Source organism: Parapedobacter deserti (genome assembly GCF_042646065.1).
Lineage (GTDB): Bacteria > Bacteroidota > Bacteroidia > Sphingobacteriales > Sphingobacteriaceae > Parapedobacter > Parapedobacter deserti.
In genome coordinates, this window is the sequence record NZ_JBHRTA010000008.1 from 115,344 (window position 1) to 230,686 (window position 115,343).

Below are 115,343 nucleotides of genomic sequence, written 5' to 3' on the forward strand. Positions count from 1 at the left end.
TGAATACAGCGGGATGGACAAGATCTATAACGGCGAGATGCGGAAGGTGCGGCGAAACGATAATGTAGGGGTGATCGATCTGCGTGGCCGGGTGATATTGGAAGCAGCGTACGAAGCGGTGGATTACCTGGAGCAGCCTGCCTTGTTTCAGGTCCGCCTGAATGGCAAAGCGGGATTGGTGGGCCTTGACGGCGCTACGGTATTGCCAACGGAATACGATCATATCCGCTTAATAAGTGATTCACTTCTTCGCGTGGAAAAGGACGGAAAGTTCGGCCTCGTGAGCAGCATGGGGGAAGTGCTTGCGATGCCCCGCTATGAGGAGGTCCGGCTGAATGAGTCCTATGCGGGCTATTTTCCGGCGCGGGTGAAGGTGGCAGGGCGGTGGACCTATGTGCAGGCCGACGGTACGGAACTACCGGTGTCGGCGGGGGATAAGCTTGGGTATTAAAACAGGAAGAAACCACAGATGCATATACAGCGGTCTTACACCTTCTATTTCATAAAAGTACGTTACACTTACGCCATCCTCATCACGTTGTTTGCGGGGTTTCTGGTGCTCGTTCCAGTTGCGCTACTCCTGGAGCATTACCGTGTGGACACACGGTACACTGCCATATGCCTTATTTTCGGAATGGCCGTTTGGTTTGGATGCATCGTTTATTTTGCCGTTAAACAGACCCGGGCACGGAATGAAAGAGAGGAAATCACCTTTGTGGAAGGCGGATTTAACTCTAGGATATTCGGTGCGATACGGTACGATGATATCGAGCATTACGAAATTCGGGAAGGTCTTTCCCGTCTGAATTTTGACAAACCGGCTCCGTCGCTATTGGTATTCACCAAAGCCGGGAAAAGGTATCGCTTCGATTTACACGTGAAGCAGTACGAGAAAGAAATCCCGATTTACATGGCTTTTCTGGATGCTTTTGTCAGCCGTATCGATGCCTGGCAACAGGATGGAAGCGTCTCGGAAGCCGGTGGTATTTCGGAGGTTGGCAATGCTCCAAAGACCGGCAATGCTCCGACTCCACGCGATATACCTGTTCCACAGGACGTGTCTGTGCCCATTCCACACGAAAAGGCGGCCACCGTAGCTACTCATGCCGAAGCGAGGGAAGCACTGGAAGGAGCTCGGAAACGGCAAAACCGGGCCAGGAACATCGTCATTCCGGTATCGCTGGTCTTTTCGGTGTTTCTTTTTATCAGAACCTGCATGCCCGACATCGTACAGAAACTAAAAACAGACCCTTTGGCGAACCTGCACCAAAATACCGCTAAGCAATACCGCAAACAGCAAAATGCGCTTCAGCGTACCATCGCGGGTGAGGGAGCGGTGTACCTGTTTAGCAACGACCCCTCGGCCGACCTGAAACCCGTATTGATACCGAACGATGGCGTACGCGTGCCGACCGGAATTCCGGTGCTGGACGTGGCTGAAGACAGCCGCATCATGCAAGATTTTATCCGCAACAAAGATTCGCTCGGCTACCGCATCTACCTTTGGCGTGATTCCGTGCAGTTTCCCCAGATCCAGTACCACCCCCGTGCAGCCGCACGCGAATCCAGGAAACTCTATTTTTTCCTGTATGACGAACGGGCCGAGCTGTCGTCGTTTTTCAGAATCGGGATGACCGGGGAGAGGCCCCGTGCGCCGTTCACCCTGATGTGGATGCTGGAATACGAGCATGAAGAGCAACTCCTGGAGAAAATGGTCAACAGCTTCGGTTATACCAATTTAACTGATTTGAGCTGGTTCCTCCAACGCTTTCCGGGTATTCGCTTTTACGTGGCCTCGTCTCAATTCCACGGACATACATCGGCGGATTTTTCCAAGGCGACCGAAATCGTGAAGTCGGCCTTGCACGAAAAAGGTGCGGACACCAGCGGATACGTTCAGCGAGAATTTGAAACGGGTTTGACCAAGCGATAGGAGGTGAAAAACCCAGTTTTCAGGGATTGCGGTACATGGTGTTGGTCATTAGTTTTGTGCATATAAATTATAATATAGGGAGTATGAGTAAAAGATGTGCGGTGTTGTGGTGCAGTGTCTTGGCGGCGGCACTGGCCGGCATCATCGCGCCGGCCAGTGCCCAGGAGGGGACACCGGCGCGGGCGGCGCGTTTCAACGGCCATGGCTTTGCCCAGGTAACCGCTGGCGACCGTACGTTTTACATCGACCGCGTCGGCAGGCGGCTGTTTGATCGTTACATCCAAGATATCGGCGATGCCGATACCGCCGCTGCTCCGCTCGGCGTTGTAACCAAGGATGGCCGATATGGGGTACTGGCCCGATCGGGCGGTTGGGTACTACCCCCGGAATATCAGCAGATCGATACCCGGTTCGGCGCGTTCTGGAAGGTGATGAAAGACGGCAAACATTCCTTGTTCAGCAGGGATGAGGGAATGCTGCTGCCTTTTTTTGATGACGTGGGTTACCTCGATGGCCGGTATTTCGATGTCAAAACCGGAACAAAGTGGGGTGTTTATGATCGGGAGACCGGGCAGTTGGCCATTCCGGCGGAGTACGATGGTTTTGACTATTGCGGGGGATGCGGCCGGAAATCGGACTATGTGTATGCGCAGCGGGATGGAAAATGGGGCATCATGGGTTTCGACGGCCAGGTACGGGTGCCCTTTGCATACGAGCACGAGCATTGGGGCATGCGGAGTGAAGAATGGGTACGCTCGTTTTCGAAAAACGGCCGCCCGGTAGTGGTGCATATCCCGACGGGCAAAGAGTTTTCTGCTGACGGCCGGGATCCCCTCGAAATACTCGCCGGCGGCGAGTTGGTTGTTCAGGTAAACGGCCGATACGGATTAATTGGCCACGATGCCAATGAAATACTGCCTACCGAATATGAGCGCATCACCGTGCCCAATGCCAATGATTTCCGCGGGTATCATGGTTCCTACGCCATTGTGGAGAAGGGTGGGCGCAAAGGCGTCTACCAGCGGGACAAAGGCGTGCTGATTCCGCCGCAATGGGACGACGTGAATGTATACGATGATTACTTTGCCCTCGCAAAAGACGGTCGCTGGGGACTCTATGATACGACGGGCCGTGAACTGCTGCCCCCATCGTATACCGCAGTAACCCATGTGAACGATTATTTCTATTCGTCGGGCAGCAAGGGAATCACCATCTTCAAGACCCGCCAAAAGGCGCTGTACGGACTGTACTTTGCGGAGACCGGCCAAGTGGTTTCCCCGAAATTTCACGAAATCGACCTGGCTTCGCTTACGTACGACGGCCCGGATGCCGTGGTCGTCGGTGAATATCAGGGGGAGAAAGCCGTATACGATTTTGCGGGTAGGGAGCTGTTGTCGTTGGGCTATGAGGCGTGGTCGCTATGGGACACTTCGTCCTTGCGGTATTTTGTCGTGACCAAAGCCGATAAGCGAGGGCTATACGATACGGAGTTGCAGCGGGAGATTATCCCGCCTGGATTCGACCAGTTGCGTAAACTGCCCGGCTCGGGACCGATGGTGCTGACGGTAAACGGCGATTACGGTGACTACCGATATGGTATACGCAGGATGGACGGGCAGGAGGCTGTGCCTGCCGAATACACGGTGTACGATAGCGTCGGCGGGACGTTTGCCTTGTTATCCGGCGCCCGGAATGGTGACCCGGCCATCCTCATCGATGGCCAGGGCGGAGTGGTAACCCGGCTCCCTGCCCAGTATGCGCAATCGGTCAGGCACCCCGGTTTGGTATTGATTTCGGACGACTCCCTGCGCGCACAGCTGTACAGCCCCGCGCTCGGGAAGTCGGTATCAAACAGCAAATTTACCTTTGCCTACGCGTATGATGGCGGGACGGAAGGCGCCGTGCTGGAGCGGTTTTCGTCGTTCGGCCTCGCCTGGGTGCGGGTTGATGGCCGTTATGGCCTCCTGGACACGGCGGGCAACTGGGTGAAGGAAGCGGTGTACGATCGGGTACTGAACTTCAACGCGCACGGCGTCGCCGTCGGTGCCAGGTATTTTCCGGCGTCCGACTGGCGATCCCAAGTGGGATATGTAGCCTATCAGTTCATCGGCAGGGACGGCCAACCGGTTTCTAACGAAGTGTATACGGGTCCGAATGCTTTTTTGATGGATATGGACTATTTTGTAGGCGATCACTTGATCATTCGGACGACTGATGAACAGACCGGCGGGCTGTTGGCTGGTATCGCCGACAACACCGGGCAGGTGCTGATTCCGCCGAAATATGATGGCGTGGAAGCGTTCAACAACGGGGCATATTTTTTGCTTTCGGTTGGCTACAAGTTCGGCATTGCCGATCGCAGCGGACAAATTATTCTTCCGGTGGAATTCGACAACCTATTGCTGAACCGGTACGAAAAGGGGACTGAAATCACATTTCCTATGTTGTGTTATAGAAACGGAGAATGGCAATATTATACGGACAAGGGCGAGGTACTCCAAGTGGAGGGCGTACCCACGGGAACATTTACCGTAAATACCGGTTTGTGGTGACATACGTTCAATTAAAAGCAATGAGCGCTTTATGTGCCATTGCGTTGTTTGTGCTTGCATCGTTTTCTTCTTGTAGTTCCCCCGTTAAGCCGGAAAACTTTGAGACCACCGTCTGGAAGGTTATCCACGCGTTTCAAGACCGGGATACGGCTACGCTCAATGGACTGATATCGGAGAAAATCAAACTTGCGGTGTTATACCGGATCGGCGTTTTTGATGAATATGTGCTTATCGATTCGATTGATTTTGAGCAACCGATGCCGGATTATTTGGGTTATCCCGATATTGTTGCCGTACCCGATTCGGTTCACTATACGGAACTTCCTGTTTATGACTGCGGCGAGCTAGTATGGGATAAAACCGGACTTTTTGCGGATACCACACGGAGCGATGATAAGCTTGCCCAAACGGCGCTGAATCTTGTCAAGTATCGCGGGGACTCCATTCCCGAGGCTGAACTGGCACGTTTCCGCAACCTTGCGCAGCAGAGCCGACGGATTGTACTCGCAGGCCATGAAGATGAGGAGTTAATTTTTAACCTTACGCTGATCGCCGATAAATGGTATTTAACATTGATTGACCGCGTCACTACCGATTGCAGTGCTTGAGGCTGCGTTGTGCCGTTACTTCGTTTTTACAGCATTACGTCTTCTACTATACATACCCCATCTTGCAGCTCAGTGAACGAAATGACAAGCATTTGGCCGGACTCCATATATCCTTCTAATGCCACGGCTTCACCCTCGCGCTTGAGCAACACGCTGTTCGCTCCGGAGAAAAGTCCATAGTAGCGGAAGAAATGCAACCCCATCATCATGGCCTCGGCTTTACTGGTGAGCGGGAGGTACAGCTGCTTCTGGCCATGACCGCATTGCTCACAGGGCCCGAAATCTGTAAACGTGTATATGATGCCGTTCGCAAAATGCAGGGTGTTTCTTGCACAGAAGTCTTCGGTTTGGCCCTCGGATTCCTCGAACGTTACCATTGACAGGCTTTTAAGATATTCCTCCCAGATCAAGCCGGAAGCGTGCGAGGTATCCGGCGGTGGAATGGGGGCCAGGTACGTGTCCAAGATGAAACCCGGCCGGCCGCCGTGCTCTACCCGCAGCCAATGGGATGCATGCTGGTACAGTTTCAGGTATTCGTCTGAAATCCACTTATCTTCATCGTGTTGGTAGCGGGTCACGTCGACGGTCTCACCATCCCATAACTCCTCGACGAGGATAAATTCCCCATAACTGGCACGATCGATCGAATCGGCGGTTAGCGAAGGGGCTGCATAGATGATGAGCCCATCGGGATGCCAACTGTATTTTTTTGGCATGGAATCGGGGAGTGAAGCAGCATATTCAAACCGGTAATTTTCCAATAGATAGTCCACCGCATACGCTTGATAAGCTTCCGGAAGCTCATTGAAATCGTGTAAGTCGTACGAACCACCGTCTCTCGTGCCATCTGGAAAGACAAGCAACTGTTCCGCCAGCAGCCTTTGGGGTTTCCCATCGGTATCGATCAACACCACCTCGACTTTCGATGGACTGATGTCGCCCTTGCAGGCTTTGCGGGTCATCAGCCAAACCTCCTTAATGCCGTCGCTATCCAAGTCCGTAATCCGTGGCGGTGCATGGAACGCAAGCTCCAGATCGACCGGACAATCCGTGATGGCGTCTTCGAACAACCATACCTCCGTCCGCGGCTTGCTATCGAGCAGCATATGTTTGGCCCGTATGGTCTGCGAACTTGTGGACGCTTCTTCATCCCACACCGGATCTGATTGCTCCAGCAGCAAAAGGTGCCGGCCTTGTGTATCCGTCCAGGTCAAGGTGTCGGGACCGGATGAATGCTGTGCGAAAACCGCGGTTGGCGATAGCAGCAGGTTTGCAAGGAAAAGTATTAGTGAAGTGCGCATATGCTTATTTTAATCTTTCGAGATAAACCGTAATCGTGTCCCGTTTTCTGGGTTCCTTCATGTCCAGGGCCTTGTAACCATCAGCCTCGATGCGGACGCTGATTCTTGGGCACTTGTAACCTCCGCTCAGGAAAGCCTCGAAATAGCCGTTGCTGTCCGATTCAAAATGCCGTTGATACCCCGGGTTGGTTACTGATATCCTGGCTGTTTGGATGGGCTTCTTCGTTTCACGGTCTCTGACCGTTCCTGCCAACCTACGTAAGCAGCTACAGGAAGACACCAGTAGCACAGTTAAGATGACGAGTACTGCTAACCGGATGCGCATAGTTTCGTTTTTATAATTGATTACAAAGTTTGCCTTTTTGCGCGTCAGGACAAATCCCTGAATTCAGGGGTTTTGAGTCGAATCTTTTTTGTATTATTTTACCCCGGTCTAACACGAATTGCTATGAAAACCAAACTGCCCTACTGGATGGGACTTACATTTTTAGTGTTCAGCGGTCCGGCTATCGGCCAGACCTCGGTGGAGCTGGAGGAATACGAAACCCGTAGCCTTGCCTTTTCCGGTCATATCGGCGAGGGGACGGAGATGCCGGTCACCTTTTGCCTGAATGTGGAAAATAGGTCATCCGGTCATATGGGCTGGTATTCGGTATCGGGCTGGTACCAATACGACCGTCATAAGAAGCCCATCGCCCTGGCAGGCATCTACGCCAATCAGTTAACCTTGTACCACTTCAAGCAACAAGAACCAGCCGATACGCTCGTCCATTTCCTGTACGACGACTACGATAGCTATTCCTTTTTTGATATGATAGAGAAGTATCATTCCATGGAGGGCTTTCTGGAAAAAATAACCATTGCATATGAGTACGGGACGTTTAAAAATAGTACGGTAAGTGCAAGGACGGTGAGCGGGGAATGGACCGATGGTAAAAAGCGCCTGCCCTTGCGGATCCACCGGGGCGATATGGATGTTTTGCAGCATCATAGTTTGTTGAAAATTAAATGCAAAGGCCGCGATTTCCAGGTGAATCTAAAGGCATTGGGCCTTCCCCTGTTCTACCCGGGCGACCATTCCGTTGCTGGGTACAAAGTGGTGGGGGATAAGCTACGGATTGTGCTTTCCTACGACCGCCCATCTAAAGCTTACGCTTTGGGGCATTGCGGTGCCGGCAACGAATCGGGATTCCTTTTGCTGGAATTGGATGAAAACGGGCGCTTGCTCCGTATGGAAGACTATTTGATGGATAGTTGCCTGTTGGGCCTCAGCTCCCAGCCGGGGAATATGGACGAAAGCCGGGAGCGTTACATCGTTTCGTACGGGGATGCGCAGCGCTTTTTGGTCTTTAATAGCGAAACAATGGAATTGAAATGGGAAGAAGGAGATTGAAATACCAAAAATGAACGCGCTGCTGACCTATTTATTTGTGCTATCGGCTTCTGTTGTTACGTTGGCGCAATCCACAGTAGAAGCCCGCAAAGCGGAATACAGACATCTTGATGGACGGCAACTTTATGTCAGCCGGGAAGGGAGGGAGTATACTGTGGATCTGCCTTTTGAAGAGGGTATGGGGCTTGACCTGCAGCTGTCAGGGGATGGTGAGATCCTGGTGATAAGCGGCCGCTACGAGGCGGTGCTCTATCATCCGGATTCGCTCCAAGTCAGCGGCCTGATATGCCCCGGAGAAGACGAGGAGTACCGGGAGGATGCCATAAGCGGCACCTTGGGTGGATTGCACCATGATGGTGTTTTTTTAACGGGAAATGCCGTAGGATACGGCTTGTTTTGTATGGACGTAACGGACTGGAATCGCCCTGTAGAGCTGCTGCGCGTCAGTTGCGAGCGGGAAAATAATGGCCAGCCATATCTCTTCTTGAAAGAAAGCGACCAGGGCGGGTGGGATGGTTTCGCGACAGCAAGTGATACGGCATCCTTGTCGCCCCACCTCCATGGGCATTATACCCGCACGCTTCCGCTGCGCACCGTGTTTAGCCGGATGCAAGTGGACACGACTGCTATCTGGGATCCGCTCGAGAAGCCGATACAAACGCTTGAACTCCGGGACGCCGAGGGACATGTATTTAGGTTGAATATGCCGCGATTGGAGTGCGGTGAGGACCTCAACAATGCGGTACACACCGACCAAAAGCTTGGTTTCACTTGTCCGAACACCGAAATTGCGGCGAGCAGCGTGAGTGCTGAAACGGAAAAATTGACAGAAAATCCCTGAAAATTGGGGTTTTATGCAAGCGGTATTTTGTGTTGTTTTGGATGATGAACACACCAAAGGTATACTTAGTCGTCTTTTTACTGTGGTTGAGCAGCTCCACTGCTTGCCAGACGCAACCAACTGCCGAAACGGAAGAGCAGCAATTGAGTGCGGACCTGGACCGTTGGATGGCTCCCTATCGCAATGAGAAGAAAGCGGAATTTGTCGATTGGATAGCGGCGGGGGAAAATAATCCAAAGGCCGCTTTAGCACACCCGGTAACCCGCCATATGCAGGCTTTTGTTGAGGAAAACAAGGAGCGCTATCTCCGCCTGCGCCTTACGGGTTTGGAAGCATTGCCGCCTATCCCGGAGATTTTTCCCGGCTATGAAGTGCTGGATTTGCAGGTGTTGGACGATTATTTTCAAAAAGATGGGGTTTCGGTGCGGGAAGTGATCGACCTAACGAGTGCGTTGACCGCTGCCCGGACGTTAGGTCCGGGAGGTACCCTGGCTTCCGTCAACCTGCTCCACATCGCAGTGTCGGATCACCTAACGCAGGAAAAGGAAATGCACTTGCAGGAATACGTTCAGCTATATGGATTGGGGTGGTTGTATTTTGCCGATCTGATCAAGGATACGCAATGGAAAGTAGCGTTGGTTAACCGTGCTTTTGTAATCGAATACAGCTGGGACTATGCCACGGGCCGCATCGAGCTGCTGAAGGTACTGGTCTATACTGGTGGAAAGCAGCAACCGGGTTGGCTGGCGGGACGGTTACCAAAGGCGCTTACCCCGCAACAGAAACTATTGAACAAAGTCGACGAGTTTAAATGGACGCTGTACGACCACGTTTACCCGGATTTTGACTTCCGTGAAGTTGAGAATAGGCAGCGGCAATTTCTGGCAGAAAACCGCGCGGCTTATACGGCCCTGCGCAACGCGACGCTCGGCCGCTACCCGTCAATCCGGCCGGAGCGTTGGGCCGAATTTGTGCAGGAAGACCTGGAGTTGACGGAGGAGATGCGATCCGATCTCGGGTTGTTTGACCCTTTTGGGGAACACAGACTACCTGAATCGATTTCCATCAATGAATTCAAATATTCACAGGTTTTGTCTACGGCAACCTACGTGTTGGGCTCGGATAATCCCGGTAATGGCTGGATGGCAGACTGGTTATTGGGGAAAGAGGTGTATGCCCGGGAGCTGGACGAAAATCTATGGGAGATTCAGCTCTTTGTGGGCGATGTTGCATTCGGTTATCAATGGAATACCGCTACCGATGAACTCAATGCATTAACCGTCAGGCGGAAGGAAAAGCAATAACATGATGTTTCGTATACCTATCCTATTCGGTGCTATGTTGGTCGTCTGCACCGTTGGTGCACGGGCACAGGAACGGCATGCCATCGCCGTCAGCAGCGAGCAGCGGGCTTTGGTGGAGTTCCGGGGCGACACAGTGGAAGTGATGATTCAATCGGGGAACCACACCGATACCCAAACAGTCGTGCTCGGCGAATGAATACCGGATCGTCATGGTGGATCGTCGGTATGACCTGGCACTGGTTTCCAATGCGGCGATGCTGCGCTTGCCGCTGCCCAAGGTCATGTGGGATACACAAAGGAAACAATATAGGCTACAACCTTTATTAAATCACTAATGATTCAAGCATACGGCGAGAACGCTTCTTCTTCTTTACCGTCAGCAATCCGCAGAACACTCGAAGAGCGGCGGGGGTATCACCACCGGTTTTATTGCACATTTATCGTGACCGCCTTTGTGCTCCTTTTGGTACTCATCGCGGTTGTCTGGAGTTTACGGAATGAAGCGGTTGGCGTGCAGGTTTTCCTCGGCGTACTTTACTTCATTTTTTTCGGAATACCGGCGTATTTTATCTTTTATCATCGCAAACAGCGGCGTGTGCTCGACGAGTGTCTCCGGAAAAATGCGTGGTCGATGATCAGTGGTACGTTGGATGGCATCCAGCGCCTCAAAGGGAAACGGGTGCGCTATGTGATCGATGGCCACCCCATTGAAGGTACCTTGGCATTTTTGGGATTCAGGGCATTCCAGAACACCCGGATCGTGGAGGTGATCTCACAGGGTCGGCTGCCGATCCAGCTGTACCTGCTGCCCGGTGGATTGATTGCAGGTGGGGTTTATCCGGGTTCGGATGTGACCGAGCCCATCCGCAGGCCGGTAAGTTCCGAAGATTGGGAGGTGATCGCAAATAACCTCTCAGGAACGCTGAAATTATATGCCGGTGTCAGTCTGGTTATTTCGTTGTTGCTAACAGCGACCTGTTGGTTTATCGAATGGAAATTAGGCTGGGGATGGGAATACCTGGGTGAGCTGCTGGCTGTATTCAACGGTGCTCTTCTGCTGCTTATGGCAGGTCACGCCTTGGTGAGCTGGCCGGAAATCCGTGCGTGGCTGAATAGACATGATCGGGGTGTATACGTAGAAATTTATCGCGGTACCGCAACGGAATGGTACCTGACAGCGACTCGGTACCGCGGAAACAATACAATAACTTCGGTATTCGACGGTTGGGTTCGGTTATGCGGCGGACTGCACCACATTCAGCACGACATCGCTGCGGCCGACCGGGGCTTGTTGGAGCCGTTACAAACTCCTATAAACGTGGAGTACTTGGTATATCGGGGAAGACTGAGCTTTTTGCGGAGCCACCAAGCGCGTATGTAATGTGCGATTTTCAGGTTGCCTGCAAAAACTAAGACCCGTAAGCCAAATCCGGTATATCGGGATTTTGTATCCATCTTTTCCGACCGAAATCGTATACAAAAAACCGTATCAGATCGGGAAAAACAACAGCGACCATCCGCCTATCGTAAATAAACGCCGTGATGGCTTCGCCTTTCATCACAAATTCCATTTCCTCCTGTAACGGGTAAGGGTGTCCGTAGTGTTCCTCAAAGTCTATTTTGAGCGCTTGCATATACACCTCGGGTAAATCGTAACGGTGAAACGTTATTTTATCATCATATACAGCGGATAACTGCTCGCCGACTGCATTCTCAAATGAATACAACTTTTTAAATGGTCTTGCATCGTTTTCTTTCACCAGTGGTTCCACCGATGTTTTTTTTAGTACCTGTGCAAGGCGCTCACTCATGTCGATTTTATACCACTCATCCCCATCGTTCACATACGTTATCTGCCTTCCATGCTGATATACCGAGATATCCTTTTCCGTCGTATAGGGTGTCCTTATCCAATGCGAAGCTGCTGGCATTTTTAAGCTGTCATTGCCACGGAGTGTATCCCTGCGTTCTCCATTAAAGCCATGGAACACCATCTTGTCCTCCATAAGCATGTACACCTTCCTGATATTGCCATCCAACGCCTGATATGCTTTCGGAAGGGCAAGGCTGTCCATTACCTGCCAATTCCCTTTGCTAAGGGAGTAGATATGCAGCATACGCCCCTTGGGCACCGCTACACGATTGTGCTGCAGCGAAAATATATTCTCATGGTCGATCGTGTCTTGGGCCATCACAAAAGATGTGTGAAACAGCACCATCCAAAAATTGGCCGATAACCCTATGACAATTTGTGAAAACCTCATCTATAAATCCTATTTGTTGCTATTCATCGTCGTCCATCCGATAAGCGGCCATGATGCGGGTCAACTCCGGCGCAAGCAGCAGGTGATACACTTCAGGAGTTGTTTCTTCCAGTAATTTCGCAACACTGACGGTAAAAAGCGTGTCCTGATCGAGCATAGGGGTAAATGGCCTGAAGTTAAAATCGACCGATGTCCACCGGATTTGCATGGTGTTGGAATCGATAGTGAGCCGCTGGTTGCCGCGCAGCTGCTGCCACAGGCTATCGGCAACGGGCTCTCCAGTACCGATGGAATAGTCGACCGAAGAAGGCGGCAGCTGTTGCATAATAGCTTCCATCGATTCGCGGATGGGGCTTTCCTGCTCCGACGCGGACGACGCAAACCCAAGCCTGTACTGGAGCGAAGGAATCGGCTGCCGCAGCCGGTACGTGAGGTAGGTCGTGACATAGGATTGCGACATGCCGGCGTAACCCGGTACTTCACGGTGGGTATACGTCCAGTGCGCGCTGCCAAGGTCCGGGAGCAATGCAAACGTCGTGTCAGGCGCAAGTGCAAGCAGTCTCAGCAAACTGGTGTCGGTTTCACGGACGGACAATTGCTGATTTCTTAGTGTTTGTGGGATAGGCGACGGATGCCGGGTTAGTGTATCCAGCAACCGGATGAAATTTTGGCGGTGACGATCGGATAGCTTCGGTCGGATTTCGGCGGTGACGGCCGTATCATTCACCACCACGGAAACGTCAAACGACCGCGATGGACCTCCAGCGGGTTGGGTAAGGCTGGCCAGTGCCTTCCACTCGTCCAGCAAGTGCACGGTGTCGACTGCAAACGCGGTGGGTTTCAATTCAACGGAAACACGCGTTGCTGGCTGGCCGCTCCTGCGGTCGCCTTCCCATGCGCAAGCTTGGGTTACGAGTGCTGCTAATGATGCCCATAAAAGATAATAGATAGCTGTTTTCATACACGTAGTCTTTAGGCAATACTGCCTGTTTGCCGAAACAAATATCAACGTTACCGTTCATGTAATAAATCCCTGAAAAAAGGGAATTTCAATTTCCACCGTGGTACCCATGCCTGGCTCGCTGATGAGGTTAAGGTGACCCTTCAGATAATCCAGGCGAGACTGTACATTGTGTATGCCAGCCGACTTCCGCCCATCCAGCGTGGCGATGTCAAACCCAACGCCGTCATCCTCTACGGTGAGGTATAGGGTGCCGTCGGTCTGTGCCAATTGGATCAAGATGTGCTTGGCCTGGGCATGCTTCATGGCGTTGTTTACCAGTTCCTGGATGATGCGGTAGATGACCACCTGACGGTTGGTGTCGAGGCTGTCGGCATAGTTGACGATTTCGGCAGCCACCTCTAGGTTGCCATGGGACATCCGGCTGCAGTATTCACGGATGGCCTCCGTGAGTCCGTATTTCAAAAGCAGCTCGGGCATGAGGTTGTGCGCCACACGGCGGAGCTCGTTGACCGCCGCATCGAGCTGGTTCAGCGAGCGGGTGACTTTTTCCCGGGCGGCCGTGTCGTTCACGCGGGAAAATACGGCGGAAAGCTCAATCTTGGTCCCCGAAAGCAGTCCGCCAAGGCCATCATGTAGGTCGCGCGCCAACCGCGAGCGCTCTTGCTCCTGCCCGCTGAGCATGGCGGTGAGGTTGGATATTTCATGTTGCTGCTGAACCTGTTCCATTTCCAGCCGATGAAGATGCCTTTGCTGGGTCAACGTCTTTGAGCGCTGCCGATAGGCGTAAAGCAGCAGGGCCATCATGATCAGGGCAACAGCAAAAAGGATGATGTAGGTCTGGTTGATGCGCGACTTGAGCGCCACTTCGCGTTGCACAGCTGCGAGCTCCTGCTCCTTCTGCTCATTTTGGAGGTTAGCAAATGCCAGTTGCTGGCGCTGGTTTTCTTCGTTGAGTTTCATCACTTCAAGCGCTTGCCGCTGTTCGACAGCACGCGCATCCATCAACTTGAGTTGCTGTTCCTTTTGCGCGGACTCCAGACGCAGTTGCCCCAGTACCTGTTGTTGCTTGGCGCGCTCGTATTGGGCTTCCAGCCGTGCAGACAATTCCAACTTCTCCGCGTCGAATCGATCCTCGGCGGCGGCTACGTACTGCTTGTAATAATGCAGCGCTTCGGTATGCTCCTGCTGCTCCTCCGACAGCTCGGCAAGGTTCCGGAAAATAAGGGGAAGCGTTTCGGTATTCATGGCCGTCTCCTGCGAAGCGGCAGCCAGAGCGGCCAGCAGGTAGGTTTTTGCGTTTTCAGGCTGATGGCTGCGCCGTGCCAGGGCAGACAGGATACCATAGCCAGCGGCCCTGAATTGGGTATGCCCATACTGGTCGGCGATTGCAATCGCCTTGCGCGCATACTTTTCTGCCTGCCGCCGGTCAGCCGTATCGGCGTTGTTGAGGTGCAGGTTTGCCAGGTTAATGGCTGCATGCGCCAAATCGGTGGGCGAGGTTCCCATCGTTGACGGGTTATCCTCTAAGAGGGTTATCGCGCTCCGGTAATAGCGCACTGCACTGTCGGCAAACGATGGGTTTCCGGTTTCTGAGGTAAGCGTCTCATACAGGTGCCCCATTCGCATGTGTGCGTCGAACAGGGCCGATGGTTCTTTCCGTTTTACGGCCAGATCCAGATTCAGGTAGGCATACTTCGTTTGAAGGTCAGTTGCCCGCCAATTGGCGTATATGGCATACAACTCGCCGTAGATTGAGCGTTGATAGGCGTAGCCATCGGTGTTTTCGAGTAGGCGAAGCCCGTCCACGAAGGCATTTACGGCATCCACCTCAAGACCCCCGCGTACCAACAACCATCCCCGGCAGTAGTGCACATAACCCTTAATTTTGCGGTCAGCCGTGCGGGCCGCGAAAACCGATGCACTATCGATGTACTGGGCAGCCTGTACCGAATCGCCCAGTATGAACGTGTTGAGTGCCCGTAGTCCGTATAGGTATGCAGCATATTTGCCATCTCGCCTTTTTCGCGCCAACCGGATGTTTTCTTCCAGAACGGCTATCGCTTCGTCCCGGCGTTCGTTGAAAAACAGTGCGCGGACATAGGGGCCGGCCTTCAGGAATTTCTCGCCGTTTTCGTAGCCGGCCTGCTGATAGGCCTTGGCCACGGCATCCAATGCGTCCTGTGCACGGCAAGCCAACACGGCCAGGCAGCATACCAACGAACAGGTGAATGATAAGACGATGCTTCTCATGCGTTCCGTTATCGGCCTGCACTACGGCCTGTTTATGAAATCGGCGAGGTAAGTACATTCCCGTACGGCCGCCTGAAAAAACGCCGTATTTCCGTAGTGGGTCTCCAATTCCCCGAAATACCTGTTCTGTTGGCTGAATAGCCAGAAGGGGTCGGGCCTATTGCCGTATGAGAAGCCATCGTCGTAATACGCTTTTAGGCTGGGGTAACTGTACCGCTTCTGTTCGCATTTAGCCAGCATGTACGTGCATTTCGCACGGAATTCGGGGTCTTTGCTCAGCTCGCGCGCCTTCTCGTACCAAGCTGCCGCCTGGCGGGCATCGTGGTAATCGCCGGCATAGTAGTAATTTCCCCGGATGTAGTTGTGCGTACTGGTCCAGTGGTAGCTGATCAATTGCCATGCGTTGCCGAAAGCGCCGGTCTGGTACACGCCGTTGGCCAGCTGGAAGTAATAGGAGGCCGCATTGCCGGGGTCTTCGGCAATGCGCCGCTGTAGGTCGGCCATGGTCTTCGCGAATGCGGTTTTGGTGAGCGGTGTGCCGCCGAAACGTTTGGGGTAGTCGTTGATGGCAGTGATAAACGGGTCAGGGTACAGCGGCTGCTCCTCCCCGCCATACCAGTCCACCGGCGTTTCGCGCTGGAATTGTGGAGAGAGCTTTGCAAACGCGCGGGATGCCGCTTCGTAATGGTGTGTGCGCAGGTATGCTGTCCCCAGCAGATCCCAGTAGTCGTCGCCGATGAGGTCGTCCAGCAGACTGCCGAAGAGGGGCGCCCATGGCGAATCCATGCCTTCGGTAGCCCAGCGGCCCAGTTGTTCCAGGGCGGTGGGGGGTAGCTGCTCCCGCCAGAACGTCGCAGCGCTCCACGATATCCGCGATAGCAAGGATTTGCTGGCATCCTCCTCGTTGGCTGGGGAGGGGGGATCCGCCTTCAGCATGGCCATTGCGGCGAGGGCGGTATCGCCGGACGCCATGAAGTGCGGCGCAAGCAGCGATTGGTAAAAATTGGCAGCCGTACGGGTAAAGCGCAGGTCTTTCTGCGCCCATAATGCATAGCCCGGTTCATCGCCCCCCCGTTCCATGGCTTCCCGTAGTTCTTTACTGCGTTTGGCATCCAGCCAGTTTAATGTCTCGGTTAACCGCGCTACATCGGCCGGCTGCGGGGTTTCCAGCGCCCGTGCACGTACCAGCAGGTCGACGATGCGGTATTGGTCGGCCAGTCGGGGCGACAGTGTCCCGGGAGCCAGTCCGCTCAGCAGGGCCGCAGCTTCGGTATCCTCGTGCAGGAGCCAATGGAGGTAGGCTTCTGCGACGGTGCCGAGCGCCGGTTCGGGATAAGCGGCGTCTGCCGACAGCTGCCGGCAAAAGCCGATGATTGCCTGGGCATGTGCCTGCGCGGCTGATGCCGGGGTGCTGCCATTATAGAACCCCCACCCGCCCCAGCGACCTTGGTAGTAGGGCGACTGCTCCGTGAGGCGCGATTCCAGCTTATTCACTTCGCGGACGAGGAGCGTGGCGACCAGCGGGCTGCCCGGCGCCAGCCGGTAGACCGTTTTCAGGGTCGCGGTATCGAGGTCCGCATTTCGGAAGCCCAGCGCCGCGTGAATGGTTGCCCGTTCGTCATCGGACTGCGCATGGGCCAGTATTTCTTCAACGGGCACATCGATGTAGTGGATGTTTTTATAGGCCTGTACCCGCCTTTCGGGGTTACTGGAAAATACGTTTGCGAATAAGTACGCCGCTTCCGTGATTTCCCCGAGACGCCGCAGCGCACCTGCTTTCAGCATCAGTGCCCAGCCTTTCAGGGCCGTCGTGGCGGGTGCCTCATCAATCCACTGGTCATAAATGCGGACACAGTTGGCATAATCGCCCGCATAATGGTACATGCGTGCCGCCTGGTAGGCGTAGCGCATGCGAAGAAACGAGGCTTTCCGGTGCTGCCTTGCCAATGCCTCCGCCTGTGCGGCCAATACGTTCATGCTGGCGGTATCACGCGGTTCGGGATTCCAGTAGTGGTCATAACCCGCATGCGCAGCCAGTGCATGGGGTTCCACGGTCTTGGCAAACAGGTAAAGCGCGCGTGCATTTTTGTTGCGGGCAAGCGCCTGAAGGTAGGTGTTTCCCGAAAGGCTGTCGGGCAGCGGGGCGGCCTGCGTTTCCAGAAAAGCGCGTATAACGGAGTCCATGGCGGCATCGGCGCGGTACATCGCGGCGTGCACATCAGTAGGCCGTACGCCATCACCTAAGTATTCAGCCCACTCCGCGCTGTTGATGCGGGACTCGCTCCCGGGTTCCTCCTCGTCGTAGAGAAAGCGGAGGTCGGTAAACGAAAAGGGGGCATACCCGTCGCCCGCCACGTTGTTGTGAAAGTACGACACGTAATAGTCGTATGGGTCGGGTTCGGGACCGCAGGCGATATTGAGCGCGATTTCGCCGAAGAAAGCGCCGGCAAAAGCACTAAAAGCAATCGATAATTTCCTGAAGCGATGCATGGGTGAATAGCTGTTGTGGTGACGGTACATGTGACGCTGATCGTGTTTCGGCTGGAAAGCCAGCCAGCAACGTTTTATCCAGGTGGTAATAGAGCAGGGTGAAGTCTGCCGCAGGCAGCTCATCGGCGAGGAAACGGGCGGCCCGGCGTACGTCCGCGTAGCCGACCTGCTCACGGCGGATGACGTCTCCCTTCCGGAGGCCGGCTTCAGGAAGCGGTTCCCTAAGCCGGAAGAGCGACGTGTCGTCCAGCGGGTTGAACAAGGCGGTGTCCGAGAGTAGGGCGGGGTCCAGGCGCTTACTGATGCCGGCATATCGTTCCTCACGGAACACCACTGACCAGCTAAAGAGCGGAAGCGCCACATCCATCGGCAGCGGATAGGCGCGTAGGTATCCCTTCAGGTATACGCGCATTTCGTTGATGTCCAGGATGGAATTTTGCGGCCCGAACCTGCGCAGGTTGCCCATGTTGTAGCACATCAGCAGCACCTTGTCTACCGGCGGCGTGCCGCTGCTTTGCGGATTGCGCACCTGGTGCAGGCGCAACGTGGCCGAGAGCAGCGTGCCCGCCGGCATCCGCTGCCGTATCCGGTCAAGGAGGTGGAAGTAAGCCTCCCGGGTACTGGCGGTCCAGTCGCAGTCGATTTGCAACTCATCAAATTCCGATTTCCCTGCCTGCTTGATTTTGCCCAGCACAAAGGCGCTTACCCGTTCAGCCAGGCTGTCAAGCTCGGCTTCTGTACGGTCTTTGAGCACCTGGTTGGTGATGAACACCACCGGAACCAGCTGGAGGGAATCGGGCAGCGTATCCTTGAACGCGATGGGAGAGACCGGAATCGGTTCGCCGTTCGGCCCCTGGTTATCCACATCCATGATCCGCACAAAAAGCCGCTTTGCGCCTAACCCGCTCAGGTAGGCTTGCTCCGTGTCATCGGCTTGGTACACGGTCTTCCAGTAATAAAAGGCAGGCTCGACCTTCCGCCCGCGCTGCGTGCAGGCGTACGAAAGGGTAATGAGTGCCATTAAACCAAACCACAGTCTCATTTCAGTTGCTTTTTTCCCGGAATTCCTGTTGCGTCTGCCAATTTACGTAAAACCGGGTATAACCGAGCTTTTCATCGTAATAAGATACCGTGCCATCGGCCGACATGTCGTGGTATTTCGGCGGGATGACGACGCGCCCCGACGGTAGATGATACAAGCCGTAGCGGCTGTCTTTGCCGGGCTTAAAAGTCCAATAGCCTCGGCGCAGATTCAGGCAGCGGATGTAATGGTGCTCAGGTTTCCAGCGCCAGTCCCCCGCCCCGGCATCCCAAACGCCCATGCGTTTCGTGCTGTCGCGTTTGATGGTCACCTCATAGAGCTTGTCTGCTATGTTGCTGTAAGCGACAATTCGCCAACCGGTTTCCAGGGCCTCATCAGGGATGGTGTGCCCCGCGGGAGGCCAGCGGATATTTCCCGAAGGGATTACCACGGTAAATGTATTGTCAAGCGGCGGGTCCATGTGCCAGTGGCCCGCCGTATCGACCATGGCGTGTTCGAACCGGGATGCCTGCCGATTGAACCACCGCAGCATGAAGCGGTCTGTGCCGGGCATCCCGCTGATCAGTCGAGCCGTACGGACTACGGTGTCGGCAGCTACGCCATGAACGGCTACAGCATCTATCCTTGCAGGAAATGCTTTGCTGAAATCGGGAAAGATATACTGGTGTCCTTCGTCGTCTGCAAGCACCATGGCACGGCACGCATCATCGTATCGATTGCTGCTTACGGGAATGGAAAGTGGCAAGCCGTTGATAGCGGTGTGCAGGCTGTCGGCCTGTCTATACCGCGTGCCGGAAGCCGGTTTCCCCTCGCGGTCAATCAACCGGAAGCCGTTTCCCCGCTGCTGCAGGAGCAGTCCGCCATCTACCTTGTCAAAAATATTCCGCGCCAGCAGCTTTACCTTTCGATCCGTTAACTTAAAAAGCCTGTTCCGCTGCAGGAAGTGTTGGCTGTCCAGCGGGTGGATGCCGAAATGAAAGCTATAGCCAGCGCCGGTGGAAATACGTTGCGAATAAATGGTTTGATTCGTTTCCAGCACGGTAATTTTCAGGTGAGCGCGTTTGACTTTGGTGTCAAACAACCGGCTATCCGACGAGCCACCGGTGATGGAAAACCCCGGCAGGAAACGCCACTCCCAAAACCGAAAGCGATTGATATATCCCCGTTCCGTGTGGGCGAATGTGCGGTTGCCTACCACTTGTAAATATACATTACGGTACTGGAAAGGAATAGCCAGTTCGCCTGACTTATCAATCACGCCATAACGCAATTGCTCATCTTCCACGACAGCGAAACCGGTGGAGGTGAATGTTCCAGCGGAGCGGAACGAAGGGGGGATGACAATGTTCATCTGTTCGTCGGCATAGCCATACCGTCCATCGGCTGCCAGGTAAGGATAATAGTGCATCGTGTCAGTGAGTTGTCCACTGGGCGGTTGCACAGGGGGCGCCATACAGGCGCTGGCCGGCGTGCTCAACACGGCAGCCAGCGCCAGGGCAATCGGATATGCACAGCCATTTCGCATGACGCAAAGTTAATGTTACCCGTTGGCCTCAGCCATCCCGAAAATCAGCCATTTTTCAGAACAATGCGGATGATTCAGGAAAATATAGTGATTTTTACAGTGAATTTTTAGTTATGGTATCCATTTTCATTACAGATGATCATCCGCTGGTGTTGGAAGGACTGAAAAACGTGCTTTCCGAAGCCGAGACCCTCCAGGTCAAGGGATGCTTTGCTAATGCCGCAGCGACGCTGGAAGCCATTGGATCGGAATTCCCATCGGTGTTGTTGCTCGACATTAACCTGCCGGATATCAACGGCATCGACCTGGTCCGGAAAGTAAAGGCGCTGTCGCCGGCCACGCGGATCATAGCGCTCAGCGTGCATAATGAATACGCGGTGATCAACAGCATGTTTCAGGAAGGCGCCGACGGCTATATCCAAAAGAATGCGGTGGGGGAAGAAATCGTGGAGGGAATCCGCACGGTTATCAACGGCCGGCGCTTCCTGTGTTCGCAGTCGGCCGAAATCATGAAGCGGAAAACCACGGAAGGGTTGAAGAGCGTGCCCAAGGTCACCCGCCGGGAAAAAGAAATCCTCCACCAGGCGGCCAAAGGATTAACCACGCAGGAGATCGCCGCGGCACTGTTTATCAGTCCGCATACCGTAGAAAGCCACCGCAAGAACCTGATGGAAAAATTTGAGGTCAAGAACCTGGCATCGGCCATTAAACTGGCGACGGAATACGGGCTGATACAGGCGTAGCCGATATGGGGCATTCGACGGTAAACGTCGTGCCGACTCCGTTGTCGGACCGGATATCGAATGTGCCCTCCAGCAAATCGGCGCGCATCCTCACATTTCGGAGTCCTGCGCCTTTGCCGGAGCGCTCCGTATCAAATCCCCGGCCGTCGTCTTCGACCACGAGCGTTACCGTGGCATCGGATTGCTGCAACTGCACCAATATTTCCGTTGCTTCCGCATGCTTGACGCAATTGTTGATCAGTTCCTGTGCAATGCGGTAAAGCGCCATTTCGCGCGACCGAGTTACCGGTTGGCGGTAGTGGACGACCTGGTAGTAAACCGGTACACCCGAGCTTTTCAATTTATCGCAAAACTCCCGCAGTGCTTCCACCAAACCGTAGTTGACCAGCATGGACGGCATCATGCTGTGGGCGACTCCACGCAATTCTTCCACCGCACCATCCACGTTGCTGGCTACCGAAGCCAACATCGGGCGCTGGGCAACGTCTTCCGGCAAGGCATGCGCAATGCGTGAGAGGTCCATCTTGATGCTGGAAAGGATGCCCCCCAGTCCGTCGTGCAGGTCGCGCGCCAGCCGCTCCCGCTCCTTTTCCTGGCCTTCCAGCAAGGTGGAGAGTAACGAATTCCGGTGGGCCTGTTCCATGCGTTCCACATCAAGGGTGTGCATGCGCTGCTGCTGAACCAATAGCTTACGTTTATTGCGGTACAGCAGGAAAATCAGGATGCAGGTGGCCAGCAAGGGGATGGAAATGCCGAGCAGCAATCCGATGTACCAGCGGTTGCGCTCGATGGCGAAATCCTTTTGCTCGTTCTCGCGCTGCAGCGTCAGTAACGTGTTTTCCGCCTCGGCCAGTTTGTATTTTTCCTCCATTTCATGGAGGATCTGGGTGTTTTCTGCATAACGCAGGCTGTCGGCCAGGTCGATGTATTGTGCTAAATAGCGGTAGGCCCGGTCAGGTTGCTTCAGGCGATGCTCCATGCGTGACAATGCCCGGAGCGCTTTCAGCTGGTAGGAGCCCACCTGATTGGAATGGCTGATCTGCAGCAGTTCATCCAGCAAGGGCCGAGTCTTGGCAAACTCGCCCCGGCGCTCGTACAGTTCCGAAAGGTGCAACAGGATATCGCAGGAAGTATACGTGTCGTTATATCGCCGGGCAATGAGCAGACCCTGACCGAAGGAATGCTCTGCCGCCGCCAGCTCACCGGCGGCCAGCTGGTAGCGCCCTTTCATGTGGTAGTAATTTGCCCATATATGGTGTGTGGCATCCAGGTGCAACAGGTGGTGGCGTGCGCTATCGAGGTAAGTGGCCGTCCGTGCATTCGATAAGGTATCGGCGCGGAAGCCGAGTCTCGCGAGGATGATGTAAATGTCGGCGACATCACCATGGCGCACCGGGGCCGACTGTTTATATTGTTCGGCCGCGGCGAGGAGATAGTGTGCCGATTTTTCGTGTTGTTGCTGGTTGTTGAATAAAATACCGATGTTGGTATTGACGAGTGCTAATGATTCCGTGTCGGCCAGCTGATTGAGCAAGGGGAGCACGTCCAAGTAGCCGCTCAGTGCGTCATCGATGCGGTTGCGCTGCCAGGCGATGTTGGCCGCATTGATCTGGCTTTTGGCAAAAAGCACACGGGCGTTGCGTGAAGTGTCCTGTTCAGTCATTTCCCGCACGATACGGTTATACCGGTCGGCTTCGTCCGTACGGTAATGGTCGTAGTGCCAGGAACCTATGTTGAGGTAGGTCTTCGCCTCGCTGAGCGGATCTCGGCTCTTAGCGGCCAGGTCCAGCACCTGTTTCCATAGGGTCAGCGCTTTGGCCGAATCGTTGTGCGGCACCCGCCGGGCCATTTCCGTCAGGAGCGCAATCTTGGCGGAGTCTGTGGTAGCCTTCTTGAATTCCTGCGTGAGGCTGTCTGTTTGGGGCGGCGCGGCGATCACGGTACCGATTCCGAAGAAGCATACGGTAGATACGACGGCCAGCCAACAATGAATGCCGAAGTTGTTCATAGGGCTGTTTTGTGATAATAATGGGTTGCAAAATAAGCAAAATATGTAAGTAAATGTCACACGATGGGGGTGTAACGAGGCAACTGCATTTAACACGGGTTCGGTAGCCGCGCCCGCACAGTTTTGCCCTGCCAACGGGACATCGCATCGAAGACGTTAATAATACATCCCCAAAACATCCCCGAAAACAGGGGTTTCATGAACTGGGACGAAAGGCTATATTTGCCGGTGTTATCGAAAGCTTCCATGATTAAGACGAAAAGTCGACTTGTCCGGTTAATGTGCGTTGTACTGTCATGCACCTGTTTCACCTCGTGTTTCCAGATTATTGAAGACATTTCCGTGCGTGAGGACGGTTCCGGAACGGTGACGCTGACGGCCAACCTAAGCCAAAGCCGTACGAAGCTCGCATCCATTATGCTGTTGGACAGCGTCAACGGCCACAAGGTGCCTTCACCAGCAGACATTCGCCGCGAGATGTCCGCGCTGGCCGATCGGCTGGCAGCTATACCCGGCATTACCAACGTCACGCATCAGGTGAATTTCGATACCTACATCGCCGTGATGAAATTTTCGTTCAGTAACGTATCGGACCTCAACGACGTGATGAATATGGCGTTCAAAGAAATGAAGATGCCGATGGACAGCCAGAGTTCATACGCGTATGACGGGCGACATGGCACATTCAGGCGGGCGTATACGCATCTTCCGCAAGCGAAGGCGGAGTATAACCGGCTGAAGCCCGCCGATCAGGCCGTATTCAAGGACGCGTTATATACCAGTATCTACCGCTTCGAGCGGCCGGTCAGCCAACAAAGCAACGGGGCAGCAAAGCTGGCGGCATCAAAGAAAGCCGTCATGTTGCAAACCCGTATCATGGATCTTATCAATGGCAACCAATCACTTTCTAACCGTATTCAATTAGCACAGTAGTATGACAAAAACCACTTCTTTCTTAACCGCCATGGCGTGTTTATGCCAGGTTTATACGTATGCGCAGGACTTGGCACACCGCATTCCGGAGGACGCTTTCGCCGTGGTGTCCGTCAGGACCGGTCACTTTTTTAACTTAGTGGACGTGGCCGATTTCAACACCTCCACGTTGGGTACGAAAATGCTGCAAGCCTTCGGAAAGGAAGCAGGTATTTCCCTGACATCCATTGAAGATATGGGGGTAGACATCCACTCATCCTTATACTATTATACCCGGCAGACCGACAGCATATGGTATCACACCGTATTGTTGCCGTTGAAAAATAGCAGCCAGTTTGCTGAGGGGTTCGGTGGCGGTGCCCTCACTGAAGTGGACGGTATATACCGTGCCGCAGCCGACACGGCATCGCCGGGCACCACCGTGGGGTGGAATGACCGGTTGGCCGTGATTACCTTCGGCAGCGTGGTAGACGATTTTTTTTATGATGAGGGGGTGGCCGCCCGGTACGGTATTTTACAGGACAACTATGGCGATACCTATGCATACGCCGACACGTTTGACAACGATGGGTATACCGAAGAATATGCTGATGAGTACGTGCTTCCTCCTTATGACGGTGTGGACACGACCGGGGTGGTCATTGACACCGCCGGGTGGGACATCGATACGTTGGATAACGGCTTCGGTTGGGACGATAGTACATGGGATACCGCGGCAACAGACGGCTATGATGACGGTTATTGGAGCCAGTACGAAGCCAATCGCCAAAAGAAGGATTCATTGGTGGCCGTGTGGGTCGGCACTTATGCGGAGCAGGTCTTATCCGATTTGCCTCGGCAGCATATCCTAAACAATGCTTCTTATGTAAAAAGCTTGGATAAGGATGCCTTGGTGACGGCATGGGTGCGTAACCTCGGACTGATTTATGACCAATTTTTCCTTTCGTTGCTGGCAGGGCGTTACCCGTCTACATCGGCCATAGGTTTCGGCAGCCTTCAGGCCGGTGTCTATGCCAACGAAGATGAGCTAACGCTGAAGACTTCAGTCGACGTGCAGGGCGACCTCGCTCACTCGTATGCCCGGATCTACGACCACAAAATCAACCGGAAATTCCTCCGTTACCTGGACAGCGACTCGTTGATGGGGTTTTTCGCCTATGCGATTGATATGGAAGCGTATATGGAGGAGTTTCCTAAGATGCTCGGCAAGATTTACGGTCCGATGGTGGGCGGGTATGAAGAAGAAATCCATATTGGATCGGATATCCTGGCGTTGTTGCTGGATGAAAAAGCAATCGGTGAAACGGTGAAGGGGGATGCATTGTTCGTGCTGAATGGCCTCACCCAGCACGAAGTTGCCTACACCGATTATGAATACGACGAGGACTACAATGTAACGGAAGTCGAAAAGACGAAAACCGAGACCATTCCCGACTTCCTCTTGATGTTTTCGTCCGATAACCACGCCTTGTACCAGCGGCTTATGGACTACACGGTGAGCAAAGGCGTGGGGACGTTGGACAACCGGGTGTATGCCCTGAGTCACCGCAAACTGCCCGCTCCGCTTTATGTGACTTATAGAAACGGTATTATTTTTCTCGGAACTGCCCACAATCAACTGGAACGGATAGCAAGCAATCGCACCGTAAGCAAAGCCAGCCGGTTTCACCGGAAACTGCTCCGCCAGAATATAATGACCGGTTTTCTGAACACCCAGCAAGCCTTGGGACGATTTTCCGACGAGGAACTCTCGGCACTTGAAGAACATATCCGGTTCAAGCAATTGTTTGGCCATCTGGGGAATTTCTATTTCCGTAGCGGAAAAATGAAAGGGGATACGTTCTCCGGTGAATTTGTTGCGCAGGCGCCCAAAGATTTCAGTAATGCACTGCAATACCTGTTATGGTTGGTCGATTATGCGTCGAACGATAGGCGGTAGTCCGGCTGCGAACGATATCCGGTTATGAAGCGGCTTCTTTGGATCACAGCGGCTGTATTGGTACTCCTGACGTTGGGAACAGGCTTGTTTTTTGCCCATCGGCAACGCCAATCGTATGCCGTGCAGGTTCCCCGGGACGCTGTTTCGGTGGTCAAAGTCCAAGTTGACGGATTGGTTGCTGATGTGTTATGGAACCAGCTTTGGAGCCCTTCGCATATTAAACGGGACGCGAAACGTGGCGGGACTTATCGTTTTTTACGGTCCGATATCGGATTGGCGATACCTGCCAACCTGTTTCTCTACCAATTTGCTGATAGGCCGCGCGTGTTATTTGGTATACTGCGCATCAAGGACGTCGGGGATCTTCAGGCGTTTATCCGCCAACAGGACTGGGCGTATGAGGTTGCAACGCCGTTTAGCCGGGTGGTATCGCAGCACTTGGTTGCGCTTCACAGCGCGGACAGTATCGCCTTTGCCCTTTGCTGGGAACCGGGTGAGCAGCTGGCGTCGGTAGAGGAAAACCTCCGGGGGCTGCTGCAGGGCAACCGACAGGAGCCGTTTGCGGCGAGCCGCTTCAGGGAGCTGAAGAACCGGAAAGGGCACCTCAATGTCATGGGGCAACACGCGCTTCGGCTAGACTTTAAGCGCGGGGAAATAGCCTTCTCCACCGACGGGGCAGGAGATGCTGCTGAATTTCCGTCGCATCTGCAAACGGAAAACACCGGTTTTTTGCAGTTGCCTGCTTGGTGCTGGTCGTTGACGCCGCCTACCTGGCGGCTTGGCGGGCATACGGTAAGCCGGGATAGCTTGATACGGTATATCAGCGGCAATATGTGCGTGCGGTGGCGGGGAATAACTACGCAACGGGATACCGTGATTAACTATGCCTATGACGACGATTTCAATCCAGTGGAAGTGCGTGAGGCGGTCGAGCGGTCGGTGCCGGCCATATACGGTGCAATTGCCTCGGACGCCGGGCGTTTGAGAGGTTATCTAGCAGAGCAGGGGCTACTGGATACGGCATTGGCGCGGATCAGTCCCGGGGCATTTCCGCTGTTTTCATTACACACCCACGGCGGGACTGGCAAGCGGCTGTTGTTTGGCACGGAGCCAGATGCAGAAGAGCAAGCACCGGATCCCGGTCTAAGCCGTAACGGCGCCGATCCGTTATATCTCTATATCGATATCGCCGCTGTGATCCGGCAGGCTGTATTGCCCGCACGGATCAGCGCATACCTGGAACCATTTTCGTCGGTTGAGCTGCTGGGGATTCCCAAAGCTGGCGCAGGGATGGCCATTCGCGGAAAAATGGTCATGCCCCATGCATCCGTTAACAGCTTGATTCAGCTCATCGACTGAGCGGGCAGATAGTAAGTTTCCAATGATTGATCGACGACTTGCGTTTATACATCGCATCCATATATTTCATCCTTTTATTTTAATTCGCTACACGAGAATCCTAAACTCTTTACCATCCGCTTAATGTTTCTAGGTGAAACCCTAGTAGCACATTCTATCCTGAGTACCTTTTCTGAATCTTCCATATCTATGGTTACCTTGTAGATATCTCGTCTTTTGAGGAGGGATTCACGCACGAGCCCCACCTGAGCAGACTTCACTAAATTGGTTGAAAACACGAGTACTTCATAATCAATCTGTAAGGGAGGCTGCATTTGATTTGCTTTCATTCTTCTTATTTACCTTACTATAACGTTGACAAGATTTTCCTTTTGATAGGCAGGTTATTGGGTTGTTTCTCATCATAGAGTTGCACTTTTATTTTAAAACGCCCAACCTACATGAATCGTGGGAAAAGGTGTGAAGGGGGAAGATTTAAATACATCCTCTTCCATTTCAATATCCTTCGCATTCAGCGCATATCCCATTCCTAGCCACGGCGTGATAAAGAGGTTCTGCCAGCCGGTATTCCAGCGATAGCCCCCGCGTACTCCCAGCACGTACTGAATTCGGCCCTGACGTATATTAGTGGCTTTATGGGTAACATTCAACCGCTGAATGCCACCATCTATACCTGCAAAAAAGCCATCCGGCAGGCCCTTGAAAAACCTGTCTATTTTCCAGCCCGCTCCTATAAAAGCGGCGTCGAACAAATCATTGCCGTGAGCCCAACCCGGAATATCGAGCCCAAATACGCCCAGATCGTAACGCCAGGCACCGGTGAGATATCCTCCATGTACGGAAAATCCGTTCAATGCAAACGCAATAGGGTCGATGTCAATGTCAAATCGAGCGCTGCTGCCTGATTGGGCAAACGCTTTTGATGAAAGGAGCATCAGTGAAACTAAGGTTATGGTAACTGTTCGCATAAAAAATCGTCATCAGTCTCCTGGAGATTTTTAAGTGCCTGGCTAACCTGTTGCCGAATATCTTCTTGGCTGATACCATAAAAGTTGCCGATAGCGGTGGCACCAACCACCTCCGCTCCCAGTATGGAAAAGATCGCTTTGGCATCCTCCAGGGCGCTGACCCCCCCCGCTTTCCGCCGGTGAGGTGCTCAGCAACCAAACCTGCTTTCCCAATAGGATACGATAATCTTCCTGGGTCCGCGATAACCAGTCCATCGTGTTTTTGAAGGCAGTTGTGACCGAAGCGTTATGCTCGGCAATGGATACGACGAAACCATCGTGCTCATGAAACAGTTCCCTTAGTTTATGAGCGGACTCCGGGACGCCTTCCTGCTCTTCCGTATCTACCGAAAAAAGCGGTAATGGAAAGTCCCTGAGGTCTATCAAGCTGGCTTTATAACCGTTCAGCATCCCTGCAGCCTGTTCCACAATCTTCCGGTTAATGGATTGAGCACTGTTACTTCCAGCAAATAATAGGATTTTTTTCATGATGTTAATTATTTATAACGTTAGTGAATCTCCTTACGACAATTTGGATTAATTTTGCATGTAAGGCCTCTATTTCGTACAAGGCAAATATGAATGAGATTTTGCTTGCTTAAAAGTGGCAAAGCAGACATATTGAATAGGTGATTTTGCCAAAAAGAATAAAATATGATTCGAACAGTTGTCGTATTCGTAAACGGGGGTACACCGACCACTGCGGTGACCCCTGTAGAAATTTTAAGCAGTGCTGGATATCTGTATGGACAGCTGAAAGGATCGAAGGGCAGGCGATACTTTGATGTTCTTACGGCGTCGCTGGATGGCCGAAAAGTCCAGACGCTTACCCCTATGCAACTGATACCGGACTACTCCATCGACGAGATTGAAACGGCTGATCTACTGGTCGTATCAGGCGGAGGAGGTAAGCTGGAGGATATTTGCAAGCAAAATGAGAAACTCATCCCGTTGTTGAGGCGGTTTTATGAACAAGGTACGGCCATGGCCGGGATCTGCTCAGGCGTATCATTGCTGGCCGAGTCCGGCCTTCTGGACGGCCGTCCGGCAACCACACACTGGGCCATTGTCAATGACTGCAAGAAGCGTTATCCGCAGGTAGACTGGCAACCGGAGCGATATGTGACGGAGTCAGGTAATATTTTTTGCAGCGGTGGTGTGTACAGCGGTGTGGATCTATGCCTCTATATCGTAGAGAAATACTGCGGTCATCAAATCGCCATGCAAACAGCTAAAGCGCTTCTGTTGCGTACTCCTCGCATCTGGCAAGCCGGATACACGGCAGAAGCCCCTAAGATTAACCATGAAGATGAGCAGGTTAGGAACGCACAGGAATGGATATTTAAAAATTTTAGGGAGCCAGTTGACGTATCTGTATTGGCTTCAAAAGTCAATATGAGCCCTCGTACATTTGCCCGCCGATTTAAAGCAGCAACCGGCGAAACACCCATCAACTATCTCCAGCGTGTACGGATTAATGCTGCAAGGCACCTAATCGAAAACGATCTGAAGTCAGTTTGGGAAATCAGCCGGAGTGTAGGATATGAAGACTTAAGTTTTTTTAATCGGCTTTTCAAGCGTTACACCGGCTTGTCGCCGAGTGTTTACCGGGAGCGTTTCTCTGCGGACTCCATGGAGAAGGTGAGCTATGGAAACAATGCTCATCATCATTGGGTCGATACACTTTGCTTTTTGTCGATGGGTGGCGCCCGGATTCGGGATCGGGTTGGTTCCCGTTTTTCGGTCCATACCGTTTCCTGCAGTTCCTATCGGGTGCCCTTATACTCGAAAACTATTCCAAAATCCCATCGGCAATTTTTAAATACCGGCGCTGTCCGTAGACACGCATGCTCTGAAATAACTCAACCTCTTCAACCTCCGGATGCGTTTCCTTAAATATGGCGGTAAAATCCTTTATCAGGAACAGTTCGTAATTTTCCACTGGAGAGGTATTCTGACGTATCTCCGCGCTTTTCGAACCAATGGACGATCTCAAGGCATTGGATTGAACGTTGGCCGCGCTGTTTTCCGGTTCACCGTTTTGGGACCACCGCAATAGCGACGAAAAGACGGTTTGATTGGGGGCAAAAAGGGCGTATTCGATGGGTTCATCCGAATCTTCGTAATCCAAACGTAACCTGTTCGGGCCGCCATAAGAAAATGTTAACGTGAATTTTCCGGATTTATGGACAGTGCCCCGTGCGGCCTCTTCTTCGTTTTTAAAAACCCAAAATTGGTTGTCGGCATTTTGCTGCAAGATCAGCACCTCCCGCGTTTCAAAACCAAAGAAACGTTGGGGCTCAGTCCTTACCTGTTCCCGGATGGCCTGAACGGTTTCATAATCTTCGTTTTTTATCATCGGGATAACATCACTGACTTCCAACGCCAAAAAAGGGTCGACGACATGAATGGTCAATTGGACCTCCTGCCCGCTTACTTCGTCTTTGACGGTAATAGCCGTTTTCCCTTTCTTCAGCCCGTTGACGTAAATCGAACCGGCTGGAAAATCGGTATTGGACACCATGGGCGAGATAAGATCTTCATCGAAGCCACTCAACGAATACTGTTGGTTTCCGCTGGCAACATGTACGTTCACATAATCCCCTTCGGGCACATAATAGGTTTCCTGTATAAATTGCAGGTCTTTGACTTCCAAAGTTTCTTCGTTTTTGCAGGACAGGATAAACAACGCAAAAAACAAGTATGATAACGCTATACGTTGGTAAGATGGTTGACGGCGTAGTGGTTTCAGTTTCATCGTCAAAATTTAATCTGGTTAATACTAAGATAAACGCGTTTGAAGGGCTATTTCAAGATGCCATCCCCGATTTTTAGGCCGGAATTATGACAATCCCGCCATAATTGTGCTTGGTGGTGTACATTGACATATTGCAGGTAATCGGGATAATCCGGTTTGAAATGAGGAGTGAGATCTATGTGGAAAGAGATAAACTGTTTAAAATAATCCGTGGGCAGGTTTTCGCCTGAGGGAGTATTCGTGTTTTCGATAAAATCGGTCAATGTTTGGATCGCATATTGACTGTTAGCACGTATAGGGAGGCTGATAGGTTCCCCGCCATCTTCGGGATGGAGTATCAATTGCCGTATTTCGCCCTCATCAAACGGCGAACTGTCATGCGTAACACCAAATTCATAAGTGCCAGCATATTTGACGTTGGAAGCATTCAGGGTTTTGCTTTCGGTGTTCAGATTTCCCGGATTGTCGAATACATAAAAACGTTGCTCGGCAATATGCTGTAAAACGAGGAATTCGCCCAATTGGAAAGGTCCAAAGGACTTAGCTTCCTTTCTAATCGCATCCTGGGTGTCTCCGGGCATACGCTGATCAACCAAGATACCCGGAATCGGCCCTCCGACCCTTATGACCAAAAACGGGTCGACTACGTGGATATGGAGCGTTTCCTGCCGACCGCTGACCTCATCGGTCACCGTGAGCTCGGTGCTTCCCTTTTTCAATCCCGAGACATAAATACGGGCGTCCACTGGCCAATGATCCAGATCAGTCCTGAGCTGGATCAGGGCATCGTCTGCAACGTCCAACGTATACTTATTATTACCTTGGTTAATGCGTATGAAAATCTCGCCTCCAGAAGGGACGAAATAGGTATCGGCTGCAAAGGTCAGATCGGCAATTTCAACGGGCTTTTCTTTTTTACAGGACAAAGCGATCAACGCCAAAAATACACAGGCTAGCGGGAGGCGCAGGTAACTGAATATGGGTTTCATTTATTAATGTTATCTGTTAAGTTTTATAAATCGGCTTTTTCAAATACATCATGGATGAGCATGTCCAACGCCTTCTTGATGCGTTCGATGCCCTGGGTTTGGGTGATGTCAATCCCGCAGAATGTACTGCCGTTTGACGCTGCGTGAAGTGCAAGATAATATAACCCTCCAACCTGCAAGGCCAGCACCGCTCTCAGGTCAATGCCTTTCAGCTCAAAATAGGGGTCAAGGTTCCGGAGCAAACGCTCGCCTGTTTCTTCTCGGCTATCCGCCAATTTGCGCAGTATTTCGTTTTTTTCGCCGATTTCCCAATGGATGATCTTTTGCAGGGACCTGTCCGCAAGGATAGCTTCAAACTGTCCGCGCAACAATGCAGCCATTTTACCGGCGTCTATAGGCTGCGGATCTTCGGACAATCGTTCGATTACAGCTTTTGCTTTCGTATTCCAGTAATCTTTCTGCCGGATATAGGTTTCAATCAAGTTGTCAAGGCTGCCGAAGTAGGTATACACCAGTTTCCTGTCCACCCCTGCTTTTTTACTGATGTTGGAGATGTTCAGTCTGGCATAGCCCTGTTTTTGGATCACCTCGCCCACGGCCATAATCAGCCTGTGCATGGTTCGCGACTTTTCCCTGAAGGGGCCGGAAGATACTTTTCGGGTCTTTGTTGCCTTCCCGTCGGTTTCTATTGATCTTTCCATGCTGATGAACGTTAACCATGCAAATCTAAACATTTTATTTCACATGTGTGAGATAAAATGTTGTTTTACCAATAGGAGATATTCAAAACATCAATTACTTTTCCAGCTCTGTAAAATTGGTGGACAGCTCATAGAGGAAATCCGGGACAACGGGCAGTATTATAAAAAAGTTGTCCATTCAGGGGTGTTTTATCCCACCTGTCCATTTTCATTGTAGATCACTGGCATTTGCCCTTTCCATGTATTCCATAGTTTGTCCTCCAATATAAGCCTCGCTATAGCGTGCGCCACATTGATACGGCTTGTTTTTCCCGGATTAAATATCGCGCTTCTTGTCGGTGATTGATGCAACGCATATTCAGATACCTCTTCTTCATTAATTAAAGTGTCCGGGCGGACGGCAACCCATTCAATGTGATCATTGTGCTGACCTATTTCTTTTCTTAAATAGTCCGCCGATTTTTCATTGTCGGGGTGTGGCGGAAGCAATAACCTCAATAGCCCGATTACAACGCTCTGCCCCATTGAGACAGGTTCATTCATATCCTTATTCCGGTTTCCTGCCGTGTTCATCAAAACAAATCGGATTGGTGTTTGGGGAGCGTTTTTGGTAATCGCTTTACATAGCAACGTTACAGTATCTGCGACAAGTTTTCTCGGCTTTCCGAAAATGCCTTTCCAGGTCAGGTTATGCCCAAGGCAAGAAGCCACGGAACCGCAATCCGACAACATTTCAGCCATTTCTTCTATGGTGATTTCCGTTATATGCTTATGGATAATCACCAAATGCTTATTATTATTCCAGTGGTCAGGTAAAATACTTGTTGGGCGGACGACTATTTTAATGTGTTGTCCTGCTGCCAGAAGCTGGTCTACTAAAAGCTTTCCCGTCGCCCCGCTGGCGCCGACTACCAATGTTTTCATCTTGTATACAATCACTTAGTTACTCAATTACTATTTCCACGTTTTTCCAGTTCCACGCCGTCCACACAATACCGATACACGTTGCAATCTCGATCATGCTGAAAAACCAATAGTGCAATGTGCTGTTCCCAACAGTCAAACTCCATAGTTGGGTAATGGCCAGCAGTACGCCGAATATTAGGTTTAATATCCGGTTTGATTTATAGTTCAATAAACGGGAAAGCAAGACCATCAGCATCGGGATTTCCATCATAAAAGCATACCCAAGGAGAAATTCTTGTGTTATCTGCATATCACCGACTTTACCGTCCAATAAGTTTTTAAGGTCTTCCGAGTACATGAGTGTAAATACATCGCAAAAGATGAAGTTCATTGTCAAAAATATCCACAGGGTGGAGAGCAATACCTTTTTGTCCATTTTTTCTTTTTACAAGGGTCATTCTTTTAGCCGTCGGAAAATTACGCAATGCCGATGGAACAAAATGTTCACTTAAGTTAAGAAATCCAGCGGTTATTAAATCTTTCTGGATATCCGGGCTCTGATCCGGCTTAGCGACTGGGGTGTAATCCCCAAAAAGCTGGCTATCTGGTGCTGCGGCACGCGCTGCAACAGGTCGGGACGGTCTCGGAGCAATTTCAGGTATCGCCGTTCAGGCGATGACGTCTTGAAATCGTCAAGTGTAAGTTGGCTTTTTGCAAGTTCTTGTTCGGAAAACATGCGGCAAAGCGTTTCAAACTTCGGGAATTTTTTGAATGTCTCGTATTCCATATCCGGTGTGGAGGCGGTGATGATCGTATCTTCGACAGCAGCGATGTAGTATGCGGATGGGCTACCGCTAACCACGCAATGCGGGGTAATGCCATCCATCTCGGTGTAGAAAGCCGTTGTTTTCTCGTCTCCGTCAATTATGTAATAGGTCCTCAGGCAGCCTTTTAAGACAAAGTAGCATTTGTTAGATTGCTGTCCTTCCTTGAGTAAAACCGTTCCCTTCTTTACCGACCGGAATACGTCGAAAGCGGTTATTGCTTTCTTTTCATCTTCCGTAAGGGAGACGAACTTTGAGATAAAGTTAAACAACAAGTCTTGCATCTCAGCCTATTATTTTACACCTGTCGCTACGTAGTGGCGCCGCTTGATGAAACCGTTTTTTTATTTTGATTCTGTGGAGTTAAAGGTAATGACTTATTCGCTTATTCACAGTCCGGATTAGGGAGGGGCTACACTCCATACCGGAACCTTGATTGTTTTAAAAGCATCGGAATTCCGTAGCTTCTGTTTTTTACTTAAATACGTATTGCTTCTTCATTGCCTTTGGCTATTGGCAGGGGAATTCCCTCTGCCTTTCAGCTACCGATTCCGGTCGGCAGGCTGCGCCAAACATTAGCGCATTACTGGGCAAGTATAGGCTGGAGTTTTTATCCCTTGATTCTGCCGTAGAAAGTGCTGCAAGTATCCCGCATCCGACAGCCCGACCGTCGTCCGTGAATGCGCCAACTGCATGAACAGGTATCCACAGTCTTTTTCACAAAAAAGTTCCCAAACCGCACTGCATCACGGACGGGTCAGCTGGCTGTCAGGCTGCTGTCGCCCTGCTGTCAAGCTGCTGTAAACACCCGGCTGACAGCCAGCCCACAGCAGGCAGCCAGCCCAGCCACGCGCAGCAGTCTCGGAGCGGTCAGGCAGCGGGTGCACAGCGTCAGGACCATCTGCCCCTTGCCGACCGCCGCAGCCTCCCTTTGGTTTAATTCCAGAAGACAGGTTTGGCTAAGCCCCTGATACTGACAACCTGGTCCAGTAGTCGGATGTAGCCGATTCATATATCTTAATGATATCTTAATAAAAGCATAATGTTCAACCAAAAGCGTTATCGCTAAGTTTGCCAAGCTGATACATTTAGGAATGGCAAAACGGGAAATAGACAGATATATCCAGCTTTGGCTGGCGGGCGATGAGCCGGCGTTCAAAAAGATTCTGGATTTCTATTACCGCCGGTTGTTGGCCGCTTCACTGAAAACCATCTCCAACCGCGAGGATGCTGAGGAACTGGTCATGAACGCGCTGGTAAAAATATGGCAACACAAACACCGCCTATCTGAGGTGCAGCAATTTGATGATTATCTGTTTGGCATCCTGCGACGGGAGACGGCCGCTCTCACCCGTAAGCAGGTATTGGAGACGGAAAATATCGACGCCCTTTCCTTAAACGAACTTGGAAGTGCTGACCATCCGGAATTCACTATTAAAGAGATCCAATCCTTATACCAGTCAGCACTCCAAAAACTCACCCCAAAACAAAAGGTAATATTCCTGTCCATCCGCGAACACGAGATGAGCCGAAGGGAAATTGCGGAAAAAAACGGCATGTCCATCCATACGGTCAATAACCACATGAACGCTGCTCTGAAAGTCATTAGGCGAGAAATGACAGAATACCCCGACGCCCTGATCAGCATTTTGCTGGCCAGCCCGTTCACACTTTCTTTTTTGTAATGCCGTTTCTTTGGGGATGTCGCCTCGGTTACACCCAATATTAACAAATCATGAAATCTGCTTTTTTATCTGATTAGAAATCACGCTTCCAGCATTCTTTATTATAGGGGGCAGGATGTAGCCGCCTTATGAAAAAGGAAAAATGGAGCGACCATCGAGAGACACAATGATCAGGTACTTCCGGGGACAATGCCAGCCGCATGAAATCCGATTGGTGAAATTGTACCGGGCAATGGACATTGATCACGAATTCGTGGAATCTTGTTTAAAAGAAGCATGGCTTACTGATCAAGCGGACAACGAGACAGGAATAGACGAAGCCGATGTGAAAGCGTTCAGCGAACGTTTTTTTAAACGGCAACGCACGCTAATACAACTGACCCCACTTGATCGCCAGATCGCTGACCGCAGGTTTCGGCTTTCGGTATGGATGAAAGCAGCAGTTGCGGTGATACTGGTCGTATCTGCGATGTTATTGATTTATAACATCCAATTGGGGCCTGCCGGAAAACATTTCGTGAAGCAGGAAAACAACATGCTCCCTGGAGCGGACAAAGCTTCGTTAACCTTGGCTGACGGATCTACCATTTCGTTGTCAGAGGCTGCTAATGGAAAAATTGTCGAGCAGGCGGGAATCCGTGTGGAAAAAAGCATGGAAGGCGAAATCGTGTACCGGGCCGATAGCGAGGTAGGCACCCCTGTCAATGCCTTCAACAGCGTAGTTACGCCCAACGGTGGGCAATATCGCATCGTCCTTCCCGATGGGTCGAAAGTCTGGCTGAATGCGGCATCGTCACTCACTTATCCGGTGCCTTTTTCCGACGAAGAAAGACGCGTAACGATGACAGGGGAAGCTTATTTCGAAATCGTGAAGTGGAGTGGCCCTGACGGGAAGAAATCCGTTCCATTCATCGTGGACATCGATAAACAGCGAGTGGAGGTTCTGGGAACGAAATTTAACATCAATGCCTACGAAGACGAGACGGCCATAGAAACCTCCCTGATCGAAGGAAGCGTCCGGGTAACATCGTCCATAAACAACAAGGCCGTCATGCTTTCACCAGGACAAAAGTCGGTTTTGGATGAGGCTCTTGTTGTTGAAACGGCTGACATACAAAAGCAGCTTGCATGGACAACCGGCAGGTTCATTTTTAAGGAAGAGTTTCTTGGTAATGTCATGAGGCAGATATCCCGATGGTACGATATCGACATCGTATGCCCACCGCATCTGGAACGCAGGCAGTTAACAGGGATCGTTTCCCGGTCCACGCCGATCGAGGCATTGGTGGAAACCATCGAATCAACCAGTAGCGTTAAGATAACCCGTAACGGAAGGAGGTGGATAGTGAGCGAATAATACAAGACCTTCTATTGGCTTGACAAAAAAGGCCAAAGGTGCTGGAACACCTTTGGCAAACCCGTTAAGCTTATCCTCAGATGCCTGATTAACACATTAGATAATTTAACTTAAACAAAAGTATGAAATATTCATTTGAATATTCTCGATACCCATTAAAGAGCAATAAAATACACCGAAATTTTCTTCAAATCATGCGTGTTATGAAAGTCACCATGGTATTAGTAACCTGCCTGCTGGTACAGGTGAGTGCCCACACCTATGCACAGCGGGTCACGTTGAATAAGAAAAACAGTAGTATATATGCCGTTCTGGAAGAAATTCAGAAACAGACCAACTATAATTTTCTCTATGATCCGACGATTTTGGATAAGCTGAATCCGATAACGGTGACTGTTGAAAACGCGACGTTGGATCAGGTATTGAATGAGTGTTTTAAAAACCAACCCTATGATTGGGCGGTCCACCACGGTTTTGTTACGATCTCAAAGAAACCCGAGAGCAACCGATTGCCCCGAGCGCAGCAACAGCTCCGGATCACCGGCCGTGTAGTCACTGCTTCGGACAACCGGCCGTTGTCGGGAGTGTCTATCCGCGTAAAGGGTACACAAACGGCATCATCCTCCGATGCGAACGGAAATTTCAGTATCACGGTGCCTCCAAGCGGCGCAACACTCGTTTTTACGTTTCTCGGTATGGACACCCAGGAAATAAGGGCCGGGTCGAATAATACCGTAATCAATGTTTGGATGCAACAGGCTACTTCTGAACTGGAAGAGGTAGCCGTTACCGTGCAGGCCCGGCGCCGCGCTAATACCGAAATCGCCGTACTGGACGAAAGACGCAAGGCGTCCATCGTACAGGATGCCATTTCTGCCCAGCAAATCGAACGGACCGGTAGTATAACAACGACGCAAGCCTTGCAGCGGGTATCCGGTGTGACCGTAACCGATGATAAATACGTAGCCGTTCGCGGATTGGGCGACCGCTCCGTAATCGGGCAGCTCAACGGTGTGCGCCTGGCATCGTCCGATCCGGATCGCAGTACGATTCCATTGGACCTTATCCCCGCTTCTTTATTGGATAACATTACGATATTTAAAACAGTGACACCCGACAAACCAGCGGATGCCGCATCGGGGATTGTGGAACTGAAGACCAAATCCATCCCCGACAGCATGACCTTCGAGGTCATTGCCCAGTCTGGGTTCAACTCCAATATCGGTATGGGCGGCAACTACAATAGCTTTTGGAACAGCGATATGGGCTTTTTAGGGACAAAGATCAACGATAAAAACCTATCTTCCGATTTCCTGAATCTCGGACAGCAATATCCCGACGGTCTGTATTCGATTCAACGATTGATTGCCAACAGCGGCTATACGCCGGAATTGCAACAAGAAGCGAATCGCATCAATGGAATCATGCGTGATTTCGATCCGGTACTGACCACCCAAGGGCAGACTGCCCCATTGAACCAAATATACTCCGCTACGTTCGGAAATAGCTATAACGTGTTTAATAAACATAAAATAGGCGTAATCCTGGGCGGAAACTACTACCGCAGAGCAACCAACATTTATGATGGAGACCTGACCCAATGGAGCATCTACCAAGGCGTGCTGTCGGGAAGTCCCTATATTTATAGTGAACGGAATGTTCCCAACTTTATCACGACCAACCGGCTTGGGTTGGGGCGGTATCAGACTTATAAAGAACACACTGGCACGGAGAACCTCAATTATGGGTTACTTGGCGGTTTGGCTTACCGCTTCAACACGCGTCATGAGGTCAGTTTTCAATATTTGGGAAGCTGGGGTGGAGAAACCAGGGCAAGCAATCTGGCCGGTCGATACCAATATACAGGCATGCCCGGACAGGTGAATAGTACCACGCATTCATTGCGGCAAAGTTACCGTACTTTGCAGACCTTTAACCTACAGGGAGAACACAAGCTATGGAACAGCCCCATGGCACCTGCGCTAAGCTACAACCTATCTACATCATCATCCAGCCACAACGACCCGGATTACCGCTTTGCGAACCTAATCGACTATGCGCCGACGCGTCCGACGCTTTACTACAGACAAACAATGTCCGGTTCCGAACCAGAGTACGTAAATCGTCACTATGCACTGGGCTCCGGCTATGTCTATGGATTTGGTCCCTTTGGCGTAATGCAGGCCGATCCCAACGGGCGCCGTTGGCGAAACCTCAACGAGGACATCTATAATTACAAGGCGGACCTGAGCGTGCCGTTTGAACTGTTTGGCAACAAGCAGGAATTTAAGACCGGGTTCAACTACCTGAACCGCGACCGTACCTTCGGCGAAAATGTGCTTTTCCTGCCAGGGTCCAATTTTCTGCAAAATTCGCTGTCGGACCAAAGCGGCAGCACTAACCCGACCATGTATTCGACGGCACCGCTCTATGACGTGGACGGAGATCTGAACCGACTGGTGAGTCCCGAAATTGTGGGCATCCGCCCGCGAACCAGTAATATTGGCGAAGGAGACTTCCAAGTAGGTGGTTTCCTGTACAACATTCAAAAGTCTCCTAACAATTATCAGGGTTTCTTTCAAACCAATGCGTTCTATGGTATGCTGGATTTGAAGATCACGGAAGATTTCCGTTTGGCAGGTGGTGTGCGCTTTGAACGTACCAACGTGCAGTCGCAGGTAGATACGTCCAACTTATACCTAGATCCATCCCTGCTTCGTGCCAACGCGCAGGGCGAATTGTTGCTCAACCCTATTAAACCCAATTCGGTATACAAACAGGGATACAAACCCTTTTATTCAGTCAATGCTACTTACACGCTCAATGAATTGATGAATTTTAGGGCGGCTTTCAATACAACCTTGGCACGGCCCGAACTCCGGGAGATTACGAACGTGTTTGAGTTTGATGCCTTTCAAATGGGCTTGGTTGTTGGAAACCCGAACCTCATCAACCAAAATACCATCAACCTCGACTTTCGCTGGGAATGGTTTCCCAACCCGGGAGAGGTCATCGCCGTATCAGCTTTCGGTAAACAATTGAAAAATCAATTGGTCAAGGTGTACAGCCTGCGCACCGAAGGGCTTGCGGCTACCTTTCCCGAATATCCGGTCATTGCCTACCAAAATGATCCAAATACGGGTCGGGTGTGGGGACTGGAGCTGGAGTTGGTGAAAGATCTGGGCACTATATGGGAACGGGCGCAAGGCTTTTTTATAGGCTCTAACATGCTGATTGCGCAAAGTGAGGTCAAAAAGACGCCGGAGCGGCTGGCCGCCAACTGGAGTGTGGACCGCAATGCGCCGGAGAATAGCCCTTTATTTGAACAGGCTCCTTATAGCATCAACGCTTGGTTGAATTACGAAAACAAGAAGTCCGGAACCGATCTGACAGCGACGTTCAATGTGGTCGGCGAGCGCTTGGTGCAGATAAACCTGACTGGCGAGCCGGATCTCTACAGCCGACCAGTGCCCATGTTGGATTTTGTGTTCACCCAACGCTTGAGCCGTCATCTGACCTTGAAGGGTTTTGCCAAGAATATCCTGAATCCGGACATTAAAACAGTATATGCCAATCCAAGCACCGGAGGCAAATGGTATGGTAATGAATACGTCAATCGCGCCTTTAGACAAGGCAGTGAATTCACATTGGGTTTAAGTTATAATCTGTTTTAGATATGAGAAGTATTAGACAAAAGACATCCTTCTTTCTTATCCTTTGTTCGTTAGCGCTTTTCAGCAATTGTAAAAAAGAAAACCTCGATTACAAAGTTGATTATCGGGAATTTACGGAGGCTATCGAGCCCAGTTTAGTAAGACTAGTGAATATCGGAGGAAATCGAAACCTGGAAGTCGACGGAGATTCCCTGACCAACTTCCGGTGGCCGCCGGCAAGTCCCGAAGCACCTGACGAGGCAAGAGCGCAGGTCTTGCCGACAAAATATTTTCCCAGCACAGGGCAGCTGGGGTTGACATGGTCTGTCCCGAATGAATTTTTCACGCCGGAGCACGCCGCCGAGATGACGTTTTATAGCGGCCCCACCTTAAATAGGATGAATCATACATTTTCTGTTCATGAGGATGGTAATAAACCAACAGATTATTATCTGCTTAAGATTGAAAGGGAAATGCACGAGGGGCCTAAGGTCATCGAAGTGCCGAGAGATGTAACAGCGCCGTCCCGACCCGATCATTTTAAAATCCGGTTGCTCAACTTTGCGCAGACCTTTGACAATTATCTGGTGACAGCCGAGAACCTCATGACGCCGATGACATTGGCGTATGCCGATGGTACGCCGGTGTCGCCCGAGACGACCAATGTGCCTATTGGTCAATGGTCCGAATATGTAGAAGTGCCTTATGGTACCTACCAATTTAAAGTGCTCACGCAAGACAAACGACAAGTGCCTATGGCCACCACATCGCCGACAATCCATGTTGGTACCTCGGCTATTCCGGATAAGACACAACGGGATCCCAATGATGCCCGGTCTCCGGCAAGTACCGGACTTGTTTATGCAGAGCTACAAACCTTCCAGCCGGGAGGGATTTATAGCATCGCCGTACATCCTTACACCATGAAATACGACGCGCCCGGTGCCGGCAATGCATTTACAGTAACCGATATCATACAAAACGCTTTTCAGATTATTACCGATCTCTCAGCGCCCCTGAACAATACCTATGCGAGGGTGCAACTGGTCAACGCTACGCTGAACAGTGCTCCTCTGCAACTAGAGCTGGGCCAAGAACGAAGCACCGAAGCAGTACCATCGGAGCATTATTCCGACTACCTAACTTCTCTGGTAGGATCACGCGTGTTGCAGGTGAAAGATCCATCCGGGAATATCGTGATTCATCAGGAAGTACAACTGCAGGCTGGCAAGAATTACAGCCTATGGGTGTATACTGATGGAAACCAGGAGCTACAGAGCCTTCTGGTTTCAAACAACTTGGCAGCCAGTGAAATGTTAGGCAATAGCAACAGCAATGGCAATTATGGGGATCCTTTCAGACGACACTATACCTTCCCGTTTGCCTACCGCTTCCTTAATCTTTTAACCGGTTTCAAAGAGATTACCCTGACCGACCACCTGGGAACACCCTATGGTGCGCCAGCCTCGCATTTACTGCCAGGTGTCGCTAAGGCTGACAACCCCTACTATTTCAACATAGGAACCGATCAGTATAAAGAACGGTGGTTTATGTTGTACCAATCCAGTCCTACGGAACTTCCGGGCAGGTGGATCAGCGAGGTTACAGGTCTTTCTACCAAAGCTATGGTCGCTGACGAAACACTGTATACGCAGGCTAACCGAAATATACCAAATGTCGAACCGGGGGTTTACACGGTGGCCGCTATCGGAACCTTTAATGATGGGCAAAAGAATGCCAAGATTATGTATGTCAAACACACGAAATAGTTATGAAACGTAGTAGACAAAAGACGAAAGTTATTCCTTACTCCCTACTCCTTCTTCCATTATTCTTGCTCTTAGTTAATAGTTGCCGGAAGACCGAGTATCGCACGGTGGATAGTCCCGCCTATATACGGATATTCAACAGCCTAAATATTCCGGTCAATGTTGTCAACAAAGACGACCCGGCCTCTTTTTTGTGCCTGTTTATCGACCCGGAATTTGATGAGAACGGCCATCCCATAGGAGGCTTGATGGAAGGCGATTTCCTGGATGTTAGGGCACGGTATGCCTCCCCGAATCCCACCCATGTGGGTGTATCCAACTCGCCCTACAACCCCGAGTTTCCGGGAAAAGAACTGTATCCGACAGCGCCCATCCTGAATGGTTACGACTTGACCAACTGGGCACAGATTTCATCGGGAAAACGGCGCTTCCTTTTTATGCACCGCCCACGCAATACGGAGCCCTTTGCAGAGCTGAACCCCAATATGGTTTCGGTATGCATAGATACCACCATCAATCTGGCCGAAGGTGAAATCTACACCATGCATGTACTGCTGGAGAACTTTGAGAAAAAGACGACTACCCTTTATGCGCGGCAGGAGAGTTTCCACAAACAACCCTTCGCGGATACGGCGGCGTATGTTAATTTTTACAATCTCTCTTCCGAAGGCTTCTGGTCTTCCCCTTACAAAGGGATCGGAGATCGTGGCACGTCGATGGAGGCTGGAATTCCTGATATTGTCAATGTGTTTTTTAGCCATGTGTCAACCACCGAAAACGAAAATGGCCAAGAGGTACATGCCTATATCCCCGGCTATACCAAAAACTATATCGGTACCCTAACCCGGGATCTCAGCGGAACCCGTGTTACGCCTTATTATGGGTTCCCCATTTTCATGCGGGAAGGTGAAACCATCCATACCAAATCCTGGCAGTTCCTGCAGTTCTTTTCGCCGAGTATGCGCGGATTGGAGCAAAGCTTCCGGCAAGGCAACACCAATTATCCGCCGCGTGTAGACATCAGGCAACACTATAATTTTTACAACGAATATGTGTACCTGGAACTAACGGACAATCCTCGGCCGGAGTCCAATGTGAATATGCGAACGCCTGTAGAACGGCTGACGTTGCCTAATCTGTTGCTGAACGTCCATTCCGGCCGTAACAATCCCCAAACCTTCGGATCGGTCAGTTCCATCGAATATATTAACGGCTTTGTGTACCTCACGACTATACAGCGCACTTTTCCGGCACCGATTTATGAATAAGTCATGAGATATAAGATTACAGATATGAGAAATTACATTTCCTTGCTCCTTGTTGTTGGTTCCTTCCATCTGCTTAGTTGTGACCGCCAAGACTTGACAATAGACCAAGAACGGGAAAGGATCCTGCGGAATGGGGCAGAGTTTTTACGCAACAATTACGACTTCTCTTTATTTAATGCAGCTGTCAAGCTGGTCGGGTTGGACGAAACGCTTCGCGACAACGAAGGATCTTACACGATTTTTGCCCCTACCAACGCCGCATTCAACGCAGAAGGGATAGAGTTTCCCAGTGATTTTGAGAAGATGGATCAGGATAGCCTGCGCTTCATGCTGGAGTATCATATATTGCCTACAGCAGTTTACCTAAACGATATAGGCTATGGACAGGCCGACCAGTTGCAGGAAAATCTGACAGGTCGGTACCTGTATTTGGCCAGGGGATTAAAACAATGGGAAAATATAGAACCGCCTTTCTATGTCAACGGTGTAATGTCGGCGATTGCCAATAACAATGTGAACCTCTCCAATGGGGTTTTGCACGGGCTCGATAACGTATTAAAGTACCAGTCCGGCACAGTTCGGGAATATTTGGAGAACTTACCGGATCACGACCTTTTTGTTGCCCTGCTTAAACACTTTGATTATTGGAACCGTATTGACGATGGGGAAATCTGGACCATTTTTGCACCGACCAATCAGGCCTTGATTGACAGAGGGTTCACGGCAGAGGAAATACCCAACCTCAATCCGGCAGACTTCCACGTTGACGTCTTGCTTAAGGGCTATGTCCATTCAAGACAACATATTTTTCGATCGGATTTGACCGTGGTGGATCACCTGGGCGGCGCATTGCGGGAACCTAGTCCCGGCGGCGGATATGTAATCAGTCTGGACACTAGAGGGTTCAGCCTGAACGGTCCCGTACCCGGGGTCAGTAATTTCACCTTCATCCGTATGGCAACTTTTTCGGGGATTAACCAGAACAATTATAAGGCAGACAATGGTGTGATACACGCCCTAAGCGGGATGGTTATCTTTCCGGATGAAGCGAGAAAACAGTAAAAAGCACCAAGAATTTACATTATGAAACGAGAAAAAAAATACCTCTATATTATCGTCGCGCTGTTTTGTATAATCGGTACATACAGTTGTAAACAGGAGTTTTTTCCTCCCGAAGTGGGAGCACCTATCCCCATAGATCAAGATGATATCGTCTATCCTGCATTATTGGAGGCATTGCCGGAGACGGGCTATGAGACTTTTAAAGCGATATGGAGTCGAAGCGGAGTCAAAGACGTCATTGCTGCCGGTGAATACGGTAAAGAAAATTTCACCTACTTTGTTCCTAATGACGAAGTAATGGCTGCTGCTGGATATACTATTTCTACCATACAGGGAATGTCCGATTTATCTCTTGATACCCTCGTACGTATGCACGTTATGCGGTCCAAAGTTGTGATAGCCGATTTGTTTCCCGGTACCGATTTAGCGTTCCATAGTTTACTGCAGATTGATGAACTATTTATTACCCACCAGAGTAGCTATGTCTTTCGTCATTATCTGCATAAAACGGATGATGGACTCCTCCATAATGGAATTTCAATGGAATTGTTCGAGGAATTTTCCGTGAACAACGGGAATGCTGTTTTGGTCGGCAGCGTAATAGCTCTTCCCGATAAGCAGGTGATTGATGTGATCAAGGAAGATAATCGCTTTAATCTTTTTCTAAAAGCAATGGACTTAAATGTAGAAATGCGTGTGAAGTTTTATGAGGCGAATTGGTACACCAACGCCGCCTTGATGGATAGGGCATTATACGAACACCCTTTTGTGCTTGATGAGAATACGATCCCTTCGAATTATATACCCCATCTCCCTTCCTTGACCGTGTTTTTGCCGACTGATGAAGCTTTTCATCAAGTCGGCATCCATACGATTGAAGATTTGATCGCCGTTAGCCAACGTGCTGATCTGGGAGACGTATCGGGCGACGACTGGTCAGGGAGGGAGACTCCTTTGGAAAACATACTTCATTTGCACACCATTCGAGGAAGCGCGAATGTTTCAATCACAAATAATTTTCAGATCCCAGAACTTCCGCTATACGTGCAAGTTTCAAATAGCGGCGCCTCGAATTCCACATTTTTTAAACGCGACTTCCTAAATCCGCAATTTTCTAAAGCGGCTGCACTGGCATCTTACGATTTCGGTTCGAGTGGTAGCGGCAAGGTAACCGTTCAAGCGTCTGGTTCGGCATACGAGCCTGCTACCATTTCTGAGACTATCATGACGTGGCAAGGACCGGTACACATTGTGGACAGGTTGATTATAGGGGAGGGCACAACATTATAAAGATGAAAATTTCAATGTCAACAGAAAACAAATTGATACGATATAGAGCAAGCATTTGTACAATTGGCTTGTTGGTTCTGTTCTCCTGTTCAAAGGATGACAATATCCTTGTCGAAGAACCAGACTACACCACGCTGACCTATGTGGTTGAGGATAACTTTAACCTTTCGCACTTATTTTTTGCGTTAGGCCGGACGGGCTTGGATGAGGAATTGGTGAAACCAGGACCGTATACGCTATTGGCCAGCTCCAATACGGGATTCCAAAATGCCGGATTAGGCTCCCAGACCCAACTCTTTAATCTGCCCGTCGGTGTTTTGTCGCAGCGCATGCAATACCACATCATTCCCGGAAAGGTATCGTTCAGGGACTTACCCTTAGCGGCGAACCAGGAAATTATGACCATGACCGGAAAACCGGTCTATGTCAGCAAAGTGGCCCAGGATCAAGACACCTTGACGTTGATCAACGGTGCCGAACTAGCCATGGAGGATTTTGAAGCGTCAAATGGGTATCTGCAGGTAGTAAATGGTTTTTTACAGCCTTTCGTTTACGAAAACGTGATCGACAACATCGTCAACCTTCCCGAACTAACCATGTTCTATCGGGCCATACAAAACGCCGGTTTGGAAGATCGGATCCGAAATGCGCAAGGGCAGACTATCTATGCACCCAACAATGCGGCTTTTGTAGCAGCTGGTTATGCTGACTTGCGGGCGCTGGATGCAGAAGACCCGGTAATATTGCGGCAACGCTTGCTAATGCATATTGTGGGAGAACGGTTGTTTATGCAAGACTATATTTTGCTGGCAGAGGTAACCGCCAACACCTATCAACAGAAAATGCTAGATGAAAGCATTGTTACGATCAATATGTCGAGACGAACCGGAGGTCTCCGACCTATCAACAGCATTACGCTGCGCGGGCCTGGAAACACCGGCAACGTTTCGGTGGGAGAACGAGACTTGATCACCAACAATGGCATCATCAATATCATCAACGGTGTGCTGCAGTAACAGGTAGTTGAAGAAGACATAAATTTAAATAAACGTGATAATGAAACGCTATATAGTATTATTTAGCTTGCTTATACTTTACACTTTTTCCGCCTTTTCACAGGAAACCGGCGGTGCACTGACCGGCCAAGTCATTGACCAGGCTGGGTCTCCGATACAAGGAGCTACCATAACCGCAATACACACGCCGTCGGGCACACGTTATGCTGTTTCAACGGGAGCGGATGGCCGGTATCGGCTTGACAACCTGCGTATCGGTGGACCCTACGAGGTGACTGCTTCACTGGTGGGAAAGGCCCCGGTATCACAAGGGTCGATTATGGTAAGGCTCGGAGGCGCACAACGGGTGGACTTAACGCTGCTGGACGATGTCCAGCAGTTGGAAATGGTGGCCGTCACGGCCCGCCGCGCTGCGGAAAAGGCCAACACCTATGGTGCTGGGCAGAACATCAGTGCCGAGCAGGTGCGCAATATGCCAACCATCAGCCGCTCGGTGACCGATATTACCAGACAAGTGCCGCAAGGCAGCAAAGACAACAGCTTTGCCGGAACGAATTTCCGTTATAATAATGTCACCGTGGATGGGGCAATCAACAACGACGCAATCGGTTTTTCTCCTTCCCTGGGCGGACAGACCGGAACCTCAGGCATGCCGGGAAGTAGTACGCGGACAAATCCGATTTCGTTAGACGCAATCCAAGATATGCAGGTATACCTGGCACCCTACGATGTGAAAATAGGCAATTTCACGGGTGGGTCGGTAAATGCTGTGACCCGCAGTGGCACCAATGAGGTGGAAGGATCGGTGTACGGCTATGGACGTAATGCCACGATCACGGGCAATGACAGGGTAGGTACGCTCGGCAGTATGGAAAGTGATTTTCATGATCTCCAAACGGGATTGCGCCTGGGATTCCCTATCCTGAAAAACAAATTGTTCTTTTTTACGAATATGGAATATACCTCTCGGAATGATCCCACCCAATTGATTGCGGGCACAGCTGAGACAGCTCACATACTCAGTGTGGCCGATGCCGCTATCCTGAGCGAATCAGCACTCAACCGATATGGTGATATCTTTGAGGTAGGCACACCCGGTCTGTTTGTGAATCAGAGCAGATCAACCAAGTTCTTCGGCCGTATCGATTGGAACATCAACGAACGCCACCAGTTGGCTATCCGCAACAACACGATTTTCAGCAAGGCCACGCATATGGACCGGGACCAGCAGGATTTCCGGTTCAGCAGCATGGCGTTCGACCAGACTAATAACCAGGTCAGCACGGTTGCGGAATTGAAAAGCCGGTTAAAAAATAACCTGACTGCCAACTTTATCCTGGGATACACATTGATAAATGATTATCGAGATCCGCAGAGCGATGCGAGCCTGCCCCAGATTCAGATACAGGGAAGAACGCCCGGAACAACCATTTATCTTGGTACGGACCGGGAGGCGAGTATATTCGATATGAGGCAACGCACGTTGGAACTGACCGCCAACCTTAACTGGAACATTGGCAACCAACGCTGGACGTTCGGTACGCACAACGAACTGTATGGAATCCGGTATGGCTTTGTAAACGGATGGAACGGCCGGATTGACTTTCTGAGCATCGAGGATTTTTTGGACAATGCTCCATATAGGGTACGGGGGAGTTATAATTATGAAAATAACAATAGGGATTTCATAATGGATAATCCCCCAGCAAATTTTGACGTCAATATGTACAGTGTATACGTACAAAATGAAATACGGGTCAACGACCGGCTGTTAGTCACGCCTGGTTTACGTGCAGACTTGGCGCACCTACCTACGTTGCCCACCTTGAATGAAAAAGTGCAAAGCATGTTGCCCGATCCTGATTTCGGCAAGACTTATTTCTATACGCCAGTCAACAGGATCAACAACGATTTTTTAAACAAGGTTCAATTCTCACCCAGAATAGGCGTCCGATGGGAGGCGTTGGAAAACAGGCAGTTGGTGGTTAGAGGAGGAGCGGGATTGTTTACGGGCAGGATTCCATTTTCCTGGTTGGCTTATGCTTATTACAACACAGGACTGACGTATGGAGCCTTTGATCAGCGTGCCGAGAACAAACCCTTTGCCCCCGGTAGCGATGCCGTCCGGCCAAGTGAAAATGGATTGGCCAATTTCATAGCTGAAAACGGGGTGGTCGTTAATGATCCCAGCAGCGGCAAGACACAGGTGGACTTGATCGACAACGGGTTTACCATGCCGCAGGTGTTCCGCACCAGTTTAGGGTTGGATTATACAGCCGGTGGTGGATGGGATTTCACGTTGGAGGGCATCTTTACAAAAAACATCAACGACCTCCTGTTTCAGCAGGTCAATACCCGGGATTTTACCTTATGGCACGGTTATGACGACAGCCAACAACAACCGGTTTACGATGGTACGGTGGACGAACGTTTTACCAATGTGTATCTGCTGAGCAACACCAGTGAAGGCTACCGTTACAGTGTGACGGGGACCGTGACGAAGGCCATCGGAGAACGGTTCAACGCCACGGCGAGCTATACGTTCGGGGAGTCGAAGGACATCTCCAACGGTGTCCGCAACTCGATGGAAAGCAACTGGCAGCTGAACCAGTCGCTGGTGCCCAACAACCCCACACTGGCCTACAGCAACTTTGATATCCGGCACCGCATCGTGGCGGGCATCAGTTATGGGCATGACTGGAACAGGGTCGGCCGCACCAACGTCAACCTGTTCTTCTCGGCGCAGTCGGGCAGCCCGTTCACGTACGGCATCGTGAACAACAGCATTCAAGGGCTTCCGCAGCAGGTGAGCCTGGTATATATCCCACAGCGCAATGAGGCCATACGCTACTTCAAGGACGTACCGGGTGGACAGACAGCGGCGCAGCAGGCCGAGGCCTTTAACCGATTCATCGATGGGAATGATTACCTGTCATCCAGGCGCGGGGACTTCACCGAGCGGAACACCGGGCGTACGCCCTGGAATGTGCAGGCCGACCTGCGGCTGGCGCATGAGGTGCCGGTGAACCGGTTAGGTCATTCCATCACGATAAGTGCTGACATCATCAACGTGACCAACCTGCTGCACCGGAAATGGGGGGTACAATATTTCTCGCCGAACACGTTCAACTCGACCAGCTCGGTAGGATTGACACCAACACTGTTCCCCCCGCAGCAGAACGACGGCAACTGGCCGGTGTTCACCTTCAGCGACCCCGGAAGGCCGTACAGTATCGATTACTTCAATTCCAGGGCACAGGCACAACTGGGCTTGAGGTATACGTTTTAAGACTCAATAACAAACAAAGTCCGCCGGTTTCAGCAGCACTTGGCGGCGTTTATACTCCGGGCCGGAGCAGCAGCCGGTCCGGGTATTTAAATCGTAAAAGAAAGGAGCAATGATGCGCGCAATAAGCAGCCGGAAACACCGGGCATTAACAGCCGCCTTGCAGCAGCTTGCTGAACTGGCCGCTGAACATGACCGGAACGGCGTTGCCGCAGGGGATATCCACGAGGGGTTATCGGCCTTGTCGGATACCTATGGGCGATACGAAGCGTTACTTGCTGAGCTCGCAGAAACCATAGCAGTCTACGAAAAGCTGCACCACGACCTGCGCGTGAATGTATTGGGCCCCGGACTTCGCAAACTGCGTCGGCGCGCAAAAGCCGGAAACGGAGAATTGCCATTGCCGGAAGGACTGCAACTGCGCTGGTGACCTGATGATAAGTAGATAGCCCTTCTGCGTAAAAACGCTGTTCGCTGTTTTTTTATGCTCGTCGATAGAAAAGATTGACTATGGATAACATTGTACTTTTGGTCTTGCTGGCACTGGTGGATGTGTTGTTAATAATCATATCCCTATTGCTGGATAGAATTTTTGCCCAGGATCGGGAATACTGGAAAGTCATGGAAGAGCTGAACGATGGGTAATGCAACGGAGAACGGTGAAGCATTGCACCGCTCCTTGAGCAAAACCGTTCCCTTCTTTACCGACCGGAATATGTCGAAAGCGGTTATTGCTTTCTTTTCATCTTCCGTAAGGGAAACAAACTTTGAGATAAAGTTGAATAACAAGTCTTACATAACTCTGTGCTAAAGTACAGTGCCTGGATCAACCGGTATATGCCCAAGGTATCCATTGCCGGCATCGCCTTTATCATTATCGTCATCACTGGACCGGGTTTGGCGCCTGTTGTTACTTCGCATATTAAGAAATATTCAATTCAGTTTGGGCCGAAATAGTAGTCAAGCCATCGAATGCATTCAGCAAACCACTCTTCATATAACGGAGTTTTCGGGAAACCGTGCCCACCGACTTCATATTCGATAAAATCAGTTGCGATACCCTTTTTCGATAATGCCCCATGATACAGCTCACTATGACTAATGGGCACGGTTTCGTCGTCTTTGGCATGGAGGATGAGTGCGGGAGGCGTGGCTTCATCAACATGATTTTCATTTGAAAAATATTCAGTCAGTTCCCTGGAGGGCGATTTCCCCAAAAGGTTTTCTTTTGATTTTAAATGGGCAATCCCCGGTTGGAAACTGATGACGGGATATACCAGTATCTGGAAATCCGGGCGTTGTTTGTTTATGTTGTTGTTATCGAAATGATCAACTCCCATTCCCGTAGCCAACGAGGATGCTACATGGCCTCCGGCAGAAAAACCCATGACACCGATTTTCTTCAACCCTATTCCCAATCTGTTGCCATTTTCTTTAAGATAATGAAAAGCTGACCATGCGTCATTCACGGGGTCAAACGGACTGCCGTCCGACGGGCCATGTGCAGGTAATGTATATTTCAGCACAAAAGCGGTATATCCGCAATCTGCGAGGGATTTTGCAATCCGGAATCCTTCTTTATCCATCATGAGTTTGGCGTAACCGCCTCCGGGGCAAATAATCACGCCGATGTTTTTTTTATTGGCGGCACTTGGTTCGAACAAGGTCAGGGTTGGTCTGATAATGCCGGAACATACCCGACCGCCATTGACGATATATTGGATTTCTTTACCCTGTGATTCCCGCCGTGCATACCATTCATCGTCATAGAACTCCATAGTAATTTGGGCCGACGCTGATATTGTAAGCAGTATGAACAAGGCCGTTATTCTCATAACTGGTAAATGTCTTTTATTGATACACGGCATCAAGCTGGCTTTTCAATGTTTGGTAGGCGGCTGGCGCTTGATTCGGAAAATCACTCCAGCGTGCTTCTACAGCTAATCCCCCTTTGTAATTTATCTCTTTTAACATTCTTAAATATATGCTGAAATCGGTTCCCTCAACCCCCGGTGGCGTACGGTTTTGAGGTTCGGCAATCTCGCAGTTAAAAATATGTTTTGAGGCTGCTGATAAATGATGGGCGGGTTCATGTTCCTTTAGCATGTGATAGATGTCTGCATTGATGCCAAAATTGGGCATATTCACTTTCTCGCAGATTACCCGCGCCTCATCGACGGTGTTGACAAGGTTAGTTTCTTCTTTGTTGAGGTTTTCCAGGGCAATTTTTACGTCATACACAGCCGCCAGTTCGGCAAGTTTAATGCAGAGTCCCACGAATTCGCCGGTCGCCAGTGCTTTATCGTATCCCTCGGGGATTTTCCTTGCCGCGCCGCTGCCGAATACGATGAGGGATACTTTTCTCCGTTCGGCACGGCTGAAAACGGTACGCGCATACGCCAAAAGTGAATCAACGTTTGCTTCGGGGCCTACGCATTTCATCTGTGCAGGGAAGAAACTGTTGCAGGCAAGAATGGGCATGCTGCCTTTGCCTTCGTCGAACGAAAATTCCGAGTCGCTAAGTGTGGGTTTGAGATAGGCGGCGACACTTGGGATAATAAATTCAAAGCCAGCATTCCCGGCATCCGCCATGCGGTCAGCGGATGCGCAGACCCCAATGGAAGGGGGCATTGGGGTGTACGGTCTCGGTGCTGTACCCTGCATAGTTACGATGATGCCCAACCAGCAGGTGACCATCAAAAAGTAGTTGTGAATCATGATTCTTGTCGGATTAATATTTAAATACATTTCCACCAGCCACTACCTGGTTTTTGTTTTCGTCAAAATGCACCCTTAAACGTGTTCTCAAAGCGGCGTTTGCCATGGTACATGCAATGGCATGGTGATAACCTGCTTCTACGGGAGCATTGGTTTGCCGTCTTGATAAGATGCATTCCATCCAGTTTTTCATATGGGCGGAGGTGAGTGGGTCGCCACCGGTATTGGCATCCACCGACACCCGGGCGGTGGGAAGGCTGGATGATGGCAACAGGTTGGGGGAGAGGCCCATTGATGAGGCATCCCCGGCATTCAGGCCTCCCAATGACGATATTTCATTCGTGTCCAAGTTCAGCGTTCCACCATTGGAATAATACAGTTCCTTTATCCCTCCTGCCGAATTGGTGAACCTGGATGAGTAAACCACCTGGAAGCCCTTGCTCAGATCATCATCCGGCCCATAATCGAATACGGCTGTTAACGTGTCAGCATTATTCCGGCCATCCTTCCATTGATAGATCCCACCGTTGCATACGACACTGCGCGGATAGTTTAGGCCCGTAAACCAATGGACGGTGTCGATTTGGTGGCACATCCACTGACCGGGAATCCCTGAGGAAAAGGGCCAGAACAACCGGTATTCAAGATAAATCCGTGGATCCCACTCCACACGGGGTCTATTGAGGAGGAAACGTTGCCAGTCCACATCCTCGGGTCTAATGCTTTCGCAGAGTGCTTTTCGTCGCCATCTACCCGGTTGGTTGACATTCCAGGACATCTCAGCCATCACGATATCCCCGAATTTGCCGGAATTGATGTATTCATAAGCTGCTTGGTAATTTGCTCCGCTGCGCCGTTGCGAGCCGATTTGCACCACGATGTCCCGGCTTCGGCACGCTTCAAGCGCCTCATTTGCGTCGTCCATCGTCTCCGCAAACGGCTTTTCCACGTAGGCATCCTTACCGGCTTCGGCGGCCTCCTTGAGGTGCAGTGCATGCTGAAAGTCTGCGGTGCTGATTATCACGGCGTCAATATCTTTGATGGCATACAGCTCGTCGTTGTTCCGGCAGCCTGCGATATCCCATCCGGTTTTCGATTTGATAAAAGATGCACCCTCTTCCCGCCGTTTTGACCATATATCCGAGAGCGCTGTCATCCGGAAGTTCAATCCGTTGCAATGGTTAATGAAACCAGGGAATAATGAATTTTTGAATCGGTCTGAAAAGCCGACAACCCCGACATTCACTGTTGAATTTGCCCCTATGATGCGACGGTAGCTTTTTGCGGTGAATCCCGCGCCAACACCACCAACGGTTGCCGCTGTTATCCCAACGGTCAGTTTTTTAATAAATCTCCTTCTGTTTTCCATGTTTTCAATTTTTTGTTTGACTCAATATGGCAGTACGATTTCAGCTATTGTATTCCCGTTCCTTTACCTCAGAATCTGACCTGCGTCTATTAATACTCTTTCCAATAATGAATAGCCGATGTCCTGTACATTTGTAGCGTTGTCGATCGCCAACACTGCCGCGGCCGCGGCGCTTTGACCTAATATCATGAATACAGGTTCCATCCTGATGGAACCAAAGGCGATATGTGAGCTCGACACACACACCGGAACAAGCAGGTTAGTGCATTCCGATGCCTTGGGTATCAGCGCTCCATATGCAATCTGGTAGGGTTGTTTAGGGTGAACACCGATATCACCTTCGTTCTGCACATAACCATTTGGTTTTATGTATCGCTGCACGTTGTGCGAATCGAGCATGTAGGATCCCATGCCCACCGGATCGGTGATTTCCCGTTCGCTGAACGTATCATGCTCGGTCATTACGTATTGGCCTACCATGCGCCGCGCCTCCCGGATGTACAGCTGATGCGGCCAATTATCGTTGTCTGTAAATTCATCTTTAGCCAATCCCCATTGCGCCATTTCCTCCCGTACTTCCGTTGGTACATCTGGGTCGTTGGCAAGAAAATACATCAAGCCTTTTTGATAATCTTCGTGTTCTTTGATGATTTCGCGGCGCCGTTCGTAGCTGGCCTCGGGATAGTCATAGTTCATACCGATGAAATCCGTGCTAAACGGCCCGTGGTTGTTCGTATCTGTCTTGCGGTTAGGGATGGGATCGAATTTCTCGAACGTCTCCCGCCAACCTGAAGCAAACACACGGGCCAGCAGTTCGTAGTTTTCTGGATTGTAACCATCCGGTTTTGGGAAAGCCACCCGGTTGTCGGGGTGGTTACTCAGGCACATACGGAAGCAATAGGCTTGTAAGCGATGATCGCCCTGTCCGTATATCCCTGGGGGTTCGTTAGATACACCATACAGCAAACCACTGGTGCTATCTCCAGGAATTTTATAGGGACTGATATCCGATGCGAACCAGTGATAGTGATGGAGCACGCCCGTTTGGATGCCATTCCACTTTTCGCCGTATACACTGTTCGCTTCCCGTCCCACGTGGTAGCTTACTCCCGCCGCGGCCATCAGGTCGCCTTCATACGTGGCGTCGATAAACATTTTGCCACGATAGGTTGTCCCACTCAGCGTGGTGATCGACCTGATCCGACCGTCCTCCACCACCACGCCCGCGTCGCGGTCCAGCCATTCGTCCCTGCGCACCTCTATGTCGAATTCCTTCACGTAATCCTCGAATACCTGCTCGGCGACATGCGGCTCAAATATCCACATCGTGCGCGCATCTCCGTCCATCGCCGGTGTACCCTGTCCTTTATTTCCATATTCTGCATGCCGCTGCCAACGCCATGCAGCGCTATCTTCGTAATGAAGATATACCCGGTGATAGAAGTCGCGGGCCAGCCCGCCGATGGTCGACTTGTCTCCCGTATCAGTAAAGCCCAAGCCGCCTGACGATAAACCGCCCAAGTGTTTGTCAGGCGAGACCACGATCACCGACTTTCCTGATTGCTTGGCTTGAACTGCCGCGATAATCGCCGAAGCCGTACCCCCGTAAATGATGATGTCGGCTTCGAAGGCTTGTTGATCCGCTGTTTTACACGACTGGCAGATCCAAAGCAATACTACTGCGAATATTAATCTATTTATCATTCCATTTTTGTTTTGATTCTCCATGAATTTCTATATGCTATTGAAATACCGGTCCTTGTTAGTTATATCCTGGATTTTGTTCTAATACCGCCCCGATATTTGCATCGATTTCACTTTGCGGAATCGGAAAAACCTGGTGATGTTCCTGTATGTCGTCCGCGTTATAACGATTGTATTGCCGGATATTCGCATACATCCGTCCCGTCCGGCTCAGTGTCAGCCGTCTCTTTTCTTCGATACCGAGCTCCCTGAGCCGTTCATCCAGGATGAAATCCAAGTCAACGGCCGAGGCATCCACCGATGCCGCACCCGCACGGCTTCTTACCGTATTGATATCAACCGCGGCCAACGTTGTATTCCCAACCGCTAGGTAAGCTTCCGCGCGCAGCAAATAGGTTTCTGCCAGCCGCATATCGTACCAATCGGTATAAGTAACGCCACCGATATCACGCAGTTGCATCGTTTCGGGGTTAAGAATCAGGTTAGACGGATGATCACCGGGGGTCGTAGCCTTCGTTTGGTAGGGGTATGCCCCGCGCGACCAGGTGCCGCTTGTATTCAATAGGTATTGATTTTCGTCGGTGTTGATGTCAAAATACACCCCCTGGTACTTCGCCGGCCCGCTGGGGTTGTTGTACAAAACTCCCCGCGGAAAGTTATACTCCGAAACGCGCATATCCCGGTAGTCGATATCACCTAACTCATCGTACCAGATTTCATTCGAAAAATGGAACGTCGGCATCAGCCACCCTGCACCGCGACCGACGATAGAGGTCGGAAGAAAACCAGTGGCGATGAGATTCCGATCGTCCGGATCCGTTGCCAGTGGTACATTCGGAGTGTGCCACCGTTCCATTTGATATCCCGTCCGCGCAATGGTAGATTGGCCACCTCCGGGAACATCCGGTTCAAATTGGATGACAAAGATCCCTTCCGTATTGCCACTGCTCCGGTTCTGATTATTCCGCTGGAAAAGATCCCAGTATACATCGCCCGGTTGATTCCGGCGTGAACCAAAACGGTCGGTCATCAACGCCAGGGCCGGATTGCCAATGACCTGACTGCTGGCTTCAATCGCTAGCTCATTCTCTCCGATTGCCAACGCCGATTCGGCCAATAAATGGTTTGCCGCTTCTTTAGACACCTGTCCATCCGGCAAATCGGGGATGCTCGGCAAGTTGGATGCAGCAAATTGCAGGTCATCAATCATCTGCCGGATCACTTCTTCCTTGGAACTCCGTGTAAAGTCGTTTTTTGCGGAGGTCGTTTCCTCCAAGATCAGCGGAACCCCGCCATACAGATACACCAGGTAACGATAGGCCAAGGCCCTGAAAAAACGGGCTTCCCCCTCTAGCTGCGGCTGTGCTTCAATAGGCACTTCCGATGCGGGCAGCCGCCCAATGATGGTATTGGCATTGGCGATAATTTTATAATTGCCTCGCCAATGATACAATACTTTGGCAGCAGTTGGATCCAGCGTCGCCGGATAGTCGCTGAAAAATCGGACAATCCCGTCCTGGCCCGCATGCGACAAATCCGTAGCCAACTGCAAATCAAAAGAATTATCATCTCCTCCATAATATAGGTTGCGATAGTTTTGATACAACATATTCAACGCAGACCGGAAGTGGGATTCGGTAACATACATATTATCCGCCGTGTAGATACCCGATGGATTCTCCCGAAGTATATCAGCTTCCTGACACGCTACAAAAGGAATTATAAAGAAAACTATGAGCAGTCTTTTCATGATCGATAAGTTTAAAATGTTAATGCTAAACCGATGGAATAGTGACGCATAACCGGACGGCTTCCATAGCCTAAGCCACTGCCCGTTTCGGGATCCCAGCCCTTCCAGTCGGTCAACGTGAACAGGTTTTTACCCGCAAGGGTAACGGTCAGGCCCGACACCTTAAGTCTCGAAAGCAAGGCCGTATCAAAATTGTACGACAGAATGACGTCCTGCAGGCGCAGAAAACTACGCCTTCCATACAACATGGGGTTGATGGAACTCGTGCTTGCCGGGCTCCGGAATTGCCCGCCCGGATTACTGGGGGTCCAAAAATCCACCTCCTCCCAGATTCCCATGTCCGAAATTGCATCCGCACTTCTGGCTTCAAACGGCTCGTTTTCACCTAAGTATCCTTTTCTTCCGCCTTGGATGGAATTCAGGAAAAACTTCAATGAGAACCCCTTGTATTGTAAGTGATTATGGATACCAAACCGATATAACGGATCCGTCATGCCCAGAATGACCCGGTCGGCCGCGGATAACACCCCGTCTCCGGTCTGATCTACAATACGGTAACTCCCTACATAATAACCCGTGGGAATTTCCTCGCCGAACTGGTAAATGCCGTCTACATCATACCCGAAAACTGCGCCGATGGGCTCGCCAATAAACAGGTTACTGGTCATCAGGTCGTCTTCCCTTCCATCGCCGTCAATATCGCCAAGCAACTTCTCAATCCGGTTCCGGTTCAGCGAAAAATTTCCGGTAATTTTCCATTGAAAGTCGGTAGTCCGGATGGCCGCGGCCGTAATGCTTGCTTCAAAGCCACGGTTTCCGATCTGGCCGATGTTGCTGATGATGGAGTTGAAGCCGGTGAGAATCGGTAAGTCACGGCTCCAGATCAAATCGCGGGTGGTCGTCTGGTAGTACTCCAAGTTACCCACAACCCGGTCGCCGAAAATCCCAAAATCAAGTCCGAAATTCGACCCATAGGTTTTCTCCCACCTGAGATCCGGATTAGGCAGGCTCGAGGGTGCGTGACCGTAGGCCGTCGACGCCCCATCGCCGAACACGTAAGTGGGCGAGGAGCCCACGCTCGCCAAGGAACTGTACCGTTGTACCAGATTCCCGTTTACACCATAACTGAAGCGGAGTTTCAAATGGTTCAGCCAAGTAATCGAACGCAAAAAAGCCTCCTCCGAAACCGTCCAGCCGATTCCAACGGATGGAAAATAAGCGGTTTTTTCATTTTCGGCAAATCCCGAAAATCCGTCCCGGCGCAGCGTAGCGGTGAGGTAATACTTGGAAAATGCGGCGTAGTTGATCCGGAACATCTGATACAGGGAAGTTTCTTCCCACGAGCTCGAATTGGTGAATTGATTGATGCCCTGTGACAGGTCGTTATAACCCAGCGTCTGGTTAGCCAAACTGGTGGCCCGTGCCATGGTCGAATCAGCTTCCCGGTGGCTCTTTCCAATGACAAGCGTTGCATCAATGTGATGGTTTTCACCCAGCTCTTTCGTATAGTTCAGGATGTTATCAAATGTATAACTGTAGAGTTCAGAGTTGTTTTTCCACGCTTCGCCGGTCTCCGCATTTACATACGGATTGGAATTGAACTGCCGTCGCCATTGCAGTGTGTTCCCATAATTGATATCCCAAGTGAACCCAGGAAGAAAAGGCACTTTGATTTTTGCGTATAGGTTACCGAATAGTTCATTCCGCTGGTCCAGATCATCGGTATTGACGGCGATAAGTGGGTTGTTCAGCCCCCCGAACTCGGTTATCAGCTTACCCGTTTCATCGTAAGGCGTCCGCAGCGGACCCGCCTGGGTAAGTTGGGTAAGATTCGGCGACGCGCCCGAGAAGTCTGCAAACGTACCAAACGTCTGTACCCCTACGTTCAACCATTCGGTTAGCTGTGTTTCGATATTAATCCGGCCAGCCTTTCGATTCATTTTATCATTGATGATGTAGTTTTGTTGCTTGTCATAAGCCAACGACAGGTAGTAGTTGGTTCTGGCCGAAGCTCCCTGGATCCCTACGTTGTGCTGCTGGATCGAAGCGTTGGTCGTTCCGAGTTCCCACCAGTCGACATCCGCCCCTGTTTCATATCCCTTAACCGCAAGTTCCCGGGAAAACGGATTGGTTTCCAGTATATTGAAGTTTTCATCCAGCTGCAAATAACCGGATTCTTCGGTATAAGCTTCTCTCCAAAAGATATCTTGTATCATCTTAAGATACGAGTCGCGATTGCGCGTGTGCAGCCTGCTTGAGGGTCCACCAATCGCGTACGAACCCGTATAGCTGATCTGCGGCTTCTGCTCCCCACGCCCGCTTTTCGTGGTAATCAGGATCACGCCATTGGCGGCCTGCGCCCCATAGATTGCTTTACTACTGGCATCTTTTAAAATATCCAATGTTTTGATATCGTTGGGATTGATGCTGCTAAGATTCCCATAGAAGATAATTCCGTCTAAGATAATCAGTGGGTTTTGGCTGCCGGATAAGCTCGTTCTGCCCCGGATCGAAATGGAAGGGGTCTCTCCCGCCTCATCCACCATCCCTACATTGAGCCCGGGAACCGTGCCCTGTACGCTCTGGAAGATGTTGAGATTCGGTGTACCACTCAAGGCGTCCAAATCTGCAGAAGCAATCGATCCGGTAAGATCACTGCGCTTTTGCGTGCCATACCCCACTACCACGACTTCATCCAGGTCGCTGATAGCTTCTGACAGTGTCACATTAATATCCGATTGTGAGTCCAATCGAATTTCCCTGCTTTCGAAACCGATCATTGTGAACACCAATACCTGTCCCCGTTCCTTCAATACCAGTTTGAAATCGCCCTCGGGATTGGTTGTGGTAGCAACGGAGGTTCCCTTTACGGTTACCGTCACTCCCTCAATAGCATTGCCTTGGCCGTCAACCACTTTTCCATTTATCGTATAATCCTGGGATTGGGGTGGCTGTACATCCTTAATTGTCCTGCTGCGCGCTGGGCGTCTTATAATAATGATGGTTTTGCCTTCCAGCTCCCAGTCAAGGCCAGTCCCTTCCAGCAACAGGTCCATTGTTTCTTCCAGTGAGGCATTCCGGATGTGCACCGTCAAGGTGGTATTGGCCAACTCCCTGCCCTGGAGAAAGAAATTATAGCCGCTCTGCTTCTGTATGCTTTCCATCGCGTCAGTCAGTGGAATATTCCGGACATTTAACGTGATTTGTCCAAAGCTGACTGCCGAGGCTTTCAGAACAACTACCATGGTAAGGAAAACCGCCAATTTCATAATCAGAAGCGTCCTGTAGGTTAAAGGCAAAGAAAAGCCTTTAACACATGTGTTAAAATTCATATGTTTGTACTGTTTGGATAATAAAAATGATAATTAACGCTTGCTCCAAGAGCAATATATCGCTACGGTCCAAACATTTCCGGATAGTGTTGTCAGCGCTATCCGGTATTTTTTTTATTCGCCGCGCGATAGTTCTGGGATTGTCCGGTTGTTATGGTGATATCATAATTTGTCTGTTTTTGATTGGTTAAAAAATTGGTTTTTTAATCGCTATAATTGGTTATCATGATCAATCGTTCCCGGTTGCACAATCAATTTATTCATGGTTACGCTCCTTTCGATTTTGAACTGCAATCCACTCCGCTTTAGTATGTTCAGCACGGTAGAAAGGGTTTCGTCCCTGCCGATGGTTCCGTAAAAATGTGTCTTGGGTGGGACTCCATCATATTCCACGTCAACGTCGTACCATCTGCTCAGTTGCTTCAGGGCTGTTTGGATGTCCGTATTGTTGAATACAAAAAGCCCATCCTTCCAGCCTGTGTATTGGCTTACCCCGACGGTTCTAACGGAAATATCGTCTTTGTACAGAACGGACTGTTGATTGGGCTTGAGTAAGGCTGTCTCTTGGGATCCCTTCTTACCCCCCAGGGATGATACCTGCACTCTTCCTTCCACCAGGGTGGTCTTTGTCTCCGGATCGTCACTGTAGGCCGATATGTTGAATTCAGTACCCAGCACCTCGACCGCCTGTCCGTTGGATAAAACTTTGAATGGCCATTCTTGCTTTGTTACCGAGAAATAGGCCTCACCATCTAAAAGGACAACGCGTTCGCCACCGGTGAACTTGTTTGGGTATTCCAATGTGGATGAGGAATTGAGCCAAACCCTTGTACCATCCGGCAGTGTAACCTGATATTGGCCGCCGCGGGGCGTGGATAGTTTCAGTTGTACGGTTGGTGTCTCGGTATCACCTGGCATAATACCAATGAGAGAACCATCCTCATAGGCCAGCGAATCGCCGATGATAATGCCCGATTTATCTTCACGCAATGGAATGGTGCGGCCGTCGGCCAGCATGAGGGTAGCCCTGTTACTGCCCGGCCCGATGTCATTTACGATTTCGGCGGACCGGTCAGTTACCCAGCCTGAAAGCATGTATGCGCCCGCTACCGCAAAGACAAGTGCGGCTGCTGCATAGGGAAGCCAGCGGGACAATCCGCCTGTTTTCTTGGGGACTACCTTGTTCCATACAGCAGCTTTGACTTGCTCTTTTTCGAATGGCGGCAACCCCTGCGTTTCAGCAAGGCGAACGTATGCCTGTTCAAGCAATGCCCGCTCTTCAGGGGTAGCTGTTCCCGCTTTATACTTACGATATATTTCCGCTGCGTCGTTGTAGTCCATCATAAATGGAGGGTCTTCCTTGGTTACTTATTGGTATAAAGGTTGAGAAGGAGATTTGTATTACGCAGGCGCAGACAATTCGCTACATTGATCTGTAACGATCTGAAATCCAGCAAGAAAAATATTAACCAATGGTCAGTATGCAAACTAGCGCACTGATCAGCAGGTTGAAAACCTTACGGAGCAGTCGTAAAGCTCTACTAACCTGCACTTTGACGGTATTTTCGCTGATATGGAGCTCTGAGGCGATTTCCCGATAGCTCAGACCGTCTCGGCGGTTTAGTTCAAATACCCTGCGCATACCTTCAGGCATATTAGCAACTTCCCGTTCAATCGCCTTTGCCAGTTCTTTCTCTCTGATATGTGCATCGACACTCCAAACTCCTTCGTCGGCTACCTTGGTTACCATGGATAGATATGCATTTTTCACCTTGCTATGGTCAAGCAAATCGAAAACCCTGTTCCGCACTGAGCGGTACAGGAATGCCGACAGCCTACCCCGGTCGTCTATTGTGGCATGTTTGTCCCAAAGCGTGGCAAACACATCCTGAAGAGCATCCTTCGCAAGGTCGTCATCCTGCAATATCCTCAACGCATGACGGAACAGCACCTCCCAATAGCGCTGGTAGATTTCGGCAAATGCCCGCTCATCTCCTGATTTTAACAGGGATAGGAGTCTATGGTCCGTGTACCTACCGTAATCCGCCATGTCCACTAAAAAAAGATGTAACAAATGTAGCGAAAATTCCGTGGGCGGTTTATATTCGCTTGACAATCGGGCTTTAAAAGGCCCCACATGACCTTCGGGCTGTTCAAAAGAGCCAACGTGCGCATCGGGGTGATCCTGCTTGTCGGCCTCGGGATGTTCATGGGCGCCGGCTCCATCCAGTCCATCTATACCAATGCCATCCTCGGCTACAACTGGAAAATCAATGCCTCGCTCAGCCTGATGACGATGCCCGGCATGGTCATCGCGGGATTTGTCAGTTTCCACTGGACCAAGCATAACCTGCCGATCAAGATGTACATCTTTTCGGGATTTGCCGCCTATGTATTGAACTACGTGATCCTCTATTTCATGATGGTGCCGGGGCTAAGCATCGATTGGTTCCTGTTGCCCCAGCTGCTGAACGGCTATGGGGTGCTCACTGTTTATCGCGCTCTGGCTTTACGGACTGAACGGAATCCTCATGAACACGTACAGCCAGGTGGGCGATTACGGGCAGGTGCGGCTGGACGCCATACTTGCCGCCAACAAAACCCTGCTGGGCTATGTCATCATTGCGGGGCTGGCATTTCTCACGTTCATCTTTTTCCACCAGTTCGGCGATTTCAAGTACCGCATTGCACCGGTACCGCATGCGTAAATCGGAATGGGAAAGCCGCAGAAACGGGAAAGCCAGGGATACGGCATCAGCCGGGGCCGAAGACATCGCGGGCGTCGTTTAATAGCATCATATCTATCGCATTTATTTTTTAATTTTATCATTCATAATCATCTGTTAACCATGGAAAGAAGTATCGTTAAAAAAGCATTGAAGTACTGGTATTTACCGCTGATAATCGGAATCTTATATATTATGATGGGAATCTGGGTGTTTATAACCCCCCTGAACTCGTTTCTCGCCCTGACGGTGTTCCTGAGCGCCGGGATTTTGATGATCGGTATTGCCGAACTGGTTTATGCTATCGCCAACCGGAAGCGCCTCTATAATTGGGGCTGGAGTTTGATAGGCGGCATATTGAACCTGGTGATCGGTGTCTGTCTGCTCTTCAATCCCGGCTTATCCGCGTTGATGCTGTCGGTTTTTATCGGGCTATGGTTGCTGTTCCGATCGGTAATAGCGATCATCAATGCGTTTGAATTCAAGCGTTCGGGGACAAGGAAATGGGGCCGGGTACTGGCAACGGGTATTCTGGGGGTTCTCTTCTCCGCCCTGTTGGTCTGGAATCCCGTCATCACCGGCGTGACCGTCGGCATCTGGATAGCAATCGGATTGGTCACGGTTGGCATGCTCCATATCCTGCTGAGTCTAATCCTCCGGAAAGTAAAGAAATACCGGGACGATCTGGAGGACCGGTTGAACGACTACGTGGAAGTGGATTAACGGGAAAACTACGATTTGGATCATTACCTCACATATTAGAATAAAAAAACATGGAAAAAGTAATTGCAATTACCGGATTAGGGGGCATAGGCATGGCATGTGCCCCAGGATAGGTGCAGGCTTCAGGCTGGTACTGGGCGATTTCAATACAGCGCACCTGGAAAAGGTTGCGGAAGACCTAAGCAATGCGGGATATGACGTCACGACGGCCGCCCTGGATGTGTCCGACAAGAATTCAGTCGATGGATTCGCCAAGACAGCTGCAGCATTGGGCGAAATCGCTGCCATTTTGCATACGGCCGGAATCTCCCACAATATGGGAAGTGCCGAACGCATCATGGACATTAACCTCGTGGGCACGGCGCGGATGATCGAGGCTTTTGAGCCGTATGTGACCCGGGGGGCGGTAGGTGTTTTCATTTCCAGCAATTCGGGATACCTGGGCCGGGCGCTGACGGAAGAAGAAACATCGGCCGTGGCCACCTTATCCGCCGATGCGCTCAGGGAACAGGTCGGAAACTGGCATATCCGGGAATCCGGCGAGGCCTATGTATTGTCCAAACGTGCCAACCGGTTACAGGTCGCTTCGTCCGCTGCCCGCTGGGGCAGGAAAGGAGCCCGTATCGTGTCCATCAGCCCCGGAGTCATCAGTACGCCAATGAGCAAAAAGGAACAGGAAACGTCCAAGCAAATGGCGTTCATGATCCAAATACACCTGTTGGTCGGATAGGCACTCCCGAAGACATCGCAGCCACCGTGGAGTTCCTGATCAGCCCGGCGGCCGGCTTTATTTCGGGAACGGATATTTTGGTGGATGGCGGGATAACGGCTTTGCTGAAAGGAATGGGGAAGTAATTTCTTCAGGTACTCACCATCCCCACCAGTGGGTCAAACCGTAGCGACCCCGCTACGGTTTGACCGGTTGCTTTCTCAAGGAAGAAGAGCGGACAATGAGTCTTGAACCGACCAGTATGGTATTGCTGATTGTCAATGGGATGTTTTTATTGATCTGCTGCAATAAGTGCTGAGCAGCTACGGTCCCCATTTCCATAGCCGGATTATCTATGGTTGTCAGGTCGGGATCGATCATCCGGCTCATGAAATCATTGTTGAATCCAACGATTGCGATATTCTGCGGCACGCGGATCCCGGCTTTGATGAGTGTCCTCATGCAGGCGATGGCGGGAGGTCGTTTGTGATGAACAGTCCGCCCGGGTAAAGGGTCCATCCGAAGGATTTCGATGACTTTCATCGCCTTTATGAACTAAAGGACGTTTCCGCCCGGCAAATAAAAAGCGATGGATCGCCAGTTGCCAAATGTTTTTTTATTCGGATACAAACTTCATAACTTTGATGGTTATGAAAACCCCGCTCTGTTAAGATCATAAAATGTCGAAATTATTAGAAAACATAAGCCTAATCATACGATTGGACGCTGAAGAGCAGAAAAAGATCGAACGTGCGTTTATTCCTGCATCCCTGCGGAAAGGAGAACACTGGATCACAGCGGGTAAAGTATGTAAACAGGTCGCGTTTTTACATAGCGGCAAACTCAGGGTATATTACGGCGATATTTCCGGTGATGAGACCACCTGCCATTTTTTTATGCCCGAAAGCTTTGTCTCCTCGCTCACCAGTTTTTTGACCAATACGCCGTCAACAGAGCATATCACAGCCATGGAAGACAGCGAGCTGCTGAACATTTCCAAAGAAAGGCTGGAGGCGCTATCGGATGAGATCCCCAAGCTGCACATCTGGCGGAGGGTCATTGCAGAGAACCTGTTTATATCGATGGAAAAGCGGGTTGCGATGCTTCAATCGAAGACCGCTTATGAGCGGTACAGCAAAATGATCGAAGAGGATCCCCGCATCCTGCTGAGTGTCCCCCTGCAATATACGGCCTCGTTTCTGGGCATAACACCCCAACATCTCAGCCGGTTACGAAGGGAGTCAGTAAAATAATTTCTTAACATTTGTTCAGCCGGGCTGCCTGTTTCATTTAGACCTTTGTAAGGTAATCTTAACAAATTCAGAAAATGAAACAGCTTATGCTTATTACCACACTGATGCTATCAGCCATCGTGTCAGGTGCACAAACCTCGGGAAAGAAATCCAAAGAGATTGTTCTCTTAGCCGGCGCGATCCAGCCCATACTTCTCCAGGGCGGGAATTTTGAAGTGGACTTTTATCTGCCCAGGATTGTATTCAACTATTCGCATGGGTTTTCATTGGATATGGAGCGCAAAACAGGTACCACCGTTGGCGATGCAAAGAAACAATCTGTGGCTTATCACCTGCCTTATTCAACGGGATTCGGGGTGGGGTACCGGTTAAACAGATACCTTGATATCCGGCTGGAACCGAAGATGCACAAATTCGAGGCTTATTACGACGGAACACGGCGGCAGGAGTCCGTTAATCAGATTGTGGACTACCGCACGGTAACCCTGGGGGTGGGCGCTTACTTCCGGTGGAAACCATTCGAAAAGCAGACGAACGCACTGAAGGGCATTTTTACCTCGACCAGCATAAGGTACTGGCAAAATGTCTGGACATCGCTGGATAACAATAAACATCAATACGTTAATAGGGTGACAAACAAAACCGAAACGTTAAAAGCGGCCAATATCGGGATTGCCAATACGCCTTTTCTGTTCAATATCGGAATTGGCTATAGTATTATCTTTTAACACTCTACCATGCCTGCACAATTACATACGGTGCTCGGAGCATCCGGTGCAACCGGGAGGGCAGTTATCCTTGAGCTCGCAAAAAGGAACCTCAGCATAAGGGCTGTCCACCGGTCCGCGAAACCGTCGGAGTCCGGGACCGTACAGGCCAACCTGTTGGATAAAGAACAGACTATCCGTGCCATTGATGGATCATCCTACGTTTATCTTTGCGTTGGTTTACAATACCGGTCCAAAGTATGGGAAAGGGACTGGCCGCTGTTAATGGCGAATGTGATCGAAGCCTGCATCGTTACAAAGGCGGTTCTGATCTTTTTTGATAACGTATATATGTACTCAAAGCCATTGCATAATCCATTTAATGAGCAGCATCCCCAGCAGCCCTCAACTAAGAAGGGGATTGCCAGGAAATCCGTCGCAGACCTGCTGTTAAGTTCGGTCAGGAAACACAAACTACAGGCGGTAATCGGCAGGTCCGCAGATTTTTACGGGCCTCACGCAGTTAACAGCCCGTTCCATATATCATTTTTGGAACGGATGCTCTGCGGAAAAAGTCCTATGGCACTGGGTAAAGCAAACGCACGGCATACTTATGCCTACACGATCGATAATGGTAAAGCATTGGTGGAGCTCGCCCTGGACGAAAGCACCTACGGACAGGTGTGGCATCTGCCGGCCGGTGACCCGCTCACAATTGAACAGCTAACTGAACTTTTCAATTGCGCATTATCTACAAGGTATGAGACTGCCTATCTTTCCCACTTCTTAAGAACGACATTATCGCTGTTTATTCCCCCTTTAAGGGAGGTGACTGAGATGCTTTACCAGTTTGAAGATGATTACATCATGTCTTCTGATAAGTTCAAAGATCACTTTCCCCGCTTTAAGGTAACGCCCTACGAAGTTGGAATAAGTGAAATGATCAAATCGTTTGAAAATTGACCGTTTGCAGTGGCAGATTCATTTATAGCAACCGAAGAGAAAAAGCTGATCAATGGTTGCTTCGTGCGGAAGAAAATACGAAAAGCCGCTATCCTAAAACTTAAAGGCGTCAAAATGATTTACCAAACGGAATGTACACATAGATGTAAGCTGGTCACTGCCAAAGCGCAGTCGAAAGGGAACCGATAAAAAGGTTGGCATCCTTTCCTTTTTTTATCACTTGTTAAATTTCGCATCTTTTTCGCTAGTAGATAACTCTAAAGCTTTTATTCCACCGATGAAAATAGGCCTTATTCCCCCGTCCAGTAACCATCCACTGTACAATTAGCCGAAACTTAATACCTTGCTCGCAGTGTGAAGATCTCCTGCCGTGGAAGTACCGTAAAATGTGGGAGATGCAGCGGGCTTGGTCTGTATTAACACATCACAGGAATCTATGTTTTTGGCGGTAAAGGCTTTTGTATTCTAATCCTTCGTATGACTGGTTATCCATTCCGTGATGAATGTTATGATATTTTCAAACGTCAAACTCGTGATATCTGACGGGTCATACCCCCCTTCTTCAACTTCGACAAACCGTTGCCATCCGCTGATAAGTTAAAGGCCCGGCTTATAAAATTCCATAAGGCGCACGGCTCGGACGCGTATATAAATCTGTTCAAGGACCCAAAGCTGATTGTATTGGAAGAGGAATTGATCCCATCGGGGTATTTCAAAACTCCGCGCGATGTGGCAGAGGTGCAGCAGCATTGCCGTGAAACCTATGGATACAATTATCCAAGCGCCACGAGCACGCTGAATACAGCGGTTGAAAAAGGGTGGCTGGTGAAAGACCAGAAAACCTCGCCCATGAAGTATAAACAGGGGCCGAAAGCTCCGAAAGGGGATTAAAACAACAAAATAAAAGCCATCCGACGCCGGATGGCTCAATATCATTATAACGACAACCAAGCGGCCGCTATTTCTTTTTCTCCAAGGCCGAACGGACGTTCTTAACGAAATCAATGGAAGTTTGGGACGCACGGGCAGCTTGCTCATCATCGAAACCGAAGTCCAAAATAAGATTCGCTACCACTGAAGCCTTCCCTTTTTCTATGCCTTTTTCTATGCCTTTTTCTTCACCCTCCCTGCGGGCATATTCAAGCGCACCGGCCGTATCCAACTTACGTTTCAGACTCGTATCATACATCTCTTTCTCCTCCTTTGTCAGTTTGCTGTATTCAGCAATGTTAAATAGCTTTTCAAAAATCGGCTTCCGAAGGTAAAGGGGAATCTTTTTCAGTTTGCTCATGTTCTTCAGCACATACAACCAACCGTCAAGATCCGTCTCCAATTCGGACTCCTCTTTAGCAAAGTTACGCAACTCTAAGTAAATAAACCCAAGGTCGTCATAAAAAACTTCGCCCGTATCCCTGTTACACAAGCAAATATCGTGCAGGTACCGGTCGTCATGGCCGCCGCTGGGCATAGCGAACCCGTCCATCAATACGATGACGTATACTTCGGGGATCGCGTAATCCCATTCTTTCCGCTTGCCTTTGGGAGCCTGATCGGATATCAGCTTGCTGCCATAATACAGCATACGTTTTTTGAGATTGGCCAGTGCACTCCGCTGAACCTCAATAATAAATTTCTCGCCGTTGCATGCAGTACAGGTGAGGTCAAAAATGACGCCGCCGATTTCCTCGGTATCACCCGCATATTCGTTTTTATTGAACACTAAATCGACTATTTCCTTCCGTCCCTGAAAAATGCCGTTCAACAAAGCGATCAGTAGGTCTTTGTTCGGCTCGGTACCGAATATCCGCTTAAAGCTGAAGTCCAAGAGCGGATCAATGAATCTGCCTGCAATAGGTTGCTCGGATTTGGTCATAGGCAAAGATAAAATAATCTGACAAAAGATCACCCTCCCCAGCTTTTTCAACTTCGACAAACCGTTGCCATCCGCTGATAAGTTAAAGGCCCGGCTTATAAAATTCCATAAGGCGCACGGCTCGGACGCGTATATAAATCTGTTCAAGGACCCAAAGCTGATTGACCTATTGGAAGAGGAATTGATCCCATCGGGGTATTTCAAAACTCCGCGTGATGTGCCGGAGGTGCAGCAGTATTGCCGCGAAACCTATGGATACAATTATCCAAGTGCTACGGGCACGCTGAACACAGCGGTTGAAAAAGGGTGGCTGGTGAAGAATGAAAAACTTCGCCTATGAGGTGCAAACAGGGGGCGAAGGCTCCGAAGGGGAAAAAATAGGATAAAAACAAAATCCACCTACCTCTTGGCAAATGGCTGTCAGTCATCGGCGATATCCGGCCTACCCTACAATTTTTCCACTTCTTCGATAGGAAGTTCCAGCACGTCTGCAATCATCGCGTTGTCAAAACCGCTGTTCTTCATCTTGGCCGCTGAACGCAGCTTTTCTGCATAGGCCTTTGCGCGTTCCTGTTTTACCTTTGCGCGTTCGTGCTCAATCAGGCGCTTGGCCCGGGCACGTTCTTTCTCAATGCCTTCCCTTTTGGCCTTATCTACCAAAATATTCCGTTGTTCCCATAGTTTCGGTACTCCTTCCTTCCAGTTGTGCTGTTTCACTTTTAAAGATATAGAATTGGTTCGCATCTTCAAAGGAAACGTAATATTTCAAAAAGTCATATATGCCTGCCCGCGTGTACTTTGGCATCCTGCGGGCCTTCATCTCGAAATACAGGTCGCGTTTGATGCCATGCAGTGCATCGTCGTCCGCACCCGGCTGCTTGATGGACATCAATGCCGTGAGCACCACCACGGCGAACGGATTCGCGTCTGACCGCAGCGCGGCTTCGTCCTGGTCCAGCACCTTGTACGTGGTGAACTCGTAAGACAGCCTGGTGCCCAGCAGCCCTTCCTCATACACCGATGGCCGGTAGCTTTTATGGCCGTCCGCCAGTATGGCGATGGCCGTGATGGGAACTTTGTATTTCTCGCGCAACCGGATGTAGTAATCGGCCATGCGCCGGGCAAGGTCGCCACGGCCCTTGTGCGACTGCACCTCGATGTGGCAGAGGATGAACCGTTCGCTGCCATCTTTAAGGAATACTTTTACCAGTTTATCCACGTACCGCATGCTTCTGTTGCGGCCCCGCCGGTGCTCCGGGAAAAGCTCATCGAGCTCCTTATCCCAGTATTCGAACTCCCTGCTGAATCGAACAGGTCGGCATCGTCCGGGTAGAAGAAATTCAGGAAATCACGGAAAACATGCTCCAGCACCGCTTTCCAGAGCCGGTCGTCCTGCCTGCCGCTATTCGTCTTTTTAGGTCCTGCCATATTTCATCGTTGATGATGAAGCGAATATACTCAGAATCATCGATACTTACTAAATTTTTTATCATTTATCGGTGTGGCTGTTCAGGCTTAGAAGAGACGCCCCGAAAGCCGACCGAGCGGCCCCGGAAGTATGAGCGAGACACTGAGCATCTCGTGGAGCAAATGATAGCTGATTTTGCAAAGGATCATAACCTGATTTTGGAGTCGGGGAGGCTGTATGAGCTGTTGGCGAAATACGTAGACAAGGAATTGGAGAAAAGGGAAACCACCAAAAAAACCAAGGGGGGCAAGGTCTCGAAAAAGAAGGTCTTTGCCTACGTGAGGAAGAAGTGAAAGGAATGGCGGAGCCGGGATGGCGGCGGAAGGGGAGGGGTGATACCGGTATGCTGAATACGGGGTAGTGAAAAAGGATGGCTGGTGCGGGAGGGCAAGTCGAAGCCGAAGTGGTATAAGAAGAAGCGGTAGGCTGTTCGGTATTGAATCTTTAAGAACGGAAATGAGAAAAAGCCACCGGTCGGTGCTGAACCTGTAGAAAGCAAAAAGCCATCCGACCAATGTGGGATGGCTCAATATTCTGTAATGGTGGACTAGCTGTCGCTACTTCTTTTTCTTCTTGTCCAAATCAGCACGGACTTTCTCGACGAAATCTTCGGTTACCGTAGCAAAATTAGCAATTTCAGCAACGGTGAATTTTCCCGCAGCCAATAGATTGCTCACAACCTCATAGCTTTTCTGCTCGGCACCTAATTCAAATCCTTCTGCCTTTCCTTCTGCTTTCAGCAATTCATACGTACTCATAACTTGCCTCCTGATCGTTTTTGGTAGTTTTTTAGTCAATCTCTTCGCTTCCTCGGGCGACAATTCCGCCTGATGCAAACAATACACCACCAACTCCTGCCCCAGATACCCCTCCACGTTGGCTAGCCCGATGGTCATCACCAAGGAAAAATTACTGCCCAACCACGCCTTGTCATGCGCATGCTTGAGCGACAACAATGATGCCACCAGGAAATGGTTGTCCAATGCCCTGATTTCCTCGTCGCTAGCATCGCGCAGGTTGCTGTAAAGGTAGTCGAATTTCGGAAGAAATCCAAGCAACTCGGATTCCAAATCAGCAAACAGCCGATCCAACGTCCAATATTCCCATTTTTCCTCGCCGTGGTAGAATAAAATGGGGATGATGGGCGAAAGTTGCTTTCTGCCTTCTTCTATTTGCTGCTGGTAGCCCGAGAAGATGTAGCCCCCAACCTGTACGGGCGTATACTTGTCGGGCCGACTCTTATGCTCCACCAGCAGCGAGATGTCCACGCTGCCCTTACCGTCTTTACGCATGCTCATACGAACGCTGCGCCTTTGATTTGCGAAACAATGCATAAATAAAGCGATTGGCCTGCGTTATCCGCTCAAAATATTTAACAACAAACCGCTCGCCTTTTATTTGGATCATCCTTACCTCATTTCTACCCTTATTCAATACCATCCCCATATCCCCAAAAGCGGCTGGGAATGGCGTGTATAAAGGGACCGTATGATTGGAATTCCGGATGAATCACGATCTTCTTTTTGCGCATAACAAGGAAATCTCTGAGGCCGTGTGTATCGCAGCTGCTTTTTCATATTTCGATATAATCATTAAACCCGCTTCTGGAACGTTCCTGGTATGTTTTCAGCTTCCGGAGAATCATGGCCAGCGCGATATGGATGATACCGAGGATGACGAGACCTACCCCCATCCATAGGCCAATAGCAACCCCCATAAACACGGGATTCCACAAGATCATGGCCGAGAACAGTACCCCTGATATACCGGCCGCCAATAGCCACCCCCATTTGCGTTCGCCCTGGCGTTTTACCTCAAACGCGTTTATAGTGGCCATAATCGACCTGAACAGCAGCCACACTCCAATAAACACCGAAAGCATCAGCGCGGAGATGCCGGGGTTTGAAACCAGGCAGATGCCGACAATGAGATTGAGCAGCCCGCCGATCAGGTGCCAGCCCCAGTTGGTGAGGGACTTACGGTTAGAAAAGGCATAGATCAATTCGAGCAGTCCGGCAGCGGCAATGCCTATGCTTAGGAAGACAGTCAGTGCCAAAAAAGAACCTATGGGCGTCAGAAACGCCCATATTCCCAGACTGATGTGCAGTATGCCGGCTATAAGCGGCAAATACCAAAACTTCAGTGCGTTGTTTATGCTATACTTTTTCATGATAACAGGAAGTTAAAAGTGATTGATTCGATGGTTAATATTCTTTGACAGCGACATGCTCATATGGCTCGGCCGCGAGTTCGTCAACGTTGATCTTTTCTTTGTTCATGCCCAGCTTGTTCATGACGTTTTCAAACAGCTGATATACCACGGGCACCACGATGAGTGTGAGGAACAGGGAGCTCAACAAGCCACCGATAATCACCCAGGCCAGGCCGTTTTTCAGTTCCGCGCCGGCGCCCCCTGCCAAAGCAATCGGCAACATACCGATGACCATCGCGATCGTCGTCATCAGGATGGGGCGAAGCCGTGCCCGGTTGGCGGCGATCAGCGCTTCGCGTGTAGACAACCCCTCGCGTTTGATCTGGTTGGTAAAGTCAACCAGGATGATCGCATTCTTAGCCACCAAGCCGATGAGCATGATCATCCCGAGGATCGTGAAGATATTCAGTGAGTTGTTCGTGAGTGCCAGCGCCATGAGCGCGCCGATGACTGATAGGGGTATGGAGAACATCACCACCAGGGGATGCACAAAGCTGTCATAGAGTGCCACCATGATGAAGTAAATCAAGAAGATGGAAATGAGCAGTGCGATGAATAGGGAGCCGAAGCCTTCCGATTGGTTCTCCATGTCGCCGCCCCATAAGTAGGTGACACCGGCGGGCCTATGGATGGTTTCCAGCTGCGCTTCCAGGTCGGTAACGACGGCACTGGACGGACGGCCTACCACCTGCGACATCACCTTGACGGATATGCTCTTGTCGTACCGCTCCAACTGGCTCGGACCCGAGCCTTCCGTGATTTCGGCAAACTGCGTGAGCGATACGAGTTCGCCCCGGTCGTTTACGACCTTGATGTTGCGCACGTCATCGATATTACGGCGGTTGTATCCGTCAAAAAGCACATTGATATCATATTCATATTCGCCATCCTGAAACTTGTTGTCGGTATTGCCGTTGAAAGCCATCTGCATCGTGGCGCCGACGGATTGGATGGATAGACCCAAAGCGGACATCTTCTTGCGGTCTACCTTGACGGAGACTTCGGGGTTGCCCGATTCCGCAGAAAGTTTGGCCTCCGTCGTTCCCGGTATCCGCGACAGCAGGCTCAGCACATCTTCCGCATACGCGTTTACACTATCCAGGTCTGTCCCCTTTACGATCATCTGTACGGGAGCAGCCTGTGCCAGTCCCACGATATTGACAGGTATGGTTTTTACCTTGGCTCCCACCAATACCTTTTCCAGTTCCTGTTTGATTTTGGCTGCGTATATATCGGCCGGATCATCCCGTTCAGATTGATCGACCAGTTGCACCGTGATTTCGGATTGGTAGGCCGGGGCCAGGCTGGCACCGCTGCTGGCGCTCGACTGGCCAACCGTAGTGATCATGGATACGATTTCCGGCTTGGCCGCCAGGTATTCTTCCGCCTTCTGGGTCACCCTGTTGGTTTGCTCAATTGCTACGTCTTTCGGCAGCTCAATCTGCACGAGGAACTCGCCCCGGTCGCCCTGCGGCATGAATTCGGCTTGGATGAACTTGCCCGAAATCAATCCGAAAGAGCCGATGAACAGGACCGAAATGATGCCAAGCGTGATGAATTTGTGATCCAGGGCCCATACCAGTATACCTGATACCCAGCCGGTGAATTGCTGCAGTTTGGCTTCAAAAGCATTGACCAACCGCCCGAAGAACGATTTATTGGATATGGTTTCCAGCTTGCCGTACCGTGAGGTGAGCCACGGAACAACCGTAAATGACACCACCAGACTGAGCAGCACGGCGATAACCACCACCAGGCAGAATTCCCGCAGGATACTGACCACCATGCCACTGCCCAGCGATATCGGCAGGAAGACCACCACGATGACCAGGGTGATGGAAATAACCGTAAAGCCGATTTCTTTCGCTCCATCGAGGGACGCCCTTACCCGGTTCTTGCCCATTTCCATGTGCCGGTAGATGTTTTCAATCACCACGATGGCGTCATCCACCAGGATGCCCACTACCAGCGAAAGCGATATCAGCGACATCAGATTCAACGAGAAGTCCATCAGGTACATGCCTACAAACGTGGAAATCAGCGATATCGGGATCGCAATCATCACAATCAGGGCGTTGCGCAGGCTGTGCAGGAAAAACAGCATGATCAGTCCCACCAGAATGATGGCGAATATGAGGTCAATCAAGACCGCATTGGCTGATTTAAGGGTATAGACCGAGCTGTCGTTGGCGATGTCGATCTGCAGCCCTTCAGCATGGTATTCATCGTGTAGCTGCTCGATGAGCGCCTGGGTCTGCTTGCTTACTTCCACCGCATTCGCGTCAGACTGTTTGATAATCTGCACCGCGATGGCGTTTTGCCGGTCTACACGCGCAATCTTTTCCACTTCCTTCTGGGTATCCTGAACATGCGCCACATCCTTCAGCAGCACCTGTCCTCCGCCGGGTGTATCCAGTACCACCAGCTCGCGGAGTTCTTCCACCGATTCGAACTTGCCGGCCAACCGCACGAGGATATCCTGCCGGTCTGACTTGATGCTCCCCGTCGGGAAGTCCATGTTTGCGGTGGCAATGGCTTGCTGGACCTGCATCATGGAGAGCCCGTAGGCTTCCAGTTGGCGTGCATCCACGCTCACCCGGATCTCACGTTCCAGCCCGCCGATGAGGTTGACCTGTGCCACACCGGTTATCTGCGACAGGCTCGGCTGGATTTTTTTGTCCATCAGGTCAAAAAAAGCAACATCGTCCATTCCGGAGGTCGCCGACAGGGTCATGATCGGCAGATCGTCCACAGACGATTTCACCAGTGAGGGGGTTTTCGCATCGTCCGGTAGGTCCGACAGGATTTCGTTGACCTTTCGCTGGGCATCGTTCAGGGCCAGGTCGACGTCTGCATTGCTGGTAAGTGTAATCACCAGCAACGACAGGCTTTCAAACGACGTGGCTTCGATCTTTTTGACGTTCTCCATGGTGCCCACCGCGTCTTCCAGTTTTTTGGTGACGGTGGTTTCCACTTCGCCCGGGGATGCTCCGGGGTATACCGTGGATACGGTGATGACACCGGGTGAGAATTTGGGCAGCAGCTCATAGTTGAGCGAAAGGTAGCTGACGATGCCGAACAAGGTCAGCACGGTGAAGACCACGATCACGATGGACGGTCTTCGTATCGATATATCTGATATCTTCATTTTATTGCGTTGTTAAGACTATTGCGTAAGCGCTTCTACGCGCGTACCGTTATTCAGGTTAATCTGTCCGCTCGTGATGACCATTTCGCCTTCTTCCAGACCGCTCAGAATCTCCACCTGTTCGCCGATAATACGGCCAGACACCACCTCCCGGAGCTTGGCTGTTTGGTCTGTTTCCGAATAGACATATATCCGGTTGCTGTTGACGCTTCCGATAAAAGCGTTCCGGTCGATGACCACCCGTGGGGCTTCCTCCGGAAATTCAAATTTGGCGGTGGCATACATGCCCGACTTAAGTGGGAGGTTCCGGGTATTCTCTACCGTTATTTCAACGGGATACTTCATGGTGTTATCCGCCTTTTCGGCGATGAAACTCACGATACCTTCGAATACCGCATCGGGGAATACGTTGCTGGATATCGATACCCGGTCGCCTAAGCTGATGTGGACAACCTGGTATTCATTGGCCGTGACATTCAACTTCAGGCGCGAGCCGTCGACAATTTCGAAAAGCTTGGTGCCCGGCGACACGAAGGAGCCCACTTCCACCGACCGGCTGTTGATGACCCCGGCAATCGGGGCTTTGATGACGGCATCGTTCAGACGCCTTTTTGACTGTTGCAGCTTGCTTTCGGCATTCCGCAGCGATAGCTCGATGTCGTCCAGCTGCGCCTTGGTGACACCGCCGGTTTCGAACGAGGACTGATAACGCCGGTAATCCGTTGTCAGCTTCTGGTACGCGTCTTCGGCCTGTTTCACATCGAGAGACGCTACCTCCGAGTCGATCACTGCCAGTACCTGTCCCTTCGATACCCGGCTTCCCGCTTTCACCCTGATCTCGGTGATCCGGCCGCTCGTCTCCGACAGCAGTTCCAGGTCCTGGTTTGCGGAAAAGCTTCCATTGGCCGAGAAGTCAAGCTTGATGGGCTGCTTGGAAGCCGGAGACACCATGGCGGCAACGGCACTTCCCGTCCGGGCCACCACAGCGGTTTTCGCCTCGTTTTTGTTCCGGTTGTTGATCAGTATCCAACCGGCCAATGCGCCGGCTGCCAGTATGGTAAGGGTGGTAATGATTATCCGTTTCATTTCTTGATGTATGAATGATGTATGACTAATTATAAATCGATTTAATCTCCCCGCGTGATCTGGCCAGGTCAATTTCCGCGATCTTGAAATTGAGCAGGGCCTCGTTGTAGCTGTTTTGGGCCACGACCAGCTCGGATTCGGCGTTGAGCAGATCCGTCAACGTTGCCAGCCCGTTTCTGTAGTTGTTCTGCGTGCTGAGGAACACGTCCATCGCCAGGTGCATGTTTGCTTTTTGGTTGGCCACGGTTTTGGAAGAGCTCCTCACCTGGTTCGCAGCGTTTTCGCTGGCCATCATCAGGGAATTGCCCGTGTTCCGGATGTCTTCACCGATTTTACGGAGGGCAATGTCGCTCTGCCGGATCCGCGACCGCTTTGCGAAACCATCGAATATCGGGATGGACAGCCGCAGCGATATTGCCGACATATCGAAATTCAGCGCGTTGGAGCTATAGAGGTTAAGCTTATTGCTCTGGGTATTGAAAACGTAATTCGCATCGAGCGAAAGCGTTGGGAAGTATTCACCCCGGCGGGCTTTGCGTTCGTACTGCAGGAGTTCTTCCTGCTTTTTCAGCACCTGATAGTCAAGCAGGTCCTGCACCTGGTGTTTGCTTGCTGTGGCCGCCAACTGCGTACTGCGTTCCAGTTCTTCCAATGCAAGTTCGGGCAATGCGATTTCTTCGTCGATGGGCATATCCATGTAATACTTCAACAGGTTCTCCTGATGGGTCAGTGCCCGCCTAAGCTCCTCGTGCTGTGCTTCCTGGTTGCTTTTGTTGACCAGGATGCGGTCGAGATCGATCTTCTTGGCCAGTCCCGATTCGTACTGCCCGCGGACAATCTTCTCCAATTCGCTGATGCGCGCGATGTTGGACGCTACCACGTCCAGCTTCTCGCGGTTGATGATCACCATGTAATAATTGACCGCCACCTGCTGGATGACATTCTGCTCACTCAGGTCCTTCATCATCTGGTAATACTCGGCGCTGCCCTTTGCGGCCTTTATGCCCGCAAACAATTGCTTGTTGAAAAGCTGTTGGGTCAACTGCACCTGAGTCATTGCGTTCCAGCTTTGCCCGGCCCTTATGGCCATAAACTCACCGGGGGCGCCGCCAAAAGCCTCCGCGGGCAAGACGAATTGCTGGACAATCGGGTTTCCAGTTACCGAGCTGGTGACGTTTACCTGCGGCAGTGCTCCCGCACGGGTTTCGGCGACCACTTCCTGTCCCTGTTCGATATCCAACCTTGCCTTTTCCAGCACGGTGCTGTTGGCCAGCGCATACGAGATGGCATCTTCCAAGCTCAATACGGTCTGGGCGGATACGCTACCTGCTAAAAGTAAAGCCGCACCTATTGCATAAACTATTTTCATCGTCATATTAATTTTCTGTGACAGGTGCAAAAGTAGGGGGTGTGCTGCCGGAAGCCCAGCAAGAGTTCGGTGAAGCGGACAAATCAACGCTTCACCCATTTAATTATGGGGTTGAAAATGAAGGGATGGTTATTGCGCCAGCCAGGCCAGGAATTCGCTCAGCTTCTCTTTGCTGATGGTGATGGAGTGTTCGAAGGGGATGGTCAGCCGTACAGAAAATTTGCGCGACAGGTGATGGGACGCATCGCCTACGGCATCGCGGTTAATGAGAAACTGGCGGTTCGCACGGAAGAATTTTTTGCCGCACATTTGTTCGATCTGGTCGAGCGTCTTATTCAAGAAGTAGGTCTTCCCGGCAAAATTAGTGAGGTAGGTCACTTGGTTCTCGATATAGAAAACCGCAATATCATCAACCTTGACGGGTATGATTTTCTCTTTGTGATTAACCAGTATACTGGAAGATTTGGCGGGTTTCATCTCATCCAGCAGCCGCTGTATCTCAAGTATGGCATTGCCGCTGCCCGAAAATGCATTTGAAAGGCCGTTATACTTATCGAGCGCGGCTTTTACCGCTTCCGGCGTGAATGGTTTGAGCACATAGTCGACCCCGTTGAGCCGGAAAGCCTGAAGTGCATATTCGTCATACGCGGTACAGAAAACGATTGGCGTGCTGATTTCCACTGCATGAAAAATGTCGAAACTCAGCCCGTCTCCCAACTGGATGTCGCTGAAAATCAGGTCCGGAAACGGGTGTTGACGAAAGTAATCGATTCCTTGCTTTACCGAGTGGAGTGCAGCCACGATGTTGGATGAAGGAGCTACCTCTAAGATCACATCCTCCAAATCCTTAGCGGTCAGTTTTTCGTCTTCAATGATTACGATGTTCATACGGGAATGATATTAAAAGCGACCGAAAAGCTTACCCCATCATCAACGATGTGGATGTTATTGCCAGACAAGAGTTTATAGCGCTCAGATAAATTCGACAGCCCATTGCCTGTTGACCCTTCTACACTCGCTTTGCGCTGTAGGTTGTTCTCCACTTTGATGACTCCGTCATGTACCGTGATGCGGATATGCAGGGGGCGTTCATCCGTCAACTCGTTATGTTTGACGGCATTTTCCGCCAGCGGCTGCAAGGAGAAAAAGGGGAGGATGCCATCCTGGTAGCTGTCCGGTACGTCAAACGTATACTCCAGAGCGTCCCCGAACCGCATTTTCTGCATTTCGAGGTAATCGCGGCATAGTTTGACCTCTTCCCGCACAGTTGCTATACCCTTTTTATTCTGGGAGAATGAGATACGGAGGAAATCGGATAACCGGAGCAGGTATGCTTCTGCCGTCTTTCCGTCTTTCCTGATCAACGACTTCAGCACGGTCAGCGCGTTAAACAGGAAATGCGGCTGCACCTGTTGCCTGAGCAGCTGGTTCGTTGTTTCCGCGTTGACAGATCGCAGGTGCGACACCTCCAGCTCGGTTTGCGTTTTCAGGTGGTTCAATAGGATGAAGTTGTGCAGTAGATGCACCAGTCCGTATACCATCAGGGCTGGGATGATAATAAGCAGGTACAGCTGCCAGCCCTCCAGTACCTGCATCTCTTCCGAAACGTAGAGCGCGCTGGGAATCAACCCGTATTTTTCGGCCCAAAGCCGGAAGAAATGGTAGCCAAACATGAACAGTACATTGATCAGGCTTCCCAGAAACAATCGCAAGTGCGTATGGCGGGCAGAATCGGTAAAATTCCGCTTTTCAAACAGGACGATCAATAAGATGCTGACCGCGCATGTAACCAGCAGTACCGCCCCGCTTAGGGTTGCCCTGGAAATCCCGGACAACAAGTCCAGCTCCTGCGAGTAAGTCATGATGGCAACAAATACCATGATCGACAGCGACAACACGAGGCTGTACCTGATCAATTCCTTTAGGGGAAACCTTATCCGCATACAACAAATATGTACAAATTGAATAGCTTTACCAAAAATCACCATGCACAAAAAACAAGCCCCGATCTACGCATGCGTAAACCGGGGACACGAAACGGGTTGGATAGCCCGGTTTAGAAGTAAAAGTTTATCCCGATGGACGGCGCTAAGGAGTTTGCGTTCAGTCCAAATTCATTCACCCCTACCTTAGACCCGCCTTCGGGTTTCTGGGAGGAATATTCGTAATACAAGCCTCTCACCGACAGCTCAATGCCTAATCTGCTGCTAGGGAAATAAGCGATACCCGGTGACAATGCTGCGCCATAACGTTCGGTGGTTCCTGTTTTGTCGCCATCTACATGTTGCGTACCCCATGCCATGGGAGCTGCCAGCTGCCCGAAAAGCTTCACATTGCCATCACCTTTGTAATAGCGGGCATAGGGAGCCACGGCAAATTCACCCAGCGACGTCTTCACATCGGCGGCGCTTTTCGTGGTTTCCCCCGAATAGCCGAGGCCAAGCCCCAATGCGAAGTTATTCTGCACAAAATATCCGACATGCGGCAGAATCGCATAATGCTGCGTATTGCCATCCACATCGACTACTTTTTTATAATCATAGGACACATTTCCGCCTACGATCACCGTTCCTTTGTCCGTACTTTGGGCATTTACCGCCATGGTAACTCCCAATCCTGCCATCATTGTTAAGAATAATTTTTTCATCTTGTTACGTTTTTACATTTGTTGATACAAAGGTACCGCGGGGCGATTATGTCCTTTAGTAAGAAGTTCGCGAAGCGGCCTAAATACAGGGTAAAGCGTACAAAGACGACGGTAAATGGGGATAAATCGCAACCGAAGCTGTTCACCGCGGCATCGGGACCTATCGCCACGACGGTATTGGCTGCCAGATTTGAAGTGGCTCCCACCCGCGGGAGCAGGTGTTGCTTATTGTTAGCAAAGCAAATTATAACAAAAAGAAAAGAGGCGGCTAACTTTTGCTAATCATCTTCCATAAGGGAAACGAACTTTGAGATAAAGTTAACTACTAGTCTTGCATAACTTTATGTCAATTTGCTCTTCTTTATTTCTTCTGTTATCTCGTCTGAAACCAAGACCAACTTGGCCTCAATCTGTTGAGAGAGTTTGTTCAAGTTGTCAAAGTCCGGTTCTTAATTAACACAGTCTCAAGAATGGAATATGGTGGCTTGGTTGTTCTGTCTTTATTCCACTTAGTTGCTTTAAAATACTGCCAATATTTTTCTTAAATTGGAATAGTCTGTCCTAATAGCCAGATTTCAAACTGCATTTCCGTATGGTTCAACACAAGGCCCATTTTTAGTTTTTTCTTTTTTAAGAAGTCATTGGCGTAATAGAAGTATGTATAATCCATATATCCTTGGAAAAGATTTCCAAACGAATACCTTTCGGAAAGGTTTTTGGATAAGGTTGTCCTAAGTGTCGTTACATACTTAACAAGTCCGATGTATGCTTTTTGAACGTCGCCTTTTTTAAGTTGTTCTTTGTACAAGTCAACGTAATGATTTAAGCCTTTCATTTTGATAACTTCGTTTACCGCTTGTCTGAATATGATTGGTTCTAAATTACGCTTAACTTCCAAATATATGCAATATTCTTCTGCATATGAAGGGTGTCTTGCTTTAACATTATCGATGTGAACTATTGCGCAATTTATATAATTTACGGTTTTGTTTTCCAGGTTCGTTTTTCAAAAGACAAAACGCCATACCGTGATACGTAGGTGCAAGATTTCTGCTTATGTCATACGAATCCAACTCGGGTGAAAAACCAGATTTTAAACCATCGTTCTGCCGGGACGTTTGAGTGCAGATGAACATGTCGCCTTATCCACAGCCTGAGTTTTGGAAGATTACACGATGGTTCGGGAATCGCTACAGTACTATTCCTTTGCGTTCTAGCACACAAGAGCGCTGTTAATAACAGCTCCAACGCTATCCTTATTTAGCTGGAAATGAAAGTAACTTGCTGTTAACCAGATTGAAGAGTTCCTGTTTATAGGCACTTCCGATCGGAATAGGTCGGTCGTCATTCCGCACCCGAACCATGTTCCCTTCGACAGCGGTTAGATAGGTGAAGGACACGATGAACGATTTATGAATCCGGATAAAACCCCTATCGACCAGGTGTTCGTATAAATACTTGATGCTGAGGTAAGTTGTGACTGGCTGTTGTCCATCGCTATGAATGAGTACATAGTTTCCCAGCCCTTCAATATACGTGATGCGCCGTATATCCACCTTGAGCAGTTTCCCCTTCTGTCCCGTCTTTACAAAAAGAAAAGACCCGTTCCCATCGGTTGCCGCACGTGGGGCGCGATGGGGTGCAGTCAGCCGGCCCACCGCTTTGAGGAATCTTGGGAACCCAATGGGCTTCAACAGATAGTCCACCACCTCATGTTCGAACCCATCCAGTGCATATTCCTTATAAGCGGTGGTCATGATGACGCGGATATCCCGTTTGATCAGTTTGAGTATTTCAACCCCGGTTAGGTTTGGCATCTGTACATCGAGGAATACCACGCCATGCGCCATTTCATTCAGCAGCGCGAGCCCGGCAATGGGATCGGTGGTTGCGGCAATTAAATTGAGGTAGGGAACGTGTGCCACGTGGTGCTCCAGTACATCGACCGCATGCTGCTCGTCATCGATAATGATACAGTCTATCATGAATTTAATGGTATTTTTAGTCGCACAGCAAATGTGGATGGCTCGTCTTCCAATAACAAGGTATAACGGCTGCCATAGATTAAATCCAGTTGCCGGATAATGTTTTGCAGGCCGATGCCGTTGGAAAGTTCCTTGATGCCCTTGCCTTTTTTGTTTTTTATATAAAACGACAATTCCCGGTCGTTGGTATGCAGATTTATCAAAATAGGGTGATCCCGGTCAAGTAAGTTGCCATGTTTAAACGCATTTTCGACCAGGGTGATCAGCACCAAGGGAACGATGGTTGCGGAAGAGTTGGTTAGGTCTTCATCGTAACAAATATTCAGCCGATGATCGTGCCGCCGCTGATTGATTTCGATCACGTTTTTTAGATGCATTACTTCCTCCATGATGTTTACCCGACCATGTGCATCTTCCCTTTTGGTGAGTGCATAGCGCATGATGTCAGCCAGTATCAATACGGACTCCGCTGTTTTTTCATCACTCTTCATGATTTTGCTATAAATGAAGCTCAATGAATTGAACAGGAAATGAGGATTGATCTGATGTTTTAGTGCGCTGAGCTCGGCCTCTGCCTTTTGCTTTTCTAAAATGATCTGCTGCTTGCTTTTGCGTATCCACTCCGCCATCAACGCCACCGAAAAGCACGCGACCAAGTCACACAAACTAAACATGGCATGCCACAGCAAAAACCAGGAAACACTATCATCGGGAATGGCGGTGGTGGACAATCGTTCAAGCGTGTTCTGGGGTTCTTGCGGTGCCGAAAAGAGCCACCAATAACTAATACCTAATTTTACAGCGAACATCACGAAAAAAATAGCCAACGCACGCCACTTGCGCACCTTGTGCATCAGGGGCAAAATCACGTGAAAGATCAGCAGGTAGTAGGTGGCGACCGCCTCCACGATAAACAAGATCGTATTGATGCCGAGCCCGAATCGCTTGCTGAAATCGTATACGGTTTTTTCGGGATTGGCCATGTACGCCATGAAAAACAAGGTGCCATGAAGCACCAAACTCATCAACGTCAAGAGGATAAGCCTTTTACGGTTACGTTTAAGAAACGCCAGGATTGACTTGAACGGCTTCCTGAGCATGGTTAAAACGTTAATCCCACCCCTCCGAAGACACCGACGTTCCCTTTGGTGGTCACAGATAGGTCAATCCGCGATTGCAGTTTGAGTTTGGGGATGACCTGTTGCCGGAACCCCACGCCAAATACGCCGGTAATGCCGGGTTGGTAATCCTCAAAAAAATTGGGCGCTACATCCCCTGCTCCCGCGAACACCACATAGCCGTAACGCGGGTCGACATTGCTGAAATTAGATCGCAGCTCGCCCTGCAACGCAACGGCCTGTTTGTCGATATAGAGGTTACGCCATATACCACGCAATAGTCGGTCGGCCGAAAGATAGGGCAATTGGTAAAAAGGTGCATCTCCAGTCCAGATACCGTGGTACAGTGCTTGCACCGCCAAGGTGGTGCCTTCCGTCAATATCGGCAAAGCGTGGAACCCGCGGTAATCGAGTTTGAGATCACTGTATCCGTAGTCACTTCCAAGCCATCCGCCATAGCGCTTAAAGGACAGGTCAGCGTAATAGCCGCCTGTCGGGAAAAACAGGTCATTTCGCGTGTCGAAGCGCAAGACCGGGCCCGCGCCGGCTAAAAATCCACCACGCTTGTCGGGCACCGGGAGCGCGGCCAATTCATCGAAATCCAATCGACTGTCGTTACGGACCTGGTAGGTAATGCCGGCAAAGAGGCGATGCCCAATGGCTTTGGTCACTTCCCCTTCCCAGGAAAACACGTTGTTGTGGTAAACGGTGCTGTGCTGTTTTTGGGCGCCATTGCCCAACCCGAAGAAGTACGACCGGTTGTTGTGAAGAAAACTGGCTTGGTTGAAGAAGTGCCATCCACTTTTGCTGAAATAATCTACCGTCAGATTTGTCTGCAATTGACCGTTGAAGCCATAGGCTATTGAAGGCGTGATCGAAGACGGACGGAAGAAACGGGAGGGTGCGGACGATCCATTGTCTTTGGGAGGGAATATGAAACTCATTCCAAGTCCCAGTAAAAAGCTTGTTTCGGGACTGTAGGAAATGATGGGTATCGGAACGATGCCCACTTTGCTGGTGGGCCCGTTCAGAAAAGCCGACTCGGGCCGTGCGGGAGGGGCGCCTACGGGCACCCCCGTAAAATCGGTTTTCGCGGATTGCCAACCTGCTTGGCTAAGCACCGTCAGTTTGCCCTCCTCAAGCCCGTCGGCTGCGGTGATGTTTTCCAGGGCCATCACGCGCGAATACTCCTGCAAGTCCCATATATCAAGATGTCCGGCGCCGTCGATACTCATCAGGTGCCTCCCATCGGGCGCGTAGGCCAATTGTGTAACCTGTCCTTGGTCGGCATGGATGGTGTGTACCACCCGATCGACCGAAAGGTCTCTCACCTCAATCCGGTTCTTATGGCTGATGCTGGCGTATTGGTGCAGGTCCGTGGGGCTGTACACTACCCCATGCAACCGGGAAGTCTCCCAGTGCACTTTTTCGGTTTCCAGCGTTTCTGTATCGATTACCCGCACGACCGACCTTGCCGCCGCCAGTAACTGCGAACCGTCGGCATTCACGGCGATGCTGGTGGTTAAGTCGGTTATCGAACGTTCGGCCAGCAACTGCCAGTGTTGCGTATCGTAAGCCGCCAGTTTTGACCCCCAGAATGATTTGGAATGGACAATAAATGCCTTGTTGCCGTCCCCGGTGAAGGCAACAGACTCGATTGCAAACGGATATCGCTGTTTCATTTCGCCGTTACGGGTCAAATCGTGTACGTAGGTAATTTTCTCCTGCTTTGTTTTGACGGAATAGAGCAGCCAATGGCCGTCGTCGCTGATGGAGCAGAAATAAGGTACTACCCGATGGGGAGTGGTTATCGCGATGGCTTTTTCGTTTGCAAAAATGGTGGAGACCGTAAGCTGGCCATCCACATACTGCACCGCCCGGCCGCTATTGACGGCCAAAGGCGCGGTGGCATGACGATTGGGTATGTGTTGGGCTCGGGTGGTTATTGAAAAGGATAGACAAATAAGTAAGAATATGAAATGGGTATAGCTGAAAGCGGCATGCAATATGGGCATCAATTAATTGATTTTACGTTCAACATATCTTTAACTCGCGTAAAGGTATCGTACTGGTATTTCTTTGTCAACAAAAATATGCAAACGGCCGGATTCACCATGTAAACGCGGAATAGGAACACTTATATTTCCACCATTTTTGATCTTTAGCTTCCAAAGCTCGCTTATTGAGTTACACAGAATCATAAAAAAGATACATCATCATAAATAACGAAGCGGAGAATGGCAAGAGGCCGCCGATGGAGGGGTTCGGGTATTGACCCCAGTGTTTCAGCAGGTTTGTAATTTGTCAGCATGCGGCACAGCCGTAAAGGACAGCAATACATCGCCTATTGGAAATGATAAAAATCTGTAATTGGTTCATAAGGAATTGATTGAAAAAATAAATAAAAAAATCATTACCTTTACCTAATTTCAAAGTTCATGCAGGCGCTACGCGATTATCTAAACCAATATGTATCTACGTTAATCTCAGATGAAGACTTTGAGGTTATCCAGAGTTATTTTATCCCTAAAAAACTAAGAAAGAAGCAATACCTACTACAGCATGGAGAAATATGCAAGTATATGGCCTTTATTATAAAAGGTGCCGCCCGCAAATTCTATCTCGACGAAAAAGGTGTCGAGCACGTCGTGGATCTCTGCATCGAAAATTGGTGGGCGGGCGATCGAGAGAGCTTCGCCATGTCAAAGCCAACCATTTATTACATTGAGATCTGGGAAGACACCGAAGTACTCCTGATTTCCAGAGCAAACGCAGCGATATTAGAACATGCATGTAAACCGTTCAATGAATTTGTACTGAAACTGGACGAAAGGAGTCATATCGCCAAGCAAAAAAGAATAACTTCCGCTATTAGTTTTACAGCAAAAGAACGCTATGAGGATTTCGCTGCTTGCTATCCCGAAATTTTGACGCGTTTTCCTCAGCATGTTATCGCCTCCTACCTAGGCGTTACTAAAGACACACTGAGCCGTCTGCGTAGGCAGGGCTAAGTGAAGTGTCGACATTTGTCATCGTTTTTATTCCCGCTTACGATTACTTTGCGAGCCGGTTTATTCGTAAAGAACTTTCTATATGCGCACACTGTTCCGTTATATTAACCAGTATACAACCATTTCCGAAGAAGATTTCCAGGCAATAAAACGTTATTTTATCCAGGAAAAGCTCAAGAAAAAGCAATGTCTGCTACTGGAGGGAGAAATCTGCAAGTACGTGGCATTTATTGTGAAAGGCGCCATGCGCCAATATTACGTGGATGAAAAAGGTGTCGAACATGTCATCAACCTATTCGTCGAAAATTGGTGGGCCGGCGACCGGGAAAGCTTTGTGATGGCTACCCCCAGCATTTATTCGGTAGATGCGTGGGAAGATTGTGACGTATTGCTCATTTCCAGGGAAAACGTTCTAAAATTGCGAAGCCAATTTACGGCGTTTAATGAATTGTTGCTGAAACTTGACGAGCGGAACGCCATTGCTACGCAACGACGGCTCACCTATTCGATTAGTTTTTCAGCCGAATTGCGGTATAAAAGTTTTGTGGACAACTACCCGTATTTCGTGGCGAGGTTCCCCCAGCATATTATTGCCTCCTATCTGGGCATTACCAAAGACACACTGAGCCGGGTGCGGAAAAAAATAGCGGGTGATTAAATCACATTCATCGCGACCGTTATCGTGTAGACATTTGTCGATGTTTTTTTTCGTCATATGTCTACGTCGTTCTTTTCAAGGTGGGCTATGTTTGTTTCATAAGAACAAACGAAAAGATAGTTATGAAAAAATCCCCAAAAATCGGCCTTGAAGGCTTGCTGCGTCCAGAAGACAGTATCGTCGTGTTAATTGACCATCAACCTTTTCAGTTCGCAAACCTGAACAGCCACGAGCCCACAATGATTATTAACAACACTGTCGGGCTTGCTAAAGCCACCAAGGTCTTTAATGTGCCTACCATTCTGACAACGGTTACGGAAGAGCGTGGCGGATATATCCTTAAAGGACTACAGGACGTATTCCCCGAACAAAAACCCATCAACAGAACCTTCATCAATACGTGGGAAGATCCAAAGGTTACCGATATCGTAAAAGAAAGCGGGCGCAAGCAGCTGATTTTAGCGGGCCTTTGGACAGAAATTTGTGTTGCTATGCCGGCCATCCAGGCTTTGGGCGAAGGATATGATGTGTTCGTCGTGACAGATGCCTGTGGTGCAGTTAGCGCTGAAGCCCATGACATGGCTGTCCGCAGGATGGTGCAGGTAGGCATAGTACCCATCACTTGGATAGCCGTGGTTTCAGAATGGCAACGTGACTGGGCTCGTACCGAAACGGCTGCTCAATTGGGACCTCTTTTATTTGAACACGGTGGAGCAAGTGGTGTGGCGTTGGCTTGGGAGCTTCAACTTTTAGCTACGCCGGTTGAAGGCAATCAGTAAATAAGTATTACACCTTATGTATTCCTTGATTGATTCCCGATGAAAAAGAAAACCAGCTTCTCAAGCAAAGGGCAGCGGGCGGATATTGGCGACCTGACCATCTATCGTATGCTGGCGAACCGATACACCGATGCTGTAGGACCGTTTGTATTTCTGGACCATATTGCCCCGAAATTCCAAACCTCCCGCCACCTGCGCGGCACCGGGGCGCACCCCCACCGTGGTATCGCAACGCTGACCTACCTTATTGCCGGGGAGGCAACCCATTTCGACAGTGCCGGGAACCACGCGACCGTTCACTCCGGCGGTATCCAATGGATGAAGGCAGGAAGTGGCGTTCTTCACGACGAAACGTTAACTGCCGATTCACAGACGGACAGCAAACAAACACACGGCTTCCAGTTCTGGATTAACCTGCCGGCAAAATATAAAGCAGAAAAACCAGAATATTTGGCGATACAAAGCCATGAAGTACCCCAGAAAAATCTGCCTAATGACGGCGGGTGGATCAAGGTGATCGCCGGGGGTTATGAGGAATTGATTGCTAAAATACCCAGTTATTCGGAGCAGTTCCTATACCACATCCAGCTAGAAGCAGGTCGGGATTTCACGATTTCCTTTGCAGAGAACAGCGAAGTTGCTGCCTTCCTGCCCACAACGAATGTGACACTAAATGATTTTGAATTCGAGGCGGGCGAATTCATCGAATTTGACAGAGCTGCCGGTGAGATCGTCATCGACAACCCGTTGCAGGAAGCCGCAGACATCCTCCTGTTCGGCGGGGAACCGTATACCGAACCAATTGTTGCCGAGGGCCCGTTTGTGATGAACAGCCGGGCTGAGATCGCGGACGCCTATCGCGACTTCTATGGTGGAAAATACGGTGAGATCAATCGTCAAAATGGGAAGGTATAAATCATATCGTATAACTGACAGTAACTATTTATGAACATCCAAAAACAAGCAACAGCCGTATGGAACGGCACAATTAAAGATGGTAAAGGGCACCTGACTTCGCAAAGTGGAGTTTTAAAACAAGCGCCTTATACGTTTGTATCCCGTTTTCAAAACGGAAGCGGTACTAATCCCGAAGAATTGATGGCAGCAGCACATGCGGGATGTTTTACAGTTGACTGCAAAAATCGATGGAATCACGGACGAAGAATTTCAGGTAATGGCACAATCGGCCGAAAAAACCTGTCCGGTAAGTAACGCTTACAAACTGGAGATCTCGCTAAAAGCAACATTGATATAAATCACAATTAATAACGATAACCGCACAAAAAATGAAAACAAAAAAAAATCTACTGATGGTTTTATCCGTTTCAGTCGCTGCTGGCAACGCGGCAGCACAAACAAATGCAGCCGCTTTAGGGAGGGAAGAATACATTACCGTAGCGGAAAATGTAAAGTTACACATCACCGATTGGGGTGAGGGAAAGCCTGTAGTGCTGATCCATGGCTGGCCCCTGAGCGATGCGATGTATGAATACCAATATCAGTTTTTGATGGAAAAGGGCTACCGCGTCATCGGAATTACGCTGCGGGGTTTCGGTAAATCTGACAAACCGTACGGAGCTTACAATTACGACGTGTATGCAGCCGATATCAAAGCGGTACTGGATAAGTTAGGTGTCGAAGGGGCCACCTTGGGCGGCTTTTCCATGGGCGGCGCCATCTCCATCCATTACGTCGCGAAATACAATAGTGCGCATGTAAGTAAGCTTGCTTTATTCGGTGCCGCTGCTCCGATTTGGACCAAACGTGACGACTATAATTACGGCTTTAGCAAAGAAGATGTTAATGACCTGATCTCCTTGAGCAAAGTGAACAGACCGCAGTTGTTGGAAAACTTCGGCAAGATCTTCGGGGCAAGCGAAACGGCTTTGCCGGCGGGTATCGCTGCGTGGTTGGGCGGTATCAATATCGAAGCGTCTCCCTATGCCACGACACAAAGTTTAATTGCATTGCGGGATACCGATTTACGGGGCGATCTTGCAAAGATAACGATCCCAACAGTCATTCTGCACGGCGCCAACGATAAGATCTGTGAATATGCTCTGGCAGAACAAATGAATAAGGGTATCAACGATTCGTATATCGTAAAATTTGAAAATAGTGGACATGGCCTGTTTTTCGAAGAACTGGAAAAATTCAATGCGGAATTGTTGGCCTTCTTGCAGAAGTAAATATTCGAAACAACAACGATTTACGTAAAAATGAAAAAAATGACAAATAAAGAAATCGTATTAAAGGCGATGAACGAACTGTTTCACGAAAAAGACGGTACAGCCATCGAACGGTATTGGCATGAAGCCTACCAACAGCACAATCCATCAATGATCAATGGTCATGAGGGGCTCAGAAACCTACTACCTGTTTTGGATGCAAATTTCAGCTGGAAGCCCGGTATCATCGTGGAAGAAAATGATATCGTGATTACCCATAGCCTGGTGCATGGCTGGGGGCCGGCACCGGTGATCGTGGTGGATATTTTCAGGCTCGAAGACGGCAAGATAGCCGAACACTGGGATGTTGTACAGGAAGAGGTCCCGGCTTCAAAATCGGCTAATGGAAATGCGATGACTTCTTTTTAAAAATCTGCAAAAATGAAGAATAAATTAACAGGCAACCGATTTATTATGGATGTAGGCGTTCTGAAAACCGAACTTTATTTTGAAACCGACAAATCCATGGTGTTTACCGTCATAGACGGAGGGGCCTTAACCGAAAACGGCTATTCCGAACGGGTGGAAACTACGATCGCTGAGGTTCGCCCACAAGTATACATGATCGCATGGAAAGAAAAATCCGGAGCAACGGTAACGCATGTGGAAGACCATGAAAATGGAATTATTTACAGCAACGCAACGTTGCCGGATGGCGGTTTCTATACCATGAAGGGCACCCTAAAACCCATTGATAATGAATAACCCGATCCGTATTGGTTACAGTCTTTCGCTTTCCGGCCCGGTGGCCGAAAACACGAAAGCTGTCCGGCTCGCCCACCGTATTTGGGAAGAGGACATCAATCGTCACGAAGGACTCCTTGGCCGTAAAGTGGAACTGGTTTGTCACGATGACAAAGGGGATCCTTCACAAGTCGCCCGGATTTATAAACAGCTGTTGGATGAAGATCAGGTGGAGCTGGTCGTCGGAGGTTACGGCACGAATACCCTGGCCGCTTCCATGCCCGTGATTATGGAGCGAAACCGGTTTTTGGTCGGACTCATGGGGTTGGGCGTGAACCTGAAGCTGAACTACACGAAGTATTTTGCGATGATTCCCACCGGGCCGAAGCCCAACACCGCACTGACCGAAGGCTTTTTTGCGCTCGCTGCGGCCCAACAGCCCAAGCCTGGAACGGTTGCCATCCTTTCGGCCGATGCCGAGTTTTCAAAAAATCCGGTAATCGGTGCCCGTGAAAATGCGGTGAACTATGGGTTTGCGGTTGCTTACGAAGAAACCTACCCGCTGTCAACAACAGATTTCACTCCGATTGTCGAACAGGTAAAGGCAGCAAATCCCGACTTATTTTTCATCTGTTCGTACTTAAACGATTCCGTTGGGTTAGTACGTGCCATTCATGCCAGTGACTTCCGGCCAAAACTGGTAGGCGGCGCCATGATCGGTCCGCAGAGCGCTTCGGTAAAAACAGCGCTTGGTCCGCTGCTGAATGGCTTTGTCAACTACGAATATTGGGTGCCTGTACCTCAAATGAATTTTCCGGGCGTAACTGATCTCTTGGCCAACTACCAAGCACGGGCCGTTGACGAACAAGTGGATGCGTTGGGGTATTACATGGTGCCATTGGCCTATGCCCAGCTGCAGGTACTTGAGCAAGCGGTAACGGCGACGAAGAGCCTGGACGATGAGGTGCTTGCTGCGTATTGCCAAAACAATGAATTTGAAACCGTCATTGACAAGGTGCGCTTCGGCGAAGGCGGGGAATGGGCCGAACCCCGGGTGGTACAAGTGCAATTCCAGCAGATTGACAACCCAGCAATCGATACCTTCAGGGATAGTCGCGTGCAGGTCGTTGTCGACCCTCCTGCGTATGCATCTGGATCACTTATTTATCCGTATACACCCTAATCTAATTTGACTAACATGGAAACACACGAGTATGAAAAAGGCGAAACAATCATTGTTTGGAACCCCAAACTATGTATCCATTCCGGCATTTGTGTCCGGACATTGCCCGCGGTGTACAACCCCAAGGCACGCCCCTGGATCAATACCGCCAATGCAACCACGGAGGAGCTGATTGACCAGGTGGGCAAATGCCCTTCCGGCGCACTCCGTATCAAAAATAGTAGTCCTGAAAACCAATGAACGGTCACATGGAAAGTGCAAAAATAGTTTTTAAAGATGGCAGTATGTATGGCGAAGTCCAGCTTTATTCAGCGGACAAAAAAGCAGGAAAGATGGATATTTCGGTTGCCGACGGAAAGCTCAGGGTATACCATACGGAAGTCGATGACGCCTACGAAGGGCTTGGCTTCGCAAAATTACTGCTTAATCAGTTGGTAAGCTATGCGCGGGAAGAAAACCTGCGGATCATACCGCTTTGCCCGTATGTGATGGCCCAGTTCAAACGCCATCCGGAAGAATATGCGGACGTATGGTTAAAAAAAGTATAGTGAATTAGCACGTATATGAAGTATCTGTTAGAAAATCCGGTGCAGGGCACCATAGGACCCGAAAAGTATAAGACGGCTATTCAATGGAGGAACGGGGTGTTGATCGCCGATGAACCCGAAAAACTGGGCGGGAAAGACCTGGGTCCGGATCCTTTCACCTTGTTGTTGTCATCGCTGGTCACTTGCACGTTAGCAACGTTGAGGATGTACGTTGATCACAAAGGACTGACGATACCGGAAATAGATGTGAAGGCCAATCTTTTCCAACGAATAGAAAACCAGGAAGCGGTAACCTACCTCGAGCGAAAGATCACATTTCCGGAACAACCGGATGATGTCGTGCGACAGCGATTATTACGGGTTGCGGAGAATTGCCCGGTATCCAAGATGTTAAAAGGAACGATTAAGATTACAACCACATTAACAACCTAATAGGCTAACAAATCCATGGCTCATTTACCTGAATTGATACAAGATATGGCGCTAATCCTCCTGGTGGGCGCGCTGGTGACGATACTTTTCAAGCGGATCAAGCAACCCCTGGTGTTGGGGTATATCATTGCCGGCTTTTTGGTCGGCCCGCATTTCAACTACCTGCCCAACATCGTGGACCATGAGAACATCGATACGTTTGCAGAGATCGGTGTCATCATGCTGCTGTTCAGTCTGGGACTGGAATTCAGTTTTAAGAAATTGGTTAAGGTGGGCGGCGCGGCGTCCATTACGGCGCTGGTGGAAATTGTTTTCGTCGGTCTTGGGGGGTACCTAACCGGGTATTTGCTGGGTTGGAACCAGCTGGACAGCCTTTTCCTGGCCGGTATGCTGGCCAGCTCGTCGACCACCATTATCCTCAAGGCATTCGATGAGTTGGGCTTGAAGTCCAGGCAATTTGCTAAAGTGGTTTTTGGCGTATTGGTGGTGGAGGATATCATCGTCATCTTGCTGATGGTGCTGCTCTCTACCATTGCGGTAACGCAACAATTCCAGGGGTCGGAAATCCTGTTTACCATACTCAAACTTGGCTTCTTCCTGGTGTTGTGGTTTTTGGTGGGGATTTACCTGCTGCCGGCATTCATCAAAAAAACCAAAAAATGGATGGACGAGGAGACCGTGGTCATCCTGTCGGTCGGTCTTTGCTTCGGCATGGTACTCTTGGCCACGCAAGTTGGGTTTTCTGCCGAACTGGGCGCATTTGTGATGGGTTCGTTGATTGCTGAAACCGTGCTGGCAGAAAAAATCGAGCATGTTACCTTACCAATCAAACAGCTTTTTGGCACCATATTCTTCGTCTCCGTGGGCATGATGATCGATCCGCAAGCGATGTATACCTATGCGTTTCCGATTATCGCCGTTACCGTGCTGACGCTGTTCGGGAAATTTTTCTTCAGTGCACTGGGCGCATTGGTTTCGGGGCAGCCTTTGAAGCAGGCCATACAGATTGGATCCAGCATGGCCCAGATTGGTGAATTTGCATTTATCGTCGCTGCGCTGGGCTTATCACTCGGCGTAATCTCCGAATTCCTGTTTCCGATAGCTGTTGGGGTATCGGCCATCACCACGTTTACCACACCGTACCTGATTAAATTGTCGGAACCCTTGTATAACGCGATTGTAAATATACTTCCAGCGAAATGGGTAGCGCGTTTGGACGCCTATGCGGCTGAAACCCAACAAAACAAGCACAATCCATTATGGAAGAAAATGTTGCGGGCGTACTATGGCATCCTGGCAATCAACAGCATTATGCTGGTGGCGATTGCGCTGCTGTTCAAATATGCCGCTATTCCTTTTTTTGAGTCGCAAATCCATCAAGAGCTTTGGCGCAATGTGATATCGATCAGTGCCGCAACGCTATTGGCCTCACCATTCCTTTGGGCGATCCTAATCAAGAGAATCAACGTAAAAGATGGCGACGACGCCGTCACTTCGTATTACCTCAACTATTCGCTGGCAGGCATTTCGCTACATGCCATCCGGTTCCTGGTAGGAATATTTCTGATCGGCTTCTTCATTGACCAGCTCACCACCACCCGGTATGCGCTGGTGGTTGCTGTTCCGATTATCGTGGCGCTGCTTTGGCTTTTCTCAGAGAAGGTGCAGAAAATCCACCAGCGGATTGCGCAGCAATTCATGTCAAACCTGAACGAACGGGAGCGGCTGGCCTATCTCCAGAATAAGGGGGCCATCGAATTGCAGCAGAAAAATGAGGAAGCAAAGCGCCACTTCCAGGATTGGGATGCGTATGTGACCGAGCTGGAGACCGGCGATACCTTCCAATTTGCTGGTATGACGCTGTCTGAACTTGGCTGGAAGCAGCGATACGGTATTGCCGTGGTATACATACGCCGGAACGAACGGATTATCCATCTACCCAATGGTAAACAACGGATATTGCCGCATGACAAAGTAGGTATATTGGGAACCGAAGGACAGATTTCCGAGTTGAAGCTGCTGTTTGACCAACCTGGCACGCAGACCGACGAGGGCGACGATATCGATGTAAACGATATCCAGCTTACAAAAATGCGAGTTACGGAGACTAATCCCTATGCAGGCAAAACAATAAAAACTTCCGGCATACGGAAAGACCTAGGTGGCTACATTGCGGGTATCGAAAGGGATGCAAAGCGAATACTCAACCCCAGCTCATCGGAGACGATAAGGGCAAATGACATCGTATGGCTCGTGGGCAACACACATAAAATCAATGCATACTTGAAAAACCATCAAGGCGAATTTCTGGAGGTATAATGGCTTTTCGGGCATTAAAAAGGAGATGACATGCATGAAGCAATTTTAAAGCATATCGCTAAATACACGACGCTAAGTGATAACGAACAATTGGCGTTTACACGGATGCTCGATTTTAAGGCTGTGCCTAAAAAAATAACCTTACTTCGTGCCGGTGAAATCTGCCGGTTTGAGGGCTATATTGTCAAAGGTTGTGTGCGGGTTTATGCGATGAACGAAAATGGCTGTGAAGTGACGTTGTGTTTTGCGGTGGAGGACTGGTGGGTATGCGATATCGACTCATTTTACGAAGGGAAACCTTCCAACTTTTTTATCGAAACCCTGGAAGAAACGGAGTTGTTGGTCTTCACACGGGAAGCAAAAGAAAAATTACTCCGGACGATGCCGAAATTTGAACGCCTATTTCGCAACCTGGTTCAACGGAATTTGTGCGCGCTCCAAAACCGGCTGGTTGGCACGATCCTAAAACCTGCTACCGAACGTTATCTTGATTTTATAGAAATGTATCCGTCATTGCCGTTGCGAGTACCGCAATATTACATCGCGTCTTTCCTTGGTGTATCGCCCGAATTCATCAGTACAATAAGAAAAAGGCTTTCAACGAAATAATATTCAGTAACAATGGTAACTTTACGTTTGACTTCAGAATAAGTGGCCCCTTAAAAAATTTGTTATGTTAGATATCGTTATCGAATCCCGGAAAGCTGAAATTTCAGCAGGTTTTTCCGTAAAACGCATTCTCCCGTACCAGCTTCGTAGAATGGTCGGTCCATTTATTTTCATGGACCATGGTGGTCCGGTAACCATCCCGGTGGCCGAAGCGAGTAACCTGGACGTGCTGCCGCATCCGCATATCGGCTTGTCTACGGTTAGCTATTTGTTCAGCGGCAATGTGACCCATCGCGACAGCCTGGGCGTGGAGCAGGTGATCACGCCCGGAGAAGTCAATTGGATGACGGCCGGGAAAGGCATCACCCATAGCGAACGGTTCGAAGATCCGGCGATGCTGGCCGGTGGAAAGCTGGAAATGATCCAGACCTGGGTGGCTCTTCCGGAGAAAAGCGAAGAAAGCGACCCTGCTTTTGATAATTACAAACCGGATCAGTTGCCTGTCTTCACCGATACAGGTGTATGGATGCGGTTGATTGCGGGAGAGGCCTATGGTTTGAAAAGTAGTGTTAAAACACATTCCCCGTTATTCTATGTGCATGTTACCTTGGAACAAGGCGCCCGTTTCGGTCTGCCCCCGGAGCACAGCGAACGGGGGGCTTACGTGGTGCGGGGCCGTGTGGAAGTAAATGGAAACACCTATCGAGCCGGGCAATTGCTGGTGTTTAGCAAGGGGGTCGATCCATTGATCATCGCCAAAGAACCCACCACATTAATGATGCTTGGCGGTGAACATTTAGGAGACCGGTTCATTTGGTGGAATTTTGTTTCAAGCAAGCGGGAACGGATTGAACAAGCCAAGGAGGACTGGAAGCAGGGGCGAATGGACTTGCCGCCCATGGACAACGAAGAATTTGTTCCCTTGCCCGAAAGCAAAAGTAAGCCCGCAGGGAGCCCTCCGCCTAATGCGCTTTCCTGACCGTTTGAGATGCAACACGAACACATGGACATTCTGACAGCCAGCGGACCAACTGTGGAGAAATCATTGGATAAAATCAAGAATTAAATATCTTAACAACATCAGTCATGTCGAACACAATGAATAACCTGTTGAAACTGGAAGAATTAGGGCAATTTCTGCTTTCAATTCTTCTATTTAGTCAATTAGACTATGCTTGGTGGGTTTTCCCCGCCTGCCATCTATTACCGGATTTATCCATGATAGGCTATTTGGTAAATCCTAAAATAGGTGCTTGGCTGTATAATTTTTTTCATCATAAGTTTGTCGCTATCGCCATTTTTGTTTTAGGACTTGGGCTAGGCAGCTCGTTGATCACTTTAGCAGGCGTAATCTTATTTGGACATTCGGCCATGGATAGGATTTTTGGTTACGGACTGAAATTCAATGACAATTTTAAAAATACACATTTAGGTTGGATAGGAAAAAAGAACTAAGAACTTGTTGAAACCCAAGAATGCGAACAGGGCGATGAAGCAAATACGTTTTACTTTGAATGGATAGCATATGAAGGTTTCATATGCAAAATAAGAAAAAAATGGAAATAGGAATCGATAGTTTCGCCTCTGCGATGTACGGCAGCCATACCCTTAGCAGTGTGGATGCCATGGAACAATTGCTCGAACGGATTGTTCGCGCGGATGAGGCAGGACTAGCCATTTATGGCATTGGTGAGCACCATAAGAAGGAATTTTTGGACTCCGCACCGGCGGTTATCCTCGCGGCCGCTGCGGCGCGGACGAAAAACATACGCCTGGCCAGCGCCGTTGCTGTGTTAAGTACCTCCGATCCGGTACGCGTTTACCAACAGTTTGCCACTCTTGACCTGATCGCCAAGGGTCGTGCGGAGCTCGTCGTGGGTAGAGGCTCAGCTGTCGAAGCCTATCCGTTATTTGGTTATAATCTTAACGATTACGATGCCTTGTTTGAAGAAAAATTGGGACTTCTGCTGCAAATCCGCGAACAGGAGTTCGTTACGTGGTCGGGCAAATTCAGGCCGGCGCTGGAAAACCAGCCGGTCTACCCACGGTCGGTGCAAGAGAAACTCCCGGTTTGGCTTGGCGTCGGCGGTACGCCCGCGTCATTTGTCAGGGCCGGCACCCTCGGGCTGCCACTCATGGTCGCGGTAATTGGTGGAGAAACGGCACGTTTTCGTCCACTGGTCGATCTATACCGCGAGGCCGGACATCGGGCCGGCTTCGCACCGGACCAGTTAACGGTAGGCTTGCATTCACCTGGCTACGTAGCCGAGAGCGATGAGAAAGCTATTGCAGACTATTATCCGGGTTATGCCGAACTCTGGACCAAGGCCGGAAGGGAGCGTGGCTGGCCACCGGTAACCAGGGCTGGATTTGATGCCATGGTGGCACCGAAAGGTTCGTTGATAGTAGGTGGGCCGGAGCAGGTAGCCGCCAAATTATTGCGGCATAGCGAGGCATTGGGTGGTGTGAATCGGTTTACTTTTCAGATGGATAATGCGGGGCTCAGCCATGAACAGCTGTTACGTTCTATCGAACTCATTGGCACAGAAATTATACCGCGGGTTAATAAAACGCGCAGCTAATCTCCGCCGAATCATGGTGATGTAAAAATAGGTCTACAACCTGTTTGACATCCGGCAAAAATGTGAAAGAAAGCATTCAGGTACTTAAGAGGATGTAGCAACTTTGGTTGTCTTTATCAGGCTGGAGTGATTTGCCAACATAATATGACAGCATTGTTCAGGATGTATTTCCCCCTTATGGTTATACTACGTTCTCAGTAGTTTTTCTTTCGAAAACGGTCTATCAGATCAGTTACCACACCTGTGATTACCCCTATTAGTTTAGCACTGTCGCCCGAGGTTAACTTCTTGTGTCCAAATAACGACCCAATTATTTCGTATTCATTCATTTCTTAAACCAGTTAAATGAACAGGAAATTTTGTTGTCGCAGCTTTGTCGTATCAGGATGACAGTTAAAAAATAATCAAAAAACAACGAAAAAAATGGCAAAATCAGTCTGGACAATAGATCCATCACACTCCGAAATCGGCTTCAGTGTAAAACACATGATGTTTACCAAGGTATCCGGAAAGTTCAACGACTTTCAAGCAGCCGTCGAAAATGACGGTGACGCATTTGAGACTTCTGAAATTTCTTTTTCAGCAGAAGTGGGGTCTATTAATACCAATAACGTTGACAGGGATAATCATTTGAGAAGTGCCGACTTCTTTGACGCGGTGAAATTTCCGAAGATTACATTCAAATCAACCGGCATCAAGAAAATTAATGAAAGGGAGTTTGAAGTATCTGGAAATCTTACCATTAAAGATGTAACCAAGAAGGTGACATTGGATACAGCCTACAGCGGCTTGATGACAGATCCATGGGGTAATACGAAAGTTGGTGTTGCTGCGTCTGGAAAGATTAACCGCATCGAATTCGGGTTAACATGGAATGCCTCGCTCGAAACAGGTGGTGTTTTGGTCGGAGAGGATGTCAAATTGGTGTTTGAGGTGCAATTAATCAAACAATAACTACATATTTTAATTTTACACAAATGAAAAAGTCGATTTTATCGTTCGTATTGGGGGTGGTGACATTCGTAGCAATTGCTCAGAACCCGGGCCCTGAGTTGTTAGACCCGACCAACCATTCCTTGCTGTTGATCGATCACGAAGGTCAAATGGCGTTTGCTACGCACAGCATTTCAGCAACCGAATTAAGAAGCAACGTCGCATTGGTCGCAGGGGCCTCCAAAATCTTCAACGTCCCCACCGTGGTTACCACGGTGGCTGAAAAGTCCTTCAGTGGACCGGTATTCCCGGAAATCCAGGAATTCTACCCTGAATCGACTTCCGGTTATATCGACCGCACCACCATGAACACCTGGGAAGATGTAAACGCCCACAAAGCAATCACCGGCAAAGGCAAAAAGAAAATCGTCATGGCGGGTTTGTGGACCAGCGTGTGCATCGTTGGCCCGGTGTTGTCGGCAATAGATGAAGGCTATGATATTTATGTAATCACCGATGCTTCGGGAGACGTGACCAAAGAAGCGCACGACCAAGCCGTCACCCGCATGGTGCAGGCGGGCGCCAAACCCATGACGTCCCTGCAATACTTATTGGAATTGCAACGCGACTGGGCACGCCAGGAAACGTACCAGGCCGTAAATGACCTGGTAGTAAAATACGGTGGTGCCTACGGCATCGGCGTGCAGTATGCACGTGAGATGCTGAAAAAGTAAATCATTTTTTTGTAACCCAAAAAGGCAGGGCGGCACACGCCTGCCTTTTTTTTAATTTGATGAGAAGCATGGAAACCACAAAAAATTTATTGCTGGGCACGTTGCTTTTGGGCGCGTCCCTGATACATGCCCAACAAGCTGATATCATCATTACGAACGGAAAGGTCACTACGTTGGGTGATGAAAACCAGGAAGTACAAGCGGTAGCCATATCGGAAAACAGAATCCTGACCACAGGAACGAACAGCGACGTACTAACGCGCAAAGGACCGAACACCACGATCGTGGACGCCCAAGGCAAGCGTGTCATACCCGGACTTTTCGATAGCCACATGCACGTGATCCGCGGCGGTCGGTTCTATAATGCGGAGCTGCGATGGGATGGGGTAACCTCACTCAAGAGGGCGCTCCAGCTGCTGAAGGAACAGGCCAGGCGTACGCCGGAAGGTCAGTGGATACGCGTGGTAGGCGGTTGGAACGAATACCAGTTTGAAGAAAAAAGACTTCCTACCCTCGAGGAAATCAATGAAGCTACGGGCGACGTGCCGACCTTCATCTTGTATTTATACGGCAAGGCATGGCTTAACAAAGCCGGGCTGGAGAAACTGGCGATCACAGGAGACACGCCAAATCCGCCGGAAGGGTTGATCCAGAAGGACAGTAACGGAGACCCGACGGGGTTGTTGGTGGCCGAACCTAATGCCTTCATCCTGTATTCCACCTTGGGCAAGTTGCCCAATATGACCCGGGTAGAAGAGGTTAACTCCACCATACAATTCATGACCGAACTCAACCGTCTTGGTGTTACCGGCGTGATGGATGCCGGTGGCGGTTTTCAAAACTTTCCGGATGATTATGGCATCACCGATGAGCTGTACGAACAAGGAAAGATCACGGTTCGTTTGCCTTATTTTTTGTTTGCGCAGAACAAAGGATCTGAACCCGAAGATTATAACCGATGGATCGGCATGGTGGAGTTGCACGCCGAGAAACCAACGAATAAAATCGATTACTACGTAGGGGGTGGCGGGGAAAACATCGTCGGTGATGCCGCGGATTTCGAGAATTTCCTGTTTCCCCGTCCCGTGCTGACGCCTACGATGGAATTTCAACTGAAAAGGGTGATCAAATTGTTGGTAACCAATCGTTGGCCCTTCCGGCTACACGCCACCTACAACGAAAGCATTGACCGGTTTTTGAAGGTGATTGAAGAAGTTAACCAGGAAACGCCGCTCGATGGCTTGGTTTGGTTCTTTGACCATGCCGAAACTGTGAGCGAGGACAACTTGCAACGGATCAAGACGCTGGGTGGAGGTATCGCCATCCAACACCGGATGGCATACCAGGGTGAAACATTCATTCAGCGTTACGGCAGGAAACCTGCTCTGAATGCACCGCCCATCAAACGCATTATGGAGCTGGGGCTTCCCACGGGATTGGGAACCGACGGCACACGGGTGGCATCCTACAACCCCTGGGTGGCCCTTTACTGGATCACCACCGGAAAAACGGTAGGCGGCACCCAACTCATGGCCGAAGAAAACACCTTGGATCGAACCACGGCCTTACGCCTGGCAACTCACAAGGGTTATGAACTCATCAGGGAAGCACACAAAGGCAAAATAGAAGAAGGCTATTATGCCGATCTGATCATCCTGGATGATGATTACTTCGAGGTGCCTGATGAACGCATCAAAAACATTACGTCCAAGCTGACCATTGTGGACGGCAAAATCGTGTATGGCGACGACGATTACCGGGCAATTGCCCCCGCACCTTTGCCGGTACTTCCAGACTGGAGCCCGGTAAAGTATTTCGGTGGTTACCAGCGGCAATGAACCTGAGGTATATATTAGGATGCGTTTTTTTACTGTCCGTATCCTCGCAGCTCCTGGCGCAGCCGTTCAAGCTGATGCGCCAGGATGAAGACTACACGGGGTTGGCTGACAGTTCCCGTGGTATATACAACCGGTTGAAATACACGCCGCTGTCGCGAGATGGCCGCGCATATCTTTCATTGGGAGGGGAAGTTCGGGGAGAGGTTGACTACGCGTTGCATGAAGACTGGGGCGAGCACGGCTTGGGGCGGGATGTCTTTGTGCTGCAGCGCTACCACCTTCATGCGGATTTGCACCTGGGCAATCGGGTACGTGTTTTCGGCCAACTGCGAAGCGGTTTGGAAGATGGACGTAAGCGGGGACCCCGTGGCATCGATGAAGATCAGCTCAACGTACAGAACCTTTTTGTGGATGTTGTACCGTTTGGTCGAACAGGCCGAACGCTCACGGTACGTTTGGGACGGCAGGAACTACGCTATGGCAGCGGGCGGTTGGTAGACGTACGGGATGGTCCCAACCTCCGGTTGTATTTTGACGGGGCTAAAGTGGCTTATGCCTCGCCCCGTCTTCACGTAGATGCCTTTGTGATGGCAGACGCCCGGGTGAATACCGGTGCTTTCGACAACACGTCTAACCGTAAAGCCAACCTCTGGGGTATTTACAGCACCTACATCACGCCGAAAAACCTTCTGTTCGATTTCTACTACCTCGGTATTCATCGTGCCGATTCCCGGTTTAATGCCGGTATAGCCGACGAATCCCGCCATACGCTCGGTACGCGGTTTTGGCAGGATGGCATTGGGTTTGTCTATAATTTTGAGACCGGTTTTCAATTTGGGGCCTTCGGTACCGAACGGATTCGTGCAATGGCACTTTCCTCTGAAGTCGGTTACGTATTTGCACACAGTAAGCGATTGCCTGCGGTTAAACTGCGGACCGATTACATTTCCGGTGATAAAGCCAGCGGTGACGGCACGATGGGAACCTTTAACGCCATGTATCCGAATGGCGGATATTTCGGGATGAACCCCCAGGCAGGTCCGGCCAATTTGAGGTCTGTTCACCCTAACTTAACCTGGAATCCCACTGATCCCTTCATCTTCACGCTGGATTTGGTGTTTTACTGGCGTAATTCATTGAATGACGGTATATATGGCCCCAGTGGTGCATTAACGTTATCATCATCCGACGCTAAGAAACGGTACATCGGGACGGCATATATGACTACCTTTTCGTGGCATATCAATGATTTTTTGAACTATAACATCGGTGTGCAATATTTCAAAACGGGTCACTTTATCAACGATGTGATACCACAGCACAAGGATGGATTTTTTTTAGGGTCGGTATTAGCGTTTAAATTTTAGTGCAAGCTCGCATTTGTCCAGCAGGCGTGGAATTTTGCGATGTGTCTGATTATTTAAAAACAATGTCTGCAGCGTGTATTTTGATTGCCACAAGAAAGGGATAATGGATAATGGACTTACTATAAAAGAAATGAAAAAGCAATGCCAGATTTAGCAAACATATTAAGGATAAACTATATTTTTTTATTAATCTTTTAGGTTTTTACCTAATAACGTAAATTGATAAGTATGAAAGCAGCAGTATTAAAAGAGTTTGGCTCGATTGAAAATTTCGAAATTGTAGAAATACCTACACCTAAACCTGGGTTCAAGGAAGTTTTGGTAAAGGTATTTGCAACTTCTGTTAATCCGTTGGACTACCAGGTACGTCGTGGGGACTACAAAAATGAATTGGAGTTACCTGTTATTACAGGTCACGACATATCAGGAGAGATAGTAGCGCTTGGACTAGGGGTAGAAAATTTCAAAATCGGTGATCAAGTGTATTATAGTCCCGAGATTTTCAAGGGATACGGAAGCTATGCACAATACCACGTTGCCCACGAGTCTATCATTGGTTTAAAACCGAAAAATCTTAGTCATCTGGAGGCTGCCACACTTCCTTTGGCTGCAGGAACCGCTTGGGAAATGTTAGTTAGCAGAGCGCAGCTCAGAATTAACCAATCTATTTTGGTTCATGGCGGTGCAGGTGGAGTGGGAATTCCAACCATTCAAATAGCCAAGGCTATGGGGGCAATTGTATATACAACGGCAAGAAAAATTCATCATGAATTCCTTCGTGAATTAGGCGCCGACTTTGTAATTGACTATGAAAATGAGAATTACGTCGACGTTATTCAGCAAATGACGGATGGTAGCGGCGTTGACATAGTCATCGATACGATAGGAGGTAATACACTTTCTGATAGCGGAAAGATACTCCGTCAGTTAGGGCAAGTAGTTACCGTGGTGGATATCGAAAAGCCACAGAACCTTATCGAGGCTTGGGGAAAAAACGCTACCTATCACTTTGTCTTTACCCGGCAAAATAGAAATAAGTTGGATGAACTGACCCGATTGGTAGAAAGCAAAAAGCTAAAACCAGTTTTAAGTAAGGTTTTTCCATTGTCAGAGATAGGGAAGGCTCATGCTTTGTTGGAATATAGGGCCGGGGATAAGAATTTTTATGGAAAAATCGGAATAGAGGTTGAAAAAGAGCTATAAAAGCAGGTTCTATTTCAGACCAATTAAAAAAAGTAATATAGAAATGAAAGCAATTGTATTAAAGGCACCGGGTGGTGTAGAAAACCTATTCATTCAGGATATAGACAAACCCGCCATCAAGTCTGGGGAAGTGTTAATACAGACCAAAGCGATAAGCATCAATCCTGTCGATGTAAAGTCGCGTTCTGGAAAAGGTAATTTGATTTCTTCCTCGATACCATTGGAGGCGATAACATAAACCACTCACTCGAAGTGACTAAGGAGGGCGGCACTATTATCAGTATCCCCACCGGATTGAGTGAAGAAGTAAGATTAAAGGCGGCTTCCAAAGGTGTGCAAGGCTACTTCTTCTTAGTGGAATCCAACGGTAGCGATATGGAGCAGATAGCGTTACTTTTGAAAAATGGAATCCTGAAACCGCATATTTTCGAAACTTATGGGTTCGATCAGATGCGAGAAGCTCATTTACAACAAGAGACCGGTAAGACAGTCGGTAAACTAATCGTTACGACATAGTACTGGAATAGTATGACGTTGTATGTCTGACGAGGAGTTGTACTGTTGCCTGGCACCGATTGCGTTCACGTTGAACGCCTGCTCTTTCACTTTCCTTACGGCTGTTGTGAATACGTTGCCCGAAAGCGTATTTATATGAATACCAAAATGGCAACCATACCCGTTATCCAACTAAATGATCGAAACTTCAAGCTCAACGTTTAAGAGATGCTTCGCCAGTACAGCGATCCGGTTTAAGCCTAGTAACAGACCAAGTAACGCACCCAGTTTTACTTCCCTCAGGCATTGGTTAAAATAAGAAAAGGATGAAAGTCGAACGCCGAGATCAAAATTAATATTTCTGTGAATTTCTTGTTTTCAACGATTTATAACAAAAAGAAAAGAGGCGACTAACTTTTGCTAATCGCCTTATCTTCAGTGTAGCGGGAAGTTTACAAGTGTCGAACTTTTTGGAGGATTACGAGGCTATTTTGGATGCAAAGTACGTCCTCGAATAGTTTAGAAATTATCTCTTAAAACAAAGAACTTTAGACTGAATACCATGCAACTAGATTTCCAGTATCTTATCCTTCTACCCGAGCCCAGCGTCCTGCGACTCAATTGGGTGCCCGGCTCCTCGGAAAGCTTGGCATGGAAGTTCCGGGGGGCTTGGCGTAGTCACCATCATCGGCGAGAGTTTCATCGCACAGTATAGGCTCCGCCAGGCGGGCGGTGCTCCCGAATCTGCGATCGCCGCCAGTTTTGACATCCTGCCAGTCCCGGCATATTTGGGATTATGTCTTGAAAAATTTGTACCTTTGCGTTAACTTGCTTGATAAACTTGCAAAACACAATATGATTGCCTTGAAAAATTTGCGCATTCATCGGAAATGCAGGCCGTTAGCTTGAAAAATTTGTAAAACGACAGCGATGAACAAGGACATCTCGGTACTCCTGCAGGAAATTATCTTTTCCTCGGACGAACCTCGTATCAGCAGGGCGATAAGCAAGCTCGTTAGAGAAGGCAGGCTCAGGAAGATTGCACCAAAGATTTTCACTTCAAACCTGGAGGAAGAACCCGCGGATATTATTTATCGGAACCGGTTCAAGATCATCGGCCACTTGTATCCTGGAATATTGCTTAGCCACCGCTCGGCACTGGAATATAAACCCACAGGTACCGGCCACCTGTTCCTCACCTATAGTTATGAACGCAGGGTAAACCTGCCCGGGATTAAGCTCAGCATCATGGCGGGCAATGCTGCCATCCCGGGTGACAACCTGCTAACCGACGGACTATACGTCTCTGGGCAAGAACGTGCCCTGCTGGAAAACCTGCAGGAATCCCGTAAGGTCGGCGGGGAATCCAAGACCCTGCCACTGCCAGAAATCGAGGAAAAACTTGACCAGATCGTCCGGGTAAAAGGCGAGGACGGACTCAACGAACTGCGTGACCGGGCGAGGCAGGTTGCCGCGACACTCGGCATGGATAAGGAATTCGGGAAGCTGGACAGGATGATTGGGGCGATGCTGTCCACCAAGTCCACCGACATCCTGAAATCCCCGATAACCATCGCCCGAGCGTTTGGACACCCGTACGACCCGGCCCGGCTGGAGGTCTTCGAGCAGTTATTCGTAGAACTACAGCAGCGCGAATTTGCCGATCAGCCCGAGGTGAACAACGCCCCACGTGCTTTCCGCAATTTTGCCTTCTACGAGGCCTACTTCTCTAATTTCATCGAGGGAACACGCTTTGACGTGCAGGAAGCACGGCGTATTATCGAAACCGGAAAACCCCTGCCCGCAAGGGACGAGGACTCCCACGACGTACTCGGCACCTATCAAATCGTCAGCAACCGGCAGGAAATGGCCATCACACCCGAAGATACAGGGCAATTGCTGGAAATACTACGATACCGCCATAGGACATTGATGATCGCCCGACCTACCAAAAATCCCGGCGAGTTCAAGGATAGGAACAACCGGGCCGGTGATACCGAATTTGTAGACCATACCCTCGTCAGGGGCACGCTCATGCGGGGTTTTGATTTTTATAGGGCGCTGAAACATCCTTTTGCCAAGGCCGCGTACATGATGTTCATGGTCAGTGAGGTGCACCCTTTTCTTGACGGGAACGGAAGACTTGCAAGGGTCATGATGAACGCCGAGCTGACCGCAGCAGCGCAGACCAAGATTATTATTCCCACTGTTTACCGTGAGGACTACCTCGGTGCGCTCCGGCAGCTGACCCGCAGGCAGCAGCCCGACACCTTTATCCGCATGCTGCAAAGGGCACAGCAATTCAGCGCCACCATCACCGGTGAGGATATGGACACGATGCAGCAGGTATTGGAAGCAAGTAATGCGTTTAAGGAAGGTGATGAACACATCCTACGCATTGCCTCTCCGTCGCGTAACCCGTGGGAACCCGACGAGGACCGGCAGGATAAAGGCCGGAGTGTTCGGCGTTAGCCGCTTCGTGAAAATCCAAGCAATATATCCAGTTTTTACTATCCCCTCAAGGTATTAGTTGTAGCAAGAAAGCAGATGAAAGCCGAGCCCCGAGACGAAATTTATTGCTTTTGTATGTCGCTTATTTTCAGCAAAAAATACTGAAAAAAGAAAAGGTTACCAGTTTTACGCCGATAACCTTTCTTTCGTAGTAGCGGGGATTGGACTCGAACCAATGACCTTCGGGTTATGAGCCCGACGAGCTACCAACTGCTCCACCCCGCAATGTATTTTTATATTTTTGTTTCCGGCATTGCGACCGGAGTTAATTTCTTTTCCGAATTGGACTGCAAAGATATAATTTGTTCCTTTGCAAAACAAATCAAATTTAAAAAAATGTCGCACAAAGCCGGATTCGTAAGCATCATCGGAAAGCCGAATGCAGGTAAGTCTACGCTAATGAACGCGTTAGTAGGGGAGAAAATGTCAATTGTGACATCGAAAGCGCAGACAACGCGGCATCGGATTATCGGTATTGTAAATGAGCCGGATTACCAGATCGTGTTTTCAGACACACCCGGAGTGATCAAGCCCGCTTATACTTTGCAGGAATCCATGATGAATTTCGTGCAGGGCTCAATTATCGATGCCGATATTATTTTGCTGGTTACCGATATCAACGAAAGATACGATGAACACGATGTGATCGAAAAGCTTCGCAAAACGGAGTCGCCAGTGGCTGTGCTGATCAATAAGATCGATAAATCAACGGAAGTAGAAGTGAAAAGCAAGATCGTTCACTGGCAAGAGACTATTAATCCGAAGGTAATTTTCGCAATATCGGCTTTGCATGGTCACAACATAGCCGCAGTCATGCAGTTTATCTTAAATAATCTTCCGGAGCATCCGCCGTATTACGAAAAAGATGCCCTCACAGATAAAAGCGAACGGTTTTTTGTGTCGGAGATCATCCGGGAAAAGGTGTTCAAGCTTTATGAGAAGGAAATTCCGTACAGCACTGAGGTAATCGTTACGGCGTTCAAGGAGGAAGAGCACATCACTCGGATCAGTGCCGAGATTATTGTAGAACGTGATTCGCAAAAGAACATTATTATCGGTAAAGCGGGTAGCATGATAAAAAAGGTAGGTACTTATGCGCGTGAAGACATTGAAGGGTTTTTGCAGAAGAAGGTATTTCTAGAGCTTTTCGTGAAGGTGATCCCCGACTGGCGCAAGAAAGATAATTACCTGAAACGATTTGGTTATGAACAATAGCAACAGCAAAACAAATAAGTCGCCTGGGTTTGTTGTTAAATAATTACTATCTTTGCAGCCCCGCAGCACGAGGCTCCGGGAACTATGTTGTATACATAATTTAACAAAAAAAGAATGGCAGTTAAAATCAGATTGCAAAGACACGGTAAAAAAGGCAAGCCTTTTTACCACGTTGTGGTAGCCGACTCGCGTGCTCCCCGTGATGGAAAGTTCATTGAGCGTATCGGCTCTTACAACCCTAACACAAATCCGGCGACTATAGACCTGAATTTCGATAAGGCACTTGATTGGTTGGATAAGGGTGCGCAACCTACGGACACTACCCGGACAATCCTTTCGCATAAGGGAGTTCTTTACAAAAAGCATTTGCTGGGTGGCGTAAAAAAAGGAGCATTTGACGAAGCTACGGCTGATGCCAAATTTGAGGAGTGGTTGAAGGGCAAAGAAGCAAAAATCCAAGGTAAAATGGACAACCTGGCACAATCGAAAGAAGAAGCCCGGAAAGCTGCGCTGGCCGCCGAGGCCAAAAAGAAAGCGGAAATAGCCGCTGCCGTTCAAGCCAAGAATACGCCGCCAGCCGAAGAGGCTCCTGAAGCGGAAGCAACAACAGAAGGAACAGCGGACGTGTCTGCAGAGGAAACCCCTGTAACGGATACATCTGCTGGCGAAGAGACGAAGATTGAAGAATAATAATAAGTTATTGTTTATTCTATAAAAAAAACCGCTCCGGGGTTAATCGCTTGGAGCGGTTTTTTTTGCGTTTGATGCATCTTATTTCAACGAAAGCAATGGATCTGATCGACAGTTTTTACATTGGGTATATCAGCAAGACAAGGGGGCTTAAGGGCGAAATTCAGTTGTTTTTCGAGTTTGAAGACTACCAAGCGCTGGAGCTGGATACGCTTTTTCTGGAAATCGACAGGAAACTGGTGCCCTTTTTCGTGAATTCGGTTAAGGTTTTGTCCAACCGGACCGCTTACTTGTCGTTGGAAGATGTAAACCATATTGATCAGGCTCAGGCATTGGTCCGGAAAAAAGTTTACCTGCCGAATAGTAAGTTGCCGGTGCGTGATCCCGACGATTTCCGTATGACAGATTTAAAGGGATTTCAGGTGTTTGACAAAACGCTGGGTGAATTGGGTACCATCGTCGAGGTGTATGAGTACCCTCAGCAGCACGTCGCATCGGTCATGTATAAAGGAAATGAGTTGATGTTTCCGCTGAATGATGAACTGATTGTATCCATCGATCAGGGCAAGAATAGGCTGGACGTCGATCTGCCAGAAGGATTGGCGGATGTGTATTCCTGAACAAGGTCGTCTCGCCCCGCCAGCTAACGACAAAATTTTCGCTTAAAAGGACTTCAGCCACTAGTAGCGCATGGCAAATTCGCTTTGCATATAAATGCGAATTTGCCTAAGTTTGGCGGCTGCAATGACCGCGGCTCGATAATATGAAGATAACTGAACACATTAAGAACGCGAACGGAAAGACCCTTTTTTCGTTTGAATTGCTGCCCCCGATGAAGGGGCAAAGCATTGCCAACATATACAAGACGATCGATGCACTAATGGAGTTCAAGCCGCCATTCATAGATGTAACCTATCACCGGGAAGACTACATCTATAAACAGCATCCCAATGGGTTGCTCGAACGGATCGCTTACCGGAAGCGGCCCGGTACGGTGGCTATCTGCGCGGCCATTATGAATAAATATAAGGTAGATGCCGTGCCTCATTTGATCTGCGGGGGATTTACCAAAGAGGAAACGGAGAATGCCCTGATTGATTTGCATTTTCTCGGCATCGATAATGTGTTGGTGCTGCGTGGAGATGCACGGAAAGCCGACAAAGATTTTGTGCCGACCCCGGGTGGGCATGCCTATGGCACGGACCTGTTGCAGCATGTGAAAGACATGAACTGCGGCAAGTACCTGCATGAAGATATTGAAAATTCGGAATGCACAGACTTCTGTGTGGGAGTGGCCGGGTATCCTGAAAAGCATTTTGAAGCCCCCAACTTCGAAACGGATTTCAGGTACTTAAAGAAAAAAGTAGACATGGGTGCGGACTTTATCGTGACGCAGATGTTTTTCGACAACAGCAAGTACAAAGCATTCGTGGAACGCTGCCGGGCGAATGACATCCATGTGCCCATTATACCAGGCTTGAAACCCATCACGTCCGTGAAACAGCTCATCACCTTGCCTAAAATTTTCCATATTGATATCCCTGTGGAGCTCAGTGAGGCTGTCGGCACCTGTAAATCTGCACAGCAGGTGAAAGAGATAGGCATTGAATGGATGGTACAGCAATGCAAGGAGCTGGTCGAATTTGGGGCGCCCGTACTGCACTTCTACACGATGGGCAATCCAGCGCCCACGAGGCAGATTGTGGAGCAAGTGTTCTGACGTCCTTGCTCCTTGTTTTTATCCTGCAGCCCTGTTTTCTACGCTTACTCTTTGTTCATTTCCTTCGCCCAGGTGTCTCGAAGCGTCACCGTGCGGTTGAATACCGGCGCATCAGGGGCAGATCTGCTATCGAGTGTGAAATATCCTTTGCGAATGAATTGATAGCCCTTGCCGGGAATCGCGTGGTGTAAATCTGGCTCAATATAGGCGCGTTCGATGATGTGCAGGCTTTCCGGATTAATGGTTGCTTTGAAATCTTCTTCTGCGGCTGGGTTTTCTACATTAAAAAGACGGTCGTATAACCTTACTTCCGCGGTTTTCGCATGCCTTGCGCTCACCCAATGGATGGTGCCTTTTACCTTTATGCCACTGGTGTCTTCGCCGCTTTTGGATTGGGGAATATAGGAGCAATGGATTTCGGTGATATTTCCTGCCTCGTCTTTTGCAAAACTTTCGCACGTGATGATGTAAGCGTGCTTAAGCCTTACTGTCAATCCCGGGCCGAGCCGGAAAAATTTCTTAGGCGGGTTTTCCATAAAGTCTTCCCGCTCGATCCACAGTTCGCGGCTAAATGGGATATCGCGGCTGCCGTCACCTCCTTCTGCTTCTGGATTGTTTTCGCCGGCTAGCATTTCCTCTTTGTCCTCAGGATAATTGTTGATCACCAACTTCACAGGATCCAGTACAGCCATACGCCGCCACGCCGTCTTGTTGAGGTCTTCGCGGATGCAAAACTCCAATAGCCCTACGTCGATGATGTTTTCGCGCTTGGCTACGCCAATGCGCTCGCAGAAATTGCGTATACTGGCCGGCGTGTAACCCCGACGCCGCAGGCCGCTGATTGTGGGCATGCGCGGGTCGTCCCATCCTTCCACGTGTTTTTCATTGACCAGCTGAAGCAGTTTCCGCTTGCTCATCACCGTGTAGTTCAGGTTCAAGCGGGCAAACTCATATTGCTTGGAAGGAAATATCTCCAGTTGCTCGATGAGCCAGTCGTATAACGGGCGGTGGGGTACAAACTCCAAGGTGCAGATGGAGTGCGTGACCCCTTCAATTGAATCACTTTGCCCATGAGCGAAATCATACATCGGATAGATACACCATTGATCACCTGTGCGGTGATGGTGAGCATGTTTGATGCGATACAACAGGGGGTCGCGCAGGTGCATATTGGGACTGGACAGATCGATTTTGGCCCGCAGCACTTTTGTCCCATCGGCATGTTTCCCGGCCCGCATATCTTCAAAAAGGCGCAGGTTTTCCTCCACGCTGCGGTCACGGTAGGGGGTAGCCTTACCTGGCTCGGTAGGGGTTCCCTTGGATGCTGCGATTTCTTCGGAAGAGCTGTCATCGACATAGGCAAGCCCCTTTTTAATAAGTTTTACCGCATATCCATATAGCGTTTCGAAATAGTCTGACGTATACAGCTCCTTAGTCCATTTATATCCCAGCCATTGGATGTCGCGTTTGATGCTCTCTACATATTCGGTTTCCTCGGTTAGCGGGTTGGTGTCATCAAACCTGAGATTGGTCTTGCCGTTGTATTTTTGTGCCAACCCGAAGTTCAGCACAATGGCTTTGGCATGCCCAATATGTAGATACCCGTTAGGTTCTGGCGGAAAGCGTGTCAGTACCCTGCCGCCGTGTTTGCCGGTGCGGATATCCCCTTCGATGATCTCTTCTATGAAATTGAGTGATTTTTCTTCATTTTCCATGGTGCAAAT

The 115,343-nt window shown here is 49.8% G+C and carries 106 protein-coding genes, 1 tRNA gene and 1 pseudogene (1 of these 108 only partly in view); 64 read left to right on the plus strand and 44 right to left on the minus strand.

Going from position 1 to position 115,343, the window contains the following annotated elements; genetic code table 11:
• The 4 genes from ACFOET_RS02255 to ACFOET_RS02270 form a co-directional block, all read left to right on the plus strand.
• Nucleotides 1-451, plus strand: partial view of a WG repeat-containing protein gene (locus ACFOET_RS02255; protein ID WP_379019134.1) — the final stretch only. It extends 1,949 nt beyond the left edge of the window; 451 of the gene's 2,400 nt are visible here — the last part of the coding sequence; its start codon lies off the left edge, out of view; it ends in the stop codon at nucleotides 449-451.
• A gap of 18 nt (nucleotides 452-469) precedes the next feature.
• Nucleotides 470-1,933 (plus strand): hypothetical protein, encoded by a 1,464-nt coding sequence (locus ACFOET_RS02260; RefSeq protein ID WP_379019136.1) that lies wholly within the window; start codon nucleotides 470-472, stop codon nucleotides 1,931-1,933.
• 83 nt (nucleotides 1,934-2,016) lie between these two features.
• The gene (locus ACFOET_RS02265) at nucleotides 2,017-4,485 is read left to right on the plus strand and encodes a WG repeat-containing protein (RefSeq protein WP_379019138.1); all 2,469 of its coding nucleotides are present in this window, start codon (nucleotides 2,017-2,019) and stop codon (nucleotides 4,483-4,485) included.
• A 20-nt stretch (nucleotides 4,486-4,505) separates the two neighbouring features.
• Nucleotides 4,506-5,093: a hypothetical protein gene (locus ACFOET_RS02270; protein ID WP_379019140.1), complete on the plus strand. Its 588-nt coding sequence runs from the start codon at nucleotides 4,506-4,508 to the stop codon at nucleotides 5,091-5,093.
• Nucleotides 5,094-5,119: 26 nt separating this feature from the next.
• Here the strand turns inward: ACFOET_RS02270 and ACFOET_RS02275 are convergent, their stop codons facing one another.
• Both ACFOET_RS02275 and ACFOET_RS02280 read right to left on the minus strand, forming a co-directional pair.
• Nucleotides 5,120-6,394, minus strand: a complete 1,275-nt coding sequence (locus ACFOET_RS02275) for a M949_RS01915 family surface polysaccharide biosynthesis protein (RefSeq protein ID WP_379019142.1) — start codon at nucleotides 6,392-6,394, stop codon at nucleotides 5,120-5,122.
• 4 nt (nucleotides 6,395-6,398) lie between these two features.
• Nucleotides 6,399-6,719, minus strand: coding sequence for a hypothetical protein (locus tag ACFOET_RS02280; protein WP_379019144.1), 321 nt, complete (start codon nucleotides 6,717-6,719; stop codon nucleotides 6,399-6,401).
• A gap of 123 nt (nucleotides 6,720-6,842) precedes the next feature.
• Here ACFOET_RS02280 and ACFOET_RS02285 point away from each other — a divergent pair, with 123 nt between their 5' ends.
• From ACFOET_RS02285 to ACFOET_RS02305, 5 genes are all read left to right on the plus strand, one after another.
• Nucleotides 6,843-7,787 carry a hypothetical protein gene (locus ACFOET_RS02285; RefSeq protein ID WP_379019146.1) on the plus strand — a complete coding sequence of 315 codons (945 nt, stop codon included), beginning with the start codon at nucleotides 6,843-6,845 and terminating at the stop codon, nucleotides 7,785-7,787.
• Nucleotides 7,788-7,797: 10 nt separating this feature from the next.
• A complete protein-coding gene (locus ACFOET_RS02290; protein WP_379019148.1) occupies nucleotides 7,798-8,628 on the plus strand; it encodes a hypothetical protein in 831 nt (276 codons plus the stop codon).
• A gap of 41 nt (nucleotides 8,629-8,669) precedes the next feature.
• Nucleotides 8,670-9,932 carry a hypothetical protein gene (locus tag ACFOET_RS02295; protein WP_379019150.1) on the plus strand — a complete coding sequence of 421 codons (1,263 nt, stop codon included), beginning with the start codon at nucleotides 8,670-8,672 and terminating at the stop codon, nucleotides 9,930-9,932.
• A 1-nt stretch (nucleotide 9,933) separates the two neighbouring features.
• Nucleotides 9,934-10,128 (plus strand): hypothetical protein, encoded by a 195-nt coding sequence (locus ACFOET_RS02300; protein WP_379019152.1) that lies wholly within the window; start codon nucleotides 9,934-9,936, stop codon nucleotides 10,126-10,128.
• A gap of 138 nt (nucleotides 10,129-10,266) precedes the next feature.
• Nucleotides 10,267-11,313, plus strand: a complete 1,047-nt coding sequence (locus ACFOET_RS02305; RefSeq protein WP_379019154.1) for a hypothetical protein — start codon at nucleotides 10,267-10,269, stop codon at nucleotides 11,311-11,313.
• Between the two features lie 28 nt (nucleotides 11,314-11,341).
• On the opposite strand, the gene ACFOET_RS02310 is transcribed toward ACFOET_RS02305, so the two are convergent.
• From ACFOET_RS02310 to ACFOET_RS02335, 6 genes are read right to left on the minus strand one after another with little or no spacing between them, the layout of a single operon-like run.
• The gene (locus tag ACFOET_RS02310) at nucleotides 11,342-12,196 is read right to left on the minus strand and encodes a hypothetical protein (RefSeq protein WP_379019156.1); all 855 of its coding nucleotides are present in this window, start codon (nucleotides 12,194-12,196) and stop codon (nucleotides 11,342-11,344) included.
• A gap of 19 nt (nucleotides 12,197-12,215) precedes the next feature.
• Nucleotides 12,216-13,157 (minus strand): hypothetical protein, encoded by a 942-nt coding sequence (locus ACFOET_RS02315; protein ID WP_379019158.1) that lies wholly within the window; start codon nucleotides 13,155-13,157, stop codon nucleotides 12,216-12,218.
• Nucleotides 13,158-13,214: 57 nt separating this feature from the next.
• Complete coding sequence (locus ACFOET_RS02320; RefSeq protein WP_379019160.1) at nucleotides 13,215-15,410, minus strand: ATP-binding protein; 2,196 nt, start codon at nucleotides 15,408-15,410, stop codon at nucleotides 13,215-13,217.
• 21 nt (nucleotides 15,411-15,431) lie between these two features.
• The gene (locus ACFOET_RS02325; protein ID WP_379019162.1) at nucleotides 15,432-17,930 is read right to left on the minus strand and encodes a tetratricopeptide repeat protein; all 2,499 of its coding nucleotides are present in this window, start codon (nucleotides 17,928-17,930) and stop codon (nucleotides 15,432-15,434) included.
• Complete coding sequence (locus tag ACFOET_RS02330) at nucleotides 17,866-18,942, minus strand: hypothetical protein (protein WP_379019164.1); 1,077 nt, start codon at nucleotides 18,940-18,942, stop codon at nucleotides 17,866-17,868. Before ACFOET_RS02330 ends, ACFOET_RS02325 begins: the two co-directional genes overlap by 65 nt.
• Nucleotide 18,943: 1 nt before the next feature.
• On the minus strand, nucleotides 18,944-20,467 hold the full coding sequence (locus tag ACFOET_RS02335; protein WP_379019166.1) for a WG repeat-containing protein: 1,524 nt from the start codon (nucleotides 20,465-20,467) through the stop codon (nucleotides 18,944-18,946).
• A 113-nt stretch (nucleotides 20,468-20,580) separates the two neighbouring features.
• On the opposite strand from ACFOET_RS02335, the gene ACFOET_RS02340 reads away from it, so the two are divergent.
• The gene (locus tag ACFOET_RS02340; RefSeq protein ID WP_379019168.1) at nucleotides 20,581-21,210 is read left to right on the plus strand and encodes a response regulator transcription factor; all 630 of its coding nucleotides are present in this window, start codon (nucleotides 20,581-20,583) and stop codon (nucleotides 21,208-21,210) included.
• On the opposite strand, the gene ACFOET_RS02345 is transcribed toward ACFOET_RS02340, so the two are convergent.
• Nucleotides 21,173-23,218: an ATP-binding protein gene (locus ACFOET_RS02345; protein ID WP_379019170.1), complete on the minus strand. Its 2,046-nt coding sequence runs from the start codon at nucleotides 23,216-23,218 to the stop codon at nucleotides 21,173-21,175. The genes ACFOET_RS02340 and ACFOET_RS02345 overlap by 38 nt on opposite strands.
• A 246-nt stretch (nucleotides 23,219-23,464) precedes the next feature.
• Here ACFOET_RS02345 and ACFOET_RS02350 point away from each other — a divergent pair, with 246 nt between their 5' ends.
• The 3 genes from ACFOET_RS02350 to ACFOET_RS02360 are packed head-to-tail and all read left to right on the plus strand — an operon-like array spanning nucleotide 23,465 to nucleotide 27,449.
• Nucleotides 23,465-24,151 carry a hypothetical protein gene (locus ACFOET_RS02350; protein WP_379019172.1) on the plus strand — a complete coding sequence of 229 codons (687 nt, stop codon included), beginning with the start codon at nucleotides 23,465-23,467 and terminating at the stop codon, nucleotides 24,149-24,151.
• Nucleotide 24,152: 1 nt separating this feature from the next.
• Nucleotides 24,153-26,090 (plus strand): hypothetical protein, encoded by a 1,938-nt coding sequence (locus ACFOET_RS02355; RefSeq protein WP_379019174.1) that lies wholly within the window; start codon nucleotides 24,153-24,155, stop codon nucleotides 26,088-26,090.
• 24 nt (nucleotides 26,091-26,114) lie between these two features.
• Complete coding sequence (locus ACFOET_RS02360; RefSeq protein WP_379019176.1) at nucleotides 26,115-27,449, plus strand: hypothetical protein; 1,335 nt, start codon at nucleotides 26,115-26,117, stop codon at nucleotides 27,447-27,449.
• Nucleotides 27,450-27,871: 422 nt separating this feature from the next.
• Here ACFOET_RS02360 and ACFOET_RS02365 read toward each other — a convergent pair whose 3' ends face one another.
• Together ACFOET_RS02365 and ACFOET_RS02370 are read right to left on the minus strand one after the other, a co-directional pair.
• Nucleotides 27,872-28,384 carry a hypothetical protein gene (locus ACFOET_RS02365; RefSeq protein WP_379019178.1) on the minus strand — a complete coding sequence of 171 codons (513 nt, stop codon included), beginning with the start codon at nucleotides 28,382-28,384 and terminating at the stop codon, nucleotides 27,872-27,874.
• 75 nt (nucleotides 28,385-28,459) lie between these two features.
• Nucleotides 28,460-28,945, minus strand: coding sequence for an NAD(P)H-dependent oxidoreductase (locus ACFOET_RS02370; protein ID WP_379019180.1), 486 nt, complete (start codon nucleotides 28,943-28,945; stop codon nucleotides 28,460-28,462).
• A 165-nt stretch (nucleotides 28,946-29,110) separates the two neighbouring features.
• Between ACFOET_RS02370 and ACFOET_RS02375 the strand changes: the two genes are divergently transcribed.
• The gene (locus ACFOET_RS02375) at nucleotides 29,111-30,352 is read left to right on the plus strand and encodes a GlxA family transcriptional regulator (protein WP_379019182.1); all 1,242 of its coding nucleotides are present in this window, start codon (nucleotides 29,111-29,113) and stop codon (nucleotides 30,350-30,352) included.
• Here the strand turns inward: ACFOET_RS02375 and ACFOET_RS02380 are convergent.
• From ACFOET_RS02380 to ACFOET_RS02405, 6 genes are all read right to left on the minus strand, one after another.
• On the minus strand, nucleotides 30,249-31,214 hold the full coding sequence (locus tag ACFOET_RS02380) for a hypothetical protein (protein ID WP_379019184.1): 966 nt from the start codon (nucleotides 31,212-31,214) through the stop codon (nucleotides 30,249-30,251). The two genes, ACFOET_RS02375 and ACFOET_RS02380, sit on opposite strands and share 104 nt — an antisense overlap.
• A gap of 47 nt (nucleotides 31,215-31,261) precedes the next feature.
• On the minus strand, nucleotides 31,262-32,203 hold the full coding sequence (locus ACFOET_RS02385) for a hypothetical protein (RefSeq protein ID WP_379019186.1): 942 nt from the start codon (nucleotides 32,201-32,203) through the stop codon (nucleotides 31,262-31,264).
• 23 nt (nucleotides 32,204-32,226) lie between these two features.
• Nucleotides 32,227-32,904, minus strand: a complete 678-nt coding sequence (locus tag ACFOET_RS02390; protein ID WP_379019188.1) for a TetR/AcrR family transcriptional regulator — start codon at nucleotides 32,902-32,904, stop codon at nucleotides 32,227-32,229.
• 189 nt (nucleotides 32,905-33,093) lie between these two features.
• Nucleotides 33,094-33,828 carry an NAD(P)H-binding protein gene (locus tag ACFOET_RS02395; protein WP_379019190.1) on the minus strand — a complete coding sequence of 245 codons (735 nt, stop codon included), beginning with the start codon at nucleotides 33,826-33,828 and terminating at the stop codon, nucleotides 33,094-33,096.
• A gap of 19 nt (nucleotides 33,829-33,847) precedes the next feature.
• Nucleotides 33,848-34,246, minus strand: a complete 399-nt coding sequence (locus ACFOET_RS02400) for a DUF6326 family protein (protein ID WP_379019192.1) — start codon at nucleotides 34,244-34,246, stop codon at nucleotides 33,848-33,850.
• Between the two features lie 96 nt (nucleotides 34,247-34,342).
• On the minus strand, nucleotides 34,343-34,918 hold the full coding sequence (locus tag ACFOET_RS02405) for a Crp/Fnr family transcriptional regulator (RefSeq protein ID WP_379019194.1): 576 nt from the start codon (nucleotides 34,916-34,918) through the stop codon (nucleotides 34,343-34,345).
• A gap of 810 nt (nucleotides 34,919-35,728) precedes the next feature.
• Here ACFOET_RS02405 and ACFOET_RS02410 point away from each other — a divergent pair.
• From ACFOET_RS02410 to ACFOET_RS02460, 11 genes are all read left to right on the plus strand, one after another.
• Entirely contained in the window at nucleotides 35,729-36,319 is a 591-nt protein-coding gene (locus tag ACFOET_RS02410) for a sigma-70 family RNA polymerase sigma factor (protein ID WP_379019196.1), read from the plus strand.
• A 142-nt stretch (nucleotides 36,320-36,461) separates the two neighbouring features.
• Nucleotides 36,462-37,676, plus strand: a complete 1,215-nt coding sequence (locus tag ACFOET_RS02415; protein WP_379019198.1) for a FecR family protein — start codon at nucleotides 36,462-36,464, stop codon at nucleotides 37,674-37,676.
• A 203-nt stretch (nucleotides 37,677-37,879) separates the two neighbouring features.
• Nucleotides 37,880-41,350, plus strand: coding sequence for a TonB-dependent receptor (locus tag ACFOET_RS02420; RefSeq protein ID WP_379019200.1), 3,471 nt, complete (start codon nucleotides 37,880-37,882; stop codon nucleotides 41,348-41,350).
• Nucleotides 41,351-41,352: 2 nt separating this feature from the next.
• A complete protein-coding gene (locus ACFOET_RS02425) occupies nucleotides 41,353-43,098 on the plus strand; it encodes a hypothetical protein (RefSeq protein ID WP_379019202.1) in 1,746 nt (581 codons plus the stop codon).
• A 2-nt stretch (nucleotides 43,099-43,100) separates the two neighbouring features.
• Nucleotides 43,101-44,366: a hypothetical protein gene (locus ACFOET_RS02430; protein ID WP_379019204.1), complete on the plus strand. Its 1,266-nt coding sequence runs from the start codon at nucleotides 43,101-43,103 to the stop codon at nucleotides 44,364-44,366.
• Nucleotides 44,367-44,390: 24 nt separating this feature from the next.
• A complete protein-coding gene (locus ACFOET_RS02435; RefSeq protein WP_379019206.1) occupies nucleotides 44,391-45,428 on the plus strand; it encodes a fasciclin domain-containing protein in 1,038 nt (345 codons plus the stop codon).
• Nucleotides 45,429-45,449: 21 nt separating this feature from the next.
• A complete protein-coding gene (locus ACFOET_RS02440; RefSeq protein ID WP_379019208.1) occupies nucleotides 45,450-46,718 on the plus strand; it encodes a fasciclin domain-containing protein in 1,269 nt (422 codons plus the stop codon).
• Nucleotides 46,719-46,750: 32 nt separating this feature from the next.
• Nucleotides 46,751-47,734: a fasciclin domain-containing protein gene (locus tag ACFOET_RS02445; RefSeq protein ID WP_379019210.1), complete on the plus strand. Its 984-nt coding sequence runs from the start codon at nucleotides 46,751-46,753 to the stop codon at nucleotides 47,732-47,734.
• Between the two features lie 40 nt (nucleotides 47,735-47,774).
• On the plus strand, nucleotides 47,775-51,023 hold the full coding sequence (locus ACFOET_RS02450) for a TonB-dependent receptor (RefSeq protein WP_379019212.1): 3,249 nt from the start codon (nucleotides 47,775-47,777) through the stop codon (nucleotides 51,021-51,023).
• Between the two features lie 109 nt (nucleotides 51,024-51,132).
• The gene (locus ACFOET_RS02455) at nucleotides 51,133-51,450 is read left to right on the plus strand and encodes a hypothetical protein (protein ID WP_379019214.1); all 318 of its coding nucleotides are present in this window, start codon (nucleotides 51,133-51,135) and stop codon (nucleotides 51,448-51,450) included.
• Nucleotides 51,451-51,530: 80 nt separating this feature from the next.
• Nucleotides 51,531-51,665: a hypothetical protein gene (locus tag ACFOET_RS02460; RefSeq protein WP_379019216.1), complete on the plus strand. Its 135-nt coding sequence runs from the start codon at nucleotides 51,531-51,533 to the stop codon at nucleotides 51,663-51,665.
• A 293-nt stretch (nucleotides 51,666-51,958) separates the two neighbouring features.
• Here the strand turns inward: ACFOET_RS02460 and ACFOET_RS02465 are convergent, their stop codons facing one another.
• From ACFOET_RS02465 to ACFOET_RS02500, 8 genes are all read right to left on the minus strand, one after another.
• Nucleotides 51,959-52,798: an alpha/beta hydrolase gene (locus ACFOET_RS02465; protein WP_379019218.1), complete on the minus strand. Its 840-nt coding sequence runs from the start codon at nucleotides 52,796-52,798 to the stop codon at nucleotides 51,959-51,961.
• 73 nt (nucleotides 52,799-52,871) lie between these two features.
• Nucleotides 52,872-53,738, minus strand: coding sequence for a sugar phosphate isomerase/epimerase family protein (locus ACFOET_RS02470; RefSeq protein WP_379019220.1), 867 nt, complete (start codon nucleotides 53,736-53,738; stop codon nucleotides 52,872-52,874).
• Between the two features lie 13 nt (nucleotides 53,739-53,751).
• Nucleotides 53,752-55,107 carry a Gfo/Idh/MocA family protein gene (locus ACFOET_RS02475; protein ID WP_379019222.1) on the minus strand — a complete coding sequence of 452 codons (1,356 nt, stop codon included), beginning with the start codon at nucleotides 55,105-55,107 and terminating at the stop codon, nucleotides 53,752-53,754.
• Between the two features lie 63 nt (nucleotides 55,108-55,170).
• The gene (locus tag ACFOET_RS02480) at nucleotides 55,171-56,811 is read right to left on the minus strand and encodes an FAD-dependent oxidoreductase (RefSeq protein WP_379019224.1); all 1,641 of its coding nucleotides are present in this window, start codon (nucleotides 56,809-56,811) and stop codon (nucleotides 55,171-55,173) included.
• 58 nt (nucleotides 56,812-56,869) lie between these two features.
• The gene (locus ACFOET_RS02485; RefSeq protein ID WP_379019226.1) at nucleotides 56,870-58,561 is read right to left on the minus strand and encodes a RagB/SusD family nutrient uptake outer membrane protein; all 1,692 of its coding nucleotides are present in this window, start codon (nucleotides 58,559-58,561) and stop codon (nucleotides 56,870-56,872) included.
• Between the two features lie 11 nt (nucleotides 58,562-58,572).
• The gene (locus tag ACFOET_RS02490) at nucleotides 58,573-61,830 is read right to left on the minus strand and encodes a SusC/RagA family TonB-linked outer membrane protein (RefSeq protein ID WP_379019228.1); all 3,258 of its coding nucleotides are present in this window, start codon (nucleotides 61,828-61,830) and stop codon (nucleotides 58,573-58,575) included.
• A gap of 273 nt (nucleotides 61,831-62,103) precedes the next feature.
• The gene (locus ACFOET_RS02495; protein WP_379019230.1) at nucleotides 62,104-63,237 is read right to left on the minus strand and encodes a FecR family protein; all 1,134 of its coding nucleotides are present in this window, start codon (nucleotides 63,235-63,237) and stop codon (nucleotides 62,104-62,106) included.
• Between the two features lie 121 nt (nucleotides 63,238-63,358).
• The gene (locus ACFOET_RS02500) at nucleotides 63,359-64,228 is read right to left on the minus strand and encodes an RNA polymerase sigma factor (RefSeq protein WP_379019232.1); all 870 of its coding nucleotides are present in this window, start codon (nucleotides 64,226-64,228) and stop codon (nucleotides 63,359-63,361) included.
• 196 nt (nucleotides 64,229-64,424) lie between these two features.
• On the opposite strand from ACFOET_RS02500, the gene ACFOET_RS02505 reads away from it, so the two are divergent.
• The 4 genes from ACFOET_RS02505 (at nucleotide 64,425) to ACFOET_RS02520 (ending at nucleotide 66,197) form a co-directional block, all read left to right on the plus strand.
• Nucleotides 64,425-64,601 (plus strand): hypothetical protein, encoded by a 177-nt coding sequence (locus ACFOET_RS02505; protein WP_379019234.1) that lies wholly within the window; start codon nucleotides 64,425-64,427, stop codon nucleotides 64,599-64,601.
• Between the two features lie 141 nt (nucleotides 64,602-64,742).
• The gene (locus ACFOET_RS02510) at nucleotides 64,743-65,342 is read left to right on the plus strand and encodes an HdeD family acid-resistance protein (RefSeq protein WP_379019236.1); all 600 of its coding nucleotides are present in this window, start codon (nucleotides 64,743-64,745) and stop codon (nucleotides 65,340-65,342) included.
• Between the two features lie 97 nt (nucleotides 65,343-65,439).
• The gene (locus tag ACFOET_RS02515; RefSeq protein WP_379019238.1) at nucleotides 65,440-66,072 is read left to right on the plus strand and encodes an SDR family oxidoreductase; all 633 of its coding nucleotides are present in this window, start codon (nucleotides 65,440-65,442) and stop codon (nucleotides 66,070-66,072) included.
• A 26-nt stretch (nucleotides 66,073-66,098) separates the two neighbouring features.
• Nucleotides 66,099-66,197 carry a hypothetical protein gene (locus ACFOET_RS02520; protein WP_379019240.1) on the plus strand — a complete coding sequence of 33 codons (99 nt, stop codon included), beginning with the start codon at nucleotides 66,099-66,101 and terminating at the stop codon, nucleotides 66,195-66,197.
• A gap of 52 nt (nucleotides 66,198-66,249) precedes the next feature.
• Here the strand turns inward: ACFOET_RS02520 and ACFOET_RS02525 are convergent, their stop codons facing one another.
• Nucleotides 66,250-66,594, minus strand: a complete 345-nt coding sequence (locus ACFOET_RS02525; protein ID WP_379019242.1) for a substrate-binding domain-containing protein — start codon at nucleotides 66,592-66,594, stop codon at nucleotides 66,250-66,252.
• 137 nt (nucleotides 66,595-66,731) lie between these two features.
• Between ACFOET_RS02525 and ACFOET_RS02530 the strand changes: the two genes are divergently transcribed.
• The 4 genes from ACFOET_RS02530 to ACFOET_RS02545 all read left to right on the plus strand — a co-directional run bounded on the left by ACFOET_RS02530 (nucleotide 66,732) and on the right by ACFOET_RS02545 (nucleotide 69,865).
• Nucleotides 66,732-67,304, plus strand: coding sequence for a Crp/Fnr family transcriptional regulator (locus tag ACFOET_RS02530; protein WP_379019244.1), 573 nt, complete (start codon nucleotides 66,732-66,734; stop codon nucleotides 67,302-67,304).
• A gap of 74 nt (nucleotides 67,305-67,378) precedes the next feature.
• Complete coding sequence (locus ACFOET_RS02535) at nucleotides 67,379-68,032, plus strand: hypothetical protein (protein ID WP_379019246.1); 654 nt, start codon at nucleotides 67,379-67,381, stop codon at nucleotides 68,030-68,032.
• 9 nt (nucleotides 68,033-68,041) lie between these two features.
• The gene (locus tag ACFOET_RS02540) at nucleotides 68,042-68,974 is read left to right on the plus strand and encodes an NAD-dependent epimerase/dehydratase family protein (protein ID WP_379019248.1); all 933 of its coding nucleotides are present in this window, start codon (nucleotides 68,042-68,044) and stop codon (nucleotides 68,972-68,974) included.
• Between the two features lie 579 nt (nucleotides 68,975-69,553).
• Nucleotides 69,554-69,865, plus strand: coding sequence for a hypothetical protein (locus tag ACFOET_RS02545; protein WP_379019250.1), 312 nt, complete (start codon nucleotides 69,554-69,556; stop codon nucleotides 69,863-69,865).
• A 67-nt stretch (nucleotides 69,866-69,932) separates the two neighbouring features.
• On the opposite strand, the gene ACFOET_RS02550 is transcribed toward ACFOET_RS02545, so the two are convergent.
• Entirely contained in the window at nucleotides 69,933-70,847 is a 915-nt protein-coding gene (locus ACFOET_RS02550; protein ID WP_379019252.1) for an Rpn family recombination-promoting nuclease/putative transposase, read from the minus strand.
• Between the two features lie 64 nt (nucleotides 70,848-70,911).
• On the opposite strand from ACFOET_RS02550, the gene ACFOET_RS02555 reads away from it, so the two are divergent.
• On the plus strand, nucleotides 70,912-71,187 hold the full coding sequence (locus ACFOET_RS02555; protein ID WP_379019254.1) for a hypothetical protein: 276 nt from the start codon (nucleotides 70,912-70,914) through the stop codon (nucleotides 71,185-71,187).
• Nucleotides 71,188-71,294: 107 nt separating this feature from the next.
• On the opposite strand, the gene ACFOET_RS02560 is transcribed toward ACFOET_RS02555, so the two are convergent.
• The 3 genes from ACFOET_RS02560 to ACFOET_RS02570 are packed head-to-tail and all read right to left on the minus strand — an operon-like array spanning nucleotide 71,295 to nucleotide 72,275.
• Nucleotides 71,295-71,507 (minus strand): hypothetical protein, encoded by a 213-nt coding sequence (locus ACFOET_RS02560; protein WP_379019256.1) that lies wholly within the window; start codon nucleotides 71,505-71,507, stop codon nucleotides 71,295-71,297.
• Nucleotides 71,497-72,066 (minus strand): RpnC/YadD family protein, encoded by a 570-nt coding sequence (locus ACFOET_RS02565; RefSeq protein WP_379019258.1) that lies wholly within the window; start codon nucleotides 72,064-72,066, stop codon nucleotides 71,497-71,499. Before ACFOET_RS02565 ends, ACFOET_RS02560 begins: the two co-directional genes overlap by 11 nt.
• Nucleotides 72,051-72,275, minus strand: a complete 225-nt coding sequence (locus ACFOET_RS02570; protein WP_379019260.1) for a hypothetical protein — start codon at nucleotides 72,273-72,275, stop codon at nucleotides 72,051-72,053. Before ACFOET_RS02570 ends, ACFOET_RS02565 begins: the two co-directional genes overlap by 16 nt.
• Before the next feature lie 12 nt (nucleotides 72,276-72,287).
• Between ACFOET_RS02570 and ACFOET_RS02575 the strand changes: the two genes are divergently transcribed.
• The gene (locus ACFOET_RS02575; RefSeq protein ID WP_379019262.1) at nucleotides 72,288-72,608 is read left to right on the plus strand and encodes a hypothetical protein; all 321 of its coding nucleotides are present in this window, start codon (nucleotides 72,288-72,290) and stop codon (nucleotides 72,606-72,608) included.
• Between the two features lie 264 nt (nucleotides 72,609-72,872).
• Here the strand turns inward: ACFOET_RS02575 and ACFOET_RS02580 are convergent, their stop codons facing one another.
• The 12 genes and pseudogenes from ACFOET_RS02580 to ACFOET_RS02635 form a co-directional block, all read right to left on the minus strand.
• A complete protein-coding gene (locus tag ACFOET_RS02580; RefSeq protein WP_379019264.1) occupies nucleotides 72,873-73,613 on the minus strand; it encodes an Rpn family recombination-promoting nuclease/putative transposase in 741 nt (246 codons plus the stop codon).
• Nucleotides 73,614-73,888: 275 nt separating this feature from the next.
• On the minus strand, nucleotides 73,889-74,485 hold the full coding sequence (locus ACFOET_RS02585; protein ID WP_379019266.1) for an HdeD family acid-resistance protein: 597 nt from the start codon (nucleotides 74,483-74,485) through the stop codon (nucleotides 73,889-73,891).
• Between the two features lie 34 nt (nucleotides 74,486-74,519).
• Nucleotides 74,520-77,675 (minus strand): efflux RND transporter permease subunit, encoded by a 3,156-nt coding sequence (locus ACFOET_RS02590; RefSeq protein ID WP_379019268.1) that lies wholly within the window; start codon nucleotides 77,673-77,675, stop codon nucleotides 74,520-74,522.
• A gap of 18 nt (nucleotides 77,676-77,693) precedes the next feature.
• Nucleotides 77,694-78,761 (minus strand): efflux RND transporter periplasmic adaptor subunit, encoded by a 1,068-nt coding sequence (locus ACFOET_RS02595; protein ID WP_379019270.1) that lies wholly within the window; start codon nucleotides 78,759-78,761, stop codon nucleotides 77,694-77,696.
• A gap of 25 nt (nucleotides 78,762-78,786) precedes the next feature.
• Nucleotides 78,787-80,130 (minus strand): TolC family protein, encoded by a 1,344-nt coding sequence (locus ACFOET_RS02600; RefSeq protein WP_379019272.1) that lies wholly within the window; start codon nucleotides 80,128-80,130, stop codon nucleotides 78,787-78,789.
• Nucleotides 80,131-80,259: 129 nt separating this feature from the next.
• Nucleotides 80,260-81,018, minus strand: a complete 759-nt coding sequence (locus ACFOET_RS02605) for a LytR/AlgR family response regulator transcription factor (protein WP_379019274.1) — start codon at nucleotides 81,016-81,018, stop codon at nucleotides 80,260-80,262.
• The gene (locus ACFOET_RS02610) at nucleotides 81,015-82,073 is read right to left on the minus strand and encodes a sensor histidine kinase (RefSeq protein WP_379019276.1); all 1,059 of its coding nucleotides are present in this window, start codon (nucleotides 82,071-82,073) and stop codon (nucleotides 81,015-81,017) included. Before ACFOET_RS02610 ends, ACFOET_RS02605 begins: the two co-directional genes overlap by 4 nt.
• A 113-nt stretch (nucleotides 82,074-82,186) precedes the next feature.
• The gene (locus ACFOET_RS02615; protein WP_379019278.1) at nucleotides 82,187-82,777 is read right to left on the minus strand and encodes an outer membrane beta-barrel protein; all 591 of its coding nucleotides are present in this window, start codon (nucleotides 82,775-82,777) and stop codon (nucleotides 82,187-82,189) included.
• A 427-nt stretch (nucleotides 82,778-83,204) separates the two neighbouring features.
• Nucleotides 83,205-83,612 (minus strand): annotated as a pseudogene (locus tag ACFOET_RS02620) (DUF7000 family protein).
• A gap of 421 nt (nucleotides 83,613-84,033) precedes the next feature.
• A complete protein-coding gene (locus ACFOET_RS02625; RefSeq protein WP_379019280.1) occupies nucleotides 84,034-84,762 on the minus strand; it encodes a LytR/AlgR family response regulator transcription factor in 729 nt (242 codons plus the stop codon).
• Nucleotides 84,759-85,862 carry a sensor histidine kinase gene (locus ACFOET_RS02630; RefSeq protein WP_379019282.1) on the minus strand — a complete coding sequence of 368 codons (1,104 nt, stop codon included), beginning with the start codon at nucleotides 85,860-85,862 and terminating at the stop codon, nucleotides 84,759-84,761. Before ACFOET_RS02630 ends, ACFOET_RS02625 begins: the two co-directional genes overlap by 4 nt.
• Nucleotides 85,863-85,864: 2 nt before the next feature.
• Nucleotides 85,865-87,895, minus strand: a complete 2,031-nt coding sequence (locus tag ACFOET_RS02635; protein ID WP_379019284.1) for a BamA/TamA family outer membrane protein — start codon at nucleotides 87,893-87,895, stop codon at nucleotides 85,865-85,867.
• A gap of 423 nt (nucleotides 87,896-88,318) precedes the next feature.
• Here ACFOET_RS02635 and ACFOET_RS02640 point away from each other — a divergent pair, with 423 nt between their 5' ends.
• The 25 genes from ACFOET_RS02640 (at nucleotide 88,319) to ACFOET_RS02760 (ending at nucleotide 109,955) form a co-directional block, all read left to right on the plus strand.
• Entirely contained in the window at nucleotides 88,319-88,891 is a 573-nt protein-coding gene (locus ACFOET_RS02640) for a Crp/Fnr family transcriptional regulator (protein ID WP_379019286.1), read from the plus strand.
• 82 nt (nucleotides 88,892-88,973) lie between these two features.
• Nucleotides 88,974-89,549, plus strand: a complete 576-nt coding sequence (locus tag ACFOET_RS02645) for a Crp/Fnr family transcriptional regulator (RefSeq protein ID WP_379019288.1) — start codon at nucleotides 88,974-88,976, stop codon at nucleotides 89,547-89,549.
• Nucleotides 89,550-89,671: 122 nt separating this feature from the next.
• On the plus strand, nucleotides 89,672-90,328 hold the full coding sequence (locus ACFOET_RS02650) for a hydrolase (protein WP_379019290.1): 657 nt from the start codon (nucleotides 89,672-89,674) through the stop codon (nucleotides 90,326-90,328).
• Nucleotides 90,329-90,367: 39 nt separating this feature from the next.
• Nucleotides 90,368-91,243 (plus strand): pirin family protein, encoded by an 876-nt coding sequence (locus tag ACFOET_RS02655; protein WP_379019292.1) that lies wholly within the window; start codon nucleotides 90,368-90,370, stop codon nucleotides 91,241-91,243.
• A gap of 30 nt (nucleotides 91,244-91,273) precedes the next feature.
• Nucleotides 91,274-91,540: an OsmC family peroxiredoxin gene (locus ACFOET_RS02660; RefSeq protein ID WP_379019294.1), complete on the plus strand. Its 267-nt coding sequence runs from the start codon at nucleotides 91,274-91,276 to the stop codon at nucleotides 91,538-91,540.
• A 74-nt stretch (nucleotides 91,541-91,614) separates the two neighbouring features.
• Entirely contained in the window at nucleotides 91,615-92,517 is a 903-nt protein-coding gene (locus ACFOET_RS02665; protein ID WP_379019296.1) for an alpha/beta fold hydrolase, read from the plus strand.
• A 39-nt stretch (nucleotides 92,518-92,556) separates the two neighbouring features.
• On the plus strand, nucleotides 92,557-92,925 hold the full coding sequence (locus tag ACFOET_RS02670; protein WP_379019298.1) for a nuclear transport factor 2 family protein: 369 nt from the start codon (nucleotides 92,557-92,559) through the stop codon (nucleotides 92,923-92,925).
• Between the two features lie 12 nt (nucleotides 92,926-92,937).
• Nucleotides 92,938-93,261 (plus strand): MoaF-related domain-containing protein, encoded by a 324-nt coding sequence (locus tag ACFOET_RS02675; RefSeq protein ID WP_379019300.1) that lies wholly within the window; start codon nucleotides 92,938-92,940, stop codon nucleotides 93,259-93,261.
• Nucleotides 93,254-94,423 (plus strand): amino acid ABC transporter substrate-binding protein, encoded by a 1,170-nt coding sequence (locus tag ACFOET_RS02680; protein ID WP_379019302.1) that lies wholly within the window; start codon nucleotides 93,254-93,256, stop codon nucleotides 94,421-94,423. Before ACFOET_RS02675 ends, ACFOET_RS02680 begins: the two co-directional genes overlap by 8 nt.
• Nucleotides 94,424-94,438: 15 nt before the next feature.
• Nucleotides 94,439-94,663: a (4Fe-4S)-binding protein gene (locus tag ACFOET_RS02685; RefSeq protein WP_379019304.1), complete on the plus strand. Its 225-nt coding sequence runs from the start codon at nucleotides 94,439-94,441 to the stop codon at nucleotides 94,661-94,663.
• An 8-nt stretch (nucleotides 94,664-94,671) separates the two neighbouring features.
• A complete protein-coding gene (locus ACFOET_RS02690; RefSeq protein WP_379019306.1) occupies nucleotides 94,672-94,971 on the plus strand; it encodes a GNAT family N-acetyltransferase in 300 nt (99 codons plus the stop codon).
• A 15-nt stretch (nucleotides 94,972-94,986) separates the two neighbouring features.
• Nucleotides 94,987-95,403, plus strand: a complete 417-nt coding sequence (locus tag ACFOET_RS02695; protein ID WP_379019308.1) for an OsmC family protein — start codon at nucleotides 94,987-94,989, stop codon at nucleotides 95,401-95,403.
• A gap of 15 nt (nucleotides 95,404-95,418) precedes the next feature.
• On the plus strand, nucleotides 95,419-97,722 hold the full coding sequence (locus tag ACFOET_RS02700; RefSeq protein ID WP_379019310.1) for a cation:proton antiporter domain-containing protein: 2,304 nt from the start codon (nucleotides 95,419-95,421) through the stop codon (nucleotides 97,720-97,722).
• Between the two features lie 30 nt (nucleotides 97,723-97,752).
• Nucleotides 97,753-98,331: a Crp/Fnr family transcriptional regulator gene (locus ACFOET_RS02705; RefSeq protein ID WP_379019312.1), complete on the plus strand. Its 579-nt coding sequence runs from the start codon at nucleotides 97,753-97,755 to the stop codon at nucleotides 98,329-98,331.
• A 64-nt stretch (nucleotides 98,332-98,395) separates the two neighbouring features.
• Nucleotides 98,396-99,310 carry a pirin family protein gene (locus tag ACFOET_RS02710; RefSeq protein WP_379019314.1) on the plus strand — a complete coding sequence of 305 codons (915 nt, stop codon included), beginning with the start codon at nucleotides 98,396-98,398 and terminating at the stop codon, nucleotides 99,308-99,310.
• Between the two features lie 119 nt (nucleotides 99,311-99,429).
• Entirely contained in the window at nucleotides 99,430-99,786 is a 357-nt protein-coding gene (locus ACFOET_RS02715; protein WP_379019316.1) for a DUF4260 domain-containing protein, read from the plus strand.
• 83 nt (nucleotides 99,787-99,869) lie between these two features.
• The gene (locus ACFOET_RS02720; protein ID WP_379019318.1) at nucleotides 99,870-100,913 is read left to right on the plus strand and encodes an LLM class flavin-dependent oxidoreductase; all 1,044 of its coding nucleotides are present in this window, start codon (nucleotides 99,870-99,872) and stop codon (nucleotides 100,911-100,913) included.
• A gap of 423 nt (nucleotides 100,914-101,336) precedes the next feature.
• A complete protein-coding gene (locus ACFOET_RS02725) occupies nucleotides 101,337-101,867 on the plus strand; it encodes a YceI family protein (RefSeq protein ID WP_379019320.1) in 531 nt (176 codons plus the stop codon).
• A gap of 23 nt (nucleotides 101,868-101,890) precedes the next feature.
• The gene (locus ACFOET_RS02730) at nucleotides 101,891-102,580 is read left to right on the plus strand and encodes a hydrolase (RefSeq protein ID WP_379019322.1); all 690 of its coding nucleotides are present in this window, start codon (nucleotides 101,891-101,893) and stop codon (nucleotides 102,578-102,580) included.
• Nucleotides 102,581-102,648: 68 nt separating this feature from the next.
• Nucleotides 102,649-104,418, plus strand: coding sequence for an amidohydrolase (locus ACFOET_RS02735; RefSeq protein ID WP_379019324.1), 1,770 nt, complete (start codon nucleotides 102,649-102,651; stop codon nucleotides 104,416-104,418).
• Nucleotides 104,415-105,785 (plus strand): alginate export family protein, encoded by a 1,371-nt coding sequence (locus ACFOET_RS02740; protein WP_379019326.1) that lies wholly within the window; start codon nucleotides 104,415-104,417, stop codon nucleotides 105,783-105,785. The genes ACFOET_RS02735 and ACFOET_RS02740 overlap by 4 nt, the downstream gene beginning before the upstream one ends.
• A gap of 228 nt (nucleotides 105,786-106,013) precedes the next feature.
• On the plus strand, nucleotides 106,014-106,988 hold the full coding sequence (locus tag ACFOET_RS02745; RefSeq protein WP_379019328.1) for a zinc-dependent alcohol dehydrogenase family protein: 975 nt from the start codon (nucleotides 106,014-106,016) through the stop codon (nucleotides 106,986-106,988).
• Between the two features lie 43 nt (nucleotides 106,989-107,031).
• Nucleotides 107,032-107,226 (plus strand): hypothetical protein, encoded by a 195-nt coding sequence (locus ACFOET_RS02750; protein WP_379019330.1) that lies wholly within the window; start codon nucleotides 107,032-107,034, stop codon nucleotides 107,224-107,226.
• Nucleotides 107,227-107,240: 14 nt separating this feature from the next.
• Nucleotides 107,241-107,504, plus strand: coding sequence for a zinc-binding dehydrogenase (locus ACFOET_RS02755; RefSeq protein ID WP_379019332.1), 264 nt, complete (start codon nucleotides 107,241-107,243; stop codon nucleotides 107,502-107,504).
• 909 nt (nucleotides 107,505-108,413) lie between these two features.
• Nucleotides 108,414-109,955: a Fic family protein gene (locus ACFOET_RS02760; RefSeq protein WP_379019334.1), complete on the plus strand. Its 1,542-nt coding sequence runs from the start codon at nucleotides 108,414-108,416 to the stop codon at nucleotides 109,953-109,955.
• Nucleotides 109,956-110,146: 191 nt separating this feature from the next.
• Here the strand turns inward: ACFOET_RS02760 and ACFOET_RS02765 are convergent.
• Nucleotides 110,147-110,219 (minus strand) — tRNA-Met (locus ACFOET_RS02765).
• Between the two features lie 111 nt (nucleotides 110,220-110,330).
• Between ACFOET_RS02765 and era the strand changes: the two genes are divergently transcribed.
• The 4 genes from era (at nucleotide 110,331) to metF (ending at nucleotide 113,619) form a co-directional block, all read left to right on the plus strand.
• Nucleotides 110,331-111,209, plus strand: coding sequence for a GTPase Era (gene era, locus ACFOET_RS02770; RefSeq protein WP_379019335.1), 879 nt, complete (start codon nucleotides 110,331-110,333; stop codon nucleotides 111,207-111,209).
• 114 nt (nucleotides 111,210-111,323) lie between these two features.
• On the plus strand, nucleotides 111,324-111,899 hold the full coding sequence (locus ACFOET_RS02775; protein ID WP_379019337.1) for a 30S ribosomal protein S16: 576 nt from the start codon (nucleotides 111,324-111,326) through the stop codon (nucleotides 111,897-111,899).
• Between the two features lie 98 nt (nucleotides 111,900-111,997).
• The gene (rimM, locus tag ACFOET_RS02780) at nucleotides 111,998-112,519 is read left to right on the plus strand and encodes a ribosome maturation factor RimM (RefSeq protein ID WP_379019339.1); all 522 of its coding nucleotides are present in this window, start codon (nucleotides 111,998-112,000) and stop codon (nucleotides 112,517-112,519) included.
• A 143-nt stretch (nucleotides 112,520-112,662) separates the two neighbouring features.
• A complete protein-coding gene (gene metF, locus ACFOET_RS02785; RefSeq protein WP_379019341.1) occupies nucleotides 112,663-113,619 on the plus strand; it encodes a methylenetetrahydrofolate reductase [NAD(P)H] in 957 nt (318 codons plus the stop codon).
• 44 nt (nucleotides 113,620-113,663) lie between these two features.
• Here the strand turns inward: metF and ACFOET_RS02790 are convergent, their stop codons facing one another.
• Complete coding sequence (locus ACFOET_RS02790) at nucleotides 113,664-115,334, minus strand: glutamine--tRNA ligase/YqeY domain fusion protein (protein WP_379019343.1); 1,671 nt, start codon at nucleotides 115,332-115,334, stop codon at nucleotides 113,664-113,666.
• Nucleotides 115,335-115,343 lie beyond the last annotated feature (9 nt).

Excerpts from the sequence above, each read along its gene's own strand:
- ACFOET_RS02610 (WP_379019276.1), bottom strand. The coding sequence starts at position 82,073 with ATGCGGATAAGGTTTCCCCTAAAGGAATTGATCAGGTACAGCCTCGTG.
- ACFOET_RS02700 (WP_379019310.1), top strand. The coding sequence starts at position 95,419 with ATGGCTCATTTACCTGAATTGATACAAGATATGGCGCTAATCCTCCTG.
- ACFOET_RS02625 (WP_379019280.1), bottom strand. The coding sequence starts at position 84,762 with ATGATAGACTGTATCATTATCGATGACGAGCAGCATGCGGTCGATGTA.
- ACFOET_RS02525 (WP_379019242.1), bottom strand. The coding sequence starts at position 66,594 with ATGAAAGTCATCGAAATCCTTCGGATGGACCCTTTACCCGGGCGGACT.
- ACFOET_RS02735 (WP_379019324.1), top strand. The coding sequence starts at position 102,649 with ATGGAAACCACAAAAAATTTATTGCTGGGCACGTTGCTTTTGGGCGCG.
- ACFOET_RS02285 (WP_379019146.1), top strand. The coding sequence starts at position 6,843 with ATGAAAACCAAACTGCCCTACTGGATGGGACTTACATTTTTAGTGTTC.
- ACFOET_RS02360 (WP_379019176.1), top strand. The coding sequence starts at position 26,115 with ATGAAGCGGCTTCTTTGGATCACAGCGGCTGTATTGGTACTCCTGACG.
- ACFOET_RS02415 (WP_379019198.1), top strand. The coding sequence starts at position 36,462 with ATGGAGCGACCATCGAGAGACACAATGATCAGGTACTTCCGGGGACAA.
- ACFOET_RS02530 (WP_379019244.1), top strand. The coding sequence starts at position 66,732 with ATGTCGAAATTATTAGAAAACATAAGCCTAATCATACGATTGGACGCT.
- ACFOET_RS02705 (WP_379019312.1), top strand. The coding sequence starts at position 97,753 with ATGCATGAAGCAATTTTAAAGCATATCGCTAAATACACGACGCTAAGT.
- ACFOET_RS02425 (WP_379019202.1), top strand. The coding sequence starts at position 41,353 with ATGAGAAGTATTAGACAAAAGACATCCTTCTTTCTTATCCTTTGTTCG.
- ACFOET_RS02715 (WP_379019316.1), top strand. The coding sequence starts at position 99,430 with ATGAATAACCTGTTGAAACTGGAAGAATTAGGGCAATTTCTGCTTTCA.
- ACFOET_RS02595 (WP_379019270.1), bottom strand. The coding sequence starts at position 78,761 with ATGAAACGGATAATCATTACCACCCTTACCATACTGGCAGCCGGCGCA.
- ACFOET_RS02270 (WP_379019140.1), top strand. The coding sequence starts at position 4,506 with ATGAGCGCTTTATGTGCCATTGCGTTGTTTGTGCTTGCATCGTTTTCT.
- ACFOET_RS02430 (WP_379019204.1), top strand. The coding sequence starts at position 43,101 with ATGAAACGTAGTAGACAAAAGACGAAAGTTATTCCTTACTCCCTACTC.
- ACFOET_RS02510 (WP_379019236.1), top strand. The coding sequence starts at position 64,743 with ATGGAAAGAAGTATCGTTAAAAAAGCATTGAAGTACTGGTATTTACCG.
- ACFOET_RS02400 (WP_379019192.1), bottom strand. The coding sequence starts at position 34,246 with ATGGACAAAAAGGTATTGCTCTCCACCCTGTGGATATTTTTGACAATG.
- ACFOET_RS02720 (WP_379019318.1), top strand. The coding sequence starts at position 99,870 with ATGCAAAATAAGAAAAAAATGGAAATAGGAATCGATAGTTTCGCCTCT.
- ACFOET_RS02310 (WP_379019156.1), bottom strand. The coding sequence starts at position 12,196 with ATGAGGTTTTCACAAATTGTCATAGGGTTATCGGCCAATTTTTGGATG.
- ACFOET_RS02660 (WP_379019294.1), top strand. The coding sequence starts at position 91,274 with ATGAACATCCAAAAACAAGCAACAGCCGTATGGAACGGCACAATTAAA.
- ACFOET_RS02535 (WP_379019246.1), top strand. The coding sequence starts at position 67,379 with ATGAAACAGCTTATGCTTATTACCACACTGATGCTATCAGCCATCGTG.
- ACFOET_RS02775 (WP_379019337.1), top strand. The coding sequence starts at position 111,324 with ATGGCAGTTAAAATCAGATTGCAAAGACACGGTAAAAAAGGCAAGCCT.
- ACFOET_RS02280 (WP_379019144.1), bottom strand. The coding sequence starts at position 6,719 with ATGCGCATCCGGTTAGCAGTACTCGTCATCTTAACTGTGCTACTGGTG.
- ACFOET_RS02420 (WP_379019200.1), top strand. The coding sequence starts at position 37,880 with ATGAAAGTCACCATGGTATTAGTAACCTGCCTGCTGGTACAGGTGAGT.
- ACFOET_RS02450 (WP_379019212.1), top strand. The coding sequence starts at position 47,775 with ATGAAACGCTATATAGTATTATTTAGCTTGCTTATACTTTACACTTTT.
- ACFOET_RS02390 (WP_379019188.1), bottom strand. The coding sequence starts at position 32,904 with ATGGAAAGATCAATAGAAACCGACGGGAAGGCAACAAAGACCCGAAAA.
- ACFOET_RS02485 (WP_379019226.1), bottom strand. The coding sequence starts at position 58,561 with ATGAAAAGACTGCTCATAGTTTTCTTTATAATTCCTTTTGTAGCGTGT.
- ACFOET_RS02750 (WP_379019330.1), top strand. The coding sequence starts at position 107,032 with ATGAAAGCAATTGTATTAAAGGCACCGGGTGGTGTAGAAAACCTATTC.
- ACFOET_RS02455 (WP_379019214.1), top strand. The coding sequence starts at position 51,133 with ATGATGCGCGCAATAAGCAGCCGGAAACACCGGGCATTAACAGCCGCC.
- ACFOET_RS02760 (WP_379019334.1), top strand. The coding sequence starts at position 108,414 with ATGAACAAGGACATCTCGGTACTCCTGCAGGAAATTATCTTTTCCTCG.
- ACFOET_RS02330 (WP_379019164.1), bottom strand. The coding sequence starts at position 18,942 with ATGAGACTGTGGTTTGGTTTAATGGCACTCATTACCCTTTCGTACGCC.
- era (WP_379019335.1), top strand. The coding sequence starts at position 110,331 with ATGTCGCACAAAGCCGGATTCGTAAGCATCATCGGAAAGCCGAATGCA.
- ACFOET_RS02515 (WP_379019238.1), top strand. The coding sequence starts at position 65,440 with ATGTGCCCCAGGATAGGTGCAGGCTTCAGGCTGGTACTGGGCGATTTC.
- ACFOET_RS02300 (WP_379019152.1), top strand. The coding sequence starts at position 9,934 with ATGATGTTTCGTATACCTATCCTATTCGGTGCTATGTTGGTCGTCTGC.
- ACFOET_RS02460 (WP_379019216.1), top strand. The coding sequence starts at position 51,531 with ATGGATAACATTGTACTTTTGGTCTTGCTGGCACTGGTGGATGTGTTG.
- ACFOET_RS02480 (WP_379019224.1), bottom strand. The coding sequence starts at position 56,811 with ATGATAAATAGATTAATATTCGCAGTAGTATTGCTTTGGATCTGCCAG.
- ACFOET_RS02655 (WP_379019292.1), top strand. The coding sequence starts at position 90,368 with ATGAAAAAGAAAACCAGCTTCTCAAGCAAAGGGCAGCGGGCGGATATT.
- ACFOET_RS02590 (WP_379019268.1), bottom strand. The coding sequence starts at position 77,675 with ATGAAGATATCAGATATATCGATACGAAGACCGTCCATCGTGATCGTG.
- ACFOET_RS02355 (WP_379019174.1), top strand. The coding sequence starts at position 24,153 with ATGACAAAAACCACTTCTTTCTTAACCGCCATGGCGTGTTTATGCCAG.
- ACFOET_RS02645 (WP_379019288.1), top strand. The coding sequence starts at position 88,974 with ATGCGCACACTGTTCCGTTATATTAACCAGTATACAACCATTTCCGAA.
- ACFOET_RS02320 (WP_379019160.1), bottom strand. The coding sequence starts at position 15,410 with ATGAGAAGCATCGTCTTATCATTCACCTGTTCGTTGGTATGCTGCCTG.
- ACFOET_RS02410 (WP_379019196.1), top strand. The coding sequence starts at position 35,729 with ATGGCAAAACGGGAAATAGACAGATATATCCAGCTTTGGCTGGCGGGC.
- ACFOET_RS02350 (WP_379019172.1), top strand. The coding sequence starts at position 23,465 with ATGATTAAGACGAAAAGTCGACTTGTCCGGTTAATGTGCGTTGTACTG.
- ACFOET_RS02575 (WP_379019262.1), top strand. The coding sequence starts at position 72,288 with ATGATGAAGCGAATATACTCAGAATCATCGATACTTACTAAATTTTTT.
- ACFOET_RS02605 (WP_379019274.1), bottom strand. The coding sequence starts at position 81,018 with ATGAACATCGTAATCATTGAAGACGAAAAACTGACCGCTAAGGATTTG.
- ACFOET_RS02260 (WP_379019136.1), top strand. The coding sequence starts at position 470 with ATGCATATACAGCGGTCTTACACCTTCTATTTCATAAAAGTACGTTAC.
- ACFOET_RS02570 (WP_379019260.1), bottom strand. The coding sequence starts at position 72,275 with ATGGCAGGACCTAAAAAGACGAATAGCGGCAGGCAGGACGACCGGCTC.
- ACFOET_RS02495 (WP_379019230.1), bottom strand. The coding sequence starts at position 63,237 with ATGATGGACTACAACGACGCAGCGGAAATATATCGTAAGTATAAAGCG.
- ACFOET_RS02380 (WP_379019184.1), bottom strand. The coding sequence starts at position 31,214 with ATGAAACTGAAACCACTACGCCGTCAACCATCTTACCAACGTATAGCG.
- ACFOET_RS02305 (WP_379019154.1), top strand. The coding sequence starts at position 10,267 with ATGATTCAAGCATACGGCGAGAACGCTTCTTCTTCTTTACCGTCAGCA.
- ACFOET_RS02580 (WP_379019264.1), bottom strand. The coding sequence starts at position 73,613 with ATGAGCATGCGTAAAGACGGTAAGGGCAGCGTGGACATCTCGCTGCTG.
- ACFOET_RS02335 (WP_379019166.1), bottom strand. The coding sequence starts at position 20,467 with ATGCGAAATGGCTGTGCATATCCGATTGCCCTGGCGCTGGCTGCCGTG.
- ACFOET_RS02630 (WP_379019282.1), bottom strand. The coding sequence starts at position 85,862 with ATGCTCAGGAAGCCGTTCAAGTCAATCCTGGCGTTTCTTAAACGTAAC.
- ACFOET_RS02615 (WP_379019278.1), bottom strand. The coding sequence starts at position 82,777 with ATGAAAAAATTATTCTTAACAATGATGGCAGGATTGGGAGTTACCATG.
- ACFOET_RS02490 (WP_379019228.1), bottom strand. The coding sequence starts at position 61,830 with ATGAAATTGGCGGTTTTCCTTACCATGGTAGTTGTTCTGAAAGCCTCG.
- ACFOET_RS02475 (WP_379019222.1), bottom strand. The coding sequence starts at position 55,107 with ATGGAAAACAGAAGGAGATTTATTAAAAAACTGACCGTTGGGATAACA.
- ACFOET_RS02640 (WP_379019286.1), top strand. The coding sequence starts at position 88,319 with ATGCAGGCGCTACGCGATTATCTAAACCAATATGTATCTACGTTAATC.
- ACFOET_RS02740 (WP_379019326.1), top strand. The coding sequence starts at position 104,415 with ATGAACCTGAGGTATATATTAGGATGCGTTTTTTTACTGTCCGTATCC.
- ACFOET_RS02275 (WP_379019142.1), bottom strand. The coding sequence starts at position 6,394 with ATGCGCACTTCACTAATACTTTTCCTTGCAAACCTGCTGCTATCGCCA.
- ACFOET_RS02730 (WP_379019322.1), top strand. The coding sequence starts at position 101,891 with ATGAAAAAGTCGATTTTATCGTTCGTATTGGGGGTGGTGACATTCGTA.
- rimM (WP_379019339.1), top strand. The coding sequence starts at position 111,998 with ATGGATCTGATCGACAGTTTTTACATTGGGTATATCAGCAAGACAAGG.
- ACFOET_RS02585 (WP_379019266.1), bottom strand. The coding sequence starts at position 74,485 with ATGAAAAAGTATAGCATAAACAACGCACTGAAGTTTTGGTATTTGCCG.
- ACFOET_RS02315 (WP_379019158.1), bottom strand. The coding sequence starts at position 13,157 with ATGAAAACAGCTATCTATTATCTTTTATGGGCATCATTAGCAGCACTC.
- ACFOET_RS02710 (WP_379019314.1), top strand. The coding sequence starts at position 98,396 with ATGTTAGATATCGTTATCGAATCCCGGAAAGCTGAAATTTCAGCAGGT.
- ACFOET_RS02340 (WP_379019168.1), top strand. The coding sequence starts at position 20,581 with ATGGTATCCATTTTCATTACAGATGATCATCCGCTGGTGTTGGAAGGA.
- ACFOET_RS02680 (WP_379019302.1), top strand. The coding sequence starts at position 93,254 with ATGAATAACCCGATCCGTATTGGTTACAGTCTTTCGCTTTCCGGCCCG.
- ACFOET_RS02670 (WP_379019298.1), top strand. The coding sequence starts at position 92,557 with ATGACAAATAAAGAAATCGTATTAAAGGCGATGAACGAACTGTTTCAC.
- ACFOET_RS02465 (WP_379019218.1), bottom strand. The coding sequence starts at position 52,798 with ATGGAGTTCTATGACGATGAATGGTATGCACGGCGGGAATCACAGGGT.
- ACFOET_RS02695 (WP_379019308.1), top strand. The coding sequence starts at position 94,987 with ATGAAGTATCTGTTAGAAAATCCGGTGCAGGGCACCATAGGACCCGAA.
- ACFOET_RS02745 (WP_379019328.1), top strand. The coding sequence starts at position 106,014 with ATGAAAGCAGCAGTATTAAAAGAGTTTGGCTCGATTGAAAATTTCGAA.
- ACFOET_RS02665 (WP_379019296.1), top strand. The coding sequence starts at position 91,615 with ATGAAAACAAAAAAAAATCTACTGATGGTTTTATCCGTTTCAGTCGCT.
- ACFOET_RS02540 (WP_379019248.1), top strand. The coding sequence starts at position 68,042 with ATGCCTGCACAATTACATACGGTGCTCGGAGCATCCGGTGCAACCGGG.
- ACFOET_RS02385 (WP_379019186.1), bottom strand. The coding sequence starts at position 32,203 with ATGAAACCCATATTCAGTTACCTGCGCCTCCCGCTAGCCTGTGTATTT.
- ACFOET_RS02290 (WP_379019148.1), top strand. The coding sequence starts at position 7,798 with ATGAACGCGCTGCTGACCTATTTATTTGTGCTATCGGCTTCTGTTGTT.
- ACFOET_RS02600 (WP_379019272.1), bottom strand. The coding sequence starts at position 80,130 with ATGAAAATAGTTTATGCAATAGGTGCGGCTTTACTTTTAGCAGGTAGC.
- ACFOET_RS02395 (WP_379019190.1), bottom strand. The coding sequence starts at position 33,828 with ATGAAAACATTGGTAGTCGGCGCCAGCGGGGCGACGGGAAAGCTTTTA.
- ACFOET_RS02345 (WP_379019170.1), bottom strand. The coding sequence starts at position 23,218 with ATGAACAACTTCGGCATTCATTGTTGGCTGGCCGTCGTATCTACCGTA.
- metF (WP_379019341.1), top strand. The coding sequence starts at position 112,663 with ATGAAGATAACTGAACACATTAAGAACGCGAACGGAAAGACCCTTTTT.
- ACFOET_RS02295 (WP_379019150.1), top strand. The coding sequence starts at position 8,670 with ATGATGAACACACCAAAGGTATACTTAGTCGTCTTTTTACTGTGGTTG.
- ACFOET_RS02790 (WP_379019343.1), bottom strand. The coding sequence starts at position 115,334 with ATGGAAAATGAAGAAAAATCACTCAATTTCATAGAAGAGATCATCGAA.
- ACFOET_RS02725 (WP_379019320.1), top strand. The coding sequence starts at position 101,337 with ATGGCAAAATCAGTCTGGACAATAGATCCATCACACTCCGAAATCGGC.
- ACFOET_RS02690 (WP_379019306.1), top strand. The coding sequence starts at position 94,672 with ATGGAAAGTGCAAAAATAGTTTTTAAAGATGGCAGTATGTATGGCGAA.
- ACFOET_RS02635 (WP_379019284.1), bottom strand. The coding sequence starts at position 87,895 with ATGCCCATATTGCATGCCGCTTTCAGCTATACCCATTTCATATTCTTA.
- ACFOET_RS02265 (WP_379019138.1), top strand. The coding sequence starts at position 2,017 with ATGAGTAAAAGATGTGCGGTGTTGTGGTGCAGTGTCTTGGCGGCGGCA.
- ACFOET_RS02435 (WP_379019206.1), top strand. The coding sequence starts at position 44,391 with ATGAGAAATTACATTTCCTTGCTCCTTGTTGTTGGTTCCTTCCATCTG.
- ACFOET_RS02505 (WP_379019234.1), top strand. The coding sequence starts at position 64,425 with ATGAACACGTACAGCCAGGTGGGCGATTACGGGCAGGTGCGGCTGGAC.
- ACFOET_RS02675 (WP_379019300.1), top strand. The coding sequence starts at position 92,938 with ATGAAGAATAAATTAACAGGCAACCGATTTATTATGGATGTAGGCGTT.
- ACFOET_RS02550 (WP_379019252.1), bottom strand. The coding sequence starts at position 70,847 with ATGACCAAATCCGAGCAACCTATTGCAGGCAGATTCATTGATCCGCTC.
- ACFOET_RS02370 (WP_379019180.1), bottom strand. The coding sequence starts at position 28,945 with ATGAAAAAAATCCTATTATTTGCTGGAAGTAACAGTGCTCAATCCATT.
- ACFOET_RS02440 (WP_379019208.1), top strand. The coding sequence starts at position 45,450 with ATGAAACGAGAAAAAAAATACCTCTATATTATCGTCGCGCTGTTTTGT.
- ACFOET_RS02470 (WP_379019220.1), bottom strand. The coding sequence starts at position 53,738 with ATGATTCACAACTACTTTTTGATGGTCACCTGCTGGTTGGGCATCATC.
- ACFOET_RS02405 (WP_379019194.1), bottom strand. The coding sequence starts at position 34,918 with ATGCAAGACTTGTTGTTTAACTTTATCTCAAAGTTCGTCTCCCTTACG.
- ACFOET_RS02325 (WP_379019162.1), bottom strand. The coding sequence starts at position 17,930 with ATGTACCGTCACCACAACAGCTATTCACCCATGCATCGCTTCAGGAAA.
- ACFOET_RS02650 (WP_379019290.1), top strand. The coding sequence starts at position 89,672 with ATGAAAAAATCCCCAAAAATCGGCCTTGAAGGCTTGCTGCGTCCAGAA.
- ACFOET_RS02375 (WP_379019182.1), top strand. The coding sequence starts at position 29,111 with ATGATTCGAACAGTTGTCGTATTCGTAAACGGGGGTACACCGACCACT.
- ACFOET_RS02685 (WP_379019304.1), top strand. The coding sequence starts at position 94,439 with ATGGAAACACACGAGTATGAAAAAGGCGAAACAATCATTGTTTGGAAC.
- ACFOET_RS02365 (WP_379019178.1), bottom strand. The coding sequence starts at position 28,384 with ATGCTCCTTTCATCAAAAGCGTTTGCCCAATCAGGCAGCAGCGCTCGA.